The sequence below is a fragment of the Streptomyces sp. NPDC048361 genome, assembly GCF_040651795.1.
Taxonomy (GTDB): Bacteria; Actinomycetota; Actinomycetes; order Streptomycetales; family Streptomycetaceae; genus Streptomyces.
In genome coordinates this window covers 1-81883 of sequence record NZ_JBEZKW010000036.1, presented here as the reverse complement: position 1 = coordinate 81883, position 81883 = coordinate 1, and the positions used below count along the sequence as shown (strand labels likewise).

General features: G+C 70.5%; 69 protein-coding genes, 1 tRNA gene and 2 pseudogenes. 40 read left to right on the top strand and 32 right to left on the bottom strand.

Features of this window, described 5'->3' with window-relative positions:
• A partial coding sequence (locus AB0D31_RS21390; protein WP_362725327.1) for an NAD-binding protein occupies nucleotides 1-383 on the top strand: 383 nt, incomplete at its 5' end.
• A 386-nt stretch (nucleotides 384-769) separates the two neighbouring features.
• A complete protein-coding gene (gene metG, locus AB0D31_RS21385) occupies nucleotides 770-2494 on the top strand; it encodes a methionine--tRNA ligase (protein WP_362725324.1) in 1725 nt (574 codons plus the stop codon).
• Nucleotides 2495-2665: 171 nt separating this feature from the next.
• Here the strand turns inward: metG and AB0D31_RS21380 are convergent, their stop codons facing one another.
• Nucleotides 2666-4729 (bottom strand): phosphocholine-specific phospholipase C, encoded by a 2064-nt coding sequence (locus AB0D31_RS21380; protein ID WP_362725321.1) that lies wholly within the window; start codon nucleotides 4727-4729, stop codon nucleotides 2666-2668.
• A gap of 170 nt (nucleotides 4730-4899) precedes the next feature.
• Entirely contained in the window at nucleotides 4900-5571 is a 672-nt protein-coding gene (locus tag AB0D31_RS21375; RefSeq protein ID WP_362725318.1) for a DUF6445 family protein, read from the bottom strand.
• Between the two features lie 628 nt (nucleotides 5572-6199).
• Here AB0D31_RS21375 and AB0D31_RS21370 point away from each other — a divergent pair.
• The 3 genes from AB0D31_RS21370 (at nucleotide 6200) to argG (ending at nucleotide 10606) form a co-directional block, all read left to right on the top strand.
• Nucleotides 6200-7459: an ROK family transcriptional regulator gene (locus tag AB0D31_RS21370; RefSeq protein WP_362725315.1), complete on the top strand. Its 1260-nt coding sequence runs from the start codon at nucleotides 6200-6202 to the stop codon at nucleotides 7457-7459.
• 333 nt (nucleotides 7460-7792) lie between these two features.
• Nucleotides 7793-8860 carry a polyprenyl synthetase family protein gene (locus AB0D31_RS21365; protein ID WP_362725312.1) on the top strand — a complete coding sequence of 356 codons (1068 nt, stop codon included), beginning with the start codon at nucleotides 7793-7795 and terminating at the stop codon, nucleotides 8858-8860.
• Between the two features lie 297 nt (nucleotides 8861-9157).
• Entirely contained in the window at nucleotides 9158-10606 is a 1449-nt protein-coding gene (gene argG / locus AB0D31_RS21360) for an argininosuccinate synthase (protein WP_362725309.1), read from the top strand.
• 345 nt (nucleotides 10607-10951) lie between these two features.
• On the opposite strand, the gene AB0D31_RS21355 is transcribed toward argG, so the two are convergent.
• The 3 genes from AB0D31_RS21355 to AB0D31_RS21345 all read right to left on the bottom strand — a co-directional run bounded on the left by AB0D31_RS21355 (nucleotide 10952) and on the right by AB0D31_RS21345 (nucleotide 13937).
• Nucleotides 10952-12154 carry a serine hydrolase domain-containing protein gene (locus AB0D31_RS21355; protein WP_362725307.1) on the bottom strand — a complete coding sequence of 401 codons (1203 nt, stop codon included), beginning with the start codon at nucleotides 12152-12154 and terminating at the stop codon, nucleotides 10952-10954.
• A gap of 562 nt (nucleotides 12155-12716) precedes the next feature.
• Entirely contained in the window at nucleotides 12717-13469 is a 753-nt protein-coding gene (locus AB0D31_RS21350) for a rhomboid family intramembrane serine protease (RefSeq protein ID WP_362725304.1), read from the bottom strand.
• Nucleotides 13470-13532: 63 nt separating this feature from the next.
• Nucleotides 13533-13937 carry a VOC family protein gene (locus AB0D31_RS21345; protein WP_362725301.1) on the bottom strand — a complete coding sequence of 135 codons (405 nt, stop codon included), beginning with the start codon at nucleotides 13935-13937 and terminating at the stop codon, nucleotides 13533-13535.
• A gap of 171 nt (nucleotides 13938-14108) precedes the next feature.
• On the opposite strand from AB0D31_RS21345, the gene AB0D31_RS21340 reads away from it, so the two are divergent.
• Together AB0D31_RS21340 and AB0D31_RS21335 are read left to right on the top strand one after the other, a co-directional pair.
• Nucleotides 14109-15158, top strand: coding sequence for a YafY family protein (locus tag AB0D31_RS21340; protein ID WP_362725298.1), 1050 nt, complete (start codon nucleotides 14109-14111; stop codon nucleotides 15156-15158).
• Between the two features lie 22 nt (nucleotides 15159-15180).
• Nucleotides 15181-15915 carry a class I SAM-dependent methyltransferase gene (locus AB0D31_RS21335; protein WP_362725295.1) on the top strand — a complete coding sequence of 245 codons (735 nt, stop codon included), beginning with the start codon at nucleotides 15181-15183 and terminating at the stop codon, nucleotides 15913-15915.
• 34 nt (nucleotides 15916-15949) lie between these two features.
• Here the strand turns inward: AB0D31_RS21335 and AB0D31_RS21330 are convergent, their stop codons facing one another.
• Nucleotides 15950-16444 carry an NUDIX domain-containing protein gene (locus AB0D31_RS21330; protein ID WP_362725293.1) on the bottom strand — a complete coding sequence of 165 codons (495 nt, stop codon included), beginning with the start codon at nucleotides 16442-16444 and terminating at the stop codon, nucleotides 15950-15952.
• 389 nt (nucleotides 16445-16833) lie between these two features.
• Here AB0D31_RS21330 and AB0D31_RS21325 point away from each other — a divergent pair, with 389 nt between their 5' ends.
• Entirely contained in the window at nucleotides 16834-19398 is a 2565-nt protein-coding gene (locus AB0D31_RS21325) for a collagenase (protein WP_362725290.1), read from the top strand.
• 183 nt (nucleotides 19399-19581) lie between these two features.
• Here AB0D31_RS21325 and AB0D31_RS21320 read toward each other — a convergent pair whose 3' ends face one another.
• The 4 genes from AB0D31_RS21320 to AB0D31_RS21305 form a co-directional block, all read right to left on the bottom strand.
• Nucleotides 19582-19848 (bottom strand): DUF4235 domain-containing protein, encoded by a 267-nt coding sequence (locus AB0D31_RS21320; RefSeq protein WP_362725288.1) that lies wholly within the window; start codon nucleotides 19846-19848, stop codon nucleotides 19582-19584.
• 4 nt (nucleotides 19849-19852) lie between these two features.
• Nucleotides 19853-20284 carry a DUF3618 domain-containing protein gene (locus tag AB0D31_RS21315; protein WP_362725285.1) on the bottom strand — a complete coding sequence of 144 codons (432 nt, stop codon included), beginning with the start codon at nucleotides 20282-20284 and terminating at the stop codon, nucleotides 19853-19855.
• Nucleotides 20281-20652: a phage holin family protein gene (locus AB0D31_RS21310; protein WP_362725282.1), complete on the bottom strand. Its 372-nt coding sequence runs from the start codon at nucleotides 20650-20652 to the stop codon at nucleotides 20281-20283. The genes AB0D31_RS21315 and AB0D31_RS21310 overlap by 4 nt, the downstream gene beginning before the upstream one ends.
• A gap of 231 nt (nucleotides 20653-20883) precedes the next feature.
• Nucleotides 20884-21951, bottom strand: a complete 1068-nt coding sequence (locus AB0D31_RS21305) for a YihY/virulence factor BrkB family protein (protein ID WP_362725279.1) — start codon at nucleotides 21949-21951, stop codon at nucleotides 20884-20886.
• 483 nt (nucleotides 21952-22434) lie between these two features.
• Between AB0D31_RS21305 and AB0D31_RS21300 the strand changes: the two genes are divergently transcribed.
• The 3 genes from AB0D31_RS21300 to AB0D31_RS21290 all read left to right on the top strand — a co-directional run bounded on the left by AB0D31_RS21300 (nucleotide 22435) and on the right by AB0D31_RS21290 (nucleotide 24826).
• Nucleotides 22435-22764, top strand: a complete 330-nt coding sequence (locus AB0D31_RS21300) for a hypothetical protein (protein WP_362725276.1) — start codon at nucleotides 22435-22437, stop codon at nucleotides 22762-22764.
• Nucleotides 22728-24332, top strand: a complete 1605-nt coding sequence (locus AB0D31_RS21295; protein ID WP_362725273.1) for a helix-turn-helix domain-containing protein — start codon at nucleotides 22728-22730, stop codon at nucleotides 24330-24332. The genes AB0D31_RS21300 and AB0D31_RS21295 overlap by 37 nt, the downstream gene beginning before the upstream one ends.
• Nucleotides 24333-24667: 335 nt before the next feature.
• The gene (locus AB0D31_RS21290) at nucleotides 24668-24826 is read left to right on the top strand and encodes a hypothetical protein (RefSeq protein ID WP_362725271.1); all 159 of its coding nucleotides are present in this window, start codon (nucleotides 24668-24670) and stop codon (nucleotides 24824-24826) included.
• A 66-nt stretch (nucleotides 24827-24892) separates the two neighbouring features.
• Here AB0D31_RS21290 and AB0D31_RS21285 read toward each other — a convergent pair.
• Nucleotides 24893-24980, bottom strand: a tRNA-Leu gene (locus AB0D31_RS21285).
• 395 nt (nucleotides 24981-25375) lie between these two features.
• Here AB0D31_RS21285 and AB0D31_RS21280 point away from each other — a divergent pair.
• Entirely contained in the window at nucleotides 25376-26710 is a 1335-nt protein-coding gene (locus AB0D31_RS21280) for a DUF2254 domain-containing protein (RefSeq protein ID WP_362725339.1), read from the top strand.
• Between the two features lie 133 nt (nucleotides 26711-26843).
• Here AB0D31_RS21280 and AB0D31_RS21275 read toward each other — a convergent pair whose 3' ends face one another.
• The 3 genes from AB0D31_RS21275 to sucC form a co-directional block, all read right to left on the bottom strand.
• On the bottom strand, nucleotides 26844-28436 hold the full coding sequence (locus AB0D31_RS21275; RefSeq protein ID WP_362725268.1) for an aldehyde dehydrogenase family protein: 1593 nt from the start codon (nucleotides 28434-28436) through the stop codon (nucleotides 26844-26846).
• Between the two features lie 173 nt (nucleotides 28437-28609).
• Entirely contained in the window at nucleotides 28610-29521 is a 912-nt protein-coding gene (gene sucD, locus AB0D31_RS21270) for a succinate--CoA ligase subunit alpha (protein ID WP_362725266.1), read from the bottom strand.
• A 1-nt stretch (nucleotide 29522) separates the two neighbouring features.
• A complete protein-coding gene (sucC, locus tag AB0D31_RS21265; protein WP_362725264.1) occupies nucleotides 29523-30662 on the bottom strand; it encodes an ADP-forming succinate--CoA ligase subunit beta in 1140 nt (379 codons plus the stop codon).
• Between the two features lie 183 nt (nucleotides 30663-30845).
• Here sucC and AB0D31_RS21260 point away from each other — a divergent pair, with 183 nt between their 5' ends.
• The 4 genes from AB0D31_RS21260 to AB0D31_RS21245 all read left to right on the top strand — a co-directional run bounded on the left by AB0D31_RS21260 (nucleotide 30846) and on the right by AB0D31_RS21245 (nucleotide 37431).
• Nucleotides 30846-32540, top strand: coding sequence for a thiamine pyrophosphate-binding protein (locus tag AB0D31_RS21260; RefSeq protein ID WP_362725262.1), 1695 nt, complete (start codon nucleotides 30846-30848; stop codon nucleotides 32538-32540).
• Between the two features lie 11 nt (nucleotides 32541-32551).
• Complete coding sequence (gene frc, locus AB0D31_RS21255; protein WP_362725260.1) at nucleotides 32552-33808, top strand: formyl-CoA transferase; 1257 nt, start codon at nucleotides 32552-32554, stop codon at nucleotides 33806-33808.
• Between the two features lie 3 nt (nucleotides 33809-33811).
• Nucleotides 33812-35956 (top strand): acetate--CoA ligase family protein, encoded by a 2145-nt coding sequence (locus tag AB0D31_RS21250; RefSeq protein WP_362725257.1) that lies wholly within the window; start codon nucleotides 33812-33814, stop codon nucleotides 35954-35956.
• Between the two features lie 68 nt (nucleotides 35957-36024).
• Nucleotides 36025-37431, top strand: coding sequence for an OFA family MFS transporter (locus tag AB0D31_RS21245; protein WP_362725254.1), 1407 nt, complete (start codon nucleotides 36025-36027; stop codon nucleotides 37429-37431).
• A gap of 330 nt (nucleotides 37432-37761) precedes the next feature.
• Here the strand turns inward: AB0D31_RS21245 and AB0D31_RS21240 are convergent, their stop codons facing one another.
• From AB0D31_RS21240 to eno, 4 genes are all read right to left on the bottom strand, one after another.
• On the bottom strand, nucleotides 37762-38442 hold the full coding sequence (locus AB0D31_RS21240) for a GntR family transcriptional regulator (protein WP_362725251.1): 681 nt from the start codon (nucleotides 38440-38442) through the stop codon (nucleotides 37762-37764).
• Between the two features lie 222 nt (nucleotides 38443-38664).
• Complete coding sequence (locus AB0D31_RS21235) at nucleotides 38665-39120, bottom strand: hemerythrin domain-containing protein (protein WP_362725248.1); 456 nt, start codon at nucleotides 39118-39120, stop codon at nucleotides 38665-38667.
• A gap of 174 nt (nucleotides 39121-39294) precedes the next feature.
• A complete protein-coding gene (locus AB0D31_RS21230; RefSeq protein ID WP_362725245.1) occupies nucleotides 39295-40101 on the bottom strand; it encodes a DUF4190 domain-containing protein in 807 nt (268 codons plus the stop codon).
• 335 nt (nucleotides 40102-40436) lie between these two features.
• Nucleotides 40437-41798, bottom strand: coding sequence for a phosphopyruvate hydratase (gene eno, locus AB0D31_RS21225; RefSeq protein WP_362725242.1), 1362 nt, complete (start codon nucleotides 41796-41798; stop codon nucleotides 40437-40439).
• Between the two features lie 249 nt (nucleotides 41799-42047).
• On the opposite strand from eno, the gene AB0D31_RS21220 reads away from it, so the two are divergent.
• From AB0D31_RS21220 to AB0D31_RS21210, 3 genes are all read left to right on the top strand, one after another.
• Nucleotides 42048-42491, top strand: a complete 444-nt coding sequence (locus AB0D31_RS21220) for a MarR family transcriptional regulator (protein ID WP_362725239.1) — start codon at nucleotides 42048-42050, stop codon at nucleotides 42489-42491.
• Nucleotides 42492-42619: 128 nt separating this feature from the next.
• Entirely contained in the window at nucleotides 42620-42979 is a 360-nt protein-coding gene (locus AB0D31_RS21215) for a hypothetical protein (protein WP_362725236.1), read from the top strand.
• An 83-nt stretch (nucleotides 42980-43062) separates the two neighbouring features.
• The gene (locus AB0D31_RS21210) at nucleotides 43063-43989 is read left to right on the top strand and encodes a hypothetical protein (protein ID WP_362725233.1); all 927 of its coding nucleotides are present in this window, start codon (nucleotides 43063-43065) and stop codon (nucleotides 43987-43989) included.
• Nucleotides 43990-44229: 240 nt separating this feature from the next.
• Here the strand turns inward: AB0D31_RS21210 and AB0D31_RS21205 are convergent, their stop codons facing one another.
• Nucleotides 44230-45168 carry a beta-ketoacyl-ACP synthase III gene (locus AB0D31_RS21205; protein ID WP_362725336.1) on the bottom strand — a complete coding sequence of 313 codons (939 nt, stop codon included), beginning with the start codon at nucleotides 45166-45168 and terminating at the stop codon, nucleotides 44230-44232.
• Between the two features lie 284 nt (nucleotides 45169-45452).
• On the opposite strand from AB0D31_RS21205, the gene AB0D31_RS21200 reads away from it, so the two are divergent.
• The 5 genes from AB0D31_RS21200 to fdhD all read left to right on the top strand — a co-directional run bounded on the left by AB0D31_RS21200 (nucleotide 45453) and on the right by fdhD (nucleotide 52409).
• The gene (locus tag AB0D31_RS21200) at nucleotides 45453-46568 is read left to right on the top strand and encodes a 2-dehydropantoate 2-reductase (protein WP_362725230.1); all 1116 of its coding nucleotides are present in this window, start codon (nucleotides 45453-45455) and stop codon (nucleotides 46566-46568) included.
• Entirely contained in the window at nucleotides 46565-48499 is a 1935-nt protein-coding gene (locus AB0D31_RS21195) for a molybdopterin-dependent oxidoreductase (RefSeq protein ID WP_362725228.1), read from the top strand. Before AB0D31_RS21200 ends, AB0D31_RS21195 begins: the two co-directional genes overlap by 4 nt.
• Nucleotides 48500-48505: 6 nt before the next feature.
• Nucleotides 48506-50434, top strand: coding sequence for an NADH-ubiquinone oxidoreductase-F iron-sulfur binding region domain-containing protein (locus AB0D31_RS21190; RefSeq protein ID WP_362725226.1), 1929 nt, complete (start codon nucleotides 48506-48508; stop codon nucleotides 50432-50434).
• A 187-nt stretch (nucleotides 50435-50621) separates the two neighbouring features.
• On the top strand, nucleotides 50622-51482 hold the full coding sequence (locus AB0D31_RS21185; RefSeq protein ID WP_362725223.1) for a 2Fe-2S iron-sulfur cluster-binding protein: 861 nt from the start codon (nucleotides 50622-50624) through the stop codon (nucleotides 51480-51482).
• An 87-nt stretch (nucleotides 51483-51569) separates the two neighbouring features.
• Nucleotides 51570-52409, top strand: a complete 840-nt coding sequence (gene fdhD, locus AB0D31_RS21180; RefSeq protein WP_362725221.1) for a formate dehydrogenase accessory sulfurtransferase FdhD — start codon at nucleotides 51570-51572, stop codon at nucleotides 52407-52409.
• Between the two features lie 225 nt (nucleotides 52410-52634).
• On the opposite strand, the gene AB0D31_RS21175 is transcribed toward fdhD, so the two are convergent.
• From AB0D31_RS21175 to AB0D31_RS21160, 4 genes are all read right to left on the bottom strand, one after another.
• The gene (locus tag AB0D31_RS21175) at nucleotides 52635-53039 is read right to left on the bottom strand and encodes a (2Fe-2S) ferredoxin domain-containing protein (protein ID WP_362725218.1); all 405 of its coding nucleotides are present in this window, start codon (nucleotides 53037-53039) and stop codon (nucleotides 52635-52637) included.
• 4 nt (nucleotides 53040-53043) lie between these two features.
• A complete protein-coding gene (locus AB0D31_RS21170; RefSeq protein WP_362725216.1) occupies nucleotides 53044-53577 on the bottom strand; it encodes an isochorismatase family protein in 534 nt (177 codons plus the stop codon).
• Between the two features lie 82 nt (nucleotides 53578-53659).
• On the bottom strand, nucleotides 53660-54058 hold the full coding sequence (locus AB0D31_RS21165) for a MarR family winged helix-turn-helix transcriptional regulator (protein WP_362725213.1): 399 nt from the start codon (nucleotides 54056-54058) through the stop codon (nucleotides 53660-53662).
• Nucleotides 54059-54181: 123 nt separating this feature from the next.
• A complete protein-coding gene (locus AB0D31_RS21160; protein ID WP_362725210.1) occupies nucleotides 54182-55267 on the bottom strand; it encodes a bile acid:sodium symporter family protein in 1086 nt (361 codons plus the stop codon).
• 385 nt (nucleotides 55268-55652) lie between these two features.
• Here AB0D31_RS21160 and AB0D31_RS21155 point away from each other — a divergent pair, with 385 nt between their 5' ends.
• Both AB0D31_RS21155 and AB0D31_RS21150 read left to right on the top strand, forming a co-directional pair.
• Nucleotides 55653-56528 (top strand): LysR substrate-binding domain-containing protein, encoded by an 876-nt coding sequence (locus tag AB0D31_RS21155; RefSeq protein ID WP_362725208.1) that lies wholly within the window; start codon nucleotides 55653-55655, stop codon nucleotides 56526-56528.
• Nucleotides 56529-56932: 404 nt separating this feature from the next.
• A complete protein-coding gene (locus AB0D31_RS21150) occupies nucleotides 56933-58732 on the top strand; it encodes an AMP-dependent synthetase/ligase (protein ID WP_362725205.1) in 1800 nt (599 codons plus the stop codon).
• A gap of 80 nt (nucleotides 58733-58812) precedes the next feature.
• Here AB0D31_RS21150 and AB0D31_RS21145 read toward each other — a convergent pair whose 3' ends face one another.
• Nucleotides 58813-59052, bottom strand: coding sequence for a hypothetical protein (locus AB0D31_RS21145; protein WP_362725202.1), 240 nt, complete (start codon nucleotides 59050-59052; stop codon nucleotides 58813-58815).
• A 37-nt stretch (nucleotides 59053-59089) separates the two neighbouring features.
• The gene (locus AB0D31_RS21140; RefSeq protein ID WP_362725199.1) at nucleotides 59090-60148 is read right to left on the bottom strand and encodes a chitinase; all 1059 of its coding nucleotides are present in this window, start codon (nucleotides 60146-60148) and stop codon (nucleotides 59090-59092) included.
• 631 nt (nucleotides 60149-60779) lie between these two features.
• Between AB0D31_RS21140 and AB0D31_RS21135 the strand changes: the two genes are divergently transcribed.
• From AB0D31_RS21135 to AB0D31_RS21125, 3 genes and pseudogenes are all read left to right on the top strand, one after another.
• Nucleotides 60780-61616, top strand: a complete 837-nt coding sequence (locus AB0D31_RS21135; protein WP_362725197.1) for an aldo/keto reductase — start codon at nucleotides 60780-60782, stop codon at nucleotides 61614-61616.
• 254 nt (nucleotides 61617-61870) lie between these two features.
• A complete protein-coding gene (locus tag AB0D31_RS21130) occupies nucleotides 61871-63253 on the top strand; it encodes a S53 family peptidase (RefSeq protein WP_362725195.1) in 1383 nt (460 codons plus the stop codon).
• 147 nt (nucleotides 63254-63400) lie between these two features.
• Nucleotides 63401-63601 (top strand): annotated as a pseudogene (locus AB0D31_RS21125) (RICIN domain-containing protein); the annotation flags it as partial.
• An 87-nt stretch (nucleotides 63602-63688) separates the two neighbouring features.
• Here the strand turns inward: AB0D31_RS21125 and AB0D31_RS21120 are convergent.
• Nucleotides 63689-64000 (bottom strand): 4a-hydroxytetrahydrobiopterin dehydratase, encoded by a 312-nt coding sequence (locus tag AB0D31_RS21120; protein ID WP_362725192.1) that lies wholly within the window; start codon nucleotides 63998-64000, stop codon nucleotides 63689-63691.
• An 80-nt stretch (nucleotides 64001-64080) separates the two neighbouring features.
• On the opposite strand from AB0D31_RS21120, the gene AB0D31_RS21115 reads away from it, so the two are divergent.
• On the top strand, nucleotides 64081-65079 hold the full coding sequence (locus AB0D31_RS21115; RefSeq protein ID WP_362725189.1) for an NAD-dependent epimerase/dehydratase family protein: 999 nt from the start codon (nucleotides 64081-64083) through the stop codon (nucleotides 65077-65079).
• A 114-nt stretch (nucleotides 65080-65193) separates the two neighbouring features.
• Here AB0D31_RS21115 and AB0D31_RS21110 read toward each other — a convergent pair whose 3' ends face one another.
• Both AB0D31_RS21110 and AB0D31_RS21105 read right to left on the bottom strand, forming a co-directional pair.
• A complete protein-coding gene (locus AB0D31_RS21110) occupies nucleotides 65194-66312 on the bottom strand; it encodes a HAMP domain-containing sensor histidine kinase (RefSeq protein WP_362725186.1) in 1119 nt (372 codons plus the stop codon).
• Entirely contained in the window at nucleotides 66305-67291 is a 987-nt protein-coding gene (locus tag AB0D31_RS21105; RefSeq protein ID WP_362725184.1) for a response regulator transcription factor, read from the bottom strand. Before AB0D31_RS21105 ends, AB0D31_RS21110 begins: the two co-directional genes overlap by 8 nt.
• Before the next feature lie 124 nt (nucleotides 67292-67415).
• On the opposite strand from AB0D31_RS21105, the gene AB0D31_RS21100 reads away from it, so the two are divergent.
• The 3 genes and pseudogenes from AB0D31_RS21100 to AB0D31_RS21090 all read left to right on the top strand — a co-directional run bounded on the left by AB0D31_RS21100 (nucleotide 67416) and on the right by AB0D31_RS21090 (nucleotide 69924).
• On the top strand, nucleotides 67416-68150 hold the full coding sequence (locus AB0D31_RS21100; protein ID WP_362725181.1) for a glycosyltransferase family 2 protein: 735 nt from the start codon (nucleotides 67416-67418) through the stop codon (nucleotides 68148-68150).
• A pseudogene (locus AB0D31_RS21095) lies at nucleotides 68147-68788 on the top strand (TIGR04282 family arsenosugar biosynthesis glycosyltransferase); the annotation flags it as partial. The gene AB0D31_RS21100 and the pseudogene AB0D31_RS21095, both read left to right, overlap by 4 nt.
• A 473-nt stretch (nucleotides 68789-69261) precedes the next feature.
• Nucleotides 69262-69924, top strand: a complete 663-nt coding sequence (locus AB0D31_RS21090; RefSeq protein ID WP_362725178.1) for a class I SAM-dependent methyltransferase — start codon at nucleotides 69262-69264, stop codon at nucleotides 69922-69924.
• A gap of 117 nt (nucleotides 69925-70041) precedes the next feature.
• On the opposite strand, the gene AB0D31_RS21085 is transcribed toward AB0D31_RS21090, so the two are convergent.
• Entirely contained in the window at nucleotides 70042-72132 is a 2091-nt protein-coding gene (locus AB0D31_RS21085) for a putative Ig domain-containing protein (RefSeq protein ID WP_362725175.1), read from the bottom strand.
• 564 nt (nucleotides 72133-72696) lie between these two features.
• On the opposite strand from AB0D31_RS21085, the gene AB0D31_RS21080 reads away from it, so the two are divergent.
• On the top strand, nucleotides 72697-73563 hold the full coding sequence (locus AB0D31_RS21080; RefSeq protein WP_362725172.1) for a helix-turn-helix domain-containing protein: 867 nt from the start codon (nucleotides 72697-72699) through the stop codon (nucleotides 73561-73563).
• 59 nt (nucleotides 73564-73622) lie between these two features.
• Here the strand turns inward: AB0D31_RS21080 and AB0D31_RS21075 are convergent, their stop codons facing one another.
• Together AB0D31_RS21075 and AB0D31_RS21070 are read right to left on the bottom strand one after the other, a co-directional pair.
• A complete protein-coding gene (locus AB0D31_RS21075) occupies nucleotides 73623-74045 on the bottom strand; it encodes a hypothetical protein (protein WP_362725169.1) in 423 nt (140 codons plus the stop codon).
• A complete protein-coding gene (locus tag AB0D31_RS21070; protein ID WP_362725167.1) occupies nucleotides 74045-75187 on the bottom strand; it encodes a molybdopterin-dependent oxidoreductase in 1143 nt (380 codons plus the stop codon). The genes AB0D31_RS21075 and AB0D31_RS21070 overlap by 1 nt, the downstream gene beginning before the upstream one ends.
• A 304-nt stretch (nucleotides 75188-75491) precedes the next feature.
• Between AB0D31_RS21070 and AB0D31_RS21065 the strand changes: the two genes are divergently transcribed.
• The 3 genes from AB0D31_RS21065 to AB0D31_RS21055 all read left to right on the top strand — a co-directional run bounded on the left by AB0D31_RS21065 (nucleotide 75492) and on the right by AB0D31_RS21055 (nucleotide 78295).
• Nucleotides 75492-75881 carry a VOC family protein gene (locus AB0D31_RS21065; RefSeq protein ID WP_362725165.1) on the top strand — a complete coding sequence of 130 codons (390 nt, stop codon included), beginning with the start codon at nucleotides 75492-75494 and terminating at the stop codon, nucleotides 75879-75881.
• Between the two features lie 152 nt (nucleotides 75882-76033).
• Nucleotides 76034-77461 carry a glycosyltransferase family 87 protein gene (locus tag AB0D31_RS21060; protein ID WP_362725162.1) on the top strand — a complete coding sequence of 476 codons (1428 nt, stop codon included), beginning with the start codon at nucleotides 76034-76036 and terminating at the stop codon, nucleotides 77459-77461.
• Nucleotides 77462-77488: 27 nt separating this feature from the next.
• Nucleotides 77489-78295: a helix-turn-helix transcriptional regulator gene (locus tag AB0D31_RS21055; RefSeq protein ID WP_362725160.1), complete on the top strand. Its 807-nt coding sequence runs from the start codon at nucleotides 77489-77491 to the stop codon at nucleotides 78293-78295.
• Here AB0D31_RS21055 and AB0D31_RS21050 read toward each other — a convergent pair.
• Nucleotides 78285-78668, bottom strand: coding sequence for a nuclear transport factor 2 family protein (locus AB0D31_RS21050; protein ID WP_362725333.1), 384 nt, complete (start codon nucleotides 78666-78668; stop codon nucleotides 78285-78287). The two genes, AB0D31_RS21055 and AB0D31_RS21050, sit on opposite strands and share 11 nt — an antisense overlap.
• Nucleotides 78669-79178: 510 nt before the next feature.
• Here AB0D31_RS21050 and AB0D31_RS21045 point away from each other — a divergent pair.
• The 3 genes from AB0D31_RS21045 (at nucleotide 79179) to AB0D31_RS21035 (ending at nucleotide 81639) form a co-directional block, all read left to right on the top strand.
• A complete protein-coding gene (locus tag AB0D31_RS21045; protein WP_362725330.1) occupies nucleotides 79179-79787 on the top strand; it encodes a histone deacetylase in 609 nt (202 codons plus the stop codon).
• A 115-nt stretch (nucleotides 79788-79902) separates the two neighbouring features.
• Nucleotides 79903-80517 (top strand): GNAT family N-acetyltransferase, encoded by a 615-nt coding sequence (locus AB0D31_RS21040; RefSeq protein ID WP_362725157.1) that lies wholly within the window; start codon nucleotides 79903-79905, stop codon nucleotides 80515-80517.
• A 171-nt stretch (nucleotides 80518-80688) separates the two neighbouring features.
• Nucleotides 80689-81639: a glycoside hydrolase family 6 protein gene (locus AB0D31_RS21035; protein ID WP_362725154.1), complete on the top strand. Its 951-nt coding sequence runs from the start codon at nucleotides 80689-80691 to the stop codon at nucleotides 81637-81639.
• Nucleotides 81640-81883: the final 244 nt, after the last annotated feature.

The window sequence follows — 81883 nt, the reverse complement described above, 5'->3', positions numbered from 1 at the left end:
GCTGTCATACGGCGACCTCGGCACACCACTCGGACAGGCAGCCGTTGACCCAGTCGGCGATCGGCTGGATACCGTCGTCCGAAGCCAGGCTGGTGCTCCGGGTGGACCCGCGTCTCTTCCTGGACGCGGTCGCGGGCGGCCCGCTGGACACCGGCTATCTGCACGCGAAGTCCGCCGCACTCCTCACCGGCGATCTCACCCCCAGTTTCGCCCTGAGCACGGCACTCAAGGACACCCGGCTGATTCTGGAAGCGGCCGAACAGGCGGGCGTACGGCTCGACTTGACCGAGGCGTCGGCCGAGCGGTTCGCGCGGGCCGAAGCAGCCGGGCACGGCGCCGAGGACATGATCGCCACGTACTTCGCGGGCCGCGCGAAGCAGTGACCGGGCCCGGCGGGCCGGTGCGGCCACCGGCCCCGCTGGTTCGGCCGCGCCCCGGGCCCACCCGCGCGTCCGTAATCCGATCCGTAGAGCCCGAAGCTGCGGCAATCCAATCCGCGGGGCCCCAAGCCGCGGCAATCCAATCCGCGGGGCCCCAAGCCGCGGCAACCCGATCCGCGGAGCCCGAAGCTGCGGAGCCCGAAGCTGCGGCAACCCAACCCGTGGGGCCCGAAACGGCGGCGAGAAGGGCCCGGGCGGTTCGATAGCATGGCTCTCTGCCCATCGGGCGGGGGTATCACCTGGTGTGAGTCCCCGGGTGGGCCTCCCTACCTGGGTTCGCCGTGGCCTCGCCGCGGTGCCGCACGTACGAACATAAGGAGCATCCGAGGATGTCTCGACACCTGATCACCAGCGCGCTGCCGTACATCAACGGGATCAAGCACCTGGGCAACATGGTCGGGTCGATGCTCCCCGCGGACGTGTACTCCCGTTACCTGCGCCAGCGCGGCCACGACGTGCTGTACATCTGTGCCACCGACGAGCACGGCACCCCCGCCGAGCTGGCCGCGAAGGAGGCGGGGCTTTCCGTCGCCGAGTTCTGCGCGCAGGCGCACGACACCCAGAAGGCGATCTACGACGGCTTCCAGCTGGCCTTCGACTACTTCGGCCGCAGCTCCTCGCAGCAGAACGTCGAGATCACGCAGCATTTCGCGCGGAAGCTGAGGGAGAACGGGTTCATCGAGGAGCGGGCGATCCGCCAGGTCTTCTCGGTCGCCGACGACCGGTTCCTGCCGGACCGCTACATCGTGGGCACCTGCCCGCACTGCGGCTACGACAAGGCGCGCGGCGACCAGTGCGAGAACTGCACCCGCGTCCTGGACCCGACCGACCTGCTGGAAGCGCGTTCGGCGATCAGCGGCAGCAGCGACCTGGAGGTCCGTGAGACGCGGCACCTCTTCCTGCTCCAGTCCAAGCTCCAGGGCGAGGTCGAGGAGTGGATCGACCGGGTCGGCGGCGAGTGGCCGCAGCTCGCCTCGTCCATCGCCCGCAAGTGGCTGACCGAGGGCCTGCACGACCGTGCGATCACCCGCGATCTGGAGTGGGGCGTTCCGGTCCCGGCCGACACGTGGCCGGAGCTGGCCGCCGAGGGCAAGGTCTTCTACGTCTGGTTCGACGCCCCGATCGAGTACATCGGCGCGACGAAGGAGTGGGCGGACCTCGACCCGGCGAACCGGGACTGGAAGTCGTGGTGGTACGAGCCGGAGGGTGCGGCCGACGTCCGGTACACCGAGTTCATGGGCAAGGACAACGTGCCCTTCCACACGGTGATGTTCCCGGCGACCGAGCTGGGTGTGCGCGAGCCGTGGAAGAAGGTCGACTACGTCAAAGCCTTCAACTGGCTCAACTACTACGGCGGCAAGTTCTCCACGTCGCAGCGGCGCGGTGTCTTCACCCACGACGCCCTGGAGATCCTGCCGGCCGACTACTGGCGCTACTTCATGATGGCGAACGCCCCGGAGTCCGACGACACGTCGTTCACCTGGGAGCACTTCACGGCGACCGTCAACAAGGATCTCGCGGACACCCTCGGCAACTTCGTCAACCGCGTCCTGTCGTTCTCGCGCAAGCGCTTCGGTGACGAGGTCCCGGCGGGCGCGGCGGCCGGGGCGGCGGAGGAGAAGCTGGGCGAGGAGATCGCCGGGCTGCTCGCCGAGTACGAGGGCCACATGGAGGCGCTCCAGTTCCGCAAGGCGGCCGCTTCGCTGCGTGCGCTGTGGTCGGCGGGCAACTCCTACCTGGAGGAGAAGGCCCCCTGGCTGGAGATCAAGACCGACCCGGAGGCGGCCGCGCTGACCCTGCGTACGGCGATGAACCTGATCCACCTGTACTCGGTGGTGTCGGAGCCGTTCATCCCGGCGTCGGCGAAGGCGATGCGTTCCGCGTTCGCGCTCGCCGGTGACACTGCCACCTGGGTCACCGCCGAGCAGGCGAGGGCCCTCGGCACCGTTCCGGCCGGAACCGCCTTCACCGTGCCGCCGGTGCTGTTCGCGAAGATCACGGAGGAGGACCTGGAGTCCTACCGGGAGCGTTTCGGCGGCGCCGACGAGGCGTGAGCCAAGCCCGAGGGGCCCCTGTCCACTCTGCGGACGGGGGCCCTTCGGCCGTGTGCGGGTGCCCGTACAGGCCCGGGGTGCGCGTACGGACGCGGGCACGCGTACGGGATCGGATGCGGCCGCCGCGCGTACGGGTTCGGGTTCGGCCGCGCGTTCGGGTTCGGGTTCGGGTCAGGCGGTGAGCAGCGCCGGGTCGCTCAGGCCGGACGCGCCGGTCTCGACGTGTCCGGCGAAGCGCCGCAGGAAGGTGGAGTCGGCGTCGGAGGTGACCGACACGTCGTACCAGTTCCCGCTGGAGCGCAGATTCACGGTGTAGCGGACGGTGGCGCCGGCGGCCACCGTCAAGGTGTGGGTCGCTCCCCCGTAGGCCGCCGCGGTGGCGACCGTGAGGTGGACGGTGCCCGTGCCCGCGTTGGTCAGGGTCAGGTCGAGGTTCCCGGTGCCCGCGTTGTGCCGGGCGGTGACCTCGGGTCCGGCGGTCTTGCCGGGGTTCTGGAAGGTGCGCAGGAACCCGTTGGGGCCGAAGACGCTGAGGTTGGTGGCGCCGCCCGAGTAGGCCGTGTTCCAGGTGTCCGCGATCGTCTTGCCCGCCTCCGTGGTGTACGTCCAGGGGCCGTCCGTGCGGGCGGGCGAGGTGACGAGGAACTGTGCGCCGGCCGAGGCGCCGCCGCCGAAGGTGAGGGTGAACTTGCCGGTGCTCGCGTTGGCGGCGCCGTCGACGAAGGGCGCGTAGCGCAGCGGGCGGGTGGGGCGCGAGCCGCGCTCCTGCTTGGGCAGGGTGCCGGTCGTGGGCGGCACCGGCACGAAGTCGGGGTGCCTGTTGTGGTCCGGCGGCTCGTACGCGTCCGTCGAGGGCAGCGACGGTGCCGAGGACTGGGTGCGGCTGAAGTCGAACGCCGAGGTCAGGTCGCCGCAGATCGCGCGCCGCCAGGGCGAGATGTTGGGCTCGTGCACCCCGAAGCGGCGCTCCATGAACCGGATGATCGAGGTGTGGTCGAAGGTCTCGGAGCAGGTGTAGCCGCCGGTGCTCCACGGCGAGACGACGAGCATCGGCACGCGCTGGCCCAGCCCGTACGGTCCGGCCGGGTAACTGGCGTTGCCGGGGAAGTAGTCGGGTCCCGTCGCGACGGTGGACAGCCCCTGGGAGGCTCCGGAAGGCACGAACGGCGGGACCACGTGGTCGAAGAAGCCGTCGTTCTCGTCGTAGGTGATGAACAGCGCCGTTTTGGCCCACACGTCCGGATTGGACGTGAGTGCGTCCAGGACCTGGGAGATGTACCAAGCCCCGTAGTTGGCGGGCCAGTTGGGGTGTTCGGTGAAGGCTTCGGGTGCCGCGATCCAGGACACCTCGGGCAGGGTACCGGCCTCGACGTCGGCCCTGAGGATGTCGAAGAAGCCGTCGCCGTTCTTGGCGTTGGTGCCGGTACGCGCCTTGTCGTAGAGGGGGTCGCCGGCCGTGGCGTTGCGGTAGGTGTTGAAGTACAGCAGGGAGTTGTCGCCGTAGTTGCCCCGGTAGGCGTCGTTGATCCAGCCCCAGCCACCGGCCGCGTTCAGGCCGTCGCCGACATCCTGGTAGATCTTCCAGGAGATGCCCGCCTGCTCCAGCCGCTCGGGGTAGGTGGTCCAGCCGTACCCCTTCTCGTCGTTGCCGAGGACGGGTCCGCCGCCGGTGGCGTCGTTGCCCGTGTAGCCCGTCCACATGTAATAGCGGTTGGGGTCGGTGGAGCCGATGAACGAGCAGTGGTAGGCGTCGCAGATGGTGAACGAGTCGGCGAGCGCGTAGTGGAACGGGATGTCCTCGCGCGTCATGTAGGCCATCGTCGTGGATGTCTTGGCGGGGATCCACTGGTCGTACTTGCCGTTGTTGAACGCCTTGTGGCTGCCGTTCCAGTCGTGGTTGAGGTCCTGGATGAACTGCAGTCCCAGCTTGTCCGCCTTGGGCCGGAACGGCAGCACCTCCTTGCCTGCGCCGACCTGGTGGAACACGGACTTTCCGCTGGGCAGGGTGACGGGCCGCGGGTCACCGAAGCCCCGGACGCCCTTCAGGGAACCGAAGTAGTGGTCGAACGAACGGTTCTCCTGCATCAGGACGACGACGTGCTCGACGTCCTGGATGGTGCCGGTGCTGCCCGCGGCCGGGATGGCGGCGGCCCGCGCGATGCTCTGCGACAGCGCGGCGAAGGCGGCGGTGCCGCCCGCGAGCTGCATGAACCGGCGCCGATTGAGTTCAGCCATGAGTGGGGGCCTCTGCAAGCGTGAGGGAACAGGGGGCGAGAGGGGTGTATCAAGAACACCCGGGGCCGCGAAAGCCCCCATGTCGTCACTGTGACACTCAGCAGTACGCCAAACGAACAGGAACCCCAAGTGGCGGCGGACCCCGCACGTTGTGGAGTTTCTGTGCCCTTCTAGGCCATCCAGAAGAAGACGGCGGTCATCCGCTTGTCTTCGATGGTGCTGCCGCAGTAACCGGTCGCACTGTGCATGGTGTTGGCGGTATAGAGCAGGAGCCGGTTGTAGCGGTGTGCGACACGCACGTCCTCCGTAAAGGAATCCGGCGGCACGAAGCGCGTACCGAGCGCTTCCACGAGGTTGTTGTGGGGCGCGGTCACCATGTTGCCGCCGAGCACCCCGCCGGGCAGGCTCTGCCGGAAGAAACTGGTGCCGCAGTCCTTGGGGGCCTGCGGTGTGAGGTAGAGCACCGCCGCGTAACGGCACAGCGCACGCGAGTCGGTGTGCGGGCGCGGCTCGCTCTCATCGGCGCCGACGACCTGTACGCAGTTGTGGTTGAGGGTCGCGCCGCCGGGCGCGGTGGCCTGCCAGAGCTCCTTCGCCCCCGTGCTGGCCTTGACCAGGCGTTCCACCCGGGCCAGCTCCGCGGGCAGGAGACCGGGCATGGTCCGCAGGCCGGGCCACGACTCCGGCTTGTACGGATACCCCTCGACCCAGTCGCTCTTGGCCACGCATCGTGCCCGCACGTCGTCGATGTTGGGCAGCACATCGTCCAACACCCAGTAATCCCGGCCGAGTTTGGGCTTGCGATAAGGAAGGACCGGGAGCGCCGGACGAATGGGGGGCATGCGGCCGACCATACTGGCGGGTCGGTTCGCGCTTGCCTTTGAACAGGTCAACCTTCCCCCAATAGCGGGGAATTGACGTGCGGGCGCTTTGGGCGGGGGCTCGCAATTGTCCGGCAGAGAATCACGCGAAAAGAAAAGTAAGGGCAAGAAAGAACCATGCTCCGGTAAGAGACGGCTCCGCATTCAACCAGGTCGCGCACGGGCGGGCGAGGAGGTGTGAGGGGCCCGAGGGGGTGTGAGCGAGCGCGAGGGGGGGTCGGCCCGAACGGTTCGGCTGATTCGGCTCCGGTCCGGGGGCTCGCCGGGATGGCATATCCGGCAGGGCGGCCGGTTCAGCCGGTTCGGCCGGTTCAGCCGGTTCAGCCGGTTCAGCCGGTTCAGCCGGTTCAGCCGGTTCAGCCGGTTCAGCCGGTTCAGCCGGTTCGGCGGGACGCCAGGTCCCACGGGCTTGCGATCCGACCGGTCCGGCCGACGCGACGGGACGGGAGGTGACGCGTGAGAGCGCTCTCAGTCGACCAGCCGGCGGCTGAGAACGCGCCACCCCCCACTCTCCCACCCGGCCCGAGAGCGCTCTCGACGCCCCGCTCCCCGCTCCCGCGCCCCAAGCTGGGCTTAGGCTCGGAGTCATATGGACGACCACTCGACCGGGCCCCGTCACACCGCGCCCCGCCGCACCGCGCCGCTCGCGCCCAAGGCGGACAAGGACACCGTGCGCCGGCACAACCTCAGCCTTGTGCTGCGCGCCGTCTACGACGAAAGCGCTCTCAGCCGGGCCGGCGCCGCCGCTCGCACCGGCTTGACCCGGGCCGCGGTGTCCTCGCTCGCCGATCAGCTGATCCGCAGCGGGTTCCTCACCGAGTCGGGCAAGTCGTTCAGCGGGCAGGCGGGGCGGCCCGGCACCATGCTGACCCCGGCGCGCAGCGGTCCGGCCGGAGCCGGGGTCGAGGTCAACGTCGACTATGTCGCGGTGTGCGTGGTGGACCTCGCGGGCACCGACCGCGTACGGCTCACCGAACATCTCGACAACCGGGGTGAGCCGCCGGGCGCCGTACTGACCCGGGCGGCCCGGATCGCCGCGCGGGCCCTGGACTCGGCGGCCGAGCAGGGCCTGCATCCGGTCGGCGTGGAGCTGGCACTGCCGGGCCTGGTCTCCGGGGGTGCCGTGCGCCAGGCCCCCAACCTGGGCTGGAAGGAGGTCGAAGCCGAGGTCCTGTTCCGGGAAGCCCTGGCGGAGCTGAGGCCCAACTCGCCTGCGCCGGACGTCACTTCGGACAATGAGGCCAATCTCGCGGCACTGGCCGAGCTGTGGTTCGGCGGTCCGCAGCGACGCGTCGGCCACTTCCTCTATCTGAGCGGGGAGATCGGGGTGGGCGGGGCGGTCGTCGTCGGCGGCGAGCTGCTGCGCGGCGCGCACGGCTTCGCCGGCGAGATCGGGCACACACCGGTGGACCCGGACGGCCCCGAGTGCCGTTGCGGCTCGCGCGGCTGCCTTGAGCAGTATGCGGGCCAGCTGGCGCTGCTGCGGGCAGCGGGGATCGACGAGAACGCCGGTGCGGCGGGCGTCCTGGAGCTGGAACACCGGGCGCGGGCGGACGATGAAAGTGCTCTCCGCGCGCTGGCCGGGGCCGGCCGCACCCTGGGGGTCGCCCTGTCCGGCGCGGTCAACCTCCTCGATCCGGACGCGGTCGTACTCGGCGGGATCTACCGCACATTGCTGCCCTGGCTCGCGCCCGCCGTGGACGGAGAGCTGTCGCGTCGGGCGGTGTCCGGGCTGTGGCTCGCGGGGAGCGGTCGCGTGCGTGCGTCGTCCCTCGCGGGGGACGCGGCCCGGGGCGCGGCCGCCCGCGTCGTACGCGGGATCGTCGCCGATCCGGTCGCCTACGGGTAGGCGTCGTCAGTGGTGGGCGTGGTCCTCGTGGTGGAGTTCGCGGTACTCCGCCGTCGTCGGCTGGGGAATCTGTCCGGCGGGTCCGATTCGTCCGGCAGGGCCGGTTCTGTCCGGCGGGCCGTAAAAGACGTCCTGCCGTGCCTCGTCGGCGCGAGGGTCGTGGCGGGTGTGGCCGTCGGTTGCGGTCGCCCGGCACCATGAAGCGCGGCGGCGCCCGGTCCGGCCGCCGCGCGCCGGGGTACCGGGCGGCCATTCCTGCCTATTCCGGCGGCGGTCGGGGAGAATGCCGTACGCAGTCGTGAGCGGCCGGCGCATAGAGACGGGACTCGGCACATGACCGACATCGAGACGTCTCGTACGGCACCGGGCGTGTTCGCGCCGGGGGGCCGGCTGCGCGATGGGGTGGTTCGGGAACTCGAGGAGCGCTGGCCCGCCGGGCGGACCGGACTCGACGAGGTGTGCCGGCACTCCCTGCTGCCGGTGGGGAAACTGCTCAGGCCCAGCCTGCTTCTCGCGAGCACGCAGGCCGTCGGCGGCGATCCGCTGAGAGCGCTTCCAGCGGCGGTCGCCGCCGAGAGCGGGCACGTCGGCAGCCTCATCCACGACGACATCATCGACGGGGACACGGTGCGACGAGGACGGCCCGCCGCGCACCACAGGTACGGGACCGGTGAGGCCATCGTCGCGGGCGACCTGCTGTTCTTCTCGCTCTTCGAGTCCCTCACCCAGTGTCGCGACCGGGGCGTTCCCGCCGACCGGGTGGTGACGGCCGTCGCGGCGATCTCACGGGCCGGGATGGATCTGTGCCGGGGGCAGAGCATGGAGGCCCGGCTCGCCGGACGGCAGGTGTTCGAGGTGGGCCCGTATCTGGAGATGGTGCGGCTCAAGACAGCGGCGTTGTTCCGCGCGGCGTGCGAGGTCGGCGCCATTCTGGGCGGGGGCAGCCCGGCCGAGCTGGCCTCGTTGGTCACGTATGCGGACCATCTCGGGGTCGCCTTCCAGGTCCACGACGACCTGCTGCCCTACACCAGCGATGCGGACAGTGCGGGCAAGGCGTCGACGAGCGACGTCAGGAACGGCCGGCCGGTGCTGCCGGTCGTGCTCGCCCACCGCGCCGCCGACGCCTGCACCCGGCGCGCGATCGAGGACTGCCTGACGGAGCGGGAGGAGCCGCACTCGGCGCTGGTCGCGCTCACCGCGATCCTGCGGGCGTCGGGGGCGATCGAGGAGTCACTCGCCCTGGCCGGCCGACATGCCGGGGCCGCCGTCGACGCGTTGGAAGCGCTCTCACCCGGCGAGGGGCGCGACACTCTCGCCGACTTCGTGACGCTTGCGCTCACCGGGACGCCGCCCTGCAGCAAGGCGCTGCCGATGAAACCACCCAGGCTCACGCCGAGGTAGAGAGCGGCGGCGCTCATCGCCAGGGTCAGGCTCGTCATGCCGGCGAATACGGTGACGAGGGTGCGCTGCCTGCGCTCGGGCGGGACGATCGAGACCTACGGCCGCACTAGGTCAACTACCCCTGTGAAGGGTGCCGTTGAGCCCTCGGCAAGGGAGTCCGGCCGAACGTGGGGCAGGGTTCGGGGCCGGCTCCCGAGCCGAGCCCAAGCGGCCGGGCCCGGGAGAGCGGAGGCGGTTCTGCGCGAAGGGTCCACCCCCTCGCTTGCATAAACATTCGGAATGATGAATACTCTTCCCATGTCCAAGGTTCTCACCTCCCTGCCCGCCGGCGAGCGCGTCGGCATCGCCTTCTCCGGCGGCCTCGACACCTCCGTCGCGGTCGCGTGGATGCGCGACAAGGGCGCCGTCCCGTGCACCTACACCGCCGACATCGGTCAGTACGACGAGCCCGACATCGCGTCGGTGCCCGGCCGCGCCCAGGCCTACGGGGCCGAGATCGCGCGTCTGGTCGACTGCCGGGCGGCGCTGGTCGAGGAGGGCCTGGCCGCGCTCGCGTGTGGCGCGTTCCACATCCGCTCGGGCGGCCGCGCCTACTTCAACACCACTCCCCTGGGCCGTGCCGTCACCGGCACCCTCCTGGTGCGGGCGATGCTGGAGGACAACGTCCAGATCTGGGGCGACGGGTCGACCTTCAAGGGCAACGACATCGAGCGGTTCTACCGTTACGGTCTGCTCGCCAACCCGCACCTGCGGATCTACAAGCCCTGGCTGGACGCGGACTTCGTGACCGAGCTGGGCGGCCGCAAGGAAATGTCGGAGTGGCTGCTCGCCCACGACCTGCCCTACCGCGACAGCACGGAGAAGGCGTACTCCACCGACGCCAACATCTGGGGCGCCACCCACGAGGCCAAGACCCTGGAACACCTGGACACGGGTGTCGAGACCGTCGAGCCGATCATGGGCGTGCGCTTCTGGGACCCCTCGGTGGAGATCCCCACCGAGGACGTGACGATCGGCTTCGTCCAGGGCCGCCCGGTCACCATCAACGGCAAGGACTTCGCCTCGCCGGTGGACCTGGTCATGGAGGCGAACGCGATCGGCGGCCGCCACGGCATGGGCATGTCCGACCAGATCGAGAACCGCATCATCGAGGCGAAGAGCCGCGGCATCTACGAGGCGCCCGGCATGGCGCTGCTGCACGCGGCGTACGAGCGGCTCGTCAACGCGATCCACAACGAGGACACCCTCGCCCAGTACTACAACGAGGGCCGGCGACTCGGCCGGCTGATGTACGAGGGCCGCTGGCTGGACCCGCAGGCGCTGATGGTCCGCGAGTCGCTCCAGCGGTGGGTCGGCTCCGCCGTCACCGGCGAGGTGACGCTGCGGCTGCGGCGAGGCGAGGACTACTCGATCCTCAACACCACGGGCCCCGCGTTCAGTTACCACCCCGACAAGCTGTCGATGGAGCGCACCGAGGACTCCGCATTCGGCCCGGTGGACCGGATCGGCCAGCTCACCATGCGCAACCTCGACATCGCCGACTCGCGTGCCCGGCTGGAGCAGTACGCGGGCCTCGGCATCGTGGGCACGGCGCATCCGGAGCTGATCGGCGCCGCCCAGGCCGCGGCGACCGGCCTCATCGGGCCCATGCCGGAGGGCGGCGCGGAGGTCATCGCCTCGCGCGGCGAAGTGTCGGGCGACGACGAGCTCCTGGACCGCGCGGCGATGGAGTCCGGCACCGACTAGGCGCACCGGCTGGTCGCACCGGCTGGGCGCACCGGCTGGGCAACGCCTGCCCAGCAATCGGGCACCGCTCGGTCGGCGGCCAGAACGCGACAGGGCCCGCCCCTTCAGGGGGCGGGCCTTTCGCCGTCTTCGCGTCACCGGATCTTCGCGTCACCGGATCTTCGCGTCACCGGATCTTCGCGTCACCGGATCTTCGCGTCACCGGATGCTCGTGCTACCGGATGCTCGTGCTACCGGACACTGGACGTTCGCATCGCCGGACGCTCGTGCTTCCCGGGCTCGCTCCTTCAAGTCCGCAGGGTGGTCCGTGCGACCTCCCGCGCGTCAACGCGGGCGCGCGCAGCCCTACTTGGGCGATGCCGAGGTGGACGGGTGCGGCTCCACCACCGGCAGGTTGTACACATGCCCTGGCACTACGATCTTGGTGATCGCCTGGCCGAAGAGCGTGCTCGGCTCGCTCCTGTCGTGGGTGATGTCCGTGTTGAGCAGCACGACGAGCGTGGCCTTCGACTCGGGGAGGTACATCGTCAGGGACTCGTACCCGGGCAGTGAACCGTTGTGGCCGATCCACCCCTGCACGTTGAAGATGCCCATGCCGTACCCCGCGCCCGGGATCGTTGACGGCGGGGTCTCGAGGCGCTGCGCCTGCGTCTGCGGCGAGAGCAGGGTGCCGGTGGCCAGGGTGCGGGCCCAGCTCTTCAGGTCCCCGAGGTCGGAGATCATCGCGCCGGCCGCCCAGGCCCAGGACGGATTCCAGTTGGTGGTCACCGCAACCTTCCCGTTCAGGGTCTGGTTCGTGTAACCCTGGGCGTGCGGGCTGGGGAACGCGGCGTCGGTCGGGAAGACGGTGTGGGTCAGTCCGGCCGGCTTCAGGACCTTCTGGTCGAGGTACTGGTTGAGCGGCATGCCGCTCGCCTTCTCGATCACCAGGCCGAGCAGGATGAGGTTGGTGTTGCAGTAGAAGAACTGCTTCCCCGGCTGGAACATCACCGGATGCTTGAAGGAGTAGTCCAGCAGCTGCTGCGGCGTGAACGGCTTCTCCGGATGGGAGAGCAGCGCGTTGACGAATCCCGGGTCCTCCGAATAGTTGAACAACCCGCTGCGCATCTGGGCGAGTTGACGGAGCGATATCTTGTCTCCGTTCGGCACGCCGGGAATGTACTTGCCGATCGGGTCGTCGAGGCCGAGCTTGCCCTGGTCGACCAGTTCGAGCATCGCGGTGACCGTGAAGGTCTTGGTCTCGCTGCCGATCCGCATGTACATGTTGGTCGCCATGGGGGCGCCGGTCGCCTTGTCGGCGACGCCGAACGTGCGGACGTACTCGCCCTTGCCGGGGGCCGACAGGCTCACCATCACACCGGGGACGTTCGCCTCCCGCATGACCTGCTTGACGGCGGTGTCCAAGCGCGCGGCGACGGCCGGACTCAGCTGCGCGAAGGCGGAGTCGCCCGACGCGGAGGGTGAACTCTCCGTAGAGGGCGAACTCGACGCGGACGGCGAACTCGACGCGGCGGACGAGGAGTTCGACGCGAACGGAGAGCTTGGCACGGACCGAGGGTTCGATGCGAACGGCGAGTTCGACGTCGCCGTGCGGACGGACTGCGCCGGCGGCGCGGTGGCCCCGTACGCGCTGGCGGCGGCCACCGGCGCGGCCAGCAGCGTTGCCGTCGCGACCCCCACACACGCTCTGCGCCACTGGGTCTGTGAGTACCTCACGGGCAGGCCTCCTGCCGGACGAGGGCGCCCGGACGCGGGATGGGGTCCGGGCGGTGGGAACATCACTCCCTTCCCACGCTAGGCCCGCAACCGCGTGCCCGCATGGCGGCGCCGGAGTTGCGCGACTGCCGAAACCGTGACGCGCCGCGCGGCTGGGTTTGTCGTATGCACACGGCTTGGGAACCGACCGCGCCCGGCGTCCTCGCGCTGCCGTCGGGGCTCGGCGTCGGCTGGTGCGCGGACGAGGCCTGGTCGTCCGGGCCGAGGTCGCCCCCGGTCTCACCGTCCTCGCCGTGGTGCCCTTCCTCAGCGGGTCGGCCCGCTGAGGAAGGGCAGCCCAGAACAACCCAGTGGCGGGAGCGATCCGGTGCCGGGCCCGCCCGGGGCCCGCGGTTCAGAGCAGGCCGAGGTCCCGGAGCTCCTTGTGCAGGTCGGCGCGGCCCGGGTCCAGGGGCGCGGGAGCGGCGGAAGCCTTGCCCACGACAGGGCCCCCGCCCCGGCTCCCGTCCCGGCCACCGTCCACGGCGGCCGGCGCGGAACGGCGCCCGTCCCGCAGGACGTACGCGCCGATCATGCCGCCCACAAGCCCGCCGAGGTGCGCCAGCCAGCTCACCCCCGGGGTGCCGGGGACGGCGACGCTCACCATGTAGGCGAAGGACGCCGCCATCACCAGGCCGATCAGCGTGTCGACCAGCCGCCGGTCGAAGAGGCCGCGCAGCACCACGTATCCGAAGTAACCGAAGATCACGCCGCTGGCACCCACGCCGAGCGTGTGGGTGTCCTGGAAGACCCAGACGGCGAGCCCGCTGGTGACCGCGACGAGGAGCGTGAGCCACAGGAAGCGGATCACGCCCCGGTACGCGGCGAGGAACCCGAAGACGAACAGGGGCCCGGAGTTGGCCTCGATGTGGTCCCAGCCGAAGTGCAGGAACGGCGCGACGAGGATGGCCGGCAGCCGGCCCAGGTCCTGCGGCACGACTCCGAACTCCCTGTCGAGGCGGTAGTCCCCCGCCCAGTTGACCACTTGCAGAACCCAGACGACCGCCATGAACCCGAACATGACGTAGAGCGCCTTGCGCGCCTCCGCGATCATCTCCTCGGCGGTGCGCCGCCCCTCCCGGTCCCATCCCTGCGTCAGCGCGCCCACCGTCGTGCCCCCATCGCCCCGTGGCCGAAAACGTTCCGGGTGCATCGTAGGGCCGGCTCCGCCTCAGCCACCGAGCCGCGCGATCGCGTCCTCGGTGACCGGGGTGAAGAAGTTGACGAGGTGGCCGTCGGGGTCGCGCAGGAGCAGCGAGCGGTTGCCCCACGGCATGGTGGTGGGCGGCTGTATGAACTCCGCGATGAAGCCGGAGCCGGCCAGGTTCTGGTGGACGGCGTCCACGTCGTCGACGCGGAACTCCAGGATGACGCTCCGGTTGTCGGCGGGGTGCGCGGCGCCGGGCGCGAACATCGGGACGGTACGGGTGCTGCCGATGGCCAGGGTCGCCGAGGCGGTCCTGAGTTCGGCGAAGTCGTCGGTGGACCAGTGCGCGCGCACGCCCGTGGCGTGCTCATAGAAGCGGACGAGCCGGGCGATGTCGCCGGTGATGACGCGGATCGAGACGAAGTCCATGGTTCTCTCCGAGGTGAGGGCTGGTCGTAAGCGGACGGGAGGCGGCGGGGTTGCTGTCGAGTCGGCGTGGTCGCTGAACGAAGTCGCGCGCGATGTGTTCAGCGGCTCTGACCACACGCTATGACCAATACCGGACAGAATCCGCCCGGTATTGAAGGGATACTTTCCGGCATGGCCAGACCCACCGCTCGCGTGCTCGCTCTCCTCGAACTCCTCCAGTCCGGAGGCACCCGGACCGTGTCCGAGCTCGCCGCAGCGCTCGGCGTCGACGAGCGCACGGTGCGGCGCTACGCGGGGCATCTGCTCGAACTCGACGTGCCCGTCGAGTCGGTGCGCGGACGGTACGGCGGCTACCGGCTGGCGCCGGGCTACCGGATGCCTCCCCTCATGCTGAGCGACGACGAAGCGCTCGCCGTGCTGCTCGGTCTGATCGCGGGCCGCCGGGCCGGCCTGACGACGAGCGCGGGCGTGGCGAGCGAGACGGCCGCAGCGAAGATCCGCCGCGTGCTGCCGGAGCGGCTCGGCCGACGCCTTGACGCCGTCCTCGACTCCCTCGCCTTCACGGCCGTCGGCGGGCCGCCCGCCACGCTGACGGCCGTCGGTGGGCCGCCCGCCACGGGCACGCCCCGGCCGCCCGCCGCCCCCCGCAGCAGCGTCCTGCTCCCCCTGGCCGACGCCGTACGCCACCATCGGCCGATTCGCATCCGGTACACCGCGGCCGACGGACGCCGCAGCGAACGCGTCCTGCATCCGTACGGGCTCGTCTCCCATGCGGGCAGGTGGTACGTCACCGGCGCCGACCCCGCGCGCGGCGAGGACCGCATGTTCCGGCTCGACCGTGTCTCCGACGCCCGTACGCTGCCCGGCTCGTTCGTGCCGCCCGCCGGTGTCGACACCGCCGAGCGCGTCCTGACCGGGCTCGCCACGGCCCCGTACGCACACGAGGTGAGCCTGCGCGTCGAGGGGACGGCCGAGCAGATCCGCGCCCGCATCCCGGCCGGCCTGGCCACGCTCACGGAAGTCCCTGATGCCGTCACCCAATCCACCTGGTTCCGCGTCGAGTTGCGAGTGGAGAGCCTCACCTGGCTCCCCGCCGTGATCGCCTCGCTCGACCGGCCGTTCGTGATCGAGCGTCCCGCCGAACTCCGTTGTCTCGTCGCCGACTTCGGCGAGCGGCTCGCCCGCTCCGCGCGCTCGCCCCACGGCGAAGGGCGCGATTGACATCTGCTGCGACACTCGTCCGATGAACCGTGATCAGATATCCCGACTCGCCCACGCACACCACCCCATCGCGGCCCCCGTCGACGACGACGCGGTACGCCGACTGCTGGAGCGCGGCATTCCACGCGACGACGCCCGGATCCTGGACCTCGGCTGCGGTGGCGGCGAGTGGCTGCTGCGGGCACTGGCCGCCCACCCCGGCCTACGGGCGGAGGGCGTGGACATCTCCGAGCAGGCCCTGGCGCATGCCCGTGCCGCGGCCCGGGCATGCGGCGTCGACGAGCGGCTCACCCTCCACCACGGGGACGCTGCGGATTTCACCGCCTCCACCCCGTTCGACCTGGTGCTCAGTGTGGGCGCCTGCCACGTGCACGGGGGCCTGCTCCCCACCCTCGCGGCGGCCCGTGAACACCTGGCGCCCGGTGGACATGTCCTGGTCGGCGACGGGTTCTGGGAGCGCGAACCCACGCCGGAGGCCGTCGAGATGCTGGGCGAGCTGAGCGATCTGGCAACCACGCTGGACGAGGTCGTGGCCGACGGCTGGGCACCCGTCCAGGCCCACGTCAGCACGCGCGGGGAACTCGACGCCTACGAATGGTCCTGGACGGGGTCGCTCGCGGCCTGGGCCCTGGACCACCCGGACGACCCGGACAGCACGCAGGCCCTGGAGGCCGCCACCACGCACCGCACGGAGTGGCTGCGTACCTACCGTGACTCGTTCGGCTTCGTGTGCCTGATCCTGCGCGCCACTCCGTAGTGACGCGAACAGGCCGCGGAATGGGGCCCGTTGGTCACCGCCCGCGCACCACAGCCGCGATGAGGTCATGGATGTAGAAGTCCCCCGCAGGGCGGCCCTCCTGGAGGCGCGGGAGGTTTTCAGGGCCGAACCAGTCGTAGGCGGTGTGCTTGGACCATTCGAGGGCGGGGTGGTCCAGGTCCCCGTCGACCTCCACGAGGTAGTCCGCCTCCCGGCGGATCCCGCCGCCGTCGTCTCCGGCCCAGCTGCTGACGCCGAGTAGGGCCCGTACGCGCCGCAGCCGCCAGCCGGTCTCCTCCGCCAGCTCGCGGGCGAGGGCCACCAGGAGGGACTCCCCCGCTTCGACGTGCCCGCCCACGATGTCCCAGCAGTCGGGGAAGAGCCGCCGCTGTGGTCCGCGTCGCTGGGCGAACGCCTCGCCCCGCGGGTTCAGGATCACCGCGCCGACCACCCAGGTCTCCCCGGCTGCCGGCACCGGCACCTCGACGCCGTCGTCCACGATCACGCCGCAGCCACGGTCTCCTCGCATGCGCTCACGGTACCCCCGGCAGGATCGGCTCGGGTCGTCGGGGCCGCTCCGCACACCGGGACCCAACTCGCGCTGAAAACCGCTGCGTTGGGCCTCCATTCAGCCACAGGGACGGCTCGGCCGTTCGTTACGGCGGCGCTCGGCGACCCCTCTCAACCCCCAGGAATTGCCTTCGGTTTACCCGCACTCCCTTCACAAGCCATGTGACATATGCAATTTTACAGACGCGCAGCAGCAAGCCGCATTCACGCCAACTGCTCAGTACGGCCCGTGGGTCACCGGGCCCGCTCCGTCACGCCCCGACACCCGGGGGCGGCGGGCGGTCCGCGCCTTCGGTACCCCCACCGCCGCGCCCCGGGCGCGGCCTCCACACCGCTGGGAGGCGGCACGTGAACACCCGACCAGAAGGACTGAGACGAAGTCTCACCGGTTTCCTGATACTCGCCCTGGCCCTGTGCATGGGCATCGCCATGATGGCGCAGCCGAGCCGCGCGGCCGCCGCCGACGGCCCGTCGAAGGCGGCCGGCCCGACCGGCAACGCCGCCACCGCCGCGAGCCGGGCCACGAGCAAGTCCGCGCCGCCGGTGCTGGGTTCGACGGCCGGCGCGTCCGACCGCTCCGACGCCCGGCGCGCCCCGATCGACGCCGCGCACCTTCCGCCGAAACGGCCGCTGACCTCACCGGCGCCGCAGAAGGCACCCATGGCACAGAGCAAGGCGGCAAGGGGCGCGGCCGCGGCGTCCTGCACACCGGGCGACTTCGGCAGCCGTACGGGCGCCGCCCTGGTCTCGTTCGTCCAGGCGTCGACGACGGACTGCGTCAACACACTGTTCGGCCTGACCGGTACCGACGCCTACAACGCCTTCCGCGAAGCGCAGATGGTCACCGTGGCCAACGCCCTGACGGCCACGGCGCGCAGCTACCCCGGTGACAACTCCACCAACGTGTGGCAGCTCGTGCTGTTCCTGCGCGCCGGCTACTACGTGCAGTCCAACAACGCCGACGCCGTCGGCCCCTACGGTACGACGCTGGCGACCGCGAGCGAGGCCGCTCTGGACACCTTCACCGCGTCCCCGCACTTCATGGACGTGAGCGCCGCCAACGGCGACATCATGGGCGAGGTCCTGGTCCTGACCGACAGCGCCAACGAGCAGGCCCGCTACCTGACCACGTACAAGAAGGTGCTCAACGCCTACACCAGCTCCTGGGACGCGTACTGGAGCATGGACACCGCCGTCAACGACGTGTTCACCCCGCTCTTCCGCGGCCACTGGAACCCCGCGTACATCGCGGCGGTCACCGCCGACCCGAGCATCATCGACACGCTGAGCTCGTTCGCGCTGAACCACCTCGCCAAGCTCAACGACGCGTGGTTCTACCTGGACGCCAACGCGGGCAGCGAGATGGCCCGCTTCCTGGACACGCCGGCTCTCCAGGCCAAGGTGCGGCCACTGACCAAGGCCCTGCTCGGCGCCTCCGCCATCACCGGCACGACCGCCCCGCTGTGGGTCGCGGTGGGCGCGATGACCGACGCGTACGACAAGGCGCAGTGCTCGTACTACGGCACCTGCGACTTCATCAACCAGCTCACCGCCGCCGCGCTGCCGATCACCTACACCTGCGACGCCGACCACACCTTCCGCGCCCAGTCGCTGAGCGACGCCGCCCTCGCCGCGGCCTGCGCCAGCGTCAAGGGCCAGGACGCCTACTTCCACAGCATCGTCAAGGACAGTGGTCCGGTCGCGAACGACCACAACACGAACATCCAGATCGTGACGTTCGCGAGCCCCAAGGACTACCAGACGTACTCCGGCTGGATCTTCGGCAACAGCACCGCCAACGGCGGCGAGTACCTGGAGGGCGACCCGTCGGACCCGGCCAACCAGGCCCGTTTCCTGTCCTATGTGAAGAGCGTGGGCGACGGCTTCCCCGGCGACATCTGGAACCTCAACCACGAGTACACGCACTACCTCGACGGGCGCTACGACATGGCCGGTGACTTCAACGCGGGGCAGGACGTGCCGGACATCTGGTGGATCGAGGGCTTCGCGGAGTACGTCTCCTACAGCTACCGCAACCTGCCCGACACCGAGGCCATCGCCGACGCCGCCCAGCACACCTACGCGCTGAGCACCCTGTGGCAGAGCGCGTACTCCAACTCCGACCAGACCCGCACCTACCCGTGGGGCTACCTGGCCACCCGCTACATGGTCGAGAAGCACCCGGCGGACGTCCAGAACATGCTGGCCAAGTTCCGCAGCGGTGACTACGCGGGGGCGTACGCCGTGTACAACACCGGCATCGGCACCCGTTACGACGCCGACTTCAACGCCTGGCTCGACGCGTGTGCCGCCGGCGCCTGCGGCGGCACGAGCAGCGGCCCCAGCGCCGCCTTCGACGCCACCGTCTCGCAACTCGCGGTCAGCCTGACCGACAAGTCCACGGACACCGGCAGCACCATCACCCAGCGCGCGTGGAACTTCGGCGACGGCACCACGTCCACCGCCACCAACCCCACCAAGTCCTACCCGGCCCCCGGCACGTACACGATCACCCTGACCGTCACCGACGCCAAGGGCGCGACGAGCACCACGAGCAAGGCGGTCGCCGTCACCGGCGCCCTGCCGACCTGCACGGACCCCGACGCCCGCATCATGGGCCAGAACTGTTCGCGTACCGGCCGCACGGCCCAGAAGGGCGGCCTGGACTACCTGTACCTGTACCTGCCCGCCGGAAAGGTCACCCTGAAGGTCACCACGACCGGAGGCACCGGCAACGCCGACCTCTACTACGACACCGACACCTGGGCGACGAACGCGAACTACACCGCACGCTCCACCAAGGCCGGCAACGCCGAGAGCATCACCGTCACCAACAAGACCGCCGGCTACCGCTACATCAGCCTGTACGGGAAGACCGCGTTCAGCGGCGTGACGGTCACCACGGCCTACTGATCCTCCGCTCTTCCCGCCCCTGTCCCCCGCGGGGGACTCGACCCCCTGGCGACCGGCCGGGTGCGGTGCCGCCCCGAGTACGAACGGGGCGGCACCGCACAGGACTTGGGGCCGACTCGGGCTCGCCTTCGGCCCGACCTCGGCCCGAGCCCAGCCCGACCTGGGCCTTCTTCCGGTCCGGTCTCAGGCCGGCCACGTGCCGGTCAGGCGGCGCGTCGCGGTGGCACCCGCCCGGTCCACGCCGGCCTTCACCACGCCGTAGATCGCGCCCTGCAACATGGCCGCGATCAGCACCTCGCGCCACGTACGGTCCTCGTCGGTCGCGTCGGGCGCGTCGTCGTCATGGCTGAGCCGCTTCCAGGCCTGCTTGAACACCACACCGGCGAGCATGCCGCCGGCGATACCGAGGCCGAGGCCGAACGGCTTGTAGACGATCTTGGACAACTTCACCGGCTCAGCCCTTCCTGCGACGGCAGGCCAGCCACACCACGACGGCCGCGCCGCCCGCCGCCAGGAGCACCGTGCGGTAGTCGCGGGCGGCACGCCCGGCCGGCACGGGAACCTTGTCCTGAAGGGTGCCCTGGAGGGAGCCCTGGATCGTGTCCTGCACCTTGTCCTGTACCTGATGTGCGACGTCCTGCACCTGATGCGCGACACCCTGTACCTGATGGGCGGCATCGGCGGTCCTGGCCTTGAGCTCGCCGGCCTTGGCCGCGGCACGCTGCTGCACCTCGACGGCCTTGTCGCGGGCTCGGCCCTTTACGTCGGCCTTGGCCGCCAGCGCTTCGACGGTCCGCCCAAGGTCCTCGCGGGTCCGTTCGACCTGTTCGCGCAGTTCCTCGGAGCCGGGAGCGCTCCGGTCGTCGTCGTGGGACGGGCTGGTCATCGGTGTGCACTCCCCTTGATCGTGGCCACGTCGGCCTTCACGTTCTCGATCGTCTGCTCGGGCGCGGGCGGAGCCGCGCGGCCGACCTCCTTCTTGCCCGTCAGAGCCATGATCGCGGCGATCGCGCCGAGCACGGCGGCCACGATCAGTGCGGCGGCCCACACGGGCAGCGGCACCGCGAGACCCGCGATCGCGGCGGCCACCAGGGCCTGCAGCATGAGGAAGCCGAACAGTCCGGCGCCGCCGAAGAGGCCGCCGCCCCGGCCGTACCGCTTGCCCTTCTCCTTCATCTCGGCCTGCGCCAGCGACAGTTCGCCGCGTACCAGCTCCGTCAGTTGCTGCGAGGCCCGCTGAACCAGTTCGCTCACCGGTGCCTCTCCCGGCCCGTGGGCACCCCGGCCGGGCCCGGCATCGTGCGGCTGCGCGCTCGACACGACGGCCACCTCCCGTCTTCCTGGAATCCTCCGGCCGCCGGGCGCTGCCGCCCGTGACCGCTTGCTGGGACCGCGAGTACCCCGGACCGAGCGATTCAGGGCGGAGCGTCCCCACCTGTCCCGCTTGGGCCTACCCGCGCCGGGCGGGCAGCGCAGCGGCGGCGGTCAGACCTCACCCAGACGGCGCCGGTCCTCCTCGTCCCAGGCCGCGGTGTCACGCGGCTCGGTGTACGGCTCCTCGTCCGGCGGCATGCCACCGGCGATCGCCCGCTGCCGCACCGCCTCGGCGTCGAACTCGAGCCCGAGCAGGATCGCCAGATTGGTCAGCCACAGCCACATCAGGAAGATGATGACGCCGGCCATCGTGCCGTACGTCTTGTTGTACGAGCCGAAGTTGGCGACGTAGAACGCCAGGCCGCCGGAGGCGAGCATCCAGATCACCAGGGCCACGAAGCCGCCCGGAGTGATCCACGTGAAGCCCTTCACCTTGGCGTTCGGGCTCGCCCAGTACAGCAGCGCGAGCATGAGCACGACCAGCACGACCAGGACCGGCCACTTGGCTATCGACCACACCGTCAGCGCGGCGCTTCCCATGCCGAGCGCGGCCCCGGCCTGGTGGGCCAGGCCGCCGCTGAACACCACGATCAGCGCGCTGACGAGCGCAAGGATCATGAGGACCACGGTCAGCCCGAGGCGCACCGGGAGGATCTTCCACAGGGGGCGCCCCTCGGGCATGTCGTACACCGCGTTGGCCGCACGCATGAACGCGGCCACATAGCCGGACGCCGACCACACCGCCAGGACCAGACCGAAGACCGCCACGAGCGAGCCGGCGCCCGCGCTGCCCTGCAACTGTTTCACCGCGTTGGTGAGCACGTCGCGGGCCGGTCCCGGCGCGAGGCCCTGGAGGTTGTGCAGCAGCCGGTCGGTGGTGGACCGTCCGGTCATGCCGAGCAGCGACACGAGTACCAGGAGCGCGGGGAACAGGGACAGCACCCCGTAGTACGTGAGCGCCGCCGCCCGGTCGACGAGTTCGTCGTCCTTGAACTCCCGTACGCTGCCCTTCAGTACGGCACGCCACATGCCCTTGGGCAGCTTCGTCGGAGCGTTCGGCGCCGCCCGCTCCACCTCGGGGTCCGGTCCGGCGGCCCGCGCCGTCTCGTCTGCGCCGCCGCCGTCGCCGTCGCCGCCCGGCCGGCCGTCTTCGCGCCGGGGAAGATGCAAGTTCGCCATGCGGGGCGGGTACCCCCGACGACGGCGCTCTCACGGAACGGCGGGAACGTCGGTGGGCGCCGACGTGCCGAACGCACTGCCGCCGCGGACCCGCTCCCGGCTCCCTTACCCGCGCCGGAATGCGCGTGGGGACCCGCTCCCGGCTCCCTTACGCGCGCCGGAATGCGCGTGGGGGACCCACTCGCGGCTCCCCCACGGCCCGCCGGAATGCCCCTTCTGAACCCTTCTGCGAAACGTCGAATTCAAGCCATCGCACCCCATATTCGTGGCAACTCGACTTTGCCCTGTGCAGGGTGGCAACTGAATGCCGGAGACAGGACCGGATGAACGGCCGCTACGAACGGCACGTCGTCCGGGCGACCGTCGGCCGCCCGATCGGAACACCCGCATGGGGCCCGCAGCGGTTTCCCGGCGTTCCTACGTGAGGTACGGGGACGCGGAAATGTCGCCCACGCCGGAAGGCGTACAGCGACGGGGGAAGCAATGTCAACATTGGGATATCTGGAGCGACTTCAGGAACTCGCACTCGCATTCGCGGACGAGGGCAATAGCCTCGCCCACCGCGACCGCGGTGTCGTCGGCGCGCAATTCGTCGCACGCCTCACCGCCGAGGCGGGGCCGGACATCGCCGACTGTCTTGTGATCACCGGGGCGGCGGATCTGGCCGCCCTCGCGCCGGCGCGTGCCGACCGACTGCTCCGGTCGCTGGAGCAGCGCGGAGCGGCGGGCCTCGCCCTGACGGTGCGCGACGATCCGGTGGGCGACATCCCTTCGTCGTGCGGCAGACGGCTCTGCGGCTCTCCCTGCCGCTGATGGCGACCCGGGCCCGACCCGAGGTGTGGACATGTGTCGACCGTTCCCTTTCCCGCACCTGGCAGCGGCAGGCCATCCGGTACCGGGAGCGCATCGCCGAATACATAGGACACCTCCCGGACGGTTTCCACCGGCCGGATGTGCCCGAACACCTCGTGGCCGGCCTGTCCAAGTCACTGTCGGCTTACGTACTGTTCGTCGATTCGTCGGTCGGTGAGGTGCGCGCCGAGTATCCGCTCGACGCGCCCGATACCCAGCGATATACGGCTCATGACATCGTGCTGAGCAAGGAGACGTCCCGGAGTCCGCAATTCCGTAATGGCGTGCACGTGGTGAAAGTGTCGGTGGGGCAGGCACCCGGCGCATTGTTTCTGGTCATGATCTCGGCCACGCCTTTCGGCGGAGAAACGTTCGCACTGGCGGAGCACACGGCCAAGTTGCTCGCACTGGCACAGGGCATGGCGCATGTGCGACGGCTCACCGTCAGCGCCCGGGGTGTCCGGCTCGGCGTCTTCCAGATGCTGATGGGCGGTCAGACCGTGCTGGCGCAGCGGGCGATGGAGGGCCTGAGCCCGGGTCTGCTGCTCGCGGAGCACGTCCGCGTCTATGTGATCGGCACGCCGCTCCGGGACCGGGACGAGCTGGTGGGCGCGCTGGAACCGGTCACCGACAGAAGGGCGTTGCTGGTGCGCTGCTCGGCCCGCGACGACCACGTCATCGTGGTGGAGCCTCTGCGGCACCCCGGCCCCACGCACCCTCACACCACCCGAGCCGACCTCACGCGCATCCTGACGGACGCGGTCACCGCTCGGCCGGGATGCGCCATGGGTGGCAGTCGCCCCTACGGGCTCGCCGAGGTATCGGACGCCTACAGCGAGGCGGCCAACGCGCTGGTGTCCGCGCACCACACCGTCGCGAGGGTCGGGATGTTCGACGGCTCGTCCCAGCCGGCACCGCTGCTGGGCGAGCCGGCGCACCGCTGGGCGGAACACGTGCCGGCTCCCCTGCTCGAGCTGCCCTATGTGGTCCGGGACGAGCTGATCGGCACGATGCGGATCGCCCTCGACTTCCCGTACACGGAAACCGCCCGGATCCTCGGAGCACACCGCAACACCGTCGCGTCCCGCGCTGCGCGCGTCGCGGAGGTGCTGGGCCGCGACGGCACCCCGCTCGATCTGAAGGACGTTCGTGTGCGTACGGTCCTGCACCTCGCGCTGTCCTTGCTCAGGACGTGGAACCCGCGCGACGCCGGTGTGCCCGAGCAGCCCTCGCTCTCGTCGATCCTTCGCAGCGCGCCGGCCGGGACCTGGGCCAGAGGTCTGTTGCACCCCCTCCGCGACGCCGCACCGGAACTGTCCTCCACGGTGCGCGCACGGGTGCGGTGCAATCTGCACATCTACGACGCCGCCGAAGCCGTCGGTGTCAGCGCCGCGACGGTACGCAAACGGCTGCGGCAGGCGGAGGCCCTCCTTCAGCGCGACCTCTCCACGGGACTGTCCGGCGCCCACGCGCTGACGCCGGCCCTGGCCACGACCACGGGCGAGCCCCGCCTGCCCACACCGCGGTAGGCCCGCTCTGTGCACAGGTGATCCCTGCGCACCTCGGGACTGTGCACCGGTGGGATACCCGCGTGACCGGTCCCCCACCTAGCGTGAGAGTCCCTGCGTGTCCCGGACGAACCCCAGTGCGGACCCGGCTGGTCCCGGCTGCCCTCTCCGATCGAGACCCTTGAGGATGGTTGTGCCCGCACTGCCCGTAGTCGCTGTACTGGGGTCGGCCCGACGCGAACCTCGTCTACGGCGCCGCGATAGCCGGCATCGTCTCGGGCGGCTTCGGCGGCAAGTTCACCGCGGCCGACCTCCCTCGCGCGACGGCCCACGACTTCGCCCTGTGGGACGCGGAGTTGCGCGGAGACATCACGTGGGCGCCGACCGACGAGTCGGCGGCGGAGCGACCGGCCGCGATGGAGGCGCAGACGCACTGCGAGGCGGTCATCGCGGCGCTCGTCCGACGGGGCCTGGTGAGCCCCCCGCCCTCGCAGCAGGACGAGCGCCCGCACTGAGCCTTCGGCGCCCTTTCCGGCCCGCCGCAGAAATGCAGAAAACCCCAGGTTGACTGGGGTTTTCGTTGGTGTCCGAGGGGGGACTTGAACCCCCACGCCCGATAAAGGGCACTAGCACCTCAAGCTAGCGCGTCTGCCATTCCGCCACCCGGACGAGGTGTTGTCGTTCGCGGCGTGTTCCCCGCGGCGACATAGAGAACTCTACCAGGGGTTTCAGATGCTGTTCACCCGCATATCGCGTGGTCAGGCGAGCGGTCACCCCCTGTGGGCGGCTCCCCAGTCCGCGTTCGCCTGCCAGGCGTACGGCGTGTGCCCTTCCATGTACGCGTAGTACAGACAACAGCGGGCCGTGGGGCCCGGTGGGCCGAGTCGCGGGGAGGAACCCGGTTCGGCGTGGCGTCAGGCCTTTCCCATTGTTCGGGCCCGCATGTTCGGGCCCGCAGGTCTGCCCGCGTACGCCGTGAGGCCCAATGTGGGGACGACTGTGGGGCCACACGGTGGCGTGACGTCTTCCGGGGTGCGGTGCGGGCCTAGCCTCGCCGCGTGAGCATGGGCAACGGCAAGGGACAGGGCAGCGGCAGGGGATACCGGCGGCCGAGAGCGCTCTCGCCGCTGCGGGAGCATCTGCGTGACACCTTCTGGTTCGCCCCGACGGCGGCCATGGTGCTGGTCTTCGTCCTGTGGGCCGCCGCGAGCGAGGCCGACGTGGCCCTCGTCCGGCTGCTCCAGGACCACCAGGCCTTCGACGAGATCGACGAACTGATCCGGATCGTGAACGACGCCAAGGGCGTGATCACCACGGTCAGCTCGGCGATGATGACCTTCATCGGCGTGGTGTTCAGCATTTCGCTGGTCGCCGTACAGATGGCGAGCGGCCACTTCACGCCCCGAGTGGTCCGGATCTTCGTGCGGTCCCGCATCACCAAGTTGACGTTCGCCGTCTTCCTCGCCACGTTCACACTGACCCTGCTCGTGCTCACCTCGCTCGACAGCGAGCCCGACCCACGGCTCGTGACGACCGTCCCGTTCGTCCAGAGCGTCCTGACGCTCCTCATGGTCGCGCTGAGCCTCTTCCTCTTCATCGCGTACGTGAACTCCACGCTGCGGCTCATGCGGGTGGGCCACGTCATCGACCGGATCACCGGCGAGGCGCTGCGGGTCGTGGACAAGATGCCGCGCGGCGACCTCGACGGACTCGCGCTCGGTCGCGAGATCGCGGGCGCCGAGTACCGCGGGCGGGCCGGGGTGCTGCGGGACGTGCACATCGCCCGGCTCGTGCGGGCGGCGCGCCGCCAGGACGTGGTGCTCCGGCTGCTTCCCCGACTGGGCGACTTCGTGGTGCCCGGCACCCCGCTGCTTTCCGTGCACGGCGGTCACGACGCCAGGCCGCCGTCGCCGGGCACGTTGCGCTCCACCGTGTCGGTGGGTGTGGAGCGTACGTTCCATCAGGATCTGGGGTTCGGTCTGCGGCAGCTCGCCGACATCGGGTTGAGAGCGCTCTCGGCCGCGGTCAACGACCCCACCACCGCCGTCCAGTGCCTCGACCGGATCGTCCAGGTCCTCACGGCGCTGGCGAACCGGCCGCTCGGCGCGGTGGGGCACCCGGACGGCGCGGGCACGGTCCGGCTCGTGCAGGACGTGCCGGACTGGACCGATCTCGTCGATCTCGCCTTCACCGAGATGCGGCTCTGCGCCGTGGGGAGTCCGCAGGTCACGCGGCGGATCATGGCCGGGCTCGACGACCTTCTGCGGATCGTCCCGCCGGCGCGGCGCGGGCCGCTCCTTCGGCACCGCGAGCTCCTGGTCCAGGCCGTGGTGCTCGCGGTACCGGAGGCGGCCGAGCGCGCCTTCGCGCTGGAACCGGACCGGCAGGGCATCGGGTGACATCGCCGTGCCGGTCCGAGGCGCAGGAACCAGGGTTGCAGGAACCAGGGTTGCAGGGGCCCGGGGGTGCGGGGCCCGGGGGTGCGGGGCCCGGGCCGAAGAACCCGGGGCCGTGCGGCCATGGCCCCTGAGGTCAGGGAATGAGCTGGTACGCGGGGAAGTTGCCCGGGGCCGGCTCGCCCGCCGGGCCCTCGGTCACCGCGCGCACCAGGAGTTCACCGCCGACGAACGCCCCGTGCCAGGAGGCACCGAACCCGCCGAAGAGTTCCTCGCGGTCACCGCGCGAACGGGCTTTGCCCCGGCCCACCTTGAACGCCCTTATCTGCGGGGCCAGTCGGTCGTACGTCTCGGAGTCGTCGGTCGACAAGGTGGCGACCAGCGCTCCGTTGGAGGCGTTCATGGCGGCGAGCAGTTCCGCCTCCGTGTCGACCAGGACGATCGTGTCGACCGGGCCGAACGGTTCCGCGTGGAAGAGGGGCGAGGAGGGGGGCGGGTTCAGAAGGGTGACCGGCGCCAGATAGGCGCTGGTGTCCTGGCCGGGCAGGAAGCGGTCTCCGGTCAGGGTCGCGCGGTGCAGCGGGACAGCCCCGCGATCGATGGCCTCGGCCACCTGGTCGGCGAGTTCCTTCGCCTTGGCCGCGTTGATGAGCGGACCGAAGTCCAGTGCGGGCAGGGCGTCTTCGGGGTGTTCCACGGCGAGCGGGTGCCCGGTGCGTACGGTCCGTACGGCGGGCAGATACGCGGCGAGGAACTGGTCGAACAGGGTGCGCTGCACGACGAACCTCGGGTAGGCGGTGCAGCGCTGCTTTCCGTAGTCGAAGAGCTTGGGGACGACGGTTGAGAGCGCTTCCCAGTCGCTGAAGTTCCAGATGCCCCAGGTGTTGAGGCCCTCCTGTTCCAGGATGTGCCGCTTGCCGAGGTCGGCGACGGCGGTGGCGATACGGGCGCCGGTGTCCCGTCCGCCGACGAAGGACACGCAGCCGATTTCGGGTGAGCGTACGAGGGCTTCGGAAAGTTCGCTTCCGCTGCCACTGACCAGGGTGACCGGGACGCCCTCGCGCCGGGCGAGTGCACCGGCCAGGGTGAGACAGGCGACGCCCCCGTCGGTCGGGGTCTTCGCGATCACGGCGTTGCCCGCGAGCGCCTGGACGAGCAGGGCATGGACTAGGACGGACATCGGGTAGTTCCAGCTGGCGATGTTGGACACGGGGCCGGGGAGCGGGGTGCGGCCGTCCAGCATCGTGTCGATGGAGTCGACGTACCAGCGGACGCCGTCGATGGCGCGGTCCACGTCCGCCTGGGCGAGCCGCCAGGGCTTGCCGATTTCCCAGACAAGGAGGAGAGCGAGCAGTTCGCGGTGTTCGCTCAGTGCGTCGAGGGTGGCGCCGACGCGCGCCCTGCGCTCGGGCAGTGGCACGTGGCGCCAGGCGCGGTGCTGGTCGAGACAGGCGCGTACCGCCTGCTGCGCGGTGGGGCCGTCGAGGCGGGGCGGGCCCGCGATGGGGGCGCCGTCGACGGGGCTGGTGGCGGGGAGCGCACGGCCGTCGGCGTGCCACTCGCCGGCCCAGAGGTTCAGTACGCGGTCGTCCCTGAAGGCCTCGGGGGCGGTGGCGATGCACCGCCTCCAGGCGTCGGCCCAGGCGGTGCCCGGCTTGAGGACGAGGGAGGGGGGCGGGGAGGCGGCGCGGGTGTGGGCAGAGGGTGTGGGTGTGGGTGTGGGTGCCATGAGGATCTCCGCTCTCGATCGGTGCGTCGGCTGTCGGGGCGGGGCGGGATGGCTCTTGTTACCGGACGGTAGCGAGGTGGGGCGGGCTTGGATACGCACGGGGCGTGCGGCATGGGTCACAGCACGTGTCCGGCGGATGGCCGCGCGCACCCGGGCCCCGAGGGACGGGCAGCTCAGCTGCGGGCGTCCCGGCCGGGCCCCCGCCCCAGGGCTCGCAGCGCCAGCCCCGCCGTCTCCGTGGGCGTCGACCCCACGGCCACCCCCACCGCCTCCAGTGCCGCCTTCTTCGCCGACGCCGTCCCGGTCGAACCGGAGACGATCGCTCCGGCGTGACCCATCGTCCTGCCCTCGGGCGCGGTGAAGCCCGCGATGTAGGCGACCACCGGCTTGGTGACGTGGGAGGCGATGTACGCCGCCGCGCGTTCCTCCGCGTCGCCGCCGATCTCCCCTATCAGGACGATGAGTTCGGTGTCGGGGTCCGCCTCGAAGGCGGCCAGGCAGTCGATGTGGGTGGTACCGACGACGGGGTCGCCGCCGATGCCCACCGCCGAGGAGAAACCGATGTCGCGCAGCTCGTACATCAACTGGTAGGTCAGCGTGCCCGACTTGGAGACCAGGCCCGTGCGCCCCGGCCTGGGTGCGATGTCGGCCGGGATGATGCCCGCGTTGGACTGGCCGGGGCTGATGAGGCCGGGACAGTTCGGGCCGATGATGCGAGTGGCGCCGCCGCGTGCGCGGGCGTGGGCGTGGAAGGCGACCGCGTCGTGCACCGGGATGCCTTCGGTGATGACCACCGCCAGCGCGATGCCCGCGTCCACGGCCTCCTCGACCGCCGCCCGTGCGTGTGGGGGCGGCACGAAGACGACGCTCACGTCGGCTCCCGTCGCGGCCATCGCCTCGGCGACCGTCGCGAACACCGGCACCGCGCGATCGTCGAAGTCGACGGCCGTGCCCGCCTTGCGCGGGTTGACGCCGCCCACGATCTCGGTGCCGGCGGCGAGCATCCGCCGGGTGTGCTTCATGCCCTCGCCGCCGGTCATGCCCTGGACGAGGACCTTGCTCTCCTTGGTGAGGAAGATCGCCATGTCAGGCTCCCTGCTGGGCGAGGTCGGCGGCGCGCCGGGCGGCGCCGTCCATGGTGGTGGCCTGTTCGACCAGGGGGTGTGCGTGGGCGGCCAGGACGGCCCGGCCCTCGGTGGCGTTGTTCCCGTCGAGCCGGACGACGAGCGGTCGGGTCAAGTGGACGGTTTCCAGGGCCTGGACGATGCCGTGGGCCACCGCGTCGCAGGCGGTGATCCCGCCGAAGACGTTCACGAACACGGATCTCACGGCGGGGTCGGAGAGGATGACTGTGAGGCCGTCCGCCATGACCTGGGCGGACGCGCCTCCTCCGATGTCGAGGAAGTTGGCGGGTCGCGCTCCGCAGCCGGCGACCACGTCCAGCGTCGACATGACCAGGCCCGCGCCGTTGCCGATGACACCGACCTCGCCGTCGAGTTTGACGTAGGTGAGGCCCTTGGCCGCCGCGACCGCCTCCAGCGGGTCGCCATCGACGCCGGCCTCGTCCGGTGCCGCCCAACGGGCGTGCCGGAAGCGGGCGTTGTCGTCGAGGGTGACCTTGCCGTCGAGTGCTAGGAGCCGGCCGTCGCGGGTACGGACCAGGGGGTTGACCTCCACGAGGACGGCGTCCTCGCGCACCAGTACCTGCCACAGCCCGGTCAGGACGGGGGCCGTCTCGGGCGGGAGTCCGGCTGCCGCCGCGATCTCGGCCGCCTTCGCCTCGTCCACGCCCTGCCCGGGGTCGACGGGAATCCGGGCGACGGCCTCCGGGCGCCCCGCCGCGACCTCCTCGATCTCCATGCCACCCTCGGCGGACGCGATCGCGAGGAAGGTCCCGGCCGCGCGGTCCAGGACGTACGAGACGTAGAACTCGTCCTCGATGTCGACGGGTTGGGCCAGCATCACGGTGCGGACGGTATGGCCCTTGATGTCCATGCCGAGCATCTGGCGGGCCGTCAACTCCGCGGCCGCCGGGTTGGCGGCGAGTTTGACCCCGCCCGCCTTTCCCCTGCCGCCGGTCTTCACCTGCGCCTTGACGACGACCCGGCCGCCGAGCGCCTCGGCGGCCGCCCGGGCCTCGCGTGGGGATGCGGCGACCGCCGCGTCGGGGACCGCCACTCCGTGGTCCTTGAACAGGTGCCTTGCCTCGTGCTCGTACAGATCCACTGCCGGCTCCTGACTGAGTGTGAAAGTGCCGTACGCCCCCTGGACACCACGCCACCGCATGAGGGATAACAAGGTTCATACAGTATTCGTCGACTGTATGCAATCCATCGAGGACGCCCCCTGCCCCTGCCGGGCAGCACCGAAGGCGCACCTCAACTCCCCTACGAAGGGACGGACTTCGCCATGGCTCACGGCTCCGACGACACCGGGCAGGATCTGATCTCGGGCGGACATCTCGTCGCCAAGGCGCTCAAGGCGGAAGGCGTCGATGTCATCTACACCCTCTGCGGCGGCCACATCATCGACATCTATGACGGCTGCGTGGACGAGGGGATCGAGGTCGTCGACGTACGGCACGAGCAGGTCGCCGCCCACGCGGCCGATGGCTACGCCCGCATCACCGGCAAGCCCGGCTGCGCCGTGGTCACCGCCGGGCCCGGCACCACCGACGCCGTCACCGGGGTGGCCAACGCGTTCCGCGCCGAGTCCCCGATGCTGCTCATCGGCGGTCAGGGCGCGCACAGCCAGCACAAGATGGGGTCGCTCCAGGACCTCCCCCATGTCGACATGATGACGCCGATCACCAAGTTCGCGGCGACCGTGCCGGACACCGCGCGCGCCGCCGACATGGTGTCGATGGCGTTCCGCGAGTGTTTCAACGGCGCGCCGGGGCCGTCCTTCCTGGAGATCCCGCGCGACGTACTCGACGCCAAGGTGCCCCTCGACAGGGCGCGCATCCCGGCGGCCGGCCGCTACCGGGCCTCCACCCGCAGCCCCGGCGACCCCGAGGCGGTCGAGAAGCTCGCCGATCTGCTGGTGCACGCCGAGAAGCCGGCCGTTCTGCTGGGCAGCCAGGTATGGACGAGCCGCGCCACCGACGACGCCGTCGAGCTCGTACGCACCCTGAACGTGCCCGCGTACATGAACGGCGCCGGGCGCGGCACCCTGCCGCCCGGCGACCCGCACCACTTCCAGCTCTCGCGCCGGTACGCGTTCGCCAACGCCGACCTCATCGTCATCGTGGGCACCCCCTTCGACTTCCGCATGGGGTACGGCAAGCGGCTCTCCCCGAACGCGACCGTCGTGCAGATCGACCTCGACTACCGCACCGTCGGCAAGAACCGGGACATCGACCTCGGGATCGTCGGCGACCCGGGGCTGATCCTGAAGTCCGTCACCGAAGCCGCGTCCGGGCGGCTCAACGGGGGCGCCGTCAAGCGCAAGGCGTGGCTGGAGGAGCTGCGCACCGCCGAGCAGACCGCGATCGAGAAGCGGCTGCCGCATCTGAAGTCGGACGCGTCGCCCATCCACCCCTACCGGCTCGTCAGCGAGATCAACGAGTTCCTCACCGAGGACTCCATCTACGTCGGGGACGGCGGCGACATCGTCACGTTCTCCGGGCAGGTCGTCCAGCCGAAGTCGCCGGGCCACTGGATGGACCCGGGGCCGCTCGGCACGCTCGGCGTCGGCATCCCGTTCGTGCTCGCCGCCAAGCAGGCGCGGCCGGACAAGGAGGTGGTGGCGCTCTTCGGCGACGGGGCGTTCTCGCTGACCGGCTGGGACTTCGAGACGCTGGTGCGCTACAACCTGCCGTTCGTCGGGATCGTCGGCAACAACTCCTCGATGAACCAGATCCGTTACGGCCAGGCGCAGAAGTACGGCCTGGAGCGGGAGCGGGTCGGCAACACCCTCGGCGACGTCCACTACGACAAGTTCGCGCAGCTTCTGGGCGGTTACGGCGAGGAGGTCCGCGACCCCGCCGACATCGCGCCCGCCCTGCGCCGCGCCCGCGAGTCGGGCAAGCCCTCGCTGATCAACGTATGGGTCGATCCCGACGCGTACGCCCCCGGAACCATGAACCAGACCATGTACAAGTAGAGGAGCCCCACATGACCAGGGAACCCGGGGCCGCCGGCTCCGTGAAAGCGCTCTCAGGCGTACGTGTCCTCGACATGACCCACGTCCAGTCCGGGCCGTCGGCCACCCAGCTCCTCGGCTGGCTCGGCGCCGACGTCGTCAAACTCGAAGCACCCACCGGTGACATCACCCGGGGGCAGCTGCGCGATCTGCCCGACGTCGACTCCCTCTATTTCACGATGCTCAACTGCAACAAGCGGAGCATCACCCTCAACACCAAGACCGAGCGCGGCAAGGAGATCCTCACCGAGCTCATCCGCCGCTCGGACGTCATGGTCGAGAACTTCGGGCCCGGCGCGGTCGACCGGATGGGGTTCACCTGGGAGCGCATCCAGGAGATCAACCCCAGGATCGTGTACGCCTCCATCAAGGGCTTCGGCGACGGCCCGTACACCAACTTCAAGGCGTACGAGGTCGTCGCGCAGGCCATGGGCGGGTCGATGGCCACCACCGGGTTCGAGGAGGGGCCGCCGCTCGCGACCGGCGCGCAGATCGGTGACTCGGGGACGGGCATCCACGCGGTGGCCGGCATCCTCGCCGCGCTCTACCAGCGTGAGTCCACCGGGCGCGGCCAGCGGGTCCAGGTCGCGATGCAGCACGCGGTGCTCAATCTGTGCCGGGTCAAGCTGCGTGACCAACAGCGCCTGGAACACGGGCCGTTGGCGGAGTATCCCAACGAGGACTTCGGCGACGAGGTGCCCCGTTCCGGTAATGCCTCCGGTGGCGGTCAGCCCGGCTGGGCCGTGAAGTGCGCGCCGGGCGGGCCCAACGACTACGTGTATGTGATCGTGCAGCCCGTCGGGTGGAAGCCGGTGACCGAGCTGATCGGCCGTCCCGAACTCGCCACCGACCCGGAGTGGTCGACGCCCGCGGCGCGGCTCCCCAAGCTCGGCAAGATGTTCCAGCTCATCGAGGAGTGGTCCTCGACCCTGCCCAAATGGGAGGTGCTGGAGCGGCTGAACGCGCACAACATCCCCTGCGGCCCGATCCTCTCCACCAAGGAGATCATGGAGGACGCGTCGCTCGCCGCCAACGAGATGGTCGTCGAGGTCGACCACCCCGAACGCGGCCGGTTCACCACCGTCGGTTCCCCCCTGAAGCTCTCCGACTCCCCCGTCGACATGGTCACCTCGCCGCTGCTCGGCGAGCACAACGCGGAGGTGTACATCGGCGAACTCGGCCTGGGCGACGAGGAATTGCGGCTGCTCAAGACGGACGGGGTGATCTGAGCGATGGTCAATATCGAGGCACAGGACCGCGAGGCGGTGCGGGCGCTGCTCGCGGCTGTCCGGGCCGAGGGGCGCACCGCGCTCACCGCGCCCGAGGGCAAGACGATCGCCGACGCGTACGGGATCACGGTGCCCGGCGAGGCGCTCGCGCGGGATGTCGACGAGGCGGTGGCGCACGCGGCGCGGCTCGGCGGCAAGTCCGTACTGAAGATCGTCTCACCGGACATCCTGCACAAGACCGACGCGGGCGGTGTGGTGGTCGGGGTGGAGGGCGCGGCCGAGGTGCGGGCCGCCTTCCACCGGATCATCGAGAACGCCCGGGCCTACGCGCCCGACGCCCGCATCGACGGGGTACAGGTGCAGCAGCTCCTGCCGCCGGGGCAGGAGGTGATCGTCGGGGCGGTCACCGACCCCACTTTCGGCAAGGTCGTGGCGTTCGGTCTCGGCGGGGTCCTGGTGGAGGTGCTCAAGGACATCACCTTCCGGCTGGCTCCGGTCACCGGCGACGAGGCGATGTCCATGCTCGACTCGATCAAGGCGGCGGAGATCCTGCGCGGGGTGCGCGGCGGCCCGGCCGTGGACCGGTGGGCGCTCGCGGAACAGATCCGCCGGGTCTCCCGTCTGGTCACGGACTTCCCGGAGATCACGGAGGTCGACCTCAACCCGGTGATCGCCACACCCGAGGGCGCGGTCGCCGCCGACATCCGCATTCTGCTGAGCACCGAGGTGGCCAAGGAGCGCCGCAAGTACAGCCGCGAGGAGATCCTGCGCTCGATGCGCCGGCTGATGCAGCCGCGGTCCATCGCGGTGATCGGAGCCTCCAACGAGCAGGGCAAGATAGGCAATTCGGTCATGCGCAACCTCGTCGACGGAGGGTTCTCCGGGGAGATCCATCCGGTGAACCCCCGCGCGGATGACATTCAGGGCCGCAAGGCGTACAAGAGTGTCACGGACGTTCCCGGTGAGGTGGATGTGGCGGTCTTCGCGATTCCCGCCCGGTTCGTGGCGTCGGCGTTGGAGGAGGTGGGCCGCAAGGGCATTCCGAACGCGGTGCTCATCCCGTCCGGCTTCGCCGAGACCGGGGAGGAGGCCCTCCAGGACGAGATCGTGGCCATCGCCGAGCGGCACGGGGTACGGGTTCTCGGACCCAACATCTATGGCTACTACTCGACTTGGCACGATGTGTGCGCCACGTTCTGCACACCGTACGACGTGAAGGGGCCGGTCGCCCTGACCAGTCAGTCCGGTGGCATCGGCATGGCGATCCTGGGCTTCGCGCGTTCCACCAGGACCGGGGTCTCGGCGATCGTGGGGCTCGGCAACAAGTCGGACCTCGACGAGGACGACCTGCTGACCTGGTTCGGCGAGGACCCCAACACCCAGTGTGTCGCCATGCACTTGGAGGATCTCAAGGACGGCCGGGCCTTCGTCGAGGCGGCACGCGCGACCGTACCGAAGAAGCCGATCGTGGTCCTCAAAGCCGGGCGGACCAGCGCGGGCGCCAAGGCGGCGGGCTCGCACACGGGGGCGCTGGCCGGCGACGACGCGGTGTACGACGACATCCTGCGCCAGGCGGGGGTGATCAGGGCGCCCGGCCTCAACGAGATGCTGGAGTACGCGCGGGCCCTGCCGGTACTGCCGGCCCCCCGGGGCGACAACGTCGTCATCATCACGGGCGCGGGCGGATCCGGGGTGCTCCTGTCCGACGCGATCATCGACAACGGACTCCAACTGATGGAGATTCCACCGGACTTGGACACCGCGTTCAAGGCGTTCATCCCGCCGTTCGGGGCCGCGGGCAACCCGATCGACATCACGGGCGGCGAGCCGCCGGCCACGTACGAGGCGACGATCCGGCTCGGCATGGAGGATCCGCGCATCCACGCGCTCGTCCTCGGCTACTGGCACACCATCGTCACCCCGCCGATGGTCTTCGCGGAGCTGACGGCGCGGGTGGTCGAGGAGTTCCGGGCGCGCGGCATCGAGAAGCCGGTGGTGGCCTCGCTCGCCGGTGACACCGAGGTCGAGCAGGCCTGTGCGTACCTCTTCGAACGCGGCGTCGTCGCCTACCCCTATACCACCGAGAAGCCGGTCGCGGTGCTCGGTGCGAAGTACCGCTGGGCACGGGCCGCGGGGCTGCTCACCTAGGCCTTCGCCGCACGAAGAGTTTGGACAGGGGGCGCTGGCCAGGTTCTTTCGACGCCAAGGGGACGACTATGAGCGACAGTTCCAGGTCCGGCGACCCCCGGCACGCGGCATCAGTCGCGTACCGGGAGGTCACGGACAGCAAGGGCCGCGTGTATCGGGTCGGTGAGAGCGACCGCGATCTGCTGGGCCACAGCCGCAAGTTGATGGTGTACCTGCCGTGGGTCGCGATGATGGCGATCAGCGTGTCCGAGTACGCCTACGGTTCCGCCGAGGACACCCTCTCCCAGGCCCACGGCTGGACGCAGAGCAACACCTTCTGGATCCTGAGCGTCTGGGTGTTCTTCCAGGCGGGCATCGCCTTCCCGGCGGGCTGGATGCGGGAGAAGGGCATCCTCACCGCGCGGCGGGCCATGTACATCGGCTCGGGTCTGTGTCTGGTGGGCTTCTTCGCACTCTCCCACTTGGACGACGTCTTCGCGGCGATCCTCGGCTTCGGTGTCGTGGGCGGTGTGGGCTCCGGCCTCATCTACGCGACCTGCATCAACATGGTGGGCAAGTGGTTCCCGGAACGGCGCGGCGCCAAGACGGGCTTCGTCAACGGGGGCTTCGCCTATGGCTCACTGCCGTTCATCTTCATCTTCAACTACGCCTTCGACACCGGGAATTACCATGAGGTGCTCGACCTCATCGGCGTCTATGTGCTGATCGTGGTGGGGGTCTGCGCCTGGTTCTTCAAGGATCCGCCGAAGAACTGGTGGCCCTCGGAGATCGACCCGTTGAACTTCTCCGGCAATGCCAAGAGCGCGGCGAGCCTCGCGAAGAACCCTCCCGCGGCCAAGCAGTACACCCCGAAGGAGGCCATCAGGACGGGCATGCTGCCACTGATGTGGATCACCATCGTGCTGACGGCGGGTGTGTCCATCTTCGGCATCTCCTTCCAGGTGGACTACGCGAAGGAGGTGGGCTTCGGCCCCTTGGTCGCCGCCTCCTCCATGGGCGTCATGGCGGTCATCAACGGCATCGGCCGGGCGGTCGTGGGCTGGCTGTCCGACCTGTGGGGCCGCAAGGTGACCCTGGTGTTCGTCATCGTGGTGCTCGGTCTCGCACAGTTCGGCGTGATCTGGGCGGGCCACCTGCACAGCGAGTGGTTGTTCCTGTTCTTCGCCTTCCTCTCCGGCTTCGGCGGCGGCGCCTTCTACCCGATGTTCGCGGCCCTCACCCCGGACTACTTCGGCGAGAACTACAACGCCTCCAACTACGGCCTGGTCTACAGCGGCAAGCTGGTGAGCGGCCTGTTCGGCGGCGGGCTCGGCTCGATGGTCGTCGACGCGTGGGGCTACGACGGCGCCTACGGCCTCGCGGGCGGCATCTCCATGGTGGCCGGCTGCATAGCCCTCCTGCTGCGCCAGCCCGGCCGGACCCGGGTGCGGGACATCGCGGCCAACCCGCAGCCCATCAGCCGGGAGGTGGTGTAGGCCCCTCACAGGCCCACTTACCCGGGCCCACCTACCCGGGCCCCTGTACGGAGACCCCCTTCACGTGCGGCCGCCCCGGAGCTGAGACAGGCCGGGGCGGCTTCGCGCTGCCCGGTTAGGGTGTCGGCCGCATACCCGTACGACATCACTGCTGGGCTGCTGCTCATCATCGCGCTCGGCGAGTCCGTGATCTCCATCGGCGTCGGCTCCGGTGAACTCCCCCTCGACTGGGGCCTGTTCGGCGGTGTCGCTCTCGCGGGCGGGGTGGCGCTCTTCCTCGCCGGCAACGGCGCCCGCTCGCGGGTTGGCCGAGCCCGGGGCACGCGTCGGTCAGCCGCGCTCGGGGCGGTCGTGGTAAGTGGTGCGGGTGTGTTCGGTGTGGGCGCGCATGACCTCGGTGGCCCGCCGCTCGTCGCGCGCCGAGATCGCGGCGATCAGATCCCGGTGCTCGATCCAGGACTGCTTGCCGCGTTGACGCGCCACCGGCGTGTAGTACCAGCGCACCCGCCGGTCGACCTGCCCGGCCAGCTCGGCGAGGACCAGGTTGCCGGCGAGCTCCATGACCTTGGCGTGGAACGCGGCGTTGGTCGCCACCGCGAGATCCACGTCGTCGTCCGCGACCGCCTGCTCGCCCCGGGCGCACAGCTTCTCCAGGGCGGCGATCCCGGCCGAGCCGGAGTTGGCGGCGGCGAGGCGCGCCGCTTCGGCCTCCAGGAGCGTACGCACCGAGAGCAGTTGGTCGGCCTCCTCCTCGGTCGGCTCGTGCACGAACGCACCCTGCGCGGGGCGGAGGTCGACCCAGCCCTCGGTGTTGAGCCGCTGGAGCGCCTCGCGCACCGGCTGCCGGGACACCCCGAGGTGACCGGCGAGTTCGCTCTCCACCAAATGCTGCCCCGGACGCAGCGCCCGGGTGGTGATCAGCTCCAGAAGCGCCTCGTACACACGCTCACGCAAGGGCCCCGGCCGCTCCAGTTTGGGCACGGTTCCCTGCGGCAGTCCTGCGGACAACATCGCTTCCCCTCCTACGCCACACGCACCTGGCCCCGACCGAGGCCGACCGAGGCCGAGCGGCCCCGACCAGGCACCGCTATAAGGATTGGTTATCGTCTACAGTCTACCGAGCGCAACGCCTGGACAGCACCCGGTCCTGATACGACCGCGTACGGCGTGGATTTGGCCGGGATGCGCCGCGGGCCTCCCACCGGAACCGGCGCCGCCCCGCGCGGCGTCCGCTCACCGGTCCGGGTGGGCCTGGCTCCAGGCGGCGAACGAGCGGTTCCACTCCTCGCCCGACAGTGCCGTCAGGGAAGCCGGGAACAGGCCGTCCTCCTCGCGGCTGATGTGGTGGTGGAGTTCCGTGACCATCCGGTCGAACTCGGCACGCCCCTCGGCCGTTTCCAGATCGAGGGCGGGCAGCCGTGCGCTGTGGTCCCGGTGCTCGCCCACCAGGGCGTCGATGTACTCCACGTATTCGGGGTCCTCTCGCATCACGGCGAACAGACCGTTCTCCTCGCCGCGCCAGTGGGATTCCAGCTCCTGCGCCATGAAGGCGACGAGTTCCCTCGCCCGCGCCGTGCGCCCTTCGGCGAGCGCCCGTCGCGCGTCGCCTGCCGCATCGGTGACGCGTTCGTGTTCGGCGATGAATTCCTTGATGAGGGGGATGTCGCGGCATCCGCAGTAGTGGCACATGAGGCCATTTGTACGGGCTGGTGTCGCGGGCACCCGGGAGACACCGCCCGGGGTGCGGAGGTGTTCCCTGGACCGCCGGGATCGCGGGGAACAGCCGGGGCCACCGGGCGGCCGAGCGGCCGGCCGCCCCCAGCTCCACCCGGGTCGCGGGGTGGCCAGGGTCGCGCCTCGGACCTAGCCGACGGGTCCGCTCCACTCGGCGTGGTCGTGGAGCAGCCCGGGGTGGACCTCCACCTGGAGCTTCGTGGCGGCCTCGGGCGACACGGGGTAGGAGTACTGGGCGGTGGCCCGTTCGCCCGGTGCCAGGGTCCCCCGGAACGGCTTGTAGCCGGCCTTGGCGTACAACAACATGCTGACTTCGTTGCCGGCGGCGTCCTTCACATGAGGCTGGGCGAAGTCGAGGTTGAGCGAGTCGTTGGAGTCGTTGACGATCGTGAGGTCGACGTGGAACGTCCGGTCGCCCTCGTGCAGTCCGGGGGGTACGTAGGTTCCGGTGAGGGTGAACTCGCTGGGCTCGGCGACCGTGACGATCACCCCGTCCACGTACTCGTGGCTCTGACCGAACGTCACGGACGCGGGGTCGAGCAGTTCCGTGCCCAGCGGCTCCTCGTCCCAGGGGGTCTCCGGGTCGTCGGGGAGCTGGGTGACCGAGGAGCTGTCGTAGTCGTCGACCCGGTCCACGGCCGACCGGATCATGGCGCCGGTGACGATCAGGCCCACCACGGCGAGCAGGATGGATGCGCCGCCGAGGATGGTTCCGGCGAGCGCCGAACTCTTGTTGGTGGCAAGGCCCTTGCGGACGTTGCCGAGGCCTGTCAGGCCGAATATGACGGCGAGGATGCCGAGCACCCAGGCGATCCAGAACAGGAAGGGCAGGAAGGCGACGAAGGTGCTGATCGAGCCCAGGACCATGGCCGCCGTGCCGAGGCCGTTTCTGGGCAGGGGCGGCGCCGGCGTCCAGGGCGCCCCCAACTGGCCCATGTGGCCCGGGTGACCGGTAGGACCCGCGTGACCGGCATGGCCCGCGTGAGACGGTTCCGGGGAGCCGGCCGGCGGGCCCCACTGCGGCTGCGACTGCTGTTCCGACTGCGGCGCTGACGGCGGCTGCGGCTGCTGTTCCGGCTGCGGCGGCGGCCCTGACTGCGCCTGCGACTGCGGCTGCCGTTCGGGCTGCGGCTCGGGGGAATCAACGGGCGCTGTCATGCGAAATCCTTCTGCGGTGCGATATGCGCACCACAGTAACAGCGCCCTTTACGTTGCCTTTACCAAGACCCCACCCGGCACGCACCACCCCCGACACCCCCGACGGCCCGCCCTCACCCCAGAGGCGCGACGGGTGCCGGCGACCCCTCGAACGCGGCGGCCCCGGAAGAGACGGCGGAGACGGCGGGGACGCCACCGCTCCCATACACCGCCGAATCCCCCAACTCCTCCTCAATCCGGATCAGTTGGTTGTACTTGGCCGTGCGGTCCGACCTGGACAGCGACCCGGTCTTGATCTGTCCGCACCCCGTGGCGACGGCCAGATCCGCGATGGTCGTGTCCTCGGTTTCGCCGGACCGGTGGGACATGACCACCGCCCACCCGGCCCGCCGCGCGGCCCCCACCGTCCCGAGCGCCTCGGTCAGCGTCCCGATCTGGTTGACCTTGACCAGGACCGCGTTCGCCACGCCGGTACGGATGCCCTCCCGTACCAGCGCCTCGTTGGTGCAGAACACGTCGTCGCCGGTCAGCTGGCACCGGTCGCCGACCCGTGAGGTCAGCTCGCGCCACCCGTCCAGGTCGTCCTCGGCCATGGGGTCCTCGACCGAGACGATCGGGTACGCGTCGATCAACCGGGCCAGGTAGTCGATCTGTTCGGCGGTGGTGCGCCGGACCCCCTCCCCCGCGTACACATACGCACCGTCCCGGTAGAACTCCGACGACGCCGGGTCCATGACGAGGCCGATGTCCGCGCCCGGCCGGTATCCGGACCGCTCGATGGCGGCCATGACGAAGTCGAGCGCTTCCTCGGCCGTACGCAGCGCGGGCGCGAAGCCGCCCTCGTCGCCGACACCCGTGGAGTGGCCGGCGGCCAAGAGGTCGCGGCGGAGCGTGTGGAAGACCTCGGAGCCCATCCGAACGGCCTCCGCGAAGGTCGCCGCCCCCACCGGCGAGATCATGAACTCCTGGAAGTCCAGCGGGTTGTCGGCGTGCGCGCCGCCGTTGACGATGTTCATCATCGGCACCGGAAGGACGCGAGCGTCGGCCCCGCCGAGGTAGCGGTACAGCGGCTGCCGATGCGAGGCGGCGGCGGCCTTCGCCGTGGCGAGGGAGACCCCGAGCAGGGCGTTCGCACCGAGCCGCGCCTTGGCGGGCGTGCCGTCGAGCGCCACGAGCGTGGCGTCGAGACCTGCCTGGTCGTCGGCGTCGCGCCCGGTGACGGCGTCCGCGATCTCGCCCTTCACATGGGCCACGGCGCGGTCGACACCTTTGCCGTGCCAGCGCCGGGCGTCGCCGTCGCGCAGCTCCACGGCTTCGCGAGCTCCGGTGGAGGCACCGGAGGGGACAGCGGCGCGGCCTCGGGATCCGCCGGCGAGGACGACATCGACCTCGACGGTCGGGTTGCCGCGGCTGTCGAGCACGGCGCGTGCGGTGACGCCGCAGATGGCGTTCGCCTCAACTGTCGGTGTGCGCATGGGAGTTCCTTCCCTTTGTCACCTGCCGGACCCTGGCTGCGACGACGCTGGCGCTCGGCCCGACGTCAGTGGACTCTACAGCATGACTGTTCAGTTCTGCTGCACAGCCGCCCTGCACAGTGGGCCTGTTCAGTTGTCCTGTGCAGGGGGCCTGCACAGTGAAGCTGTGCAGTTGGTCTGTGCAGTGGCCCTGTGCAGTGCCGCTGTGCAGCACAACTGCGTACCGGCGTTTCCGGGGTAAAGTGCCCCATGCCCACCCTGGAAGCCGCCACCGTCGCCGCTGAACTGCGTACCGCGATGGGCAAGCTCACCCGACGCGTCAAGCACGAGGACCGGATCCCGCACGGGCAGGTAGCTGTGCTCGGCGTCCTCGACCGCGACGGCGCCATGACCACCAGCGACCTCGCGGCGGATCAGCGGGTACGCCCGCAGTCGATGGCCCGTGCGGTCGGCATCCTCCTCGACCAGGGCCTGGTCACCCGCAGGGCCCACCCGACGGACGGCCGCAAGTCGCTGCTCGAACTGTCCGACGCCGGCCGGGCCGCGCTGGAAGCCGAGCGCGGCCGCAGGGCCGGCTGGCTGACCCTCGCCATCGAGCGTGAACTCTCGCAGGAGGAAAGGGAGTTGCTCGCACGCAGCGTGACCCTGATGGAGCGGCTTGCCGCACGTCAGGGCCTGGTCGGGCAGCCCTGACCCGAGAAGCACTCCGGCCAATGCCGGGGCTCTCCGGGCTCGACGGAGCGCGGGTCGCTCTCACCGGCCCACCGCCGCGCGCCGCCGCCCGCCGGAACCGGCGCCCAGAACCGATCGTCGTACAGGGCATGGCTACCGTTCTCGTTCTTGGCATCGATCCGCATACCGTCCCCGGCCTGGACGGGAACGCTCTGCGCGCCGCCCTGGACGGCGAACTCGACCGCTTCGGCGCCCACGGCATCGACGCGGCCATGACGCTGATCGCGCTGGACGGGACGGCCGAGGCCACAGTGTCCGCCGCCTTGTCCAAGCGGGCCTGGGACGTCGTGGTGATAGGCGGCGGCATCCGCAAGCCCGAGCCCCTGCTCACGCTCTTCGAACTGATCGTCCATTTGGTCCGCCGGTACGCGCCGGGGGCCGCGATCGCGTTCAACAGCAGTGGGGGTGACAGCGTGGAGGCTGCCCTGCGTGCCATGTGCAGACCCTGAGCGCGAACGTGCCCGCCGCCACGGCCCACGGCCGTCCGAGGCGCCCGCCACCTGCCGCGCCCGGCCGTGCGAGAGTGAACGCCATGCTTGCGATTGCAGTGGATACGGAGAAGGGGCGCCGGCACAGCCGGGTCACCGCCGAGGCGCTCGCCGGGCTCGTCCGCCGTATCGGAGGCGAGGACGACAGGTTCCTGGTGGTGCAGCGGATACCCGACCTGCCCGACGTCTTCCTTCAGGTGTGGCATGAGGCAGGGGGCGCGTACACGCTGGAGTACCGGGACGGAGCGGCCGACCGGCACTTCCGGGTCGTCCTCGACGCGGCGGAGCCGGTGATAACGGCCATGACCGGCTGGGCCCGCGCGACACCCGACTGGAATGCCGGCCTGGACTGGGAGCGCCTCGATTTCGAAGTCCCGTCCCCTGTACCCCCGTTGGAGCTGAACGAGGAAGACCGGCGCCTCCTTGAGACCCGGCTGCGCGAGGTGCTCGTGGCGGGTTACGCGACCCGGGCCGAGCTCGCCGAACTGGCCGAGGACTACCTGGTGTCGGGCGACCTCAGGCCCGTATCACGTGAGCAGGCACAGCAGTTGGCCGACCGCATGTGGCTGGAGCGGGTGGCGGAGCAGGCTGGGTGGGACGAGGAGAGCGAGGAGACCGACCCCGAGCGGCTGACGCGCGCGTTCGCCGCTCTGGAGTCGGCCGGCCTCACCGCGCGGGAGCACTTCACCTGTTGCCGCTCGTGCGGCCAGGCGGAGATCGGCGGGGCGGGCTCGCCGGATGCCCGCGGCTTCGTCTACTTCCACTCCCAGTCGACGGAGGCTGCCGCCGCCGGGCACGGTCTGACGCTGATGTACGGGGGGTTCGACGGTTCCGAGGGGACCACCGCGTCCGTCGGCCGGGAGACCGTGGCCGCGCTGGAGCGGTGTGGCCTCGCGGTGGAGTGGGACGGCGACCCCGGACAGGCGATCGAGGTCACCCCGTTGAACTGGCGTAAACGGTTGGTGGGTTGACGCCGCCACCCCCTCCCGTACGCCCACGCGGGCGCCTCGGCGCGTAAACCCTCTCCCCGTACGCCCAAGCGGGCGCACCGGCGCTTAAACCGCGATCCCGCGCCACCCGTACGCCCACGCGGGCGCATCGGCGCGCCAAGTCCGCTCCCACGCGCGGCCGCCCCCGCCGGGACGCTCACGCTGGGACGCCCATGCCGTACCCGCCTGCCCCCCTGCCCCTTTTCCCGTGCCGCCGGCCCCTCACGGGCAGCGTACGACCTGCCCCGCGTACGAGAGGTTGCCTCCGAAGCCGAAGAGCAGGACCGGGTCGCCGGTGCTGATCTCCCCGCGCTCGACCAGTTTGGACAGCGCCATCGGGATGCTCGCCGCCGAGGTGTTCCCCGACTCGACGACATCGCGGGCGACCACCGCGTTGACGGCGCCGATCTTGCGTGCGACGGGTTCGATGATGCGCAGGTTCGCCTGGTGCAGCACGACCGCCGCGAGGTCCTCGGGGGTGAGTCCGGCGCGCTCGCAGACCTGGCGGGCGATGGGCGGCAACTGTGTGGTGGCCCAGCGGTAGACGGACTGGCCCTCCTGCGCGAAGACCGGCGGGCTCCCCTCGATGCGTACCGCGTGCCCCATCTCCGGAACCGAGCCCCACAGCACCGGCCCGATGAGCTGCTCGTCGCTCGCCTCGACGACCGCGGCTCCCGCCCCGTCACCGACCAGGACGCAGGTGCTGCGGTCGGACCAGTCGGTGACGGCTGTCATCTTGTCCGCGCCGATCACCAGGGCGCGCCGCGCGGTGCCGCTGCGTACCAGGCTGTCGGCGGTGGCGAGCGCGTGGGTGAACCCGGCGCACACGACGTTGAGGTCCATCACGGCGGGTGACCCCATGCCGAGCCGGGCGGCGACGCGGGCCGCCGTGTTGGGCGAGCGGTCGATCGCCGTGGAGGTGGCGACCAGGACGAGGTCGATGTCGGCGGGGCTCAGCCCGGCGCTCGCCAGCGCCTTCGCTCCGGCGTGCGCGGCGAGCTCGTCCACCGGTTCGTCGTCGCCCGCGACATGGCGGGTGCGGATGCCGACGCGGCTGCTGATCCATTCGTCGTTGGTGTCGACCAGCTGGGCAAGGTCGTCATTGGTGAGCACCTTGGCGGGCTGATAGTGCCCGACCGCGACAACGCGCGAGCCTCGCATGCCGGTCATGGCGGGTCCCCTCGATACGAGCAGTAAGTGCTGACATCCGGAGCCATCCAGTCTTCGTGGCTACTGATCGGTACAGGGGCGCGGGACCCAACAGGATTCACTGCCGCACCTTTGGAGCCTTGTGTCAGCGTTTCGCCCCTGCGGAGTTGTGTCCGATGTCTTGACCCTCGCGAAAGGCATACTGTAGACAATATTCTGTCGACGAAACGTGGGGTCTGGATCCGCCCGCTCATCCCCCTCGGGACGCCGTCGGCGGCCTTCACCCTCCGACGGCCGTGACACCTCGGACACCCCTCGCCCGCCCATCCCTCTCGGAACACCGTCGAGGGCCGCCACACCTCCGACGGCCCTCCCCCTCCCCTCCCCCCGACCGGTCCCTCCATCGAACGGAGTGCCCCGTGAAAGTCGCAGTTGTCGGCGCCGGTGCCATCGGCGCATATGTCGGGGCCGCGCTCCACCGCGCGGGCGCCGAGGTCCACCTCATCGCCCGCGGGCCACACCTGGCGGCCATGCGCCGCGACGGGGTGCGGGTCATCAGCCCGCGCGGCGACTTCACCGCCAGGCCCGCCGCCACCGACGACCCCCGCGAAGTCGGCCCGGTCGACTACGTCCTGCTGGGCCTGAAGGCCAACTCCTATGCCGGAGCAGGGCCGTTGGTGCATCCGCTGTTGCACTCGAACACCGCGGTCATCGCCGCCCAGAACGGCATCCCCTGGTGGTACTTCCACGGCCTGCCGGGCCCGCACACCGGCCGCCGGATCGAGAGCGTCGACCCGGGTGGCGCCGTCAGCGCGACACTGCCGCCCTCCCGCGCGATCGGCTGCGTCGTGTACGCGGCCACCGAGATCGAATCCCCGGGCGTGGTACGCCACTTGGAGGGCACCCGGTTCTCCATCGGCGAGCCCGACCTCACCATCTCGCGGCGCTGCCTCGACTTCAGCGAGGCCATGCAGGCCGGCGGCCTCAAGTGCCCCGTCGAGCCGGACCTGCGCAACGACATCTGGATCAAACTCCTCGGCAACATCTCCTTCAACCCGATCAGCGCCCTCGCCCGCGCGACCATGGCGCAGATCTGCCGCCACCAGGACACGCGCTCCCTCGTCGAGTCGATGATGCGCGAGACGCTCGCCGTCGCGGGCGCGGTCGGCTGCCACCCGAAAATTTCCGTGGAGCGGCGCATCGCGGGCGCCGAACGCGTGGGTGAGCACAAGACGTCCACGCTCCAGGACCTGGAGAAGGGCAAACCCCTCGAACTCGACGTGCTGCTCGCGGCCGTCGTCGAACTCGCGGGACTCACCCGCACCCCGGTCCCCACCCTGCGCGCCGTGCACGCGCTCGCCGACCTCCTCGCCCAGACGTCCCAGACGTCCGACACCCGGAGCGCCGCATGAAGAAGGACAGGCAGCCCAAGCAGTACCCGCGGCTCACCCACCCTCTGGTCAGGGACGCCAACGGGCAGCTCAAGAAGGCAAGTTGGGACGAGGCGCTGGCGCGGGCCGCGGACGGGTTCCGCCGGACCCGCCAGGAGTACGGTCCCGACGCGTTCGCCATGCTGTCCTGCTCGCGCGCCACCAACGAGATGAACTACGTGGCGCAGAAGTTCAGCCGGGTGGTCATGGGCACCAACAATGTGGACTCCTGCAACCGCACCTGCCACGCCCCGAGTGTGGCCGGCCTGTCGGCGGTCTTCGGCTCCGGCGGCGGCACCTCCTCCTATGAGGAGGTGGAACACACCGACGTCATCCTGATGTGGGGCTCCAACGCCCGTTTCGCCCACCCGATCTTCTTCCACCACGTCCTCAAGGGCATCCGCAACGGCGCCCGCATGTACGCGGTCGACCCGCGCCGCACCTCCACGGCGGAGTGGGCCGAGAGCTGGCTGGGACTCAACGTCGGCACGGACATTCCGCTCGCCCACGCCATCGGCCGGGAGATCATCCACGCCGGCCTGGTCAACCGGGCCTTCGTGGACCGCGCGACCACCGGCTACCAGGCCTACGCGGAGCTCGTCGAACCCTGGACGCTGTCGGCCGCCGAACACGTCACGGGTGTACCGGCGGACGCGATCCGCGAACTCGCCCACGCCTACGCGAGCGCCGAACGCGCCCAACTGTGCTGGACGTTGGGGATCACCGAGCACCACAACGGCACCGACAACGTCCGCGCGCTGATCAATCTGTCGCTGCTCACGGGGCAGGTCGGCCGGTGGGGAGCCGGAGTGCAGCCCCTGCGCGGCCAGAACAACGTGCAGGGCGGCGGCGACATGGGCGCCATCCCCAACAAGCTGCCCGGCTTCCAGGACGTGCTCGACCCGGTGGCCCGTACGAAGTTCGAAGCGATGTGGCAGGCTGCCATTCCGTCCCAGTACGGGATGACACTCACCGAGATGTTCGAGGCAATGGAACACGGCACGTTGAAAGCCGTGTACTGCATCGGCGAGAACCCGGCCCAGTCGGAGGCCGACAGCGAGCAGGCCGCACGCCGCCTCGCCGCCCTCGACCACCTCGTCGTGCAGGACATCTTCCTCACCAAGACCGCGCAGATGGCCGACGTGGTGCTGCCCGCGACCGCCGCCTGGGCCGAGACGGACGGCACGACGACCAACAGCGAACGCCGGGTACAGCGTGTGCGGGCCGCCCTGAAACCGCCGGGCGAGGCACGTGAGGACATCGACATCATCTGCTCGGTCGCCGGCCTCCTCGGCCACGACTGGAAGTTCGCCGATTCCGAGGAGGTCTGGAACGAGCTGAGAGCGCTTTCACCGGACCACTACGGCATGACGTACGACCGCCTGGAGGAGCACCAGGGCCTCCAGTGGCCGTGCCCGTCGGAGCGCGAACTGCCGTCGAGCTTCCTGCACGCCCGGCTGTGGGAAACCGAGCCCTCGTTGCGCGGCCCCGCGGCGGAGTTCGGCCTGGTCCAGCACGATCCGCCGGTCGACCTGACCGACGACGACTATCCGCTGCGCCTGACCACCGGCCGGCGCCTGGACTCCTACAACACCGGTGTCCAGAGCGGCAGTTACGCCTCTCCGCTGCGGCGCGGCGAGTACATCGAGCTGAGCCCGGAGGACGCGGAACGGCTCGGTGTGGCCACGTATGACGAGGTACGCGTCGTGTCGCGGCGCGGAGCGGTGACCGCGCCGGTGTGGGTCGATCCGGCGCTGCGGCCCGGCCTCGCGTTCATGACCATGCACTTTCCCGACGAGGTCGACACCAACCAGCTGACCATCGAGGCGAACTGCCCGATCGCGGGGACCGCCGAGTTCAAGGCGTCGGCGATCCGGGTGGAGAAGCTGTCCGTCACGGCCGTGGGGAGCTGAACGTCCGTGGACCTGCACTTCGCAAACACCGAGCCGACGGACGAGGAACGTGCCGCCGTGGACGCCGTGCTGGGTCCGCCGGCCTCGGCGTGGGAGGGCGCCGTGGGCCGTACGGACGCGGAGCTGCGCTGGGCGCGCGGCGGCAAGGAGGCCCGCGACCGGCGAGACCTGCTGCTTCCTGCGCTGCACGCCGTCAACGACCGGATCGGCTGGCTCAGTGAGAGCGCTCTCGACTACATCTGCCGCCGCCTGACGGTGCCACCGGCGGAGGCATACGGGGTGGCGACCTTCTACTCCCTGTTCTCGGTCAAGCCCCGGCCGGCGACGGTGCTGTACGTGTGCACGGATCTGACGTGCGCGGCGAAGGGCTCGGCGGAACTGTGCGACGCCCTTTCGGACACACCGACGGCGTCATGGGAACGCAGCCCCTGCCTGGGCCTGTGCGAACGTGCCCCGGCAGCGCTGCTCCGCAGAGCCGGCCCCCCGGCTCCGGCCACCCGGGAGGCCACACCCGAGGGCACTCCGTCGCTTCATGAGAGCGCATCCGCGCGGGGGGCGGCGGGGCGGGGCGCGTCTGGCGTGGGCGGTGAGAGCGCTCCCAGGCTCGCGGCCGTGCTCGCTCCCGCGACCCCCGCCACCCTCGCCAGCGCCCTGGCCGAGCCGGACGGCGCCGCCCCGGAGCAGCCAGCGGCGCACGCCGTTCCGCAGGCCGGCCAGGACGGCCTCGTTCTGCTCAGGCGCGTCGGCGTCGTCGACCCGTACGACCTCGACGACTACCGCTCCATGGGTGGCTACACGGCGCTGCGCAGGGCTTTCGCGCTCGGGCCCGCCGGGGTGATCCGGGAGGTGCTCGACGCGGGGCTCGTGGGGCGGGGCGGAGCCGCGTTCCCCACCGGCCGGAAATGGGAGGCGACCGCGCGGCAGCCGGAGCGCGTCCACTACCTCGTGTGCAACGCCGACGAGTCCGAGCCCGGCACCTTCAAGGACCGCGTCCTGATGGAGGGCGACCCCTACGCCGTGGTCGAGGCCATGACCATCGCCGGGTACGCCGTCGGCGCGCACCGCGGCTACATCTACCTGCGGGGCGAATACCCGCGCGCGCACGAGCGACTCGGCCACGCGATCGGCCGGGCCCGTGAGCGAGGCCTGCTCGGGCCGGACGTCCTCGGGCAGGGGTACGCCTTCGACATCGAGATCCGCAGCGGCGCCGGAGCGTACATCTGCGGCGAGGAGACCGCGATCTTCAACTCGATCGAAGGGCAGCGCGGGGAGCCCCGTTCCAAGCCGCCCTTCCCCGTCGAGAGCGGGCTCTTCGGGAAGCCGACCGCCGTCAACAACGTGGAGACGCTGGTCAATGTGGTGCCCATCCTGGAGCGGGGCGGCGAGGCGTACGCGCGGACCGGGACCGCGTCGTCGACCGGGACCAAGCTGTTCTGCGTCTCGGGGAACGTGGCGCGACCCGGCGTGTACGAGCTGCCGTTCGGGGCCTCGCTGCGCGATCTGATAGCGCTCTCAGGGCCCCCGGAGCGCCTACGGGCCGTCCTGCTCGGTGGCGCCGCGGGCGGCTTCGTACGCCCCGACGAGCTGGACATTCCGCTCACCTTCGAGGGGACCCGTGAGGCCGGCACGACACTCGGTTCCGGGGTGGTCCTGGTCCTGGACGACACCGTCGAGCTGCCCAGGGTCCTGCTGCGGATCGCGGAGTTCTTCCGCGACGAGTCGTGCGGCCAGTGCGTGCCCTGCCGGGTCGGCACCGTACGGCAGGAGGAGGCGCTGCACCGGATCAAGGACCGGACCGGTGCGGCAGCGGCCGGTGACATCGCCCTGCTGCGGGACGTCGGGCGCACCATGCGGGACGCTTCGATCTGCGGCCTCGGCCAGACCGCCTGGAACGCCGTCGAATCCGCCATCGACCGTCTCGGCGCCTTCGAGTGAGCCCCTCCGAAAGCACCTCGGAGAACACCCGTCGCACCACGGAAAACACCCGTCGCGCCACGGGGAACAGCCAGGGCACCACGGGGAACAGCCCGCCCATCCCAGAGGACGACCCCTTGGGCGCGGCACGCACTCGTACCGCCAGCCACCAGTCATCAACCACCAGTATGCGAACAGGAGTCTTCGAGTGACCGCGATTCCGCTTCAACCCCCGCGCCGCATCGTGGAGTTGACGATCGACGACGAGTCGGTACGGGTGCCGGAGGGTGACACCGTCCTCGACGCGTGCCGTGGCGCCGGCAAGGACATTCCTACCCTCTGCCAGGGCGACACCCTCACCCCCAAGAACGCCTGCCGGGTGTGTGTGGTGGAGGTCGAGGGGGCCCGGACACTGGCACCCGCCTGCTCGCGCAGGGTCGAGCCCGGGATGTCGGTCCGTACCGACACCGAGCGGGCCCGTAACAGCCGCAAGGTGGTGCTCGAACTGCTCGCCTCGTCCGTCGACCTCTCCACGACACCGCGCGCCGGAGAATGGCTCGCCGAGTACGGGGCCGAGCCCGGCAGGTTCGGCCCGTCGGCGGCGCGGGTCGACGAGCAGCCGAAGATCGACAACGACCTGTATGTGCGCGACTACGACAAGTGCATCCTGTGCTACAAGTGCGTCGACGCCTGCGGCGAGCAGTGGCAGAACACGTTCGCGATCGCGGTGACCGGGCGCGGTTTCGACGCCCGGATCTCCACCGAGCACGACGCGCCGCTGACCGATTCGGCCTGTGTGTACTGCGGTAACTGCATCGAGGTGTGCCCGACGGGAGCGCTCTCATTCAAGTCCGAGTTCGACCTGCGGGCGGCCGGCACCTGGGACGAGGCGGGACAGTCACAGACGACGACGGTATGCGCGTACTGCGGCGTCGGCTGCAACCTCACCCTCCATGTGCAGGACAATGAGATCGTCAAGGTCACCTCACCGCACGACAACCCGGTGACCCACGGCAACCTGTGCATCAAGGGGCGCTTCGGGTTCCAGCACGTGCAGACACGAGACTGACCAGCGACCGAGCAACCAAGCGACCGACCGATCAAGCGATCAAGCGATCAAGCAACTGAGCAACTGAGCGACTGAGGGATTGAAGACATGGGACGGGTCACCGAACGCCGCCGCGTCATCCGCATCCGGGACGGGGCGGTCTCGACCCGCCCGGACACCCTGGTCGCCGAGGAGCCTCTGGAGATCCGGCTGAACGGAAAGCCCCTCGCGATCACGATGCGCACTCCGGGGGACGACTTCGCGCTCGCGGCCGGGTTCCTGGTCAGCGAGGGGGTACTCGGCGCCGCGTCCGAGCTCCAGTCGATCGTGTACTGCGCGGGCGCGACCGCCGACGGGCACAACACCTACAACGTGGTCGACGTGCGGCTCGCGCCCGGCGTCGAGGTGCCCGACATCACGCTCGAACGCAATGTGTACACGACGTCCTCGTGCGGTCTGTGCGGCAAGGCCAGCCTCGACGCCGTCCGTACGCAGGCCCGCTTCCCCATCCATGACACTCCCCCGGTCCGGGTCGAGCCCGAACTGCTCGCGAGCCTCCCCGACCGGCTGCGCGCGGCGCAGCGGGTCTTCGACCGGACCGGGGGTCTGCACGCGGCGGCCCTCTTCTCGCCTGCGGGCGAACTCCTCGACATACGTGAGGATGTGGGCCGTCACAACGCGGTCGACAAACTCGTTGGACGCGCTCTCCAGGACGACCGGCTGCCGCTGTCCCAGTGCGTCCTGCTGGTGTCGGGGCGGGCATCGTTCGAGCTCGCACAGAAGGCGGTCATGGCGGGCATTCCGCTCCTCGCGGCGGTCTCCGCCCCGTCCTCGCTCGCCGTCGACCTGGCCGCCGAGTCCGGTCTCACTCTGGTGGGATTCCTGCGCGGCAGCTCCATGAACGTGTACGCGGGGGATGAGCGCATCGCCCTGCGCTCGCAGGTCTGACTCCGCGGCGTCCGAGCGGCCCGGCCGGCGGGGAGCGCCCCCTGCGCCGGCCGGGCCTTCCACAGCACACCGCGCGGCTGCGCGTTCGGCGTTCACCGTGCCCAGGATCGCCCCACGGCGTTCAACCCACCCTGGTCGTACGGGGGTCAACTCGCCCTGCTCGTAGGGCACTTGACGGCGTGCCGCGCTCGCCCCGAGGAACGCATCTGCGTAACTGACGGAGCCTCAGCGGGCCCTTCTGCGGGCCTCGGCCGGAGCCGGGATCATCTGGAGGGCGAGCGTGGGCGAGGGGTCCGCGACGCCCGGGCCGCCCTGTTCGGCCCATGCCACGATGTCGTCGGTGGCGTAGTCGTCGAGGACCCAACCGACCCAGGCCGCGCGTGCCCCGCGCTGACGGGCGCGGCCCGAGGGCTGGACCACGATGACGTTGGCCTGGCCGCAGGGTCCGAGGCAGTCGGTTGTCCGGACGGCGATCCGGCCGCCGGACCGGGCGGCCGCCGTCCGCAGCCGGTCGAGCTGGCGCGCGTGGTCGGTGCCGGGCGTCTTACGGGCGTCACCGCAGCAGCAGCCGCGGCAGACCACCAGGGTGCAGGGACGTGAAATGGCCGCGGATATCGTGAACTTGGGCATGTAATCAGCCGAACCGGAGAGCCGCGGCGGTGACGACCGTACCGAGGCGGGGGAAGTTGAGAGCGATGGCGGCACGGTGTTCGTCCTCGGTCAGCGCGGCCATGGCGTCCTCCACGAAGAGGAGCTCGTAGCCGTGGTCCGCGGCCGGGCGGGCCGTCGACTCGACACCGAGGTTGGTGGCGATTCCGCCGAAAACGAGGGTGTCGATACCGCGCTCGCGGAGCAGCTCGTGCAGTCCGGTCTGGTGGAAGGCGCCGATGGTGCGCTTCACGACGACCAGGTCTCCGTCGGCAGCGAGGCCCGCGACGATGTCGCTGCCGGGCGGCTGGGCGGGCACGCCGGGGCGTTCGACCCGTACGAGCACGACGGTCGCACCGGCCGCACGGAAGGAATGGGCCAACTCCCATGCCGTGCCGACAACTTGATCACCGGAGCGCGGGGCGAGCGGAAGCGCCGTGATGCGGTCCATCAGATCCACGAGGACGAGTGCGGTGCGCGCGGGGTCGAGGGTGGCGGGCTCGCCTTCGAGTGCGGTCATGGCGGCACCGTACCGGCCCCGATGATCTAGCCCGGACGCCGGGGACCTGTTCCGGCCATGAGAGCGCGCGGGGGCGGCTTGGTCACGCCTCGTGCAGACGGGTCAAAAGTGCCAGGAGACGACGCGCTTCGGCGGGGGCGAGAGGGGCGAGGAGCCGGTCGTTGGCCTCTTGGGCGGCGTTCGTGCAGCGCCGGAGGGGGTTCTGTCCGGCCGGGGTGATGGTGACGGCGTTCTTGTGCCGGTCCCGCGGGGCGGGCGTGCGGACGGTGAGGCCGTCGGCCCGGAGGTCGTTGAGGATGCCGACCAGGTCCTTGGGGTCGATCGCCGGCGCAGGTCCAAGGTCGGCCTGCGCGACCGGGCCGAGTTCGGACACGGCAGCCTGCGCAAGGTCCGCGAAGAGGGCGAACCGGTGGCCCTCGGCGGGGAGGTCGCGGGTTCGATGAACGCGCCGCGTCGTCGGCGCCGTGAGCTCCCCCGACACGGTCAGCCTCGTACGGGAGTTGGGGGCGGACGAGGTGAGGTTGGAGGGCGCCCTGATCTGCCCCCGGCCGGAGCAAGGAAGAAAGAGGCGGCGGCGGTCCGCGTCCGCGCTCGCGGCCCTTCGTCAGCCGGCGGCCCGTACCGCGGCATCGTGTTCCGCGGTATCGCGTTCCGCGGCATCGCGTTCCGCGGCCCCTGGGGCGGGAGTGGAGGCCGGGCGCCGTTCGTGGGGCGGCAGCGGGTCGCGGGCACGGCGCCTGGCGATGACGGCGCACACCATCAGTTGCATCTGGTGGAACAGCATCAGCGGCAGCACCGCGAGCGAGGCCTGGGCGCCGAACAGCACGCTGGCCATGGGGAGCCCGGCGGCCAGGCTCTTCTTGGACCCGGCGAACTGGATCGCGATCCGGTCGCCCCGGTCGAAGCCGAGCCGCTTGGCTCCGTACCAGGTCGCCGTGAGCATGACCGTCAGGAGTACCGCCTCGACGACGAGCAGCGCGGCGAGCCTGCCCACGCCGACCTGGTGCCAGATGCCACGGGCCATGCCCTCGCTGAACGCGCTGTAGACCACGAGCAGGATCGAGCCGCGATCGACGTACCCGAGGACCTTCTTGTTCCTGACGAGGAACCCGCCGACCCAGCGCCGCAGGAACTGCCCGGCCAGGAACGGCACCAGGAGTTGCAGGACGATCTCGACCAGGGAGTCCGCTGAGAGCGCTCCCCCGCTGCTGCCGAGGAGCCCCGCCGCAAGCAGCGGGGTGAGCACGATTCCGGCGATGCTGGAGAAGGAGCCCGCGCAGATCGCGGCCGGCACATTGCCCCGGGCGATGGAAGTGAACGCGATCGACGACTGGATCGTCGAGGGCACCAGGCAGAGGAAGAGCAGGCCGTTGTAGAGGTCCGGCGTCAAGACGGTCGGGACCAGTCCCTTCGCCGCCAGGCCCAGCAGCGGAAACGCCACGAACGTGCAGGCGAGCACGGTGACATGGAGTCGCCAGTGGCGCAGCCCGTCCAGCGCCTCGCGGGTCGAGAGCCGGGCGCCGTACAGGAAGAAGAGGAGCGCGACGGCTCCGGTCGAGGCGCCGCTCGCGACACCGGCGGCGGAGCCGGTCGCGGGGAGCAGGGCCGCGAGTCCCACCGTGCCGAGCAGCGCCAGTATGTAGGGGTCGACCGGCAGCCAGGACGGCAGCTTCGGAGTGCGGCGGCTCATGTGCTCCACTTACGTGTTCGGGGCTTACATCGTCGGGCGGTACGGGAGTGTGGCGCGGCGCGGGGCCGCGTGGTCGCTACGCGAGGACTACCTGCTCAGCACGCGAGGCCGCAGGCTACGCCCACGCCCACGCCCATGGGCCACGGCCACGGGTCACATCACACCGGGGCCCAGCGCTCAGGGCCCCGAGGCCCAGGGCCCCGAGGCCCAGGACTCCGCGCCAAGGGACCCCGCGTTGGAGAAAACCAGTGCTCGGTGCTCGCTACCCAGTAGTCGGCCGCGATTGTGCCCTCTCAATGCTCCTCCTCCATTGCCTGATCGGGAATCCCGTACACCACTCTCACTGTCATCACGTTTCGCGATGAGCGGGGCTACGGTGGACGTCATGTACGACGCGAACCAGCTGCGGACGTTCCTGGCCGTCGCGCAGACGCTGAACTTCACGCAGGCCGCGCGGCGCCTGGGCCTGCGCCAGTCGACGGTGAGCCAGCATGTGCGACGTCTGGAGGACGCGGCGGGGCGGCAGCTGTTCAGCCGGGACACCCACCGGGTGCGGCTGACGGAGGACGGCGAGGCGATGCTCGGCTTCGCCCGCACGATCCTGGCCGCTCACGAGCGGGCCGCCACCTACTTCACCGGGACACGGCTACGCGGCCGGCTGCGCTTCGGCGCATCCGAGGACTTCGTCCTGACGCGCCTGCCGGAGATCCTCCAGGCTTTCCGCCGCGACCATCCGGAGGTCGACCTGGAGCTGACGGTCGAGCTGTCCGGGACTCTTCACCGGCGCCTCGAAGCGGGCCGGCTCGACCTGGTGCTCGCCAAGCGGCGGCCCGGCGACAGTCACGGCGAACTCGTGTGGACGGACGAGCTGTGCTGGATCGGCGCGCCCGACCTGCGGCTCGACGCCGAACGTCCCATTCCATTGATCCTGTTCCCGCCGCCCGGCATCACGCGGGCCCGTGCCCTTGAAGTCCTGGAGGACCACGGGCGGTCCTGGCGCATCGCTTGTACGAGCGGGAGCCTGAGCGGCCTGGTCGCGGCGGCCCGCGCAGGGCTCGGCGTGATGGCCCACACCAAGGGCCTGATCCCGCCCGGTCTCGCCCCGCTCCCGGCGCGCAGCGGGCTGCCGGACCTGGGCGGGGTGGATTTCGTGCTGCTCCACAACCGGCGGGGCTCGGCGGCGCAGGAGGCGGCGGGCGCCCTGGCCTCGGCGATCCTGGCCGGCGGCGACCGGCTGCACCGGGGACATCGCACTGGCTGAACACCGACGGTCCCTCCCGCCCGGCGTGCCGGGCGGACACCCGGTCGCGTCCCCTGGGTATCCGGCCGCGCCCGCCTGCCTACGCTGCGCACATCGCCCGGCGGCAACGGAGCGTGGCCCCGGGAAAACGGCGCGCAACCGTGGGGCGAGGGTGACCGGAGCGTACAGATTCCGTGGAGATTGCCTTCCGCAGAACCTACCTTTGAGTCAACTGAGTGCCCGAGCGGTCCGCATGTGGGCCTGTTTCGGCCGCTGACCTGTGAAGACGCCGTACGTCTCGACGTGCAGGAGACCCCTGTCACGGGAACTGTCCGTGGGGTACGGTCACCGCGCTGTGCGGAGCGCCACCGGGAGTGGCCACCCCGGAGGGAGGCAGGTCATTGCGCGAGTTCACGGTCCCACCCATGGCGGCGGCGCCTCAGGTCGGCGGCCTTGCGGACGCGGTCTTCGACCATGCCCTCGATGATCCTCACCGCATCGCGCTATGCCGCAAGGACGATTCGGGCCAGTGGCATGACGTGACGGCCGCCGCGTTCAGGGACGAGGTGTTCGCGCTCGCCAAAGGGCTGATCGCGGACGGCGTCCGGTTCGGCGACCGGGTCGCCATCATGGCGCGCACCCGATACGAGTGGACGCTCTTCGATTTCGCGCTGTGGAGCATCGGCGCGCAGTCGGTGCCGATCTACCCCACGTCCTCCGCCGAGCAGGTCTTCTGGATGCTGCACGACTCGGAGGCGACGGCGTGCGTCGTGGAGCACGAGGACCACTCGATGACGATCGGCTCGGTCGTCGACCGGCTCCCCCACCTCAAGCGGCTGTGGCAGCTGGACACGGGAGCGCTCTCAGGCCTTCTCAGAGCGGGTGAGTCCATCGACGACGAGGTCGTCGAGCGGCACCGCAGGGCGGTAACACCCGAGTCGGTGGCGACCGTCATCTACACGTCGGGCACCACGGGCCGCCCCAAGGGCTGTGTCATCACCCACGCCAACTTCATGTTCGAGACGGACATGCTGATCTCGCGCTGGGAGCCCGTCTTCCACTCCCGGCCCGGCGACGAGGCGTCCACCCTGCTGTTCCTGCCGCTGGCCCATGTCTTCGGGCGGATGGTGGAGGTCGCGGCGATCCGGGGGCGGGTGAAATTGGGCCACCAGCCGGCCCTCGCCGCCTCCGCCCTGCTGCCCGACCTCCAGTCGTTCCGGCCGACGTTCATCCTCGCCGTGCCCTACATCTTCGAGAAGGTGTTCAACGCGGCCCGCCGCAGAGCCGAGGCCGACGGCAAGACGGGTCCATTCGACAAATCCGTCGACATCGCGGTCAAGTACGCGGAGGCCGTGGAGCAGAAGGCCTTCGGTGTCGGTCCCGGCCCGTCGGCCGCGCTCCGGATGCAGCACCAGTTCTTCGAGAAGACGGTGTACGGCAAGGTCCGCGAGGCGATGGGCGGCCGGGTGCGTCACGCCATGTCGGGAGGCTCCAGCATGGGCCGCCGGCTCGGCCTGTTCTTCGAGGGCGCCGGCGTCACGGTGTACGAGGGGTACGGCCTGACCGAGTCGACTGCCGCCGCGACCGCCAACCCCCCGGAACGTACCCGCTACGGCACGGTCGGCCAGCCCGTCCCGGGCACCACGGTGCACATCGCCGACGACGGTGAGGTGTGGATCCACGGCGGCCAGGTCTTCTCCGGCTACCTCAACGAGCCGAAGGCCACCGAGGCGGTGCTGAGGGACGGCTGGCTCTCGACGGGTGACATCGGGGCGCTCGACGAGGACGGCTACCTCACCATCACCGGGCGCAAGAAGGAGATCCTGGTGACCTCGGGCGGCAAGAGCGTCTCGCCGGTCGCCCTGGAGGAACGGGTCCGGGCCCATCCCCTGGTCGCCCAGTGCATCGTGGTCGGCGACAACCGCCCCTACATCGCGGCGCTGGTCACCCTCGACCAGGAGGGTGTGGATCACTGGCTCGCCATGCGCGGCAAAGCCCCTCTCACCCCTTCGGAGTTGGTACGCGACCCCGACCTGGAAACCGAGGTGCGCCGAGCGGTGGTCGCCGCCAACACCCTGGTCTCCCAGGCGGAATCGATCCGCACCTTCCGCATACTGGCCCACCAGTTCACCGAGGAGCACGGACTCCTGACCCCGTCGCTGAAACTCAAGCGCCGGGCGATCGAGAAGGCGTACGAGAACGAGGTGGACGCGCTCTATCGGTGAGAGCGCTTTCAGCACTTTCGGCGCGTCAGGCGCTTTCGGCGCCCTCGGCGCGTCAGGCACTCCCGGGGCTCCCGGGGCTCCTAGCAACCTCGGCGGGAGGCGGAACGGATCAAGGTGATCGCACGAGCCATGGTCGTCGGGTCCCTTCGAGTTCGGCGGTTGACGGCCCCGGGGCCCGCGTCACGGCGGAAGTCGTCCCACGTGGTGTTGAACCAGGTCTCCAACTCGCTTATGGGCTTGTCCTCCACGACTTCCTGGAGCCACGCCGGGCGTTCCTGGGATGCGTCAGGGGCGCTGCTGCGCGATGGCCGGGCGGGCATTCTTGCCCCCTTAAGGGAGGATTGAGGGAAGTTTCCCTCAACCCCCGTACTGGGCAACGATTTTGGTGAAGGCGTACTGTGACTGGCCGACCCCGCTGCACGACTCGCCCGCGTCTCCACCGGAGGAACACTGCCGGTCGCGGTTGACCGCCCAGAAGGTGAAGCGCGCCAGGTGATGCTGTCGGGCGTAGCCGAGGATGGTCTGGAAGTCGCCCGTGGTGACGGTCTCGTCGGACTCGTCGGTCTTTCCGTTCATGGAGGAGACGCCGATGTGCCGGTAGGCGGCGTCGTCGCTGTAGCCATAGGCGCTCTTCACCGCCGCCTTCAACCCTTCGAGAGCGCTCACAGTCACCGAGCCCATGGAGCCGCTGTGGCTGCCGAGGTCGAACGGCATGATCGTCCAGCCGTCGTTGGCGAGCCCGGCGGCAGCCCCCTTCTTTATGAGGTCCTTGCCGTTGGCATCGGGGCCGGCAGAGGTGGTGCCCATCGTCACGTAGGTCACGAGCCCGGGATTGTCGGCCTTGACGATCTTCAGCGCGCTCACCACCCGCTGCCGCACGGTGGCGTTGGAGAACTCGGTGTCCTCGATGTCGATGTCGAGCGCCTTCAGGTGGTAGGCGCTGATCACTTTCTGATACGCGCCGACGAGCGCGGAGACGCTGGAGCACTTCTCACCCAGCTTGTTCCCGCTCCACCCGCCGACCGACACGACCACGTCGCCGCCAGCACCGCGGATCGACTTGATCGCGCTCTCATCGGAGCCGCCGGTCAGGGGGCGCGAGCCGTCCCACTTCGGGTTGCACCCGCCGTCCGAGAGAACGAAGGCCAGGGTGAACCACTTGACGCCCGTTGCCGCCATCACGTCGGTGGGCTTCTGGGGATTGCCCCAGCCGAGGTACTCGTATGGAGCAGCGGCCATCGACCCGGAGGCGGCGGAGACAGAGGAGGCGGACGAGCCGGCCGTTTCGGGTGAGCGGGTGGCGTTGGCCGCGTTGGCCGCGTTGGCCTGAGGGATGGAAACAATGGCGGGCAGCAGCAGACAGCCGAGGCCGGTGAGGGAGGCGGCGAGACGGCGAGGGGATACGGCAGCGTGCACGGGGGTGTCCTTCCGTGGGGGGCGTGGGGGGAAGCGGGGTGTGGGTGAAGTGGAGGGCGGTGGGTGCGGGAAGGGAGGCCAGCTATGGGACGGCGGTGACTCGGTACGGCGGTGACCCGGTGGGATGGGGCGGTGATTCGGTGGGGCGGTGATTCGGTGGGGGTTAGGAAACTTTCCTAACCCCTCGGTGTCGCAGTGCCTGGCACGCTCGCTGTCAATGAGCCCGACGCACCCAACTCGCTGTGGCAGCAGGCAAGTTGAGAGCCCGAGGGGAGGGGAGTCCAGAGCGGATGAGCGCCTCGACACACGCCGAGCCGCCACATGGATAACCGACCCCCGCTATTCACATAGGTGACCGTCGTTCAGTCATCTGCCACCCGCCATAGAGTTGCGCCTTGTCGTGGCGCGGTCAATGGTCCGGACCGAAGGAATCGCAACCGGATCGGCCCGCCTCCCTACGCCTCGTCCGCGCACGTCCTCGGGAGGCCGGCCGAAGACCGTGCGGGACCTGTGCTGGACCCCGGTTGAACCGCAGGTCAGGTGTGATCCATAAGGCTCGATGGGAATGCGTCGTCCCCGTCGTTCGTTGACGATGGGAGTACCAACCGACGACGCAAAGGATCGACCGCTCGTGAGCAAGGTCCCCTCCATCACCCTCAACAACGGCGTCGAGATGCCGCAGCTCGGTTTCGGTGTCTGGCAGGTGCCGGACGACGAGGCCGCGAAGGCGGTCGCGACGGCGATCGATTCCGGGTACCGAAGCATCGACACCGCCGCGATCTACGAGAACGAACGCGGCACCGGCAAGGCCGTCGCCGCCTCGGGGATCGCCCGTGAAGACCTCTTCATCACGACGAAGCTGTGGAACTCCGAGCAGGGCTACGACTCGACCCTGCGGGCCTTCGACGCCTCGCTCGACAAGCTCGGCCTCGACTACGTCGACCTGTACCTGATCCACTGGCCCATGCCGGCCAAGGACGCGTACGTCGACACGTACAAGGCCTTCGAGAAGATCCAGGCGGACGGGCGCGCCAGGGCGATCGGCGTGTCCAACTTCCAGCCGGTGCACCTGGAGCGACTGCTGGGCGAGACCTCGGTGGTCCCGGCCGTCAACCAGATCGAGCTGCACCCGCAGCTCGCCCAGGCCGAGTCGCGCGCGCTGCACGCCAAGCACTCCATCGCGACCGAGGCGTGGTCGCCGCTCGGCCAGGGCCGAGGGCTGCTCGAAGTGCCGACCGTGGTCGCGATCGCCCACAAGTACGGCCGCACCCCCGCACAGGTGGTGCTTCGCTGGCACCTGCAGATCGGCAACGTCGTGATCCCGAAGTCGGTGACGCCGTCGCGGATCAAGGAGAACATCGACGTCTTCGGTTTCGAGCTCGACGCGGACGACCTGGCCGCGCTCGCCGCTCTGGACGAGGGCAAGCGCCTGGGACCGAACCCGGCCGAGTTCAACCTGGGCGCCTGATCAGACGCGTCTTGATCATGCTGGAGTCTTGATCACCGAATAACGAAGGGGTGCCGCCAACTCAGGTTGGCGTCACCCCTTTTGTCGGTTTCAGGGCCTGGTTGGTCAGCTACCAATCAAGAATGTTCATTTAAGTGCGCCGATCAGGCAAAGCGTTCGACATCAAGAGACAAATACTCTTGTCCTGCGCATGACCTTCCCGATGGGATCGCGAAGACCGCCCCGCGCGGCTTCACCCCACTCAGGGAGCATTCATGCGCATAGCCCGCCCCCGGACTCGTACCGCAGCAGCGTCAGTCGGGGCCACCGCCCTTGCCGCTGCCGCGTTGATAGCCACCCCGCTGTCCGGGTCCGCCACCGCCGCACCTGCCGCCCCGCAGGTAAAGCCCGTTCCGGCGATCGCCGGACACCAGCTCGCCCACTCGACCAGCGGCCCGCTCACCAGCGAGCAGTGCCAGGCCAAGTGGAAGATCGCCTGCTACGGACCGCTGCAGTACCGCCAGGCGTACAACCTGAACCCGCTCTACAAGGCGGGCATCACGGGCAAGGGCCGCACGATCGTGATCGTGGACTCGTTCGGTTCGCCGACGATCCAGCACGACCTGGATGTGTACAGCAAGCAGTACGGCATCCCCAGCAGCAAGGTCGACGTCGTCAAGTGGGGCAACGTTCCCAAGTGGGACCCGAAGAACAAGGACATGACCGGCTGGGCCGGTGAGTCCACGCTCGACGTCGAGATGGCTCATGCCGTCGCCCCCGGCGCAAAGATCGTCCTGGTGGAGACCGCGGTCGCCGAGACCGAGGGTGTCACCGGCCTGCCGGAGATGATGGACGCCGAGAAGCACCTCATCGACCACGGCGTCGGCGATGTCATCACGCAGAGCTTCGGCGCCACGGAGAACACGTTCCCCGGCTTCGACAAGGGCGACTTCTCCAGCATCCAGAAGCTGCGGTACGCGTTCAAGGACGCGGCCGCGCACGGGGTCACGGTCCTCGCCTCCTCCGGTGACGGCGGCGCCACCGACAACACGGCGGACGGCTCGGGCTACTACAAGGAGCGCGTCAACTCCTGGCCCTCCTCGGACCCGCTGGTCACGTCGATCGGCGGCACCCAGCTGCACCTCGACGACAAGGGCAACCGCCTCAGCCCTGAGAGCGTTTACAACGACAACGGTTCGGGCGGCGGCGGTCAGTCGCACGTCTTCCAGCGGCCCTCGTTCCAGAACGGTGTGCGGGGCGCCGTCGGCAACCGCCGCGGCACCCCCGACATCTCGATGGCGGCCGCGGTCAACGGCGGCGCCTGGGTGTACTCCAGCTACGACCCGACGGCTGTCGGCTGGGACGTCTCGGGCGGTACGAGTGAGGCGAGCCCGCTGTTCTCGGGCATCGTCGCCCTCGCCGACCAGGCGGCCGGACACCGTCTCGGCAACATCAACGACGCGCTGTACTCGCTCTACAAGCACGAGGGGTACAAGCCGGGCTCCGGCCTCGTGGACGTCAAGGACGGCACGAACAACAGCTACGCCGGTGTCACCGGCTACACCGCGGTGAAGGGCTACGACATGGCGACCGGTGTCGGCACCATCGACGCGGCCCACTTCGTGACCGCGCTGGCCCGCGAGAGCCGCCACCACTGACGCGCTCCGCGCCCCCGCGCAAAGGCATCAGGCGCCGCCGTCCGCTCTTCGCGGGCGGCGGCGCCGTCGTCATCCCGAGGACTCGGTGACGACGCACCTCAACCGCTCCCCCGCGCACCTCCCCCGCACACCTCGGCCGCTCACCTCTGGAAGGCCAACGATTTCGGTGCCCACGAATGGCTTGTGGAACGGCACTTGGACGCGCCGGGCCGGGTCACCCTCGTCAATTACATCAGCGGTCTGCTTCTGGAGGTCGCCGACGGTTCGGACGCGGACGGCGTGAACGTACGGCAGTGGGAGGACACCGATTCGCCCGGCCAGTGGTGGCAGTTGGAGCCTGTCGTGTGAGTGCCGGGCGCGGCGCCGAGCTGGGACGGCCGTAGTTCAGGCCTGCGGCAGGTCCCGCAGCGCTCGCGGGTACCGCAGCTCCGGAGGCTATTCCGCGCCGTGCTTGGGAGCGATCTCTTCCACTCGGTGGGCGAGTTGGAAGTCCAGCTCCGTGAGGGCGCCGCCGGCGTCGTGGGTGTTCACCGACAGGGCGACCGTGTTGTAGCCGAGGGTCAGGTCGCTGTGGTGGTTCAGCTCCTCCTGGATCTGGGCTACATGGACGACCATGGCGGTCGCGGCGAAGTGCCCGGGGAGGCGGTAGCTGCGGGAGATCCGGTCGTGGTCGTCCGAGAGCGACCAGCCCGGCAGCTCGCGCAGCCGGTCTTCGACGTCCTTCTGTGACAGCGGCTCAAGGGGCATGTCCGGGTACTCCTTACGGGGTGGTGACATGACGGGGTGGGGCCGTGACGGGAAGGCTCCACGTCCGTAGCGTCTCCCTTATGCGTGTACTTGTCACGGGAGGCGCGGGCTTCATCGGCTCGCACATTGTCACAGCGCTCGCCGCGCACGGCCATGAGCCGTTCGTCCTTGACCGGGCGATCCGGCCACAGGACGACGTTCGCGACCCCGAGATCGTCGCCGGGGCGTTGCGCGGGATGGACGCGGTGTGCCACCAGGCGGCGATGGTCGGGCTCGGCACCGGTTTCGGCGACGCTCCGGAGTACGTCGGCAACAACGACCTCGGCACCGCGGTGCTGCTGACCGCGATGGCCGAGGCCGGCGTCGGGGAACTGGTGCTCGCCGGGTCGATGGTGGTCTACGGCGAAGGGCGCTACGAGTGCGCCGAGCACGGGGTCGTACGCCCCGGGCCGCGGCCGGACGAGTGGTTGGAGGCCGGGCGTTTCGAGCCCCAATGCCCGTACTGCGAAGCAGAGTTGAGCCCCGGCCTGGTCGCGGAGGACGCGCCGGTCGATCCGCGCAATGTGTATGCCACGACGAAGCTGGCACAGGAGCACTTGGCCGCCGCCTGGGCGCGGGCGACCGGGGGGCGAGCCGTGTCGCTGCGGTACCACAACGTGTACGGCCCCGGCATGCCGCGGGACACGCCGTACGCGGGGGTGGCCTCGTTCTTCCGGTCGTCGCTGGCCCGCGGCGAGGCGCCCCGGGTTTTCGAGGACGGCCGGCAGCGTCGGGACTTCGTCCATGTACGCGATGTGGCCGGGGCGAACGTGGTGGCGCTGGAAGCGCTCTCAGGCCGAGCGCCGGGCGGGCTCACCGCGTACAACACGGGCAGCGGGACCCCGCACACCGTGGGCGAGATGGCGTGTGCGCTGGCCTCGGCCCATGGCGGCCCCGAGCCGGTGGTGACGGGTGAGTACCGGCTCGGCGACGTACGGCACATCACCGCGGACTCGGCGCGGCTGCGGACCGAGCTGGGCTGGAAGCCGGCTGTCGGCTTCGAGGAGGGGATGGCGGAGTTCGCCGCCGCGGAGGCGTAGGGACGACGGGCTACCTACGGCCGGGCAACCTGGGGCAGGGTTACCTGAAGCTGGGTTACCTGAAGCTGGGAGGCGCCCGGCGTTCTCGACCGCGCCGGGGCCGATGCGCCGGGGTCAGCTTCCGGCGCTCGCTGCGGGGAGGGTCAGCTCGAAGCGGCATCCCCCGGCGACGTTGCGTACTTCGGCGCGCCCCGAGTGGGCCTCCACTATGCCGCGCACGATCGCGAGGCCGAGGCCCGCGCCGCCGGGCGGGGTGCGTGCCGCGGTGCCGCGCCAGCCGGTGTCGAAGACCCTGGGCAGGTCGTCGTCGGGGATTCCGCCGCAGCCGTCGGTGACGGAGAGCGTGACCGCGCCGTCCCGGTCCCGGGCGCCGACGGCGACGGTGCCGTCGGCCGGGGTGTGCCGGATGGCGTTGACCAGCAGGTTGGCCAGGACACGGGTCATCTCCTTGCCGTCCACCTCGACCGGTACCGCGTCGACGCGCTCTCCGACCAGACGTACGCCGTGTTCGCGGGCGAGCGGGTCCGCACCCGCCAGGGCGTCGCCGATCAGATCGTGGACGGACATGCGGGCGGGGTTCAGTGCGAGCGCTCCCGCGTGGATCCGGGAGAGTTCGAAGAGATCGCCCACCATGGAGTTGAGGCGTTCGACCTCGGTTCTGATCTGACGGAAGTAGCGGTCCGGGTCCTTGGCCATGCCGTCTTCGAGGGCCTCGGCCATCGCACGGAGCCCGGCGAGCGGGGTGCGCAGGTCGTGGGAGATCCAGGCGACGAGTTCCCGGCGTGAGGTTTCCAGCGCCCGCTCCCGTTCGCGGGACTCGGTCAGCTTGGCGCTGGTCGCTGCCAACTCCCGGCTGAGCGCGGCCAGTTCGGCGGTCGTGGGGCCTACAGGGGCGTCGAAGCTGCCGCCGTCGCCGAAGGACCGGGTGGCGAGCGCGAGGCGGCGGCTGCTCGCGACGACCCGGCGACCGAGCAGGAGCGCGGTGGCCAGCGACGCCACGGCGGCCATGGCGACGACCACGGTCACCACCGTCAGGTCGTGAGAGTTGAGGAGCATGGCCCAGGCGACGGCGAGTGTGCCGGCCAGCATGGCGACGACCGCGACGGCGGCGACCACGGTCACCGATGCGGTGAGGGAGCGGTGTCGTAGCAAGCGGAGCGCCAGGGCCCCGCAGAGCCCTGCGGCTGCCGCGCCCAGGAAGGCGTACAGGGCGATGAGCAGGACGTCATTCACGGTCGACGCCCTCCTTGATCGCGCTCTCAGGCGTGCTGGCCCCAGCGCCAATTCCCGTATCGGCCCTGACACCGATCCCCAAATCGGCCCCCATTCCGATCCCTGAATCGGCCCCCGCGCCGACCTCGCTGCCGGTTCCCGTACCGATCCCCATGCCGGCCTCTGCGCCGACCCCGGTGCCGGTCCCCGCGCCGGACGCTGTGACAGCCCCCCTGCCGACCCCGCTGCCGGCCGCCTCGTCAGCCGGCGTGCCATCATCCGCGCCGCCACCCGCGAGAGTCGTCTCCGGTTCGGCTTCGAAGCGGTAGCCGACGCCCCACACCGTACGGATGAGAGCGGGCTTGGCGGGGTCGGTCTCGATTTTCCCGCGCAGGCGTCGCACATGGACGGTCACCGTGGAGAGGTCGCCGAACTCCCAGCCCCACACCTCACGCATCAGCCGCTCGCGCGAGATCGCTTCGCCGGGACGGGCGAGGAGGTAGGCGAGGAGGTCGAACTCCCGCAGCGTCAGGGCTAGTTCGCTTCCGTCTTTCGTTGCCGTGCGGGCGGCCGGGTCGAGCGCGATGCCGGAGCGGGACACGCGCGGACCCGGCCGGGAGGCGGCGGTGCGGGCCCTGCGCAGGACGGATTCGACACGCAGCACCAGTTCGCGCGGGCTGAAGGGCTTCGTCACGTAGTCGTCGGCACCTATTTCCAGGCCGAGGATGCGGTCGTCCTCGTCGCCGCGCGCCGTCAGCATGATCACGGGTACGGGGGCGTCGGCGCGCAGCCTGCGGCACACCTCCAGTCCGTCCATGCCGGGCAGCATCAGGTCGAGCACGACCAGGTCGGGGCGGCGGCGGGCGGCCGCGCGCAGGGCGGCGGGGCCGTCGACGGCGAGGTCCACGACGTGGCCCGCGCGCTCCAGGTAGCCGGTGACGACTTCCGCGACGGTCGGGTCGTCGTCGACGACCAGGATGCGGCTCTCGGTGCTGTGCATGGCATCCAGAGTCGCACCGCCGGGAGGGGTCCGTCTGCGCCAGGTGGGCCCCGGGTGGGGGATGTCCGCGTTTCGTAAGAACCCGATATCCGTTTTGCCCGGTTTGGCTTCGTACGGTGAGGGCGTGACTGAAACCTCTTCCGCATCCCCCTCCGCACCGTGTGCGGTGACCGTGGACGTCGTGCTGCCCTGCCTCGACGAAGCCGAGGCACTGCCTTGGGTACTGGCCCGGATCCCGGACGGCTGGCGGGCCGTCGTCGTCGACAACGGCTCGTCGGACGGTTCACCCGATGTTGCACGCGCTCTCGGCGCGACGGTGGTGCACGAGCCCCGCCGGGGCTTCGGCGCCGCCTGCCACGCCGGGCTGCTCGCCGCAGAGGCGGAGTTCGTCTGCTTCTGCGACTGTGACGCATCCCTGGATCCGGCCGACCTCGTCCGCTATGTGCGGGAGGTGGCGGACGGCACGGCCGACCTCGTGCTCGGCCGGCGCAGGCCGCAGAAGCTCGGGGCGTGGCCGCTGCACGCGCGTGCCGGGAATCTGGCGCTCGCCCGGATGCTGCGGCGCCGCACCGGGCTGCGTCTGCACGACCTCGGTCCGTTGCGGGCCGCGCGCCGCGAGGCGCTGCTCGAACTCGCTCTCACCGACCGTCGCAGCGGCTACCCCCTGCAGATGGTGGTGCGTGCTGCGGACGCCGGGTGGCGGGTGGCCGAGCACGATGTGGCCTACCGGCCGCGCGCCGGGAAGTCGAAGGTCACCGGGACGTGGCGGGGCACCTGGCAGGCGGTGCACGACATGCGTCAGGTGCTGGCCGAGCGCCCGGCGCCGGCGCCCGCGCGTACCGCGGCGGTCGCCCGATGACGGGCCGAGAGCGCTCTCAAACGTCGGGCACGACGCTGCTCGTCCTCGCGAAGGCGCCCGTCGCGGGCCGGGTCAAGACGCGGCTCACCCCGCCGTACACACCGCAGGAGGCGGCCCGGATCGCCGAGGCGTCGCTCGCCGACACCCTCGACGCGGTGCTCGCCACTCCCGTACGGCGAAGGGTCCTGGTACTCGACGGCGAGCCGGGGCCGTGGCTTCCGCCGGGCATCGAGGTGATCCCGCAGCGCGGCGGCGGGCTCGACGAGCGGATCGCGGCGGCGTTCGCCGCGTCCACCGGACCCGCGCTGCTGATCGGCATGGACACCCCGCAGGTCAGTCCGGCTCTGCTGGCGCCGGCGCTGGCCGGTCCGGGCCCCGGCGAGGCGTGGTTCGGGGCGGCCGAGGACGGCGGGTTCTGGGCACTGGGCCTGACCGACCCCGACCCGTCCCTGCTGCTGGGGGTACCGATGTCGGTGTCCGAGACCGGGCGCGTCCAGCGGCAACGGCTGCTTGACGCCGGGCTCGTCGTACATGAGCTGGCGCGACTGCGCGATGTGGACACCGCGCGGGACGCACGGCTCGTCGCCGCCGAAGCGCCGCACGGCCGCTTCGCCCGCTCCCTGTTGGTGGGAGCCGGAGTGCCGGGGGCCGCCCCGACGGTCGGGACGCAGGCGACGGGGCCGGTCGCCGTCGGCAGTCCGACGTCCGAGCCCGTGACCGTTGGGAGCGCGGCCACCGAGACGGTGGCGCCCGAGAGAGCGACCACCGACCCCGTGACCGCCCGCAGCTCAACCACCGAGCCTGAGACCGTCCGTAGCGCGACCGCCCAGGCGATCGCAGCCGAGAGCGCGACCACCGACTCCGTGACCGCCCGCAGCTCAACCACCGACCCCGCAACCGTCCGAAACGCGGCGGCCGAGGCGGTGACAGTGGGGACCTCGACGGCCAAGGGGGCGGCGGAGTCCTTGACCGGGCCTTCCGCGGAAGGGTCCGCGGCGGATAGGCGCTCAGTGGCCGAAGTCTCTTCCGCGGCAGGTGGGCACTCAGTAGCCGGGGGCCCCTCCGTGGAAGGGCCCCCGGCAGGTGGGTACTCGGTGGCCGGGGTGCGCGCATGGTGAGAGCGCTCTCGGCCACGGTCCCGGCGGCCTGGCATGCCGACCCCTATACGGATGCGGTCCGCTCGGGGCGTGGCCCGCTGTTCCTGCGCAGGCCCGACGGCTGGCTGCTCCCCCTGGAAGTCGAACGCTGGTGCGCGGAGCCGGACGTGGCGGACCGTACGGTGCTGCGCCGCTGCCGGGGTACGGTCCTCGACATCGGGTGCGGGCCGGGGCGGCTGGTGGCGGCGCTCGCTGCCGACGGGGTCGCCGCGCTCGGCGTCGACGTGAGCGCCGAAGCGGTCCGTCACACCCGGGACTGGGGCGGCAGCGCGCTGTGCCGTTCGGTCTTCGACCACCTGCCCGGCGAGGGACGCTGGGACACCGCGCTGCTCGTCGACGGGAATGTGGGGATCGGTGGCGACCCGTCCGCGCTGCTCGCCCGCGTCGCCCAACTCGTCGTGCCCGGCGGGCTGTTGCTCGCCGAGGCTGCCCCGTACGAGATCGACGAGCGGATGCGGGTCCGCGTCACCGACGCGCGCGGTGCTGCGGGTGGCGACTTCCCCTGGGCGCGGCTCGGTACGAACGCGTTGCTTTCCTGCGCCCTCCCGCTCGGGTGGCGCCCGGCCGGACGCTGGACCGCGGCCGGCCGGGCCTTCGTGGCGCTGCGTCTGGACTGATCCGGGCGCCTGTCCCGCCTCCGGCCAACAAAGGGCGGCCAGGGACGGCCAAGGGCGGCGGAGTACGGCAAAGGGCGGGGCCGGGGATCAACCCCGCCCCGCCTTTGGGCGTTCAGGTCAGCTCACGTTGACCGCGGTGTCGTCGATGACGAACGACGTGGCCAGGCTGCTGTCCTCCGTACCGTTGAACTTGAGGGTCACCGTCTGCCCCGCGAACGAGGAGAGGTCGAAGGACTTCTGCGCGAAGCCGGTGTTCTTGTTGAGGTTGGAGTAGCTCGCCAGGGTCGTCGAGCCGGCGGTCACCGTCAGCTTGTCGTAGGCGACGGTGGTGGTGGTCTCCTTGGTGTCGATGTGCAGGTAGTAGCTGAGGGTGGCGTGGCAGCCGGCCGGGATGGTCACCGTCTGGGAGAGCGAGTCGGTGTGGGTGGTGCCGTACCCGTTGAGCCAGGCCTTCCAGGAGCCGGAGTGGGCGGGCTCACCGCTGGAGTTGTCGACGACGCCGGCGGTCGCGGACCAGGGCGACGCGCTGCCGGTCTCGAAGCCCGGGTTGCCGAGCAGCTGGGCCGCGGTGCAGCCGCCACCGCCGGAGGTGGTGACGGTCCAGGTGAAGGACGTCGAGCCGCTGGCGTTGGTGGAGTCCTTGGCGGTGACCGTCACGTTGTAGCTGCCTGCGGTGGTCGGGGTGCCGGAGATGAGGCCGGTCGAGGCGTTGATGGACAGGCCCGCCGGGAGGCCGGTGGCGCTGTAGGTGAGGGTCTGGCCGCTGCCGGAGTCGGTGGCGTGGATCTGGAGTGAGGCGGCGGTGTTGACCTGCGTCGACTGGTTGCCCGGGTTGGTCACCGTCACGGTGTTGCCGGTGCTGGTGCCGCCGGTGAAGGCCGCGGTGCCGTTCGGGGTGCCGAGGCCGGTCGGCCCGTCGTAGCCGGCGGCCGCCGTGCACAGGTAGGCGGGGCTGCAGCTGCCGTTGGCACCGGAGGTCACGTCATTGAGGGAGGACGTGTGGGCGTACGGGTAGGACGCCGGGACGGTGTTCGCGGCCGGGGTTCCGGCGAGTGCGTACACACTGGCGATGATGGGCGAGGAGGCGCTGGTGCCGCCGTACACGTTCCAGCCGCTGGCCTGGTAGCTGTCGTAGACGGCGAGGCCGGTGTTGGGGTCGGCGACCGCGGAGACGTCGGCGACGGTGCGCTTGGCGCAGCCGGTGTCGTGCTGCCAGGACGGCTTCGGGTCGTACGCCGAGCAGCCCGAGCCCGCGCCTTCGCCGCCGGAGCTGGTGCCCCAGACCGACTCGGACCAGCCGCGGGTGTTGCTGGCGCGGCTCAGCGAGGTGCCGCCGACGGACGTCACGTACTGGGAGGCGGCCGGGTACTCGACGCCGTAGCCGCTGTCACCGGAGGAGACGGTGATGGCGACGCCGGGGTGGTTGAAGTAGGAGGAGTCCGAGCTGGGGTCGGTGGAGTCCTCGCTGCCGCCGTAGCTGTTGGAGACGTACTTGGCGCCCATGGTGACCGCGCGGTTCACGGCGGTGCCGAGGTCGTCCATGCTGGCGGAGTTGGCCTCGACGAGCAGGATGTGGCACTGCGGGCACACCGCGCTGACCATGTCGACGTCGAGCGAGATCTCACCGGCCCAACCCGAGTCCGCCGTCGGGTAGTTGGTGCCGCCGTTCTGGTCGGCCTTCTTGAAACACCCGTTCGCGGTGGTGCAGGCCGGCAGGCCGTACTGGGAACGGTAGGTGGCCAGGTCCGACTCCGCGCTCGGGTCGTCCTGCGCGTCGACGATCGCCACCGTCGTACCGGCGCCCGCGTTCGCCGGCAGCGCGTAGGCGCTCTGCAGATCGGATGGGCCGTAGCCGGAGGGCAGGGCGTTCGGGGATATGCCGAGGTGGTGCTGGACGTCGGTACGGGCCAGCGCGAGGCAGGACATCATGCCGGCCTTGGCGGGCTGGGCGCACAGCCGCTGGGTGTTGGCGGCCTGGGTGGCGGAGCTCGGGGCGCCCGAACTGTGGGTGCCCGAACCGTGTGAGGCGGACCCCTGTGTGCTGGAGCTCTGTGTGCTGGAGCTCTGTGTGCCCGCGGCCTGGGTGGCGGCGGCGACGGACGGGGCGACGGCGATGAGTCCGCCGGTGACCAGGGCCGCCGCTCCGAGCGCGGCAGTGGCGACGCGTCCGGTGAGTGCGGGGAGGCCGAAGGGTCTCTTCGATGACAAGGAACTGCCCTCCATGGGGGGTTGATTCGCCGGATCGAGGCAAACGGAGGTACTGGCCTGCCGTGGTGCGGCGGGGCGGATCCGGCGCGTTCGGCATGACGTGTGCCGGACGTTCGGCGGTGCGGATGCGTGCACGTGACGAGCGCGAGCCGAGTGCCGCGTGTCGAGCGCCGCGCAGCGAACGGCGCGGTGGGGATACGCGGTTGAGCAGCGCGGGGCGATAGGGGCGTGCTGATCGGAAATGGCTGATCAGAACGTGTACGCACATGATCAGCGGAAGCGGCGGTGCCTGATCAGTGCATGACAGTGGCGCTTCGTGAAAACTGCCACCCGCTCACGTGGTGGCAGGGACGAAGGTAGCGACGGCGGCCGGGGGCGACAACAGGCTGAGGCAAGCCCCAGGCAAAGCCTTTCCCTCGAATCCCTCGAAAGGGGATGGATCACCGATCACCCCGCCCGGTGGATTCCCAAAGGATCACAAGGCTGCTCAGAGCCGGGGGCGGGTGTATACGGTGGCGGGCATCGAGCCGAGGAGGACGTACATGGAGCTGGACGGGGACGCGCATGGAGCCGGATGAGGAGTCGGTCGGCTCCCTCGTCGAGCTGGGCCTTTCGCGGTACGAGGCACGGGTCTATCTCGCGCTCGTCAGGCGCGATTCCTACACCGCGGCGCAGGTGGCGCGGGAGGCGGAGGTGCCGCGCCAGCGCATCTACGACGTACTCGACAAGCTGGTCCGCGCCCAGCTGGCCATGGCCCACCGGGGGCGTGTCACGACCTTCACCGCGGTCGCGCCCGAGCTCGCCCTGACCCGCCTGATGAACCGGCAACGAGAGTCACTGGAACGGCTGGAGAAGGTGTCGACGAGCCTGACGTCACTCCTGTTGCCCCTGTGGACGGACGGGCGGGCCCACACCGATCCGCTCGACTACATCGAAGTGCTGCGTGACCCGCGGCAGATCGCGGAGCGTTTCGCGGACATCCAGGAGCAGGCCGACTCCGAACTGCTGAGCTTCTGCATGCCGCCGTTCGTCGCGCCGGCCGCCAACACCTCGGGAATCAAGGCGACTCGGCGTCTTCGGCGCGCCAAGGGCACGGTGCGTGCGGTGTACACGCACGACGCGCTCGAGGACGAGGAGGTCCTGGAGAACGTGCGGCGTTTCGCCGAGGCGGGCGAGGAGGCGCGTTTCGCGCAGCGGCTGCCGCTCAAACTGGTCATCGCCGACGCGTCGTTGGTGCTGTGCGACATGCCGGACCCCGTCGCGGGGACCGGTTCGACGACCGCCCTCTACATCGAGCACCCGGCACTCGCGGCCTGTCTGCGCCTGGCCTTCCAGAGCGTGTGGGAGGCGGCGGAACCGATGCGGACGGAAGCGGCGGAGCCGGTCGCAGGTTCGCAGCCGATCACGGCTGCGAAGCGGAATCCGGGCTGAGCCGAGGATGTCCCGCTCCGGAGCCCGCCTGCGCACACCGCGTGAGGAGCTGCCCGGTCTCAGCCCTCCGGAGCGCTCGGTTCGTGGCCGCCGTGCCCGCGCCGGATCCGGCGTGCCGCGGCGAGCAGCAGGGCGAGTACGGCCACCACCGCGAGGGAGATCAGCAGGCCCCGCGCGTAGTTCAGCGGCAACACCGACGGGTTGTTCGTGGGCAGGGGGCGCAGCAGCAGCGGGAGCGCGATCAGGATGAGGCACCCGCCGGTCATCAGGGTGCCGCGCAGCAGGCCGCGGTTGGCGAGGCCACCGGTCAGCAGCCCCACACCGACGACCAGGGGCCCGATGATGCCGTCGTGCAGGACGACGGCTCCGGCGAGCCAGATGAGTACGGACCAGTGGGTGGTCTGATCCCACACCAGTAGTCCGCCGACGGCCATCAGGGCGAGTCCGGCCGCACCGAGAACGGTGCGCATCACATCCCGCATCACATCACCTCCAGACGGGTGACCCACTTGGTCTGCAGGACGCCGGGGCGGTTGGGGGCGATGATGCGCGCGGGGTAGCCGTGGTCCGCGGTGAGGGTCTGGCCGTTGAGTTTCAGGGCGAGCAGGGTCAGCGGATCGTGGGCGTAGTCGCGGCCCATTTCCATCACCCGGTAGGCGCCGTACTGCTCCAGGGAGATCACCCGTACCCGGGCGTCCGGTGGGGCACCGGCCCGGCGCAGCAGGTCGGTCATGCGTACACCTGTCCAGTGGGCGGATTTGCTCCAGCCTTCGACGCAGGCGATGGGCAGCACGGACTCGTGCTGGGTGAGCGCGGACAGTTCGTCGAAGGTGAGGGTGTAGGGCCGGGGGCCGGAGACGGTCAGCCGGTAGGCGGCGATGTCGACACGGGTGGTTCCGGCCGCCCGGGCGGTCCGGTTGACGGGCAGCCCCTCGGCCCCGTAATCGGGATGGCGCGGTGCGAGGACGTCGAAGAACTTCAGCGGTGTGAACGCCTGGCCCACGGTGGTCAGGGTGACCGCGCCCACGGCGGCGGCCACGCCGGTCAGCAGGGAGCGCCGGTCGGGTCCGTCGGCGGCCGGAAGCGTCAGCGTTCCCGGTGATCGGCTGCTCCAATGCGCTTTGATTTCCGGGTACTTGACGGCGATGTGCAGCATGAGTGCCCCGGCGAGCAGCCAGGCGACGGCGAAGTGCACCGGAACGAACGAAAACGGCCACGGATACCACTGCACCGTGTTGAGAAGGCCGGTGAACAGTTCGAAGACCGCACCCGCGACGAGGACTGCGACCGAGAGCCGCTCCAGAGCGTGACGTACGGAACGCAGCGGCGGCCATCCGAACAGCTTCGGATAGACCGTCCACAACTTGGCGAACAGCAGCGGAATGGCGGCGATGCCGGAAGCCACATGCAGTCCCTGGCTGAGCCGGTACCCCCAGACCGGCCTGTTGGGCAGGACGTCGAGCAGCCAGCCGGGCTGGTGCTGGAGGTAGTGGCTGATCAGTCCGGTGCCGAAGCAGACGGCGATCGCGACACCCAGGCAGCGGCCGATCGCGGTCGCCGTACGCGCGTCGTGCAGCCTGCCCCGGAAGACGGGCGGCCGCACTGCGGGAAGTCGTGGCTTCATTGCTCCATCCCACCCCGGCCGACCCCCGTTCCGGGTGGTCCGACACCTTACGGTTCGCGAGCGCCACCGCTCGGGCTCTCCTTGGGCGCCCTCGGTGGATCGCCCCGGGGCCGCTCCCGTGAACCCGGGGCCGCCCCTGTGAACAACCCGTGGCCGCCCCTGTGAAAGGGAATGCGATGGCGCGATCAATACCGTGACAGGTGCGGCGGAACATGGTTAGGATCTTCGGGCAGCATCGCGTGTCGGTCACCGGCCGGGTGAGACATGGAGGTGTCTGTGATATGCCCGATGGAGGCATTCCACTGTGTCAGTACAGTTGAATCACACCATTGTCGGATCCCGGGACAACCGGGCGTCCGCCGAATTCCTGGCGAATATGCTCGGCCTGGAGGCCGGCAAGGAGTGGGGACCGTTCGTCCCCGTCGTGACCGGTAACGGAGTCACTCTCGACTTCGCGACCGTCCCCGAAGGCGTCGAGATCGCATCCCAGCATTACGCGTTTCTCGTCTCCGACGACGTGTTCGACGCGGCATTCCAGCGCATCACGGAATTGAAGCTTCCGTTCTTCGCGGATCCGCATCGCAAGCACCCGAACGAAATCAATCACAATGATGGCGGCCGCGGGGTTTATTTCCCCGATCCGTCGGGACACTGGCTGGAACTGCTGACCGTCCCGTACGGCGGCTGGCAGTAACACGCACGGTTGGCGCCCGTCGGCGCGCGTCTGGCGCCGGTCGGCGAGGGCCTGGCGCGGGTCGCTTCCGCACATCCGGGTGAACCTTACGGTTCGCGGACGGCGGGGGTGGCCTGCGCCGCTTCGGGGCCCGGAGCTGCGAGGCTCGCGGGGTGACCCATCGACGTACCGTATGCACCGCCGTCCTGCTCGCCGCGCTCACCACCGTGCTCGCCTTCACCATCCGCAAGGACGGCTTCCGGCTCGACCCGTCCGGCCTTTCGTGGTGGTACGCGGCGGCCTGGGCACTGTTCGCCGTCGCCGCCTGGTCGGTGCGCAAGGTGCCGGCGCGCCACCGTGCGGCTCTGATCGTCGCGGGCGGGATCGCCGTCGCCTCGACCGGCCTGCTCGCTCCCCCGCGCACCAGCACCGACGCCTACCGGTACGCCTGGGACGGCCGGGTGCAGGCCGCCGGGATCTCCCCGTACGACTACACGCCGGCCGACCCGCAGCTGGCCCGGCTGCGTGATCCCTGGCTCTTCCCGACGTCCGCCGCGCAGTGCGCCGGGCCCGAGCGCGCCCGGGTCGACGGCGGCTGCACCCGGCTCAACAGGCCGGCGGTGCACACGATCTACCCGCCGGTCGCGGAGGCGTACTACCTCGTGGTGGACGAGATCTCACCCGGCGGGGCCCGCCTCAAACCGCTGCAGATCGGCGGCGCGCTCTTCGCGGTCGCCACCACCCTCGTGCTCGTACGCGTCCTGCGCAGACGCGGCCCGGACGGCGCGCCGGGCCAGGTGTCGGGCGCCGCCTTCTGGGCGTGGTGTCCGGCCGTGCCCGTGGAAGCGGTCAACAACGCCCATGTCGACGTCCTGGCCGTGCTGTTGGCCGTCGCGGGACTGGCCGCGCTGACGGCCGGCCGCGACCGTACCGTCGGACGGCTGCGCGCCGCGGCGGGCGGGGTGCTCATCGGCGCGGGTGTCGCGGTCAAGATGCTGCCCGCGATGGTGCTGCCCGCGGTGCTGCGTCGGCGGCCGGTCACCGTACTGCTGTCGACCACCGCGCTGATCGCGCTCTCCTACCTCCCCTACGTCCTCGTGTCGCACTCCTCCGTCTTCGGCTACCTCGGCGGTTACACCGAGGAGGAGGGGTACGACGACCCGACCGGGCAGGGCCGCTTCGCGCTGCTCCGGATGGTGCTGCCCGACAGCTGGGGTCTGCCGGCCGCCCTCGTCGGACTGGTCGCGGTGACGGGGTACGTGCTGTGGCGCGGCTATGCCGAACGCCCGTGGTCGGGCGCCCTGTTGCTGTTCGGCTGGGCCTTCCTGCTCCTCACCCCCGGATACTCCTGGTACGCCCTGCTCGTGGTCGCCCTCGTGGCGCTGGACGGACGGTGGGAGTGGCTCACCATCGCCATGGCGGGAGCCTGCACCTATGTGGTGGCCAAGGCGCTGGGAGACTTTCCGATGGCGAGGGTCGCCTACTCGGTCGCCGCGTGCGCGGTCCTGGTGGGCTGGGCGATCCGGCGCCACCTCGCCGGACGCCAGGAGCGGCACGCGGGCACTCCTGAGCTCGTGTCACAGAGCAGTCTCACCGCCTGAGTCACTGTCTCAGTTACTGTCTGACCCATGACAACTGTCGTCCCGGAAACGAAAGTAGGGCGACTGCTGCGTGGGTGGCGTGAGCAACGCCGGCTCAGCCAGCTGGAGCTCGCGCTGCGTGCCGATTCCTCGGCCCGGCACATCAGCTTCATCGAGACCGGCAGGTCGCGCCCCAGCGAAGAGATGGTGTTGCGCCTCGCCGAGCACCTGGACGTACCGGTCCGCGAGCGCAACGCGCTGCTCCTGGCGGCCGGTTACGCCCCTCATTACGCGCAGACCCCGCTGGACGACCCGGGGATGACCTCCCTGCGCGCGGGAATGGAGCGCCTGCTCCAGGCGTACGAGCCCTATCCGGCGCTGATGGTGGACGCGACGTACACGGTGCTCGCCGCGAACCGGGGCATCGCGATGCTCCTCGACGGGGTGGCCGGGCATCTGCTGACCCCGCCGGTCAACGCGATGCGGCTGACCCTCCACCCCGAAGGCCTCGCGCCACGCATCCGCAACCTGCCGCAGTGGCGCGGCCACCTCCTGGAGCAGATGGAGCGTCAGATCGCACTGTTGCGCAGCGACGCCTTGCGCACGCTGTACGAGGAGGTCGTCGCGTATCCCGTACCGGCCCGGGGAGAGGAGCCGGGCGACGAGGATGCCCAGCAGGCGTTCCCCTTCGCGCTGCCGCTGCGCATCGAGCACGCGGGCACGGTCCTGTCGCTCATCTCGACCATCGCCACGTTCAACACGCCGATGGACGTCACCGTCTCCGAGCTGGCCATCGAGACGTTCCTGCCGGCCGATCCGGAGACGGCGAAGTACCTTCAGTCGCTCACGCCGTAGGGGGTACGCGGTCCAGGAACCCCGCGACGGACCGGATGCGGCCGTCCTCGGCGAGGGTGATCACATCGAACCCGGCGACCGGGGCCGAGCCGTCGGCCACCGACACCAGCTCCCATCCGAAGCGCGCGATGTGGTGGTTGCCGTCGACCGGGCCGAGCGCCCGGAACGCGAACCCCGGGAACTGTGCGTGCGCCCCGGCGATCACGGCGGCGACCGCGTCGTGCCCTTCGACGTCGGCGAGGGGATCGGTGTAGGACCCGTCCTCGCTCCACGCCGCGGCGACGGCCTTGGCTATATCCTCGGCCGAGCCGGCGTTCCACGCCTCGAAGTAGCGGGCGACGGCGGTCTCGTAACGGTTCTCCGACATGGAAATCAGCCTCCGTGAGGTACGTCCTGAAGTACGGCCTTGACTTCGGCCCTTGGTGCGGCCTGTGGTCCAACCCGTGGTGCGGCCCGCCTGTTCAGCGAGCCGGGACCCGACCGGAGTGCGCCGCCCGGGTCCCGATGGCCACCACTGTGCCGGGGCGGGGAGGGCGGGTCGATTACCGCGGAGGTAATGCGAGAGCGCTCTCAGGCCTGGTGGCGGCGACGTGGACGTCGGTGGCGGTGGCGGTGGCGACGTGGGCGTCGGTGACGGTGGCGGTGGCGACGTGGGCGTCGGGCGCGGGCGCGGCGCGGGAAAGGTGGGGCTGTGCACAGCGCGGCGCCGGGTGATCACGTGGACGGCGACGGCCAATTGGGCCGCCGCTCCGACGGCCACCGTCAGGGCTACCGCTCAGACGGCCGAGGTGACGGCCGAGGTGACGGCCTGGGTGACGGCTGGGGTGACGGCTGGGGTGAGGGCCAGGACGGGAAGGTCTGGTACGCCTCGTATGGGTCCAACATGCATCTCGACCGGCTCGCCCGCTACATCGAAGGTGGCCGGCCGCCTGGCGCGGCCAGGAGTTACCCGGGGTGCCGCGACCGTCGGCCTCCCGTCGCATCCGTGCCGGTGGAGCTGCCCGGAGCGCTCTATTTCGCCACCCGGTCCCCGGTGTGGCGCGGTGGCCGGGCGTTCTACGATCCGGGGGCGGCGGGCCGGGTGCTGGCTCGGGCGCATCTTGTCTCGGCGGGGCAGTTCGCCGACATCGCGGCGCAGGAGATGTACCGCGAGCCCGGAGAGGACCTGGACCTCGGCGAGGTACTGCGTGAGGGGAGGTCCGTTCTGGGCGCGGGCCGGTACGAGACTCTGCTCCATCCCGGGTCGCTCGACGGCCGGCCGCTGCTCACCTTCACCGCGCCCTGGCGCATGGATGACGTCGCCCCGACCGCGCCGTCGGCCGCCTATCTCCGTCACCTCGCACAGGGGCTGCTGGAATCGGGCGCTTGGGACGAGGCCACGGTGACCGCCTACTTGGCGGCATGCCCCGGCGCAGCGGGGCTATGGACCGAACGGGCCGTCGCCGAGCTGCTGCACGACCGCGTCGGTCCCACCAACAACGCGTCTTCGTAAGCCACTTGAGCCCCTTGTTCAGCACGGGCCCGCTCTCGTCCTGTCGCGCCGCCCTCCGTACGCTGAAGCCAAAGCGGCGGTCACGGAGCCGGCAACGGTTTTCAGGAGGACATCGATGACGGAGACTCTGCGGGTCGAGGCGACCTCCACGGCGGCCGGCCTCGTGCTGCGGCCCTGGCGCGCGGACGACGCGGAGGGAGTGCTCGAAGCCTACGGCGACTCCGGCATTGCCCGGTGGACGAACCCGCCGATCGCAACGCGCGAGGACGCGCTGCGGTGGATCGACCTGCAGCGGCAGGGGCAGGACAGCGGGGTTCGCCTCGCCTTCGCCGTGGTCGAAGACCAACCAGGCCTCGAAGGCGGCAAGTTGCTGGGCAACATCGTCGTCAAGTGGGAGAAGTATCCGGGCGGGGGTGGCGGCGGAGTGGACTCGGCCCGAGGAGTGGACTCAGTCGGCGAAGTCGGCTCCGCCGGCGAAGTCGGCTACTGGACGCTGCCTCACGCTCGCGGCCGAGGCGTGGCCCCACGCAGTCTGGAAGCGCTCTCAACGTGGGTATTCGACACGTTCGCCGCGCAGGGGCTGCGGCGTCTCGAACTGATCCACCAGGTGGACAACCTCGCCTCGTGCCGCGTCGCGGAGAAGTGCGGCTACCGCCTCGACAGGATCCTCCCCGCGACCCCGCCCTATCCGAGGGACGGTCACCTTCATGTGCGCGAGGCTGGGAACTGAAGCACTGAAGCGTTCCTCCACCCGCGCACGGGCGTTCCCCCGTACGGCCCCGGGTGAAGGCGGAGGGCGGGCGCTGGGTGCCAAGATCTTCGCGAGGGGTGGGGTCCGGTTCGGAATTCTTGGAGTCCCATGCCCGGCAGATCACGCTCTCGTACCCTCTGCTGCCTCGCGGTGCTGGCCGCCGTTCTCTCGCTCGCCTGTACTCTCCCCCGCTCCTTTTCGGTGCCCGGCCAGCCCTATCCGGGCCCCTACTGGGTGAACCCGGTGGGGCACGCCGCCAGCCAGGCCGCCGAGTGGCGCCGGGCCGGGCGGACCACGGACGCCGAGCTGGTGGAACGGATCTCGCTGCGGCCGCAGGCGGACTGGCCCCGGCCCGACGGGATCGAGCAGACGGTACGTGAACTCACCACCGCCGCCGACCTCGCCGGACGGGTCCCGGTTCTCGTCGCGTACAACATTCCGCACCGGGACTGCGGCGGCCTCTCGCAGGGCGGGGCGGACGACGCGGACGACTACCGACTGTGGATCGACGCGTTCGCACGCGGCATCGGCGAGCGCCGCGCCGTCGTGATCGTCGAGCCGGACGCGATCGCGCACCTGGTGAGCGGTTGCAAGGCGGCGCCGTCGGCCGAGCGGCTCTCGCTTCTCGCTTACGCCGTAGGGCAGTTGAAGCGTGGCTCCGCGACGAAGGCGTACCTGGACGCGGGCCACTCCGGGTGGATCACCGACCAGAAGCAACTGGAGAGCCCCCTGCGCGAGGCCGGAATCGACAAGGCCGACGGGTTCTCGCTCAATGTCTCAGCGTTCCAGACGAACACGTCCAGCGCGCAGTACGGTCACCGGCTCTCCGCCGCGCTCGGCGGCAAGCACTTCGTCGTCGACACCAGCCGCAACGGCAACGGCCCGTACACGGACACCGCCTCCGGCAACGACACCTGGTGCAACCCACCGGGCCGTGCGCTGGGGACCCCGCCCACGGAGGTCACCGGTGATCCGTTGATCGACTCCTACCTGTGGATCAAGCGCCCCGGCGAGTCGGACGGAGCCTGCCGCGGCGGCCCGTCGGCAGGACGCTGGTGGCCGGAGTACGCGCTTGAGCTGGCTCGGGCAGCGCGTTCCTGAGGGAGGCGGGGTGGGGGCCGACGGGTGGGGCGAGGTGGGTGAGAGCGCTCTCACTCACCTCTCCCGCGCCGGTCCCGACCCTGGGCGTGGTGGGGTGAGAGCGCTCTCACACGCCTCTCCCGCACCGGATCCGACCCGGGGTGTGGTGGGGTGGGGCGGGGCTAGACCCCCCCCACCCGCGCCCACCCCGCCCCCGGGGGCGGGCGGGCGCGCTGGTCGGGGTGTCACGCCGCCCACGGGGGCG

Coding starts and splice junctions, on each gene's coding strand:
- metG (WP_362725324.1), top strand. CDS start 770: ATGTCTCGACACCTGATCACCAGCGCGCTGCCGTACATCAACGGGATC.
- AB0D31_RS21380 (WP_362725321.1), bottom strand. CDS start 4,729: ATGGCTGAACTCAATCGGCGCCGGTTCATGCAGCTCGCGGGCGGCACC.
- AB0D31_RS21375 (WP_362725318.1), bottom strand. CDS start 5,571: ATGCCCCCCATTCGTCCGGCGCTCCCGGTCCTTCCTTATCGCAAGCCC.
- AB0D31_RS21370 (WP_362725315.1), top strand. CDS start 6,200: ATGGACGACCACTCGACCGGGCCCCGTCACACCGCGCCCCGCCGCACC.
- AB0D31_RS21365 (WP_362725312.1), top strand. CDS start 7,793: ATGACCGACATCGAGACGTCTCGTACGGCACCGGGCGTGTTCGCGCCG.
- argG (WP_362725309.1), top strand. CDS start 9,158: ATGTCCAAGGTTCTCACCTCCCTGCCCGCCGGCGAGCGCGTCGGCATC.
- AB0D31_RS21345 (WP_362725301.1), bottom strand. CDS start 13,937: ATGGACTTCGTCTCGATCCGCGTCATCACCGGCGACATCGCCCGGCTC.
- AB0D31_RS21340 (WP_362725298.1), top strand. CDS start 14,109: ATGGCCAGACCCACCGCTCGCGTGCTCGCTCTCCTCGAACTCCTCCAG.
- AB0D31_RS21335 (WP_362725295.1), top strand. CDS start 15,181: ATGAACCGTGATCAGATATCCCGACTCGCCCACGCACACCACCCCATC.
- AB0D31_RS21330 (WP_362725293.1), bottom strand. CDS start 16,444: ATGCGAGGAGACCGTGGCTGCGGCGTGATCGTGGACGACGGCGTCGAG.
- AB0D31_RS21315 (WP_362725285.1), bottom strand. CDS start 20,284: ATGACCAGCCCGTCCCACGACGACGACCGGAGCGCTCCCGGCTCCGAG.
- AB0D31_RS21305 (WP_362725279.1), bottom strand. CDS start 21,951: ATGGCGAACTTGCATCTTCCCCGGCGCGAAGACGGCCGGCCGGGCGGC.
- AB0D31_RS21300 (WP_362725276.1), top strand. CDS start 22,435: ATGTCAACATTGGGATATCTGGAGCGACTTCAGGAACTCGCACTCGCA.
- AB0D31_RS21280 (WP_362725339.1), top strand. CDS start 25,376: ATGGGCAACGGCAAGGGACAGGGCAGCGGCAGGGGATACCGGCGGCCG.
- AB0D31_RS21275 (WP_362725268.1), bottom strand. CDS start 28,436: ATGGCACCCACACCCACACCCACACCCTCTGCCCACACCCGCGCCGCC.
- sucD (WP_362725266.1), bottom strand. CDS start 29,521: ATGGCGATCTTCCTCACCAAGGAGAGCAAGGTCCTCGTCCAGGGCATG.
- AB0D31_RS21260 (WP_362725262.1), top strand. CDS start 30,846: ATGGCTCACGGCTCCGACGACACCGGGCAGGATCTGATCTCGGGCGGA.
- frc (WP_362725260.1), top strand. CDS start 32,552: ATGACCAGGGAACCCGGGGCCGCCGGCTCCGTGAAAGCGCTCTCAGGC.
- AB0D31_RS21250 (WP_362725257.1), top strand. CDS start 33,812: ATGGTCAATATCGAGGCACAGGACCGCGAGGCGGTGCGGGCGCTGCTC.
- AB0D31_RS21245 (WP_362725254.1), top strand. CDS start 36,025: ATGAGCGACAGTTCCAGGTCCGGCGACCCCCGGCACGCGGCATCAGTC.
- AB0D31_RS21240 (WP_362725251.1), bottom strand. CDS start 38,442: ATGTTGTCCGCAGGACTGCCGCAGGGAACCGTGCCCAAACTGGAGCGG.
- AB0D31_RS21235 (WP_362725248.1), bottom strand. CDS start 39,120: ATGTGCCACTACTGCGGATGCCGCGACATCCCCCTCATCAAGGAATTC.
- AB0D31_RS21230 (WP_362725245.1), bottom strand. CDS start 40,101: ATGGGCCAGTTGGGGGCGCCCTGGACGCCGGCGCCGCCCCTGCCCAGA.
- eno (WP_362725242.1), bottom strand. CDS start 41,798: ATGCGCACACCGACAGTTGAGGCGAACGCCATCTGCGGCGTCACCGCA.
- AB0D31_RS21220 (WP_362725239.1), top strand. CDS start 42,048: ATGCCCACCCTGGAAGCCGCCACCGTCGCCGCTGAACTGCGTACCGCG.
- AB0D31_RS21215 (WP_362725236.1), top strand. CDS start 42,620: ATGGCTACCGTTCTCGTTCTTGGCATCGATCCGCATACCGTCCCCGGC.
- AB0D31_RS21210 (WP_362725233.1), top strand. CDS start 43,063: ATGCTTGCGATTGCAGTGGATACGGAGAAGGGGCGCCGGCACAGCCGG.
- AB0D31_RS21205 (WP_362725336.1), bottom strand. CDS start 45,168: ATGCGAGGCTCGCGCGTTGTCGCGGTCGGGCACTATCAGCCCGCCAAG.
- AB0D31_RS21195 (WP_362725228.1), top strand. CDS start 46,565: ATGAAGAAGGACAGGCAGCCCAAGCAGTACCCGCGGCTCACCCACCCT.
- fdhD (WP_362725221.1), top strand. CDS start 51,570: ATGGGACGGGTCACCGAACGCCGCCGCGTCATCCGCATCCGGGACGGG.
- AB0D31_RS21175 (WP_362725218.1), bottom strand. CDS start 53,039: ATGCCCAAGTTCACGATATCCGCGGCCATTTCACGTCCCTGCACCCTG.
- AB0D31_RS21170 (WP_362725216.1), bottom strand. CDS start 53,577: ATGACCGCACTCGAAGGCGAGCCCGCCACCCTCGACCCCGCGCGCACC.
- AB0D31_RS21160 (WP_362725210.1), bottom strand. CDS start 55,267: ATGAGCCGCCGCACTCCGAAGCTGCCGTCCTGGCTGCCGGTCGACCCC.
- AB0D31_RS21155 (WP_362725208.1), top strand. CDS start 55,653: ATGTACGACGCGAACCAGCTGCGGACGTTCCTGGCCGTCGCGCAGACG.
- AB0D31_RS21150 (WP_362725205.1), top strand. CDS start 56,933: ATGGCGGCGGCGCCTCAGGTCGGCGGCCTTGCGGACGCGGTCTTCGAC.
- AB0D31_RS21145 (WP_362725202.1), bottom strand. CDS start 59,052: ATGCCCGCCCGGCCATCGCGCAGCAGCGCCCCTGACGCATCCCAGGAA.
- AB0D31_RS21130 (WP_362725195.1), top strand. CDS start 61,871: ATGCGCATAGCCCGCCCCCGGACTCGTACCGCAGCAGCGTCAGTCGGG.
- AB0D31_RS21120 (WP_362725192.1), bottom strand. CDS start 64,000: ATGCCCCTTGAGCCGCTGTCACAGAAGGACGTCGAAGACCGGCTGCGC.
- AB0D31_RS21115 (WP_362725189.1), top strand. CDS start 64,081: ATGCGTGTACTTGTCACGGGAGGCGCGGGCTTCATCGGCTCGCACATT.
- AB0D31_RS21105 (WP_362725184.1), bottom strand. CDS start 67,291: ATGCACAGCACCGAGAGCCGCATCCTGGTCGTCGACGACGACCCGACC.
- AB0D31_RS21090 (WP_362725178.1), top strand. CDS start 69,262: ATGGTGAGAGCGCTCTCGGCCACGGTCCCGGCGGCCTGGCATGCCGAC.
- AB0D31_RS21080 (WP_362725172.1), top strand. CDS start 72,697: ATGGAGCCGGATGAGGAGTCGGTCGGCTCCCTCGTCGAGCTGGGCCTT.
- AB0D31_RS21075 (WP_362725169.1), bottom strand. CDS start 74,045: ATGCGGGATGTGATGCGCACCGTTCTCGGTGCGGCCGGACTCGCCCTG.
- AB0D31_RS21070 (WP_362725167.1), bottom strand. CDS start 75,187: ATGAAGCCACGACTTCCCGCAGTGCGGCCGCCCGTCTTCCGGGGCAGG.
- AB0D31_RS21055 (WP_362725160.1), top strand. CDS start 77,489: ATGACAACTGTCGTCCCGGAAACGAAAGTAGGGCGACTGCTGCGTGGG.
- AB0D31_RS21045 (WP_362725330.1), top strand. CDS start 79,179: ATGCATCTCGACCGGCTCGCCCGCTACATCGAAGGTGGCCGGCCGCCT.
- AB0D31_RS21040 (WP_362725157.1), top strand. CDS start 79,903: ATGACGGAGACTCTGCGGGTCGAGGCGACCTCCACGGCGGCCGGCCTC.